The organism is Noviherbaspirillum galbum (assembly GCF_010974945.1).
Taxonomy (GTDB): domain Bacteria; phylum Pseudomonadota; class Gammaproteobacteria; order Burkholderiales; family Burkholderiaceae_D; genus Noviherbaspirillum; species Noviherbaspirillum galbum.
Window position 1 is genome coordinate 113,150 of the sequence record NZ_JAAIVB010000012.1, and the last position, 112,600, is coordinate 225,749.

Below are 112,600 nucleotides of genomic sequence, written 5' to 3' on the forward strand. Positions count from 1 at the left end.
CTTTTCCGGGATGTCGATCCTGCTTACCGTGCTGCTCGCGGAAGTGCTGGAAGAGGCCGCGATCGAGGAGGTGAAGGCAAGCATCGGCCATGGCCTTGCCGAAGTGGCGCACCAGGCCAGCGTGCGCCTGGACCGCAGCATGTATGAACGTTACCGCGAGATCAAGCTGCTGTCGCAGCGCCCCGACCTGCTGTCCGGCACCGAGGACGATGTCGACGAACGGCGCGCCACCCTCGACGCCCGCATGGCAACCTATCCCTACTATGCCTGGATCGGCCTGGTCGATACCCGGGGCAAGGTGCTGCTTGCATCGCATCGCATGCTGGAAGGCGCGGATGTGTCGCAGCGGCCGTGGTTCGGCAATGCGCTCAAGGGCGTCAACGTCGGCGACGTGCATGAAGCGAAACTTCTCGCGAAACTGCTGCCCTCGCAGGACAGCGAGCCGCAGCGTTTCGTCGACATCGCCTTTCCGATCGCCGGCCGCAACGGTGAAGCGCAGGGCGTGATCGGCGTCCACCTGTCCTGGCAATGGGCGCGCGATGTCGAACAGTCCATCCTCGAACCGATCGCCCGGCGCAGGAAGGTGGACCTGCTGATCGTCGACCGCGAAGGCAAGGCGCTGCTCGGACCGGCGGGCCTGCAAGGCCAGACGCTGGACCAGGGCAGCGTGCGGCGCGCCCGCGGCGCCGAAGGATACGAAGTGGAAACCTGGCCCGACGGCCGCAGCTACCTCGTCGGCTTCAGCCCCACCAAGGGCCACCAGTCTTATCCCGGCCTGGGGTGGAGCGTGCTGGTGCGCGCCGACGTGGACGAGGCGTTCGCGCCGGTGCGTCGCATCCGGCAACGCGTGATGTTCTGGGGCATCGCGATTGCCCTGTCGTTCAGCGCGCTCGGGCTGCTGCTGGCGCGCCGCATCACCCGGCCGCTCTGGGGACTGGCGCGCGCCGCGCAGGGCATGCAGCGCGGCGAGGCGGTCGCCATTCCCGCCATGGACCGGAGTTATTTCGAAGTTCGTTCGCTGGCAGGCTCGCTGCAGTCCTTGGTGAGCGACCTGATGCAAAAGACCGCCGCGCTGCGCGAACTCAACCTCACGCTGGAGCAGCGCGTCGAGCGGCGCACCCATCAGCTCGAACAGGCGCTGGCCGCGGTGCGCGCCAACGAGCGGCGCATCCAGGCGATCATCGAAAGCGCCCAGGATGCCTTCGTTGCCATCGACATGGAGGGCAAGGTCTACGAGTGGAGCTCGCAGGCGGAAAAAACCTTCGGCTGGCGCCGCGAGGAGGTGCTCGGACTGCCGCTGGAAGAACTGGTGCTGCCGCAGCGCTACCGTTCCAGCCTGCGCAAGTCGATCGCCATGTACCGCCAGACCGGCACGGCGCCGGGCGGACGCATGGAACGTCTCGTGATCGACCGCAGCGGACGCGAGTTTCCGGTGGAACTGACGGTGAGCCTGGGCGGCGCCAGCGATGGCTACTTCTTCGGCGCCTTCCTGCATGACATTTCCGACCGCAAGAAGGTAGAGCAGATGAAGAACGAATTCATCTCCACCGTCTCGCACGAACTGCGCACGCCGCTGACGTCCATCCGCGGCTCGCTCTCCATGCTGGCCAGCGGCATCGCCGGCGAACTTCCTGGCGATGCGCGCGAGCTCATCGACATTTCCTACCAGAGCTGCGAGCGCCTGGTCAGGCTGGTCAACGACGTGCTCGACGTGGAAAAGATCGCCTCCGGCAACATGACCTATCACATGCAGCATCAGCCCTTGCTGCCCATGCTGCGTCAGGCCATCGACGCCATCGAAGGATACGCCACGCAGTATGGCGTCGACGTCCGGCTTGCCGCCGGCAACGATCAACAGCCTGGCGGTGGCGACGCCATCGTCCGCATCGATGCCGACCGCATGATCCAGGTCATGACCAACCTGCTGTCGAACGCCATCAAGTTTTCCCCTTCCGGCGCTATCGTCGACATCGACGTGGAACGGAAGGATGGCCGGGTGCGGATCGCGGTGCGCGACCAGGGCAGCGGCATCCCCGACGAATTCCGCGACCGGATCTTCGGCAAGTTCGCCCAGGCCGACGCCACCGATTCGCGCAAGAAAGGCGGTACGGGACTGGGCCTGAACATCTGCAAGAGCATCGTCGAAGCGCATGGCGGAACGATAGGCTTCGACAGCGTGGCGGGACAGGGAACCACCTTCGAGGTCAGCCTGCCGCTGGGCGGCTGACGGCCGGGTGCCTTAATCCAGGCCGTGCACGGCCATGCCGCCGAAGGAGGACCAGGCGGAAAACTGGCTTTCCAGTTCTGGCAGCAGGCGCATGAGACCTTCGGCATCCTGGTGAAAGCTGGTGGCGCTGCCATCGGCGAGCCATTCGCCAGTCTTCGCAAACGACGGTCCCGACGGGTTGGGCAGCGCTTCGCCAAGATGCAGCAGCACGGCATGGCTGCCCGCGCCAACCAGCCAGATGTCGCCACGCTCCGCTTTCGCATAGCGCTCGTGCCGTTCCGGCGCCACGCGCCCTGCCTCGAGGGCAATCCTTACCTGCTTCCCGAAGCGCTGTCCCCAATCGAGGAAGGGGGCGGCGAAGCCATAGATTTCATCGTGCCGGGTGCGGTAATCCATCACGTTCAGGCTGGCCACATGCGGTGCGAGATCACGCAGCAGCGCCTGCTTGCCGTGCCACCAGTAAGGCACCACCATCTCCAGCGGCAAACCTTTTCCCCCGGCGCTGCCCGTCCCCTGCCCTGCCGCCGCGAGCGCGCGCACCAGGGCCAGGTAGCGCGCATCCCAATCGGCTTCCGCGAGGGCATATGCCGGGAGCAGGTAGGGTTCGACGTCGAACTGCATGCCGGCGAGGCGCGCGCCGGGATTGCGCGCGTTATAGCTTGCATAGGCCTTGGCGCGGGCCACTGCCTTGGGCTGCTCCGCCGGCATGACCATGCGCGGATCGCCATCGACGGACCAGACCGCGATGCCGTCCCGTGCGGCTGCGCGGATGAAGCGCGCCAGCGCCGGGGCATCGGCCACCGCGCCATCCGTTACCGGCACCGACACGAAGAGCGCACGCATGCCTTGTCCGCGGGCACGCCGCAGGAGGCTGTCCGGGTCCTGCCGCCATTCGGCCGCATCCCATTGCCAGGCCGCCCGCGCCGGCGCTGGCCGGGAACGATCCGGCATGAGGCAGAAGGAAGACAGGTTCAGCTCGCCGCCGTCGGTGCCGCAGGCGATCGAGAAATGGCGCCATCGCGATCTGTCCCAGCCCTGCATCGGCAAGGCTACCTGCCAGACGGACTGACCTTCGCCCAAGGCGTCGATCCAGCCGATTCGCGTTCCCGCCTCCCGCTGCGCGAGATCGGCGTCCGCCGCCAGCAACTCGAACCTTCCCCGCCCCTGCAGACGCAACGCAAGGACGAGGTCGGCCAGCGGCATGACGCCGTCATCGCTCAGGATGACACCGGCAGGCCGCGCGCCGGGCCGGCATGTCATGCGCAGTTGCCCATCCTTCAACGTGGCCCGAACGCGCTCTTCCGCGCCAAAGATTTGAAGACGCATGCGGGACAGCAGTTCGCTTTCCATCGGCAAGACTGGTGGCATGGACCCAGTGCCTGCGCCATCGCCAGAGCCTGCACTCATGATGGTTCGCCTTTCCCCGTCGGCCGCTTCCGGCTTCGACGTCACCAGCAGGCTGGAGCTTGCCAGCATTCCAGCGGGCACCGGCAGGACCGTATCGACCTGCCGGGCATCGAGCGGCAAGGCCACGCTGGCGCACCCCGGGTCGGCATGGCTGGCAATCTGCACCTGCATGCTTCCATCCGGCATGGAACAGGCCATGAGCTGCGCGGCGGCAACCGGAAGGGCCGCGCACAAGGAGGCTCCGAGGACGGCAGTAGGGAGGGTGGCGCGGCGGCGCATCAAGGCGCGCCGTCTCCGGTCCATGCGCCCTTGCGCTTCATCGTGCCCCAGCTGCCCTCGCTTTGCGTGGCCCAGCGGTACAAGCCGATCAGGCGCCACCAGCTGTTCAGCTGCCGGTAGCCGAGGTTTTCCAGCACCACAACCAGGGCGAGCAAGGCGATCTGCCTGCCATCGGGGTAAAGGTGGAAAGACATTTCTTCCAGCAGCAATCCGGAAGCCGACAGCAGGATTCCCAGGCCGATGGCAACGAAGAGAAATACGGCAAACGCCTGCCAGGAAACCCACCCGAGGAAGAAGGCGGCCAGCATGAACAGGTAGCCGCCCAGCTCGACCAGCGGACCTAGCCATTCGAACAGCACCATGAACGGGAATGCCACCCAGCCGGGCGCGCCGCCATGCCGGGTGAATGCGAGGCCCCAGTTGGCGGTCAGGCTTTCCGCCAGGCCGCGCTGCCACCGGATGCGCTGGTTGCGCAAGGTCTTGCGGTCTTCCGGCGCCTCGGTCCAGCATACCGGATCGGGGACGAACTCGATGCGATAGCGCCGGCCCTTCTCGCGCAGCATGCGATGCATGCGCACCACCAGCTCCATGTCTTCGCCGATGCTCTTGCTGCGGTAGCCGCCGGCCTCGATCACCGTCTCCTTGCGGAACACGCCGAATGCGCCGGAAATGATCAGCATGGCATTCATGGTCGACCAGCCGGTCCGGCCGAACAGGAAGGCGCGCAGGTATTCGACCACCTGGAACAGCGCCCAGGGATTGCGCGGGAGGCCGATGCGGGTCAGGAATCCGCCGCTCACTTGGCAGCCGTTCGCCACCCGCACCGTGCCGCCGGTCGCGACCATGCAGGGGTCGTTGACGAAGGGCTTCACCACCTTCTGCAGGCTATCCCGCTGCAGGACAGAGTCGGCATCGACGCCGCAGAACAGCGGATAGCGCGACGCGTTGATGCCGGCGTTGAGCGAATCCGCCTTGCCGCCGTTTTCCTTGTCGATCACGCGCAGGTTCGGATAGCGGGTCGAACGGTAGATGCCGCGCAGGGGCTTGACGTCGAGCTGCACGCGGTAGGCCTCCGGGAAGGGAAGCAACCCGAATTCCTTTTGCAGCACAGCCAGCGTGCCATCGCGGGAACCGTCATTGACCACGATGATCTCGAACTCGGAATAGGAAAGCTGCAGCATGGAGCGCACCGAAGCGGCGATCGTTGCCTCTTCGTTGTAGGCGGGAACGATGATGCTGATGGGCGGCTCCATCCCGGAATAGACCCGGGGCAGTTCGTCCAGCACGCGTTCCTGGTTGTGGCGCCGCAGCGCGACGATGGATATCAGGTTCAGGCCGAGATAGCTGGCGTTGAGAAGGATGAAGTAAGCCAGGACGAACCAGGTGATGGCATCGACGACCAGCTGCTGCCATTGATGCGGACTCATGCGGATGCTCCCTCCTCGCTGACCTGGCGCAGCATGTCCGCCGCATAACGATCGCTGCAGCGTGCCGCGATGTCCATCAATCCCTCCCTGCCCACGAACGGCAGCCGCGCCAGCGCATGCGCCGCGCGGTAGCGCACCCACCACTGGCTGTCGGAAAGCAGGCGCTCGAGCACCGCAAGCTCTTCCCGCCCGCCGGTGCGGCCGAGCGCCTTGGCGACCTGCACGCGCACGCGCCATTCGGCATGCTCCGCCAGGGGCCTGATCAGGGGCAGCAGTTCCGGGCCGGAGGCGATGCGCAGCGCGCCCACGAGGACAGGCGCGTCCGCGTGCTGCAGCAAGCGCCGCATCACGTCCGGCGGGAGTTCGAGCCGCAGCCCTTCGGCAATGCGCAGGGCGCGCGGCAAGGTTTGGGGGCGACCCGCGGACAACGCGGGCAGGATGTCCGCGAACAGCGGCAAGCAATCGGCGCGCGCTTCCATCAGGATGGTCGTTACCCGGGCCAGCGGCCAGTCGTCGCGTTCGATGAACCGGGGAAGCATGAGGTCCGCCGCCTTCCTGCCATCGATCTGGACGAGCGCCCAGATGGCGTTGAGCGAGAGCACGCTGTCATCTTCCGAGGCGGCGGCGGACAACTGTTCCCAGGAAGCGGCATCGCGCAAATGACCAAGCGCCAGCACCGAGAGCAGCCTTTCGGCGCGGTTGCCCTCCTTCAGCAGGCGGCGGGCATGCCGGTCGCACTCCAGGCGGTAGGCCAGCTGGTTGAGCGCGCCGCTGGCAGTCCCGCGCACCGATGCGTGCAGGTGCACCCACAGCTTGAGGAAGGGAACGCGCTCGGCGTCTTGCAGGACGGGCAAGGCATCGACCGGTTCTTCCATCAGGGCGGCATGCAGCAGCGGCCGCCAGGCGGAGACGACCGCCTGCTCGCGCCGCTCGGTTCGGCGCAGCGTCATCCGGAGCAGCACGATCTGCGCGCCCAGCAGCAGGGTCAGGCCAAGCGCGACGATGCCGGTCCAGAAGGCGACGACCAGGTAGGGATCAGAAAGCGTACTGTAGGCCAAGATTGATGCCGTTCCGGGAGTAAAGATCGCCCTGGCGTGTGCGGCTGATGCCGTAGTTGACCGCCCACCGGCGGTCGAGCCAGTGGTGCCCGGTCAGCGCAGCGGCCTTGACGCGGGTAATGACGACCGCCGCCGTGCCGGGAGCGGCGCCGGCGACGTTGGCCGCCTCCTCGCCCGCGGCAAGGATGAGCCCGATGGCACTGCGTTCGCCGTAGTAGTAGTTACCCCGGGCTTCGAAGGCATGCGCGGTCGTGCCGAGCGCACGCGCCGGGCGCCACGCGAGCGATGCGCTGGCATTGCCGGCATAGCGTTCCAGCATGAGCATGCCCTGGTTGACGTGCACATCCTCGTAGGCGGATTCACGCGCGCCCGCATGCAGCAGCCAGGCCGGGGCGAACTCCCACTGCGCGCCGGCGCCGAGCACATGGCGCGGCAGGACGCGATGCGTGCCGCTGGCGCCGCCCTCGACGCTGACCGTCAGGTCCGGCCGCAACGGCAGGACATAATTCGCTCCGAGCTGCGAATCGCGCAGCCCGAAACGTTCCGTCTGCCCGATCGACATTCCGAAGAGATGACGCGGCGCCAGGCGGTGATTGAACTGTATCTGCGTCTCGCGCCAGTCGGGCGAGCCGTTGCTCAACTGTTCGCGCCCGACGGACAGGCCGACGTCGCTTGCGAGCGGTGCCTGCTGCGCGGCGCAGGACAGCGGCACGATCATGGCGGCCAGGCAGGCGGAAAGACATGCGGCGACGCGCATCACCGTGCCCTCACGTAGCGGCGCACGCGCGCCAGCAACTCATTGGGCTGGAAGGGCTTGAGCACGTAGTCGTTCGCGCCGGCATCGAGGGCGCGGACGATGTCCTGTTCCAAGGTCTTCGCGGTGAGCATGACGATGGGAACGTCTTCCCAGCCGGCACGCGCCCGCGCCACGCGGACAAGTTCGAAGCCATCCACGTAAGGCAGCATCACGTCCATCAGCAAGAGGTCGGGACGAGGCCCGTGCATGATCGCCTCCTGGGCCGAACGTCCATCCGTCACCACCTCCACGCGGTATTGCTGGCGTTCCAGCATGAAGCGAAGGACGTGGGCGATATGTTCATCGTCTTCGACGACGAGCACGCCGGGCGTGGATTCTGGCGAATTTGACATGGCGGATCTGCGGCGCTGTGTGACTGTTCCCGCAGTGTAACTAAGTTCGCCGGATCATGCGCGCCGTCCGCGACGCATTCGTCGCGGGATGCGTCGGCGCCACACCTCTTGTCATTTCTTTTCGCCGGCTTCCTCTTCCGCTTCCTCTTCCGCGATGGCCAGGTTGAGGCCGCCATTGTCGGCGCCGGCCTGTCCGCGCTCGCCCCGCAGCTTGATCTGCAGCCGCAGTTCGTTGGCCGAATCCGCATTGCGGATGGCTTCGTCATAGCCGATGTGGCCGGCGTTGTAGAGATCGAACAGCGCCTGGTCGAAGGTGCGCATGCCCAGCTCGCGCGACTTGGCCATGTTCTCCTTGATGGTATGGAACTGGCCTTTCATGATCATCTCGGAAATGGTCGCGGTGTTGAGAAGGATCTCGATCGCCGCCTTGCGGCCCTTGCCGTCCTCGGTGCGCACCAGGCGCTGCGACACGATGGCCCGCAGGTTGGCCGACAGGTCGCCCAGCAATTGCGTGCGCCGCTCCTCGGGAAAAAAGTTGATGATGCGGTCGATGGTCTGGTTGGCATTGTTGGCATGCAGGGTGCCGAGGCAGAGGTGCCCGGTCTCGGCGAACGCGATCGCATGCTCCATGGTTTCGGTGTCCCGTATCTCGCCGATCAGGATTACGTCGGGCGCCTGGCGCAGGGTGTTCTTCAGGGCGTGGTGCCAGGAATGCGTGTCGACGCCGACTTCGCGGTGGGTGATCAGGCACGATTTGTTCTTGTGCACGTATTCCACCGGATCTTCCACCGTGATGATGTGGCCCGCCGAGTTGGCGTTGCGATAGTCGATCATCGCAGCGAGTGTGGTCGACTTTCCCGACCCCGTTCCGCCGACCACCAGCACCAGGCCGCGCTTGGTCATGATCACATCCTTGAGTACGGGCGGCAGGTCGAGCTTGTCGAAATTGGGGATTTCCGATGCGATGGTGCGGATCACCATCCCGACCTGCTGCTGCTGGACGAAGACGTTGACGCGGAAGCGGCACACGTTGGGCAGCGAGATGGCGAAGTTGCACTCGAACTCGGCATCGAATTCCGCGCGCTGCTTGTCGTTCATCAGGCTGTACGCAAGCTTGCGGGTGATGTCGCCCGTGAGCTTCTGCTGGCTCAGCGGCTTCATGGCGCCCTGCGACTTGATACTGGGCGGAAAATCCGCGGAGATGAACAGGTCCGAGCCGTTCATCTGGTGCATTGCCTTCAGCAGGGAATGCATGTAGTTGCGCGCCTCTTCCGGGCCGAAATTGCTGGACATGAACGACTCCTCCGATGGGCACGGCGGGGACCGTGGAAATGATTGAATTGCTGGCAGACAATTATCCTAGCCCCCCGTCCCGTCCGGCAAGTGCTTTGTTGCCATGCTTCATCCACAACCCGTTTTGCGGCACTGCATTGCAAGAATTACATCCATACAGGACAAAAATTGCGCATGCGTCGACCGCAACTTGGCGTTCGCGCAAGGGAATGGCCTTGTGCCGGCTGCAATATACCTTGTTGCCAACTTGGCATGCGGCTTGCTGATGTCATGGGCGAGTCACAACGTAGATCGGCGAGATGCGGGACATTGCCGCGCCTGATTGCGGGCAACCGCATGCAATCAGGCAATGCGTCATGCGTTGCTCGTTTTTCATCCTACTTCCTCCAAGGAGCGATTCATGGAAACAAACACCACACAGACTAATGGCAGTGACAAGTCCGCAGCAAACCAGGCCGCCGGCCAGGGCGGTACCCAAGGCAATGCGCAGAGCACCGTCCAGAACGCCGCCCAGAACCTGAAGGACAAGGCATCGACCTTCACCCAGGCAGCCAAGGGCATGTTCAACGAAGCGAAGGGCAATGCGCAGCAGAGCGCCGCCAGCATGCGCAGCGACCTGTCCAGCCTGAAGAACGAACTCGACGCCCTCGTCAACCGCGCACCCAGCCTGTCCGACGACGAACTGTCGCAGGCGCATGCGCAGATGATGGCGAAGTTCAGCTCGCTGCGCCACGCCGCCAAGGGCATCGCCGACGAGGCATCGCGCCAGATCAACCGCGGCATGGAATCGACCACCGAGTACGTGAAGGACAAGCCGATGCAGTCCGTCGCGGTCGCGGTCGGCACCGGCCTGCTGCTCGGCATGCTGTTCAAGCGCCGCTAAGCCCGGCCAAACCGCCGCAGCAAGCAATGCGGCCGGGGAGGCTTGCCTGCGGGACGCCGGCAAGCCGGCAGCGGCAGCCCCGGCCGCTTGCGTGAACCAAGCATGGGAGAAGACCGATGCTATCCGCCTTACAAAAGTCACGGCAACTCTATCTGATCACACTCGACCGCATCGGCGACTACATGGACCTGCTGCGTGTCGAGCTGAAAATCCGCGAACACCAGATGGCGCTGAAGCTCGCCGGATTCGCGGCGGCGGGCCTGTTCGGCCTGCTCGCCACGATCTTCCTCGGACTGGCGATCATCATCACTTTCTGGGATTCGGATTACAGGACGCTGGCCGCGTGGTTCGTGGTCCTGCTCTACGGCGGCATCGCCGCCGTCTGCCTGAACCTCTGCCTGAAGCATTTCCGTTCAGTGCCGCTGGCCACCACTTTGCGCACGGAGTTCAAGCGCGACATGACTGCGATCAAGGAAGCCCTATGAGCGATTCACTCGAAGAAGAACGGCAAAAGATCCTCGACCGGATGCAGGCGTCGCGCGAACAATACCGGCGCATGCTGCTCAACCAGCCGGAAGTGGTGGTCAACCGCCAGCATCCCGTCGGCCATCACGCGGCATACGCCCTGCCTCCCAAGGCCATGATGCCGCGCAACTCCGCCCTGCGCTGGATGGCGCAGCATCCGGTGGTCTGCGCGGCTGCCGTAGCGGCCCTCATTGCCGTGGGGCCGAAGCGGATCGCGCGCGCCGCCGCGCAGGGAAGCAACGCCGCGACAAATTTGACGCTGCGCAATCCTTCGAACATTGATGCTATTACCAGACTCATAACACTCGTAGCAGACATCGTGCAGCGCATGCCTTCACGTTATCCGCCTGCATGATCGACATGCCACGAAGAATCTGAACAGGGCATGTCGACATAGAAGTACTTCATCTCTCCGTTAAACTGAAAGGACAACATCATGAAAAAAATCGTCACTCTCATCGGCATGATCGCATTCGCCTTCGGTCTGACTGCCTGCAACACCATGAAGGGCATGGGCCAGGACATCGAGCGCGGCGGCGAGAAGGTGCAGGGCGCCGCGGATAAGAACAAGTAATTCCGGGACCGTCCCGCGCTGGATGGCCGCCGCCTCTCCGGGCGGGTCATCCAGGGCTGAATGATCACGAGGCCGGCGCATGCGCCGGCCTTTTGCTTGGGCGGGAAAGCATGCGGGCCGTGCCGGCCCGTTTCTCATTTCCCGCTCTGGCCGGGGTTGCTTCCGCCGCCGGTCGCGCGGTCGCGCACCGCCGGCGCGTCCGCAACCTGCTGCGGCCAGACCAGCGTCAGGCCGGCGAGGGTGGCCCCCTTGCCGCGCGCCGCGCGAACGCGCGCGCTGCGCTCGATGCGATGGCCCGCGGCTTCCGCCGTAATGCGGTAGGTGCCGCTCCTGGGCAATTCCACGAGCAGGATGGGTGCGTCGCATTTCACCTGCAGCACCGGCTTGCCATCCGGCCCCCGCACCGCCACGTCGACATTCGCCAGGTAGGAACCGTCCTGCGACGCGAACGTGAGCATCAGGTCATAGCCGCGCGCGGCCGACTTGACGTACGCCGTTTCTTCCTCGCCGACGCCGCCGCAGAGATAAGTCACGTCTCCCTGCATGGCAGGCTTGGGACGGTCTGCGGCCGGCGCCGGGGCCGCCTGGTCGATCCCCGCTTCCACGTTCAGTCCCGACGATCCCGACGACTGGCCGCTCGAGCCGTTATTGGCCGGCGGAATGGCGAGGTCTGTCTGGGCCTGCTGGTCGGGCATCGGATAGCCGGGGAAATGCGCTTGCGCGGCGGCATGTCCCGCGGTAAGGGCCGTACCGGCCGAGATCGCGACCGCAAGCATGCTGGCTTTCATCTTCATGGCGTTGTCCTCCTGTTTGCCGCTTGCGCCAATGCAGTATTTGTGCCCGGCGCCCTTCCCAGGCCCTGCAGGACTTTCATTGGGTCCATGCGCGAGGTGGAAACTTTTACATCATCGGCGGGTCATCCGGTTCCCGGCCCGGCGCCAGCGACGCAACGATGGCCCGCATGGCTGGCACCGAAAATGCTAAACGGATTTCATGCAAACGAAAGGCGGCGCTTTTTCCGTGACAAGACCCTTATTGCAATTACCCGTCAAGATCCTGCCGCAGCCGGACGAAACCACATGCGGCCCGACCTGCCTGCATGCCGTCTATCGCTACTGGGAAGATTCAGAAGCGCTGGACCAGGTCATTTCCCGCACCGGCCGCCTCGAACACGGCGGCACGTTCGCGGTCTTCCTGGCGTGCGATGCGCTGCGCCGGGGCTACCGGGCGAACATCTACACCTACAACCTCAACGTGTTCGACCCTACCTGGTTCAACCGCGCCGATGTCGACATCGACGACAGGCTGCGGCGCCAGCGCGAACTCAAGATGGATTACCGCCTGCAGCACGCAACGAACGGCTATCTGGAATTCCTGAAGCTCGGAGGCCGCCTGCGCCTGCTCGACCTGTCGCGCAACCTGATCCGCGGCATCCTGCGGCGGCGCCTGCCCATCATCACCGGGCTGTCGTCGACCTATCTTTACCGGGTGCCGCGCGAATACGGACCCAACGACGAACCGGACGACGTGCGCGGCATTCCCTCGGGGCATTTCGTGATCATCGGCGGCTATGACGAAGCGCGCCGCCAGGTGCTGGTCGTCGATCCCTACCAGCAGAACCCGTATGCCAGCAATCACGAATACTGGATCAGCGATGACCGCGTCGTCAATGCCATCCTGCTCGGCATCGTCACCCACGACGCCAACCTACTGATCATTCACCCCCCGCGCGAGCCGCGACAGGAAGTACCATGAACATCTTATTCGTCGTTAGTCAAAGCAGCGATTGGCCTATCGACATCCCCGGCGTCACGGTCGTGACCGCCCAAACCTATCTCATGGACCCGGAATACGGGGACTGCAACTCAACCAAAGTCTTCAACCTCTGCCGCACCTATCGCTACCAAAGCGAGGGCTATTACGTCTCGCTGCTCGCCGAGGCCCGCGGCCACCAGCCCGTGCCCGACGTCGAGGCGATGAAGGACCTGCACTCGAAGACCCTCACTCATGACGTCTCGGACAAGCTGCGCGATCTCATCGACTGCTCCTTCGTACGCGACACCGCCAACTTCGTCGACCTGAACATCTATTTCGGCCGCGACGCCGGCCAGAAACACCAGCCGATCAGCGAACAACTCTTCAAGCTCCTGCGCACGCCGGTGCTGCATGCGCGCTTCGAGAGGGCCAACGACGACTGGCGCCTGTGCGGGATCTACTCCGGCAGCGTGAAGGACATCCCCGCGCATCACCTCGAATCGACCCGCGCGGCGATCGTCGAGCATCTCCGGGAGCAAAAGATCCGCGGCAGCAGTCCCCCGAGCGACCGCCATGCGCTGGCCATCCTCTACGATCCGCAACGGCCGGAATCGCCGTCCAATCCGGAGGCGCTCGGCAAATTCGCCGAGGCGGCGCGCGCGGTCGGCATCCATGCGGAAGTGATCAGCCAGCGCGACCGCCGCCGGCTCGCCGACTTCGACGCGCTGTTCATCCGCGAAACCACCAGCGTCGATCACTACACCTACGACATCGCCCGCCAGGCGGTGGAGGCCGGACTCGTGGTGATCGACGATCCCGATTCCATTCTTCGCTGCACCAACAAGATCTACCTCAGCGAACTGCTTGCGCGCAACCACATCCCGATTCCCAAGACTTTGGTGGTCCACCGCGGCAACATCAACCAGATCGTTGCCACGCTTGGCCTGCCCTGCATCCTGAAGCAGCCCGACGGCGCGTTCTCGGTGGGCGTGGTCAAGGTCGAGTCGGAAGAGCAGTTGCTCGAGAAGGTGAATACCCTGCTGCGCGAATCGGAACTCGTGCTGGCGCAGGAATACCTGCCCACCGAGTTCGATTGGCGCATCGGCGTGCTCGACCACCGGCCGCTCTTCGTCTGCAAGTACTACATGGCGCCCGGGCACTGGCAGATCATCAAGCACGAGCATTCGCGCATGTCGGAAGGCCGGACCGAAGCGCTTTCGGTAGGCGAGGTGCCCGACGACGTAGTGTCGATCGCGGTGCAGGCCGCAAACCTGATCGGCGATGGCTTCTATGGCGTCGATCTCAAGCAGGTGGGAAACCAGTATTACGTCATCGAGATCAACGACAATCCTAACGTCGATGCCGGCAACGAAGACGCCATCCTCGGCGATGCCCTCTATCGAGAAGTGATGGGCGTGTTCCGCAAACGCATCGATGCAAGAAAGGGGAAACACGTTCCATGAGCGACGAGGATGAGCCCGTGCGCCTGCACGCCTTCAAGGGATATGGCATCGAGCTGGAATACATGATCGTCGACCGCGACAGCCTCGCGGTGCGGCCGATCGCCGACCGCCTGTTCGTCGACGACGCCGGCGCGCAGCGCAACGAGGTCGAACGCGGCCTGTTCGGCTGGTCGAACGAACTCGTGATGCATGTCATCGAGGTCAAGAACCAGCGTCCGATCACGTCGCTCGCCATGCTCCCCGATGCCTTCCATGACGAAGTGCAGCAGATCAACAAGCGGCTCGCCGCCCATCACGCGCGCCTCATGCCCACCGCGATGCATCCCTGGATGGACCCGCTGGCCGAGACCCGGCTATGGCCCCATGACAACGGCCCGATCTACCAGGCATACGACCGCATCTTCGACACCAAGGGGCATGGCTGGGCCAACCTGCAGAGCATGCACATCAACCTGCCCTTCGCCGGCGACGCGGAGTTCGCGCGCCTGCATGCCGCCATCAGGCTGATCCTGCCCATCCTGCCTGCGCTGGCGGCGAGCTCCCCGGTCGCGGATGGCGCGCTGACCGGCTGGGCCGACTACCGCATGCGTGTCTACTGGGACAATGCCAGCCAGTTTCCCTCCATTTCCGGCATGGTGGTTCCGGAAACGATCACCTCTCGGGAAGCGTACGAGCAACGCATCCTCGCTCCCATGTACCGCGACATCGCGTCCCAGGATCCCGACGGCGTGCTGCGTCACGAATGGCTGAATTCCCGCGGCGCCATCGCCCGCTTCGATCGCAACGCCATTGAGATCCGGGTAGTGGATACGCAGGAATGCCCGCGCGCCGACATCGCGGTGGCGGCCGCGGCCTGCGCGGCGGTGCGGACGCTCTACCGGGAAAGCACCGCCCCGCTCGTGGCGCAACAGGAAGTCACGACCGCCGCGCTGGCGGGAATGCTGGAAGCCTGCATCCGGGACGGCGAATCCGCCGTCATTTCGCACGCGCCCTACCTCGCGCTGCTCGGCTACCCCGGCGACGAGTGCAGTGCGCACCAGCTGTGGCGCCACCTGATCGACGCCATGCGGCGCGACGACTCCCTGCACATGGCGGTCTGGAGCGAGCCGCTCGAGACTTACCTCGAACAGGGCAGCCTCTCCACCCGCATCCGCCGCGCCGCCGGCGACAAGCCCGGCCGCACGAGGCTCAAGGCGGTGTACGAGGAACTCTGCGACTGCCTGGAGCAAAACCGCATGTTCACCGGCTTGTGACGCGCAAGAATGACCGGCGCAGTCAGTCTTTTCTTTACCTGCGAGCACGGCGGCAATCGCATCCCCGAAGCTTACCGAGCCAGTTTCGCCGGCAACGGCAAGCTCTTGCGCACGCATCGCGGCTACGACATCGGCGCGCTGCGCTACGCCCGCGAGCTCGCCGCGCATTTCGGCGCGCCGCTCATGGCAACGACCGTCAGCCGGCTGCTCGTGGACCTGAACCGCTCGCCCGGCCACCCTGGCCAGTTTTCCGAGTTCAGCAGGACGCTGCCCCATCCCCTGCGGATGGAAATCCTGGAACGGCATTACCAGCCTTTCCGCTCGGCCGCCGAGCTTCATGTGGGCCGGGAAGTCGCCGCGGGCCGGCGCGTGGTCCATGTGTCCTGCCACAGCTTCACGCCGGTCTTCGATGGCGAACTGCGAAACGCCGACGTCGGCTTCCTCTACGATCCGGGACGCGATGGCGAAAGCGCACTATGCAGCCACTGGCGCGCGGCGCTGCGCGCGCAGGCACCCGGCTTGCGCGCCCGCATGAACTATCCTTACCGCGGCACCGCCGACGGCTTCACCGTGCACCTGCGGCGGCGCTTCGCGCCGGCGGATTACGTCGGAATCGAACTCGAGGTCAACCAGGCGCAGGTGCGTCCGGGCGCGGAAGGCTGGCTCGCCTTGCGGCAGCTGCTCTGCAACAGCCTGGAGAGCGCCCTCGCGGCCTGGGACGGCCCTTCCGTTTAGGAATGGCGAGGGAATGCGCTCAATGAGGGAAAGCCGATTGCGGCGCGCCGGTGGCGTGCAGCTGGAACCACCCTCGCGCTAGCCGCGCCACCACTTCCTGGTTGCCCGGTTCCTCGAAGGCATGGGTCGCGCCCGGGATCACCTCGAGCTTTTTCCTGCAGCGAAGCTGGGAAAACGCGGTTCTGTGCAAGCCGAGCAGGCGCTGGTCGAGGCCGCCCACGATAAGCAGCGTCGGCACGTGCAAGCGCGTCAGCAGGGCGCGCTCCGCCAGGTCCAGCCGTCCGCCCCTGGACACGATCGCGGAGATGCCTGCGGGGCTTTCCGCCGCCAACCTCATCATTGCCACCGCGCAGTCGCCGCCGGCGAACAGCCCGATCGGCACGTCCCGGGTCTCGGGTTGTTCGCGTACCCAGTCGCACACCGCGCCGAGCCGCGCCGACATGTCGGCGATCCAGCCGCCGGTTTCGGGCGACGGCCGCACGCCGGCCGGCGCCAGCCGTTCGCCGTGCGAAGCCAGGTTGACCTTGAGCGTGGAAAGGCGGGCGTTGCGCAACACGCTCGCCACGTAATCGTTGGGCGCCTGCAGACGCTGCGTGCCGTCCACGCAGGGGAATATCACGACACCCAGCGAATCGGGAGATACCGAGAGCGTACCCTCGATGAATGCGGCGCGTTTTTCATGCGCCGCCTGCATGGCGCGTTCTATGCTGACCTGCTGCGCCTTGGCCGGTAACCTCATCGTCCATCTCCAAAAAACCTTGGAGCGATGACATGCAACGTCCATGCCAAGGAGTGCGGAGAAGAACCGGCCTGATTTCGTTGCCGTCCTTACATCGGCCCGGGACGCCAGGGTGGCGGGCGTTCGCTCATGTCCATGAGCGCATGGGTAAGTTCGCCGCCTTCCCCGGTCATCAGGCGGGAAGGACCGCGTTGCGGGCGCGGCGCTTCGCTTTCCACGCCGCATGCGGCGAGCGAGGATGCCAGCAGCACGATCACCGCGACCGTCTTGCGGCTCGGCTTGCATGCCTTGAACAGGCGGCTTGTCTTCACGGCATGCCCTTGTGCATGGAATGCACGCCATTCGCCCCGCCGCCGCCCACCTCGCGCGCGGCGGCCATGCCCGGCAAGGATTCGATGTAGGGCGCGGCCAGGTCTCCCGTTTCCGCCGCCCTCAGCTCCCGGAAATACGCGATGGTGCGCGACAGGCCTTCGTTGAGCTTGACCTCCGGCTCCCAGCCGAGCATGTCCCTGGCAAGCGAGATGTCGGGACGGCGGCGCGTCGGGTCGTCGCTCGGCAAGGGGCGGAACACGATATCGGAGCGGGAATGGCACAGGGAGACGATGCGCTCGGCCAGCTCCAGCATGGTGTGCTCCACCGGGTTGCCGAGGTTGACGGGGCCGCAGAAGCCGTCCGGGCTTTGCATGAGTGCATCGAAGCCGCGGATCAGGTCATCGACGAAGCAGAACGACCGGGTCTGGGATCCGTCGCCATAGATCGTGATCGGTTCGTTTGCCAGCGCTTGCATGATGAAGTTGGAAACCACGCGTCCGTCGTTAGGATGCATGCGCGGACCATAGGTGTTGAAGATCCGCGCAATCTTTACATTCAGCTTGTGCTGACGCCGGTAATCCATGAACAGCGTCTCAGCACACCGCTTGCCTTCATCGTAGCAAGAGCGGATCCCGATCGGATTGACATGTCCCCAATAATGCTCCGTTTGGGGATGCTCCTGCGGGTCGCCGTAGACTTCGCTGGTGGATGCCTGCAGTATCCTGGCCTTGACCCGTTTCGCGAGGCCGAGCATGTTGATGGCGCCGTGCACGCTGGTCTTGGTGGTTTGCACCGGGTCGTTCTGGTAGTGGATCGGCGATGCCGGGCACGCCAGGTTATAGATGTCGTCGACCTCAACGTAGAGTGGAAAGGTGACGTCATGCCGCATGGGCTCGAACCGGGGATGGCCGAGCAGGTGGGCGATGTTGCGCTTGGTGCCGGTGTAGAAGTTGTCGACGCAGAGCACGTCATGCCCTTGCCCGAGCAGGTATTCGCACAGGTGCGAACCGAGGAAGCCGGCGCCGCCGGTGACGAGGACGCGCTTGCTGTGTGTTTCTCTCATGAAAGAGCTCCGGTTGGATGTTGGGCAAGGATGCGCGCGGCGGCCGCGGCAACGGCGTCGGCGCTGACCGCCGTGGCGCAAAGATGACCGATGGGGCACTCGAGATGCATGCAGGGTCGGCATGCCACCGGCGCGCTCAGCACATGGTGGCGGTCGTGGTCGAGCGGCGCCCATCGCACGGAATCCGAGCCGCAGGAAACGATGACGCTGGGGGTGGCGACGGCGGCGGCCACGTGCGAAATGCCGGTATCGTTCGACACCACCAGCCTGGCGCTGGCAATGAGCGCCGCCAGCGCGCCGAGCTCGGTCTTGCCGGAAAGATCGAGCGAGGGCATGCGCATCGACCGCTGCACGGCGGCCACCACCGCCGCCTCGTCGGGCGAGCCGGTCAGGACCACGCGCAAGCCTTGCCCGGCCAAACGGTCGGCGACTTCGGCGAAGCGCTCGGGAATCCAGCGGCGCGAGGGCAGCCTGGCGCCGGGATGCACGCATACATAAGTGCCCGGCGCCGGGAGGTCGGCGTGGCTGCGCTGCAATGCGCGGAAATCGGCGTCGCCGAGCGGAAATTCGAGCTGCGTTCCCTGCGCCGGCATGCCGAGGAATTCCATCAGCCTGACGAAGCGCAAAACCTCGTGTTCCTCTTCCTGCCACGGCCGAAAACGATCGGCGTCAGGGCAGTACTGGCCCGGCACGTAGTGGCCGGCTTGGCGTTCGGCATTGAACAGGCTGAGCAAGGCATTGCTCAAGCCGCCGCTGCCGTGCAGCTGCAAGGCGAGATCGAAGCGCCGGCGCTGGACCTCCGACAGGAAATGCGGAAAGGCGCCGAGGTTCGCGGCTTGTTCCGGAAAGCCGGGATGGCCGGGAAACACGAGCAGCTCGTCCACGTAGGCTGAATACCGCTTGGCAAAGCTGGTCGCCCAGGGCATGCCGATCAGCGTGACGTGCGCCCGGGGCGCGGCGGCGCGCAGCGCTCTGAGCGCCGGCACCACGCACAGCATGTCGCCCAGCTGCAAGGCGCGGAAGATGGCGATCTTGCGCGGCGCCGGCAATGATCCGCCTGCGGGCGCCAGGGAGATCTGACCTTGCATCATCGGCGCCGCTCAGCCTTGCCAGTTTTTTTCGACGATGAACGAGCCGATGGCCAGCGCGTCGATCGGCGTGCTGGCGAACGACTCCACCGCGTCGCGCGGGTTGCACACCACCGGCTCGCCGCGCGTATTGAACGAGGTGTTGATAAGCACCGGCACCCCGGTGCGCGCCTCGAAGGCCTTGATCAGGTCGTAGTAAGGCGCGTTCTGCTCGCGGGTGATCGTCTGGATGCGGGCCGTGCCGTCGACGTGGCGGCAGGCCGGGATCTTGTCTTCCTTGTCCGGGCGGACGTCGTATACGAAAACCATGAAAGGCGAATAGCCGGCATCGACGAACCAGTCCGCGGCGGCTTCCTCGAGCACCACCGGCGCCACCGGTCGGAAATCCTCGCGGTCCTTGATCTGGTTGAGACGCTGCTGCATCGCCGGGTCGATCGGCGATGCCAGGATGGAACGCGCCCCGAGCGCGCGCGGGCCATATTCCATGCGCCCCTGGAACCAGCCGATGACCTTGTTCTGCAGCAGCAGGTCGGCCACGTCTTCCGACAGGTTGGCGGCGCGGCGGTAAGGCAGCTTGGCCTGCTGCAGGAATTCCTCGATCTCCTTGTCATCGAAAGCGGGGCCGAGGAAGGCATGATTCATGTGCCAGTGGCGCTGGGACATGCCGCGCTGCTGGCCATCGATCCACAGGGCCGCGCCCAGGGAGGTGCCCGAGTCGCCCGCCGCGGGTTGCACCCAGACATTCTTGAACGGCCCCCTGTCGCGCACGCAGGCATTCATGACGCAGTTCAGCGCCACGCCGCCCGCCATGGCGAGGTTGTCCGCGCCCGTCTGCGCGTGCAGCCACTCCACCATTTCCAGGGCGGTTTCCTCGAGCGCAACCTGTAGCGAGGATGCGATGTCCATGTGATGCCGCGTGAATTCCGAGCCGCGTTCACGCGCGGGTCCGAGCAGCTCGGCCCAGTTCACGTTCTTCACTTCATAATCGCCCTCGCCCTTGTAGCGCAGGATCTCCCTGAACAGGTTCAGGTGTTCGGGCTTGCCATAGGAAGCCAGCGCCATGACCTTGTATTCGTCCGACGAGTGCAGGAAACCGAGGTAGTCGGTGACGGATTCGTAGAGCAGCCCGAGCGAATGCGGCAGGTTAACCTGCTTGAGGCGCTTGTAGCGCCGGTCCTGGTAAAAGCCATAGCTGGTGGTGGCCTTCTCGCCCCGGCCATCCATGGTTAGCACCGCGCATTCTTCATAGGGCGCGGCAAGGAAGGCGCTCGCTTCGTGCGCGAGATGATGCTCGACGAAATGCCAGCGGAAGGGGCCGTCATGGCTCACGCCGCGGAAACGATTGCGTATATGGTGCGGCGCGCCGCTGGCCAGCTGGCGGGGAGCATTCACGATGTACGAGAGAAACAGCGGGTCCCATGGCGACATCCAGTCTTCGCTCTTGTGCGCAGAGGGCTCGAGCGGAATCTGTATGCTTTCCCGTCCTGTGCGTTCGCCGAGCAGCAGCCATGGGTCGTAGGAATAGGCGATGTGGGCCACGTCGGCCAGCATGATGCCGCCTTCCTTCAGGCAGTAATCGATGGCATGGAAAGGCAATTGCCATGTCGCGAACGGCACCGGCCGCTTGCCGTGCTTGATGCGCGTGAAGCGTTCCTCTTCAGCTGCGGCAATGACTTCGCCGTCGCGTACCAGGCAGGCCGAACAATCATGATAGGCAGCATTGATCCCCAGTGTGTACACGGATTCTCCTTGGTATGTTGAGGTAGCGGTGGACGGCGTTGCCCTTCCATGTGCAGGGCCGCGTCCCGCTTTGGCGAATCCCGTTCGCTAGCAAGTGATGTACCCGGGCCGCCGCGAAGCGGGATCAATTGGCTGGCGCCGGGACGCGGGCTGCATGCCGGCAGCGGCGCGACGACAAAGGGGTGACGAGTAAGAACTACATGCGGATGTAATTTGCCCCGGGCCGGCTTTTCATGCGGCAGCCTTGCTGTCTTGTGTCTCCCTGCCCTGCTCCCTGTCCTGCCTGCGCTTGTTGTGCATGTAGATGAACTGTCCGACCACCGCCGTCATGAACATGAAGAAATTCGTGAGCACGAACACCGTGTTTTCCACCAGGTAGCTGTAGACCGTGAAGCCGAGCGAAGCGGAGAGCTGTCCGATGAACAGCCACTTCGACACGCCTGCCACGCTTTTCGTGCGCCACTGCGTATATACCTGGCGGGAGATCGTTGCCGCCAGGATGGCAGCGCTGATCCAGCCGACGATTTCCGTCATCATTCATTTTCCTTTCTGATGCCATGCCCGTGCGGGCGTGGAATGGATACTGCTACGGAATGCAGGAAAGCAGCGCGGCAATCCAGCGAAGACATGTGGCGGGGACGCTGGTGCAGCGAGGTCAGGTCTTCCCGGCATGGTGTTCCGTGGCGTTGATCCAGTGCAGGCATGATGCTGGCGCGGCACGATGCCATCGCCCTTTCCTTTCGACGGATCAATGCGACGGAACTGGAAAGCAAGGTGCAAGTTCCATACCATTTCCACGGCACCATGCCGCCGCTCGCACCGGAATCCATGGATCTAGCTGCTGCACGTGGCAGTCTCACCTGCCGACCCTTCACCATTTCCAGAGAGACCGATGAGCCAACACGCCGCTACCGTTTCCATGAATGAGCCCGCCAGCAAGCCGGCCACCCGGGCCGGCCAGGTCCTGAGCGACCTGTGGCAGGTCATCGCCGGCTTCAAGGCACGCATCGCCCTGGCGCTCGCCTGCCTGATCGTCGCCAAGATCGCCGTGGTCTCGGTTCCACTTGTATTCAAGCGCATCGTCGACGAGCTTTCGCGGCCCGAGCATGTCATGGCATTGCCGGCCGCCTTGCTGGTCGGCTACGCCCTGCTGCGCTTCTCGAGCACGCTGTTCAACGAGTTGCGCGACCTGGTGTTTTCGCGCGTGACCCAGCACACCGTCGCCTCCTATGCCTTGCACACCTTTTCCCACCTGCATGCGCTGAGCGCGCGCTTCCATGCGCAGCGCCGCATCGGCGGCCTGCTGCCCGACATCGACCGCGGCACCAACGGCATCGCCTTCCTGCTCGGCGTCGGCCTGTTCACGCTGGTACCCACCGTGCTGGAGATCGCGATGGTGATCGGCATCATGACCAGCCGATACAGCCCCTGGTACACCGGCATCCTCGCCGTCACCTTCATCATCTATTGCGGCTTCACGGTCCTGTTCACCACGCGCCGCACGGTGTTCCAGCGGCGCGTCAACCGCCTCGACTCGAATGCCAAGAGCCTGCTTGCCGACAGCCTCATCAACTACGACACGGTGAAATACTTCACCAACGAACAGTTGGAAGCGAACCGCTTCAGCCACATCATGGAACACTGGGCGGAAGCGGCCGTGTCCAACCAGAAGGCCTTGTTTTCCTTGCACGTGGGACAGAGCGCGATCATCGCGATGGGCGTGGCCTCGGTCATGCTGCTTGCCGGGCAGGGCGTCATGACCAGCCAGATGTCGGTCGGCGACCTGGTGCTCATCAATGCCTACGTGATCCAGGTCTGCCTGCCGCTGAACGCGCTCGGTTTCGTCTACCGCGAGGCGAAGGATGCCCTGGTCAATGCGGAAAAGCTGTTCCAGCTGCTGCGGGAAAAGCCGGAAATCGAAGAATCGCCCAGCCTGCCCGCGCTGCGGGTGGCGGCCGGCGAAGTCGTTTTCGACAACGTCAGCTTCGGCTACGAGCCGGGACGCACGATCTTGCACGACGTCAGCTTCCGGATCGCGCCGGGCACGACGGTGGCGGTGGTGGGAGGCAGCGGCTCGGGCAAGTCGACGCTGGCCCGGCTGCTGCTGCGCTTCTACGACGTCGGCGGCGGCCGGATCAGCGTGGACGGGCAGGACATTCGCGGCGTCAGCACACGCAGCCTGCGCGAGGCGATCGGCGTGGTGCCACAGGAGACATTGCTCTTCAACGATACGATCGCCTACAACATCGGCTATGGCCGGGCCGGCGCCACCATGGAGGATATCGTTGCCGCAGCGAAGGCCGCGCACATCCATGAACTGATCGATTCCCTGCCGCAAAAATACGAAACGCCGGTGGGCGAGCGCGGCGTCAAGATGTCCGGCGGGGAAAAGCAGCGCATCGCGCTGGCGCGCGCCATCCTGAAGAACCCGCCGCTGCTCATCTTCGACGAGGCGACATCGGCGCTGGATTCGCATTCCGAACGCGCCATCCAGGCCGAACTCGACCAGCTCTCGCAGAACCGCACCGCGCTGGTCATCGCGCACCGGCTTTCCACGGTCGTGAACGCCAACGAGATCCTGGTGTTCGAGCGCGGCCGCATCATCGAGCGCGGCACCCACGCGGCCTTGCTCGAACGCGGCGGCCCCTACGCCAGTCTCTGGCAGATGCAGCTCAACGGCGAAGAAAATGCCGACCCGCCACGCGCGGCGCATCTCGCCTGACAGGCATCGCGGCGCGCGATGCATGGAACGGCTCTTGCATCGACCGCCGGACAATATCGAAAACCAGCAGCACTTCCATCTCAGCGGGATAATCCATGTCGAAAGTTCTTGCCTTCAACCGTGAGCAGCGACGCTATTCGCCGAGGAATGACGCAGACAGCCGTGATCCGGCGGAGAAACCCATCGCCCGGCCGGCGCGCAGTGAGCGCCACGAACGCCATGGCGCCAAGGTAACGCAACTTTTTCCGCGCGGCGACGGCAGCACGACCGCCGCCGTGCAAATCGTCGCTACCATCGTCGTGCCGACGAAGGGGCGTCCGCAGATGCTGAATCGCTGCATCGCCAGCCTGGTGCTGCAGCGATTCGATCCGCGCCGGTACGAGATCGTCATCGTCGACGACGGGCCGGACGAGGGTACGCAGGACGTCGTCACCGGCTGGGCGGAGCATACGGCGGGCAGCGGCCCGGCGATCACCTACCTGCCCTCTCCCGGGCCGCATGGGCCGGCGGCGGCCCGCAATTTCGGGTGGCGCGCCGCCAGGGGGGAGATCATTGCCTTCACCGACGACGACACGATCGCCCGCGCCGACTGGCTGCAGCATGGCGTGGATGCCTTCCACGACGGCGTGGACGCGGTCTGGGGCCGGATCGTCATGCCGCTGAACGGCACGCCGACCGACTACGAGCTTGACGCCAAGAACCTCGAGGCGGCGGAATTCGTGACCGCCAACTGCTTCGTCCGCAAGCGCACGATGGAAGCCACCGGCGGCTTCGACGAGCGCTTCCGCTTCGCATGGCGCGAGGATTCCGACCTGTACTTCAACCTGCTGGCGGGCAAGGCAAGGATCGTCCATGCGGCGGACGCGGTGATGACGCATCCCATCCGGCCGGCGCACTGGGGCGTCAGCCTGTCCCAGGTCAAGAAGGTGCAGTTCGATGCGCTGCTGTTCAAGAAACATCCGGCAATGTACCGGGAAAAGATACGCCGCCGCGCGCGATGGGACTTCTACGCCACGGTGGCGGCCCTGCTGCTGGCCATCGCCGGTGCGCTGTCGGAATCGGCGGAGATCGGCGTTCCCGCCGCGCTCGTGTGGCTCTTGCTCACCGGGCGCTTCTGCCTGGCGCGCCTGCGCCGCACCAGCAAGCGGCCGTCGCACGTGGCGGAAATGATCGTCACTTCGGCATTGATTCCGCCGCTGGCCGTGTTCTGGCGCGCCGTCGGCTCCTACAAGTTCAAGGTGGCCCTGCTCTGATCCGCTTGCGCCCGCCGCGGTGATTTGCCGCAAGGCCCGCTGCCGGCGGTCCGGATGAATCGGGACGGCCCGATCGTTCAGGGCCGCCGCGGCATCTACGCTTACCTTCCACGACATTGCGACCCATGCGCCGACTGAAGATACTTACCTGGCATACCCATGGCAGTTACCTGTATTACCTCACCCAGGCGCCGCACGACTTCTACGTGCTGTCGAAGCCTGACCGCCCGCCGGGATATGGCGGGAAGTGCGGCCACATTCCCTGGGGGGATAACGTCATCGACCTGCCGGTCTCGTCGGCCAAGGACGCGCAGTTCGACTGCATCCTGTTCCAGGACGACGATCAATACCTGAACGACCAGTTCCTCTACCTCAGCGAGGCGCAGCGCCGGCTGCCGAAGATCTATCTCGAGCATGACACGCCGCGCGAACATCCCACCGACATGCCGCATCCTGTCGATGACCCCGCTATGCTGCTGGTCCACGTGACGCATTTCAACGCGCTCATGTGGAACAACGGCCGCACGCCGGTCAGGGTGGTGGAGCATGGCGTGATGGTGCCGCGGGACGTGCGCTACGAGGGCGGCACCGCGCGCGGCCTGGTGGTGATCAACAACATCGCCACCCGGGGGCGCAGGCTGGGCTTCGATGTCTTCGAGCGCGCGCGCAAGGCCGTGCCGCTCGACCTGGTCGGCATGGGTGCGGCGGACGCCGGCGGCCTCGGCGAGATCGAGCATGCGCGCTTGCCGGCATTCATGGCGAAGTACCGCTTTTTCTACAATCCGATCCGCTACACGAGCCTCGGTCTGGCGGTGATCGAAGCGATGATGATCGGCATGCCTGTCGTCGGCCTCGCGACCACCGAGATGGCAACCGTGATCGACAACGGCGTTTCGGGATTCATCGACACCAGTGAAGCGACGCTGAACGAGCGCATGCTTTCCCTGGTGGAAGACCCCGCATTGGCGCGCCGGCTCGGCGAGGGCGCGCGGCGCGCGGCACGGGAACGATTCGGCATGGAGCGCTTCGCCGCCGACTGGGACGCAACCTTCCGGTTCGTCACGAACTGATCACATTGCACATACGAAGGGAAAACGATGGAAGCAAGGACGAGCACACTGGCCGGCCGGCATGCGGCGGAAAAGGCGGTCGGCATGGCGATGCCGCTGATCGAGGAAGCGATGAAGCACAAGGAGGTCGGCGAGAGCGGCTTTCTCTACATCGTCGTGATGGATCCGCTGCGCAAGCCGGGAACGTGCAGCTTCGAGGAAGCCATCCTGTACGAACATGCGGTGGGAGACCGCAGCAAGTGGGATGCGGACTATGCCGGATTCGCGCGGGCGAAGGCGCGCGTGGCGTGGCGCACCGGCCTCGACAGCCACGTGGTGCAGGAACTGTATCCTCACCTGCTCGCGCCGGGCGATACCGTGCTGTGGGGAACCGCGATCGTGGACGGCATCGTCGTCGGCGTCAGCGGAGCGAATGCCTGGTACGACGAAGCCTTCGCAGGAACCGTCGCCATGTGCATGCGCGCGATTGCCAGGGCGGGCGTCGTTGCCGCCCGCAAGGAGGGCTTGTTCCTGCCGAAGGAATGATCCTGACGCCTCGCGCACCGGTTGAATGACTGGCCGCAGGATCAGTGGCAGGTATAGAAAACCAGCTTGGCGTGGCCGGCGTCGAAATACAGCGCCGTCCACGGAATCACGATGTCGGCGCCGCGGCGCTTCCTGACCAGCACGTAGCGCAACTGGTAGCTGCGCGCGTCCACAAGCAATTCCACCACCTGCCCGATGCGTCCTCCTTCCGACGACACGACTTCACAGTCGAGCAGCAGCTCCGCCGCCATGCCGGAGTCGCGCGAGCTGACCTTCATGAAGCGCGCCGGCCCCTGGCGGCGATCCTTTCCTTTCGGCGTATTCCCCGCCGGTCGTTGCATGATGCTTTCCCTTCCGCCAGGCGCCTTGCCGGGCCATTAACGATGTAGATTGGTATTTCCCGCCCAGCTCACGCGCCGCGAGCCGGCCACGCCAAGCGCCCCGCCGCTGATGCCGATGGCCAGCGCCAGCGCGACCGCGCCGAAGATGATCCATGCGGTCGTTCCGGCCGCACGCATCGCCTGCTCCGTCGCTGCCCGGCCCTGGGGCGACGCGGCGCTCGTGGAACCCGACAGGATCAGCGCCTGGTCCACCAGCGAGGCCGCCTTGGCTGCATCCACGCCGGTCATGCTGGCCACGAGCTGGGTCGCCTGTTCCCGCTGCCCCGCCTGCAGGTAGTCCTGCAGCTGGCGCAAGGCATCCGGATCTATCCTCACGCCCTGGGTGCGCAGCAAGGCGGCGACCGGCGAATCGCCCGCCGCGGTATGGCGCGCAAGCTGCCCCATGTTGCCGAACACGCCGCTCACGAGGCTGCCGCCCACCGAGGTCGCCAGCGCCGCGAACAAGATCGTCGTTACCGCCCACGACACCGCGCCGTGCAGCACGCCATCCGCCTTGCGCTTGAGGCCGGACATGCGCGCGGCCACGTAGCCGCCGACGAATGCGGCCACCAGCATGCTGAAGCCGGCCCAGAGCAACGCGCCCACGCCCATGGGTTCGCCTTCTGCGAGGTCGGTGGTGGACAGGCCGGTGGCGATACCGAGCAGGCTCAGCGCGAGCTGCACGGATACCCCGACGGCGACGCCGGCAAGCACCGCCCCCCAGCGCACCGCCGGGAAGAGCGGCCTGCGCATGTAGCTGGATTCATCACCGGCAGGCACGGGTTCGCGGCGCGTATTGCGCCCTCCATAAGATTCGTTTGCTGCCATTCATCGACTCCCTTTGCCTATGCGGCTTTCGTTCGCTTGCCCGGATCGGCTTCCGCGTCCTGCGCGTGCCGTGGATCTTCCAGCGGCATGCGGGACAGGCGCGCGCAAGCATGGGCAAGCGCGCGACTGCCGCCTGCCCTGCCTGACCGGTGCGAACTGTTTCACCTTGAATTTCCGAAGCGCATGACTCCCCCTGCGTGGCGGAATCACCATGCAGGTTTGACAACGCGACGCGGCGAGGTTCACCGCGCCGCGTCGAAACTTGATGCATTTATTGCCGCGGTCAGCGGAAACGCTCGACGATCACGCCATTCGAAATGCGGACGCGCTCGCCGATCTGCAGGTTGGGCGCAGTCTCCTGCACCAGGGTCTGGACGGCGCCGTTGTCCATGCGCAGCGTCACGCGGTACATGTCGCCCGTTCCTGCGCCCGCGCCCTGCGAGTTGCGCTCGAGTTCGCGTCCGGCAAGCGCGCCGCCTGCCACACCGGCGACCGTTGCCGCCGTGCGTCCGGTGCCGCCGCCTACCTGGTTGCCGAGCACGCCGCCCACCACGGCACCGGCCACCGTGCCGAGGCCGATCCCCGCGGCCTGCTGGCGCGGCACCAGGTCGATCGCCTGCACGACGCCGAAGCCGGAAGCGCTGCTGGTCGTCGAGGCCGTGGTCGTCGTCACCGGGATGGTGCCGGCGTTGCTGGCAGTCTGGGTGCTTCCGCATGCCGCCAGGGCGGCAACGCTGGCCGCCGCGACGGCCAGCTTGAGTGAGCTATTCCACATCATTGTTCTCCTTTATCAACTGTCAGGTAACCAGCTTCCCGGACGATCGCATGACCGCGGGAAAGCCACCGTGATCGTTTTTTCATGCACTTAATGTGCCAACCGCTTAACACATTCGGGAAAATTGCCGCGGGCCACGGGAGACGCTGAATAGCACGGGCTTGTTTGCCCCAGGAGCAACGGGAAAAATTTGCAGGTAAGACTTGCAAGGCTTGCTTTGGTCGCTCACGTTTTTACACCGACAGGCAGTTCTTACCGCGCGTCCTTGCCCGTCCCGCCGCAGGCGACAAGATTCCATCCGGCGCACGCGTCGACGATCCAGACAACCCGTCGGGTACATGGTTTGCTTAGCAGCCCAACCCGCCTGACATACCAACAACATCGCAGACAAAATCGCGACAACATCAAACTTGCAAACCATGCGAAAAATTGCCCTCATCAGCGAACATGCTTCACCCCTCGCGCTCATCGGAAGCACCGACAGCGGCGGCCAGAACGTCTACGTTGCCCAGGTCGCGCGGCACCTCGCCCGCCAGGGCTTTCAGGTCGATGTGTTCACGCGGCGCGATTCCGCATCACAAGCCCAGGTCGTCGAATGGATGCCCCATGTCAGGGTAGTGAACGTGCCGGCGGGTCCGCCGCATTTCATTCCGAAGGAGGCCATGCTGCCGCACATGGAGCAGTTCGGCCGCTTCGTGATCCGCTTCGCGCGCCGCGAGAAGCTCGGCTATGACCTCGTGCACGCCAACTTCTTCATGTCCGGCATGGTGGCGCAACAGATCAAGGAGGCGCTCGGCATTCCCTTCGTCATGACCTTCCATGCGCTGGGCAAGGTAAGGCGGCTGTGCCAGAAGGATGCCGACGTGTTTCCCGACGTGCGCTTCGCCATCGAGGAAAACCTCATGCATGCCGCAGACCGCATCATTGCCGAATGTCCGCAGGACAAGCTCGACATGGAAAGCCTGTACGGCGCGCCGAGCGAACGCATCGACATCGTGCCCTGCGGCGTCGACCCGGACGAATTCAAGCCGGTGAACGGCGACACGCGCCAGCAGCTTGGACTCGACCGCGACGAGTTCGTGGTCCTCCAGCTTGGACGCATGGTGCCGCGCAAGGGCGTGGACAACGTCATCCGCGCGCTGGCCCTGCTGCGCCAGCAGTACCAGGTGCCGGCGCGCCTGCTGGTGGTCGGCGGCAACGCGGAGCGGCCCGATCCGGTTGCCACGCCGGAACTCGGCCGCCTGATGGGACTGGCTGAATCGCTGGGCGTGACGGATGCGGTCACCTTCACCGGCCAGCGCCAGCGCGAACAGCTGCGCTACTACTACAGCGCCGCCAACGTGTTCGTTACCACGCCGTGGTACGAGCCCTTCGGCATCACGCCGCTGGAAGCGATGGCATGCGGCACGCCCGTCGTCGGGACGGCCGTCGGCGGCATCAAGACCACGGTGGTCGACGGGGAGACCGGTTATCTCGTGCCGCCCAATGCGCCGGACGCGCTCGCGGAACGCCTGGCCTGGCTGCACCGGCATCCGCATCTCGCGCAGCGCATGGGCTGGTCGGGCATGCGCCGTGCCTACCAGCATTTCACCTGGAACACGGTCGCCTCCCGCCTGGCGGACGTCTATGAGCGCACCCTTGCGCCGGCGGAGGCTTTCCTGTTCGCGCCGCTCGCCGCCTCCGGCGAACTGAGCCTGCGCACCTGACGCACCTGATCCGAGGCGCGCATGCCTTGCGGGATGCGCGCCGTTTGCGAAAACGCTTTCCCGCCGCGCGCGCCGCCCGGCATACATCAAGCCGGCGGCGCGGGGCGCGCGCTACGCTGGTCCGGATTGCAGCGGCGCATATCGAAACCGCGCCGGATTGAATCATCATCGATGGAGAAGAGATTGAGCAACGTTACCGTATCGAGCTATGTTCCCAACCCCGCCGAAGCCCGCGACCTGGCAGGCAAGACCATCCTGGTGACCGGCGGCGCCAGCGGCCTCGGCGCCGCGCTGTCGCACGTCCTGTCGTCCTGCGGCGCCAACGTCGTCATCGGCGACATCAATCTCGACAAGGCGCAGACAGTCGCCTCGCTGCTGGAATCGGCGCCGGGCAAGACCCATGCGATCGGCTTCAACGTGGGCGACCCGGCGGGAGCCGAAGGCGCCATCGCCGAGACCATCTCGCGCTTCGGCGCGCTGGACGTGCTGATCAACAACGCCGGCACCGACGTCACCTGTCCGATCGACGAACTCGGCGACGAGGACTGGGACCGGGTGATGCGCACCAATTTGTATGGCCCCTTCTTGCTGTCCAAGCACGCGGCGCGCCACATGAAGCAGGCAGGCGGCGGGCAGATCATCAACATTGCTTCCACCGCCGCCAAGCGCGCCTGGCCGAACGCCAGCGCCTACCATGCCAGCAAGTGGGGCGTGCTCGGCCTGTCGCACGCGCTGCACGCGGAGCTTCGGCCGCATCGCATCAAGGTGACGGCGGTATTGGCCGGCGGCATGCGCACGCCCTTCCTGCTGGATCGCTTTCCGGATATCGATGTCAATACCTTGCAGGACCCGGTCAACGTCGCCAAGGCCGTCAAGGCCGTCATTACCTTGCCCGAGCAGACGGTGATCCCGGAAATCATGGTGCTGCCGATGCAGGAAAGCTCCTGGCCCTGAGCCGGCGCGGCCAGGCGGCCAGGCGGTAACGCGGCAATCGGAAACCATCCCAAGGACAACCATTTCATGCGCGCGATTTTTCTCGACAAGGACGGCACGCTGGTCGAAAACGTGCCGTACAACGTCAACCCGGCATTGATCCGGCTCAGCTGGAACGCCGGGCCGGCGCTGCAGATCTTCAAGAGCCTGGGCTACAAGCTGATCGTGGTCAGCAACCAGTCAGGCATCGCCAAGGGCTTGTTCACCGAGAACGCGCTGCAGCCGGTCGAGCACCGCCTTGCCGAACGCCTCGTGCAGTATGGCGTGACGCTTGATGGCTTTTATTACTGCCCGCACAGTCCGGACGGCGTGATCGGCCGCTACGCGATTTCCTGCACCTGCCGCAAGCCCATGCCGGGCATGCTGCTGCGCGCGGCCAAGGAGCACGGCATCGACCTGTCGCAATCGTGGATGATCGGCGACATCCTGCATGACGTGGAAGCCGGCCGGCGAGCCGGCTGCCGCACCGTGCTGATCGACAATGGCAACGAGACGGAATGGAAGCTTTCGCCGCTGCGCACGCCGGATGCCAAGGCGGCCGACCTGCATGAAGCCGCACGCTTCATTGCCGCAGCGGATGCCGCGCCTTTCGACCGGGACATGCCGCGCGACAGCCTGGGCGGCGCCGCGCCATGACCTCAGCCGCCTGGCAGCAGGCACGCCGCATCCTCTGCGTGCGGCTGGATTACCTCGGCGACGTGCTCATGACCACGCCCGCCATGCGCGCGCTGCGCGAATCCTCTCCCGGTTCGCGCATCACGCTGCTCACCTCTTCCGGCGGCGGCGCCGTCGCGCCTTTCATTCCCGAGATCGACGACGTCATCGCCTACGATGCGCCCTGGCTGAAGAACGGCGCGCCGCATCCGCCCGCCGAGGACCGGAAGATGATCGACTTGCTGGCGGAAGGCAATTTCGATGCGGCCGTCATTTTTACCGTCTACAGCCAGAATCCGCTTCCTTCGGCGATGTTGTGCCATCTCGCCGGCATACCGCTGAGGCTGGCGCACAGCCGCGAGAACCCGTACCGCCTGCTCACCGACTGGGTGACGGAAACCGAGCCGGAGCAGCAGGTGCGGCACGAGGTCAGGCGCCAGCTCGACCTGGTCGCCACGGTAGGCGCGAAGACCGCCGACGAGCGCCTGTCATTCCGCGTGCTGCCCGAACACCGCGAACGCATGCAGCGCGTGCTGCGCGAACTCGCCGCGCCGACCGACCGGCCATGGATCATGCTTCATCCCGGCGCCACCGCGGCCTCGCGCCGCTACCCCGCGGCCTCCTTCGTCCGCGCGGCGCGCATGCTGGTCGAACGTTCCAACTGCCTGGTGCTGATCACCGGCGGCGCGGGCGAACGCGAACTCGCGGCATCGATCGCGTCGCAGGTCCCCGGCGCCCTGTCGGTGGCCGACCGCTTCGGCCTGGGCGAACTGGCTGCCCTGATCGAGGCTTGCAGCCTGGTCATCTGCAACAATACCGGGCCGGCCCACCTCGCCGCCGCCCTCGGCACGCCCGTGGTGGACCTGTATGCGCTGACCAATCCGCAGCACACGCCATGGCAGGTGCCGGCCAAGGTGCTGTTCCACGACGTGGACTGCCGCTTCTGCTACAAGAGCGTCTGCCCCCAAGGCCATCATGCCTGCCTGCAACGCGTCGATCCCTACAGCGTCGCCGATGCCGGCATGGCCCTGCTGCGCGGCGAAGGGGTTTCGTCCGGCATGCCGCTGATCAATGCCTTGCAGGACATCGCTGCCGGAGCGCGCAGCTAGCCGCCCTTTCCCTGGCTGGAAATTTTTTCCCGCCACATCCCCGCTCTTTCCCGGCCCTGTAACTTTTACACCCGCTTGCAAATGCTTGGCGACCGCCTTCGATGCGCCACGGCATCGGCCAGGTTTTCGGACGCGCGCGCAGCCTCGGGCCGCGCGCATGTAAGTCGTGCGGATAAGGCGGGTAAAAATGGCATGCCGTCTCTTCCCCGCTCCCCCTGCAATGCGGGAAAAACCGGGCTTGCCAGCTTGGCATGGAGCTTGCGATGGACAGGCACAGGACACCACGAGGAGAAAATCCATGCCACGCAGCACCGCTACCAAATCCAGCGCCAAGACCGCCCGCAAGACGGCTGCAAAGGCTCCGGCACGTGCCGCCCGTGCACGCTCGCGCAAGGAACCCGATGCGATCGACATGCTGAAGGAAGATCACAAGAAAGTGCTCGACATGTTCAAGCAGTTCGAGAAGATGAAGGAAGACGACGATGACGACGCACGCCAGCTGCTCGTGGAAGCGGCCTGCGCCGAACTGACGGTGCATGCCCAGCTGGAAGAGGAATTGTTCTACCCCGCGCTGCGCGAAGCCCTCGACGACCAGGACATGCTCGACGAGGCCGAAGTGGAACATGCCAGCGCCAAGCAGCTGATCGCCGAGCTCAATGCCATGCAGCCGGGCGACGACCTCTACAACGCCAAGTTCACGGTGCTCGGCGAGTACGTCAAGCACCACGTCGAGGAAGAGGAAAAGGAAATGTTCAAGCAGGTCACCAAGGCGAAGATGGACCTGGAGCAGCTTACCGAAGACATGATGCAGCGCCGGCTCGAGCTGCGCGAAGAATATGGAATCGGCGAGACCGACGACATCGTGGAAGACGACGATGCGCCCAAGTCGAAGACCCGGTCCCGCCGCAGCATCCACTGACGCCGCAGGGAAGGAACGCCATGTCCCGCCGCGGATGGAGAGGAACAGTCGGAGTGGGTTATCCCCCCGCCCCGGTCTCGCTGAGCCCGGCGAGCCGGCATGACGACATTACCCTGGACGCCGGTCCACGGGAGGACGGCTGCGATGCGCCGCCGATGCAAGACAAACCAGAGGAAGGACTGTACGTGATCGTGCCTGAAAAGGGACTCGCCCCGGTGGAGCTGAAGTCTACCCATGCGGTCGACATCTTCGCTTTCGTCGAGGCGCAAGAGATTCCGAGCTTATATTTCGAGACGCCGTATTACCTGGCGCCAGCGCCGGGCGGCGAGAAGGTATATGCGCTGCTGCGGGAAACCCTGCGGCGCACCCGCAAGATCGGCATCGCCTACGTGGTGATCCAGATGCGCCGCCAGCTGGCCGCGCTCGTGCCGCAAGGCGATGCGCTGGTGCTCAACACCCTGCGCTGCGCCAGCGAATCCGCCGGCCTGGCCGGCGGCAGGTGGGTGGTCGAGGAATTCGACGACGCCGGCCTGAGCGAGAGCGAACAGGCGCTGGCCCGACAGATCGTCGACAGCATGACGGAAGAATGGGATGTGCTGCTCAAGACCGACCAGATCCAGCCGCCGATGGAGCCGATCGACGTCGGCGACGCCGCCTTCACGCGCTCGCGTCCCGGCTTCAACCAGGAAGAACTCCGTGAGTTGCTGGAATTGGCGCAGGAAGAAGATGATTTCGATGACGACCTCCTGACCATGATGTGGCGCCGGCCGCATCAGTCCGCGCCCCGGCCCGCCGGCCGGCGCAGCGCGGGCGGAGGAACGACCGGCATGCGGTCCAGCCGGCCGATGGCGCTGCGCCACCGGCGCCGCTAAGGCGATAAGCGCGATGGGCCGTCATGGGAAAGGCTTTGTAGTGGAAGTGCGTGCAGTGTTGTAGTGAGCGAGTGGTGTGAAGGCAGTAACTGCCTTTGTTCGGGTTGCAGGGCGACGCAAGTTGCCCTGCTTTTTTCTTTGGGGAACCCGCCCCCAGTCCGCCTTCAGGCAAGGGGCCGCCGTCCCGGCATGCGTGCCTTGCTTCTCCTGTCGCCCAGTATCTGGCGCAACTCGTCGAGGCTGCGGCCGGCGTGCTCGGCCATCAGCATCAGCAGGGTCGGCCGGATCGGCAGCCGGCCATGGCGAATGCTCTTGATGAGCTCGGGAGACAGCCGCAGCGCGCGGGCCAGCTTGTTGTCATCGTCGAGCTGCATCCAGGCGAGCAAGGCGTCCAGCAGCCGGTTAGGGTCATAGGGCAGCGATGCAGGCAGCGAAGTTTCCTGGTGCTTGGACATGGATAACGTACAGTGCGGCGCGCAGGGGAAACGCGAGTAGCCGCGGGCATGCGCCCGCGGCTACTCGCGTTTCCGGCTGGCTTGGTTTTCAGCCGCGCCGCTGCGCCATCTTGCCGAGCGCGATGGCGAGCGCCGCTCCGCCCAGTCCCTTGACCAGGTTCGGGTTTTGCGCGCAGAAGCGGCCCATCTGGTCGATGATGCCGGGATTCTCACGCTCCGCATGCTGGGCGAGCTCTTCCACCTGCTCGGGCCGCAACTGGTTCACCTGTTCAGGCGTGAGCTGCGGCTGACCGCCGCCGCCGCCGAGCTGGCCCAACAGGCCGCCCAGCCCACCTAGTCCGCCAAGTCCACCCATGCCTCCGCCTCCGCCGCGGTTCAGCAGCGAGCCAAGCACGGCCGGTCCGAGGCTGCCCAGCAACTGGTTCACCATGCCGGTACGTTCGTGGGGATTGGCCTGGCCGAAGAGCTGGCCGAGCATGTTGGGAAAAGGCGGAGTCTGGTCGGAGCGGAAGGCTTCGCTGACGCCCTCGCTCAAGTCCTCGTGCGGCGCATTGCTGGCCACCTGGTCGAAATGATCTTCCACCTCGCTGGGTGGCTGCTGCGGGTCCACGCCCTGGTACTGGCCAAGTATCCGGCCGATATCGAATCCGAGTCCCATGTCGTCTCCTGTCTGTGTTTGCGCGAAATGTTATTGCGCGAATGGCGCGGCGTGAAGTTCGCGAACTTCACGCCGCGCCAGCGGGTTGCCTGGCAGGCGTCCCGGCGATTCGGCTTAGTGGCCGCGGTTGCCGGTCACGCGTTCCGCGCCGTAGCGCACGGCGTCCTTGACCTTGTCCCAGGTGCTCTCGGGATGGTTGGACTCCCAGTCGCTGCGTACCTGCGGCTCGACGTCTTCCCAGCGGTAGTTCTTGTAGCGGTCGTTGCCGGCCATGCTGGAGCCGTAGCGGTAGGCGGCGTCATAGTCCTCGTAGCTGCCGCCCGCGCTGCCGTAGGTCGACTGCCAGTGGCGGCGATACGCGTCGTCGTCCACCACGCCCGCGGTGCGGCGGGTGTCGGAAGCGCCAAGCTTTTCGACCTCGACATCCGTGCGCCGCACGGTGTCGTTGATCTGCTCGGTGCGCTGGGTTGCTTCCTTGTTGACCACGACTTCCTCGACCACGCGCGCGGTCTTGGAAACGACTGCCTCTTCGGCGGTCTCGCGCAGCTCGACCGACTTGTCCTTGAAGGCGGCAATGTCGGCTTCGGTGGCCTTCTTGTCGACCGGACGGCGTTCGACGCGCACATGTTCCTCGCGCAGCTCGACGGTTTCATGCACCGGCGTTTCGCGCACGCGCTGGTACACGCGGATGCCGCCCCGCTCGATCTGGCGCTTGCCAACCTTCAGCTGCTCTTCAACGACCGGAATCCGCGCGGACTCGCCGGTCTGCGTGGTGTCGCGGGTGGTGTCGCGTCCGGCGCGCGCCTGCAGGTAGCTGTCGCGGTCGCGCTGGATCTCATCCTGGGAGAAACGCGGCGCGCTGGCGTCATAGCCCGACCAGCCCTGCTGGCGCCAATGGCTGGCGCGGTCGTCGATGTCCACCGGGTTGTAGCGCGACAGGATGTCGGTGATGCGCTCGGCCTCGTCGTCGTCGCGTGCCTCGACGGTCAGCACCTGGCTGCCGCGGCGCAGCGACTCGTTGTAGACGTCGTGGTCTTCGCGCCGGACGTCGTCATCCATGCCGAACAGGGAACGGAAGAAATTGCCGATGCCCGAGCCGCGCTCGTGCTGGCCGTCCACCGTGGTGCTGTCGTCGAGCCGGGTGGTCGCAGAGGTCCTTGACGCGCTCGCCGCGGTGCCCAGGGTGGTATCGGTGGCGCCGTAGGTGCCGGTAGCGTCGGTATTGAGCTCGATGCTCGAGCGCGGGATGCCGGCCGACTCGAGCGCCTGTACGGCGCTCTGCGCATCGCTGGCATTGTCGTACACGCCGACCACCGCATGGCCGCCGCTGGACAGGCGATCGGTGCGGACATCGCTCGTGTCATCGCCGGTCATGCCCGGGCGCCAGATGTGCTGGCCGTTGGAACTGCGCCAGTGCTGCTCGATGAGGCCGGCATCTTCGTCGGAACGCGGACGCACGCCCATCAAGATGCCGCCCTGCTTGAGGCCGCTCTCGTAATGCTTGACGCGTTCCTCGGGAATGCCCCAGCCGACCAGCGCGCCCAGCAGCCCGCCGCTCGCGGCGCCAACGCCCGCGCCTGCCGCGGCCGCCGCGAGCGGGCCAGCTACCACTAGGCCGATTCCCGGCAAGGCGATGCTGGTGCCGGCCGCGGTTGCCGCGGCAAGAATGGCGCCCAGGGTGCCGCCGACCGCGCCGCCGATGCCGGCACCCTCGGCCGCCTTGCTGCCCAGCTCGGTGGTCGTGCCGGATTCATCGGAAAAGTGGCGCTTGCGGGTGTCGTCCGACATCACGACGTTGATGTCGTCCTTGGTGTAACCGCGCTGCGAAAGACCTTGCCATGCGCGCTCCGCGCTGTCTCGGTCATGGAAAAGCCCTGTCATCATGCCGGAATTGTCTCGTGATGCTGTATTCATGACACCATCCTTTCGATAAGTCACAGGGAGTGGGGAAAGCCTCCGGGGAAGACGGCAGGTGCGCGCGGCCCATGATTGTTTTCCGGCGTGCATGCAGTTGGAGAGGAGACACGAACTAACTTTTCGTTGCCTTCCCGGCTCGCCTGAACGTTTGTATAGTCACAAGGGATCAGTAGGAATGGAAAACGAGTGTGATAGTTCCTGCAAGCTTTCCAAGAGAGGCAGGAAATCGATGCGGCGGACTCTTCGTTTCACCGATGAAAGGCTTCCCGCTGCCGGCATGCATGATGTTGCGGCGCAAGCGCTGCCGGCGAGGCGGTCATTCCTTCTTGATGACGCTGATCTGCCCGTCGGGCTCCATGAAGACGAGCTTGACCTTGTCGAGCGAATCGACGCCCTGCTGGCGCAGCTTGGTCCAGAGTTCGTCTTCCGAGATGAATTCCTTGCGCATGTTGCGGTAGTGCAGGCGCCCCTCGCTGACCAGCAGCAGGGGCGGAGACTCCACGAACCGCCGGACCAGGGCGGAGTGATAGCTCAGGATGTCCATCAGGAAGTTCCAGCCGATGAGGGTGGACACGAGGATCATGCCATCGGTGACGGACGTGTATTCGCCCGCCATGGCGTTCTGCGCGGCGTCGGCCACGATGACGAAGATGAGGATGTCGGCGATGCCGACGGCGCCAACGTCGCGCCGGATGACGAAGCGGAACAGCAGGAACAGGAACCAGTACATCGCCGTGCCGCGCACGATGAGTTCGAGCGGCGGAACGCTCAGGCCGAACATCGCATTCCAGTCGACAGCTTCGAACATTTCCCCTCCCCGGTTTCCTGATCCGGCAAGTCCTGCCGGCTTACTTGCCTCCCTGTCCGCCGGATTGCCCGGCACTTCCCCCCGGCGCCGGCCGCGCGCCCGCGCCGGCCACGACGTCGCGCCAGTAGGCGTCGATGGCCGCGGCCCAGGCGGGCCGGGACATGTCGGGCCAGCGTCCGCGGTCGAAGGACGGCGCGTTGGCGATGGCGTCGCGCTCGGCCGCGAGGATGAGCCAGCGGCCGTTCTCGCTGCGCTTCAGGGCTTGCCAGGGCACGGCATGGTACTTCGCCCCGACGCCGAGCACGCCGCCGAAGTTGATCACCGCATAGGCGATCTCGCCGCGCCGCGCATCGAGCACGATGTCGCGCAGGTCGCCCACCTTGCGGCCGTCGAGGTCGCGCACCGCCATGCCGATCATCCGGCTGCTACGGGTCAGGGACGGGGCCTGGACATCCGGCCCGGCCCCTGGCTTGAGATCCGCGGCGGCCATCCCTGGAGGGCAGGCCAGCGCCATGGCCCAGGCCGCCAGCGCGCCCCGGGCCACCCGGACAGCACTGGCGGCCCGGCCGGCCCCGCCCCTCACTCGGCGGCGATCGCGCTCTTCTGTTCCACCCATTTCACGCTTTCCGCGGCCTTCTTGCCGGCGATGAATGCATGGTCGGAGTTGTAGTACTCCCACTCGCTGTAGCGGCCGGCGAGAATGATGTCGTACATCGCAAGCCAGGACTTGATGGTCTCCACGTTCCGGGCGCGCGCATGGTCGTACACCACGTAGGCATAGGGCATGTCGACTTCGTGCGCGGTCAGGATGACGTCGTCGGCGCGCAGCATGCCGACCTTGATGCAGTCGGCGATGCAGCGGTCGATCAGTTCCTGGCCGGAGAGCGGCAGCGGCTTGTACTGGTCCGAGTAGGTGATCTCGCAGGTGATGCCGAATCCGCCTGCAGGATTGCAGTCCGGGCTGGCGTTGCCCTGCACGAAGATGCGATGGAAGATGGTCGCGTCCTCGGGATAATAGATCCAGTGCTTGTCGGTGATGCTTTCGCGCGCCACGCCGATGTTGACGCAGCGCACCGAGATGTGCCGCAGCCCGGCCGCCGCCTGCTTCACTTCTTCCGGCGCGGCGTCGCCGATGATCCTCACCAGCTCGGGAAGCGGCATGGTGCTGACGAGGTTGTCGTATTCCACCACCTGGCCATCGGCGAGCGTGAAGCGGTGCTCGCGCGGCGACATCGCGACCACGTCGGCATTGAGTTCGATGCTGCCCTTGATGTGCGGCACGAAGGCTGACATCAGCGCCTGGAAGCCGCCGCGCAGCGGATAGCCGAAGCGGGCATTGGGGCCCATCGGCTTGGCGGACGGCTCGAGCGCCCCCTCGATGATTTCCTCGAGGTTGGGCAGCGGCACGCGCCCGCCCAGCCACGAGGTTTCCATCTCGGTCAGCGGCACGGCCCACAGCTTGCGGTTGTAGGGAATGGCGAAGTGCTTGGCGATGCCCGCGCCCCAGACCTGGTAGATGAATTCCTCGAAGTTGGCGGGACTGCGCTTGTCGAGCGCGGTCACGTTGCCGCCGGTGAGCTCCATGCCATTGTCGGCGCAGCAGTCGCCGGCCTTCGCGCCGGTGGCCGGCGCGGCGACCGCCGCCTTCGGCTGGTTGCCGTAGCGCGCCTCGATGGCGCCCATGATGCATTCCTTGATCACATCCGGCGGCAAGCCGTACAGCGCGCCCTGGAAGGGATAGCGGGTATAGGTCTGCTTGCTGTAGATCCAGGCTTCGCGGTCCTGCCAGTGCAGGTTGGAGCCGAGCAGCGTGTCGTACATCTCGAGCACGTAGGGATCATTCGAAAACATGATGTGGCCGGCGTGGTCGAAGGTGAAGCCCTTGTCCTTGATCGAGCGGCACCAGCCGCCCACCATGTCGTTCTTTTCGAACAGCACCGCGTCGTGGCCGAGGTGGTAGGCGGCGGACAGGCCGGTCGGGCCGGCGCCGATGATGGCGGTGCTGGCGAAGCGCAGCGTTTCCGGCTGGCGCAGCGGGTTGACCTGCGCCAGCGTGTCGGAGAGCTCGGCGGCGTCCTGCTCTTCCTCTTCCTCCTGGCTGCGGCGCGGCGTGGTCATCATCAGCTCGTGCATCTTGTCGGCGGTGGCGTCCCAGGACGTCGAGGCGAGGATCTTGCGCATCCGCTCCACCTTGGCCACGCATTCGTCATGCGACGCCAGCAGCGCTGCTTCGCAGGCCTTGATGAAGGACGGCGCGTCGCCGGCGATGGCCACCACGTCGCTGTAGATGTCGGCCACGTCGGCCACGGGGGTGCTGACGATGGGCAGCTCGGCCGCCATGTATTCGAGCGTCTTGGTGGGGCTGATGAACTTGGTCGATTCGTTGAGCGCGAACGGCAGCAGGCAGACGTCCCAGCCGGCCAGGAAGTGTGGCAGCGCCTCGTAGGGCTGCTGCCCCATGTAGTGAATGTTCGCGGCGCGCGGCAGGCTGTCGGGACTGATCTTCACCACCGGGCCCACCAGCACGATCTGCCACTGGGCATGGGCGGCCGCGACCTGCGCGATCAGTTCGGTGTCGAAGCGCTCGTCGATCACGCCATAGAAGCCGAGGCGCGGACCGGGAATGTTCTTGTGCGCCGGGTGGGAGTTGCTGCGGTCGAGGGCCTGCACGAAGTGCGCGGCGTCGACGCTGCTCGGGAAGCAATGCACGTTGGGATGGCGATCGCGCTTGGACCGGTAGAGGCTTTGTCCGCCGGTGAACACGATGTCGGCCGCTTTCAACAATCCGCTTTCTCGCTGAAGCAGTTGTTTCGGGGCGTTCTTGAAAGCGGCCAGTTCATCCATGCAGTCATAGACCACGAGCTTCGGATCGAGCTCCTGCAGCAGCGGCAGCGCCATCGGCGTGTAGAACCAGGCGATGTGGTCCTGGTAGTCGCGCGCGACCTGCCTGACGAGCTGGCGCAGGTAGGGAAGATGGTCGTCATGGAAACCGGGCATGTCGACCGGGGTTTGCGGCTTGCAGACGAGGATGCCGGGGGCCGGCGAATACGTCTTCAGGTGCGGCTCGCCGGAATGGAACTCGGGCTCCTCGATGACCACGATAGGGTGGTGCTTGGCAAGCCGCGACAACAGATGCTGCGGGCGCTGGTACACGAAATCCCAACGCAAATGCGAAAAAACGATGATTGCAGAAGCCATGCTATCTCCTTGCCGGGAAAATCAATGTGTTGAAGTCGAATGCAGCGTTTGCCGCCATGGCGGCACGCATGGAATGAACTATGTGGGTCAGCCCTCCCCGAGCCCGCTGCCCCGCCTCGAGGGCGGCAGCATGCACGGTGCCTGATGGGAGACCGTGCATCATGCAAGGCCTACGCAAGACCCGTGCCGCGTCTCTCGCCGGACAAGGTTTCCGGATGGCACGCATTGCATGCGGACAAGGCCGGCCCGTCCCGTCACGCATGGCGCGTTGCGCGGGCAGGAAAAGACGACACCGATCTCGGACATGGGCTGGACAATGGGCAAAAGGCAACGGGCGTGGCCGCGTGGCTCCGGCAGCGTTACCGGAGGGGCTGGCGTCTCGGCGACGAGACTGGGTCAACTATACGAACGAAGAAAGTTTCCGCGCTGATTTGCCTCAATAGGACTCGGCCATGCTTGTTGACGCAGCCCACGTGCGCGCGAGAGGGCGGTCGGTATGCTTTCTGCTTGATATGGCAGACGAGCAGAGAGGCCCCGGCCGGCAACTTCCCCGCGCCGCGAGACGCCAGGCAGCAGGAGAGGCGATTTCCCGCGTTTCATGTTGCCCGCGAAATAGTGACAAATGTGTAAAAAGGAAGCGGCGATGTAATCGTTACCCACGCTGCTTCCGACATGTTTGTTCCGGCGCGCGAACCGGACTCCGAACTCGATGACATACATATCGCGCCGCCGGGAACGTGCCGCGGCACAAGCATGACGGCCGGCGCGAAGAAGGATCCACCAGGACACCACCACAGCTTGCAGAGAGAGAAACGATATGACAAAAATCCGTAAAGCAGTATTCCCGGTCGCCGGATTCGGAACGCGGTTTTTGCCGGCGACCAAGGCATCTCCCAAGGAAATGCTGCCGGTCGTCGACAAGCCGCTCATCCAGTACGCCGTCGAGGAAGCGGCCGCTGCCGGGATCACCGAGATCATCTTCATCACCGGCCGCAGCAAGCGCACGATCGAAGATCACTTCGACAAGGCCTACGAGCTCGAAGCCGAACTCGCGGCGCACGGCAAGCTGAAGCTGCTCAAGGAAGTCCAGTCGCTGCTCCCGGAAAACATGCATTACTCCTACGTGCGCCAGAGCGAGATGCTGGGCCTCGGCCACGCCGTGCTCTGCGCCAGGCCGCTGATCGGCGACGAGCCCTTCGCGGTGGTGCTGGCGGACGACCTGATCGAGGCCGATGTCTCGGTGCTCAAGCAGATGGTTGACATCTACGAGCAGCACGAAGCGTCGATCATCGGCGTGCAGAACGTTCCGCTCGAGCAGACCAGTTCGTACGGCATCGTGCGTCCGCAGTCGATGGGCGTGCGCATGCACCGCATCGCGGACATCGTGGAAAAGCCCCAGCCGGAAAATGCGCCGTCCACGCTGGGCGTGGTCGGGCGCTACGTGTTCCGCCCCGAACTCTTCAACTATCTCGAGAACGTCAAGCCCGGCGCGGGCGGAGAGATCCAGCTGACCGATGCCATCGCGGCGATGCTCGCCGATCACCCGGCGCTGGCCTACGAGTTCAAGGGCCGGCGCTACGATTGCGGATCGAAGATCGGCTACCTCGAAGCCACCGTGGTGCATGCGCTCAAGCATCCGCAGGTGGCCGAGCAGTTCGCCGCCTTCCTCTCCACCTTGGACCTGAACGTGAATCAAAAGAAAGTCAGCAACGAAACCAATTGAGCCCCGCCCGGGGCGGGCCTTCCCGGCCACGCTCCGGCGGAACATTGATCAACCCTGCTACCGGGCCGGCCCGCCGGTCCGTATCGAGGCACACCTGATGACTGCGGCAACCCGCTTCGCGCTTCCGACCCATCCTGCCCGGCCCGCCGGGCAAGGCGGTGCCGGACGCCGGGCGCGCGCGGCCATCGGGCAGGTGTCCCTGCCGGACGCCGCCAGCCGGCGCCGGCGGCGGGATTTTCGAACACCATGGCGGCACTAGGCAAGCACCAGTCCAAGGACGCACAGGATCATTATTCGCGGACCCGGTCGAAAGAACGCGGGACCCGCGCTTTCCATGACCCCGCCTCCGCCTCCACAATCATGTCAGCCTCTTCCAGCATTCCCGCCAGCGCCTCCCTGCCTCTCGCCGTGCTGCGCCTGGGCCGGGACTACCGCGTCAGCTTCCTCAGCCAGGCGCAGGCGGAAGTCTTCGGCTACCGCGCCGTCGACCTGCTGGGAAAGCGCCTGTCCGACGTCGTCGGGCAGGAAGCATTCGAGCACATGCGGCCGTCGCTGGACGCCGCCTTCGACGGCCATGCGGCGCAGCGCCAGATCGTGCTGCGCGACCATGCCTCCAGGGAGCGGCACATCCAGTTCACCCTGCTGCCAGACGGCGAGGAAGACCATGACGGCGCGCTGGTCGCGGTGATCGCCGACGTCACCAGCCTCATGCCGGCGCCGCGGGTCGACAGCGAATTCCGTACGCTGGTGGAAAACTCTCCCGACATCGTCTCGCGGCTCGACCGTGCGATGCGCCACGTGTACGTCAATGCCGCCACCGAGCAGCTGGCCGGCATCCGGGCCGAGGAATGGATAGGCAAGACCAAGGCTGAGCTGGGCCTGCCCGAGGTGACGGTCAGGGCCTGGGACCAGGCCATCCAGGCCGCGTTCGACACCGGCGAGGTGCAGCACTTCGAATTCGAATTGCCGGCCTCGGCGGCGACGCGTTATTTCTCCGGCCGGGCCATTCCCGAGCGGGGTCCGGACGGGCAGATCGGCTCCGTGATCGGACTCGCCTACGACGTGACCGAACGCACCCGCATCCAGAAGGAAAACGACGACCTGCTCGGACGCGAGCGCGCGGCGCGCATCCAGGCCGAGACGGCGGCCAGGGCGCGCGACGAATTCCTCTCGGTGGTTTCCCATGAGCTGCGCGCGCCCCTCAACGGCATCCAGAGCTGGGCGCACGTCCTGGAAAACTACATCAAGGACATCACCGGCGTTCCGCTGGCGCAGCGGGCGCTGCAAGGCATCAAGACCGGCGTGAGCCAGCAGGTGCGGCTGATCGAAGATCTGCTCGACGTGACGCGCATGATGAGCGGCCGCCTGCGCCTCGTGATGCAGCCGCATGCCTTGCTGCCCCTGCTGGAATCCGCGGTCGACAGCGTGCGCGACCTCGCCGCCGCCAAGAAGGTCAGCCTGCATTGCGACTACCGCGTGACCACCGAGCAGATCAACGGGGATTCTGACCGCGTCCAGCAAGTCATCTGGAACCTGTTGAGCAATGCCATCAAGTTCACCCAGTCCGCCGGCAACGTGTGGATCAGCGCCGCCCAAGCCGAAGGCATGATCGCGGTCTCGGTGCGCGACGACGGCATCGGCATCTCACCGGACTTCCTGCCCCACCTGTTCAACCGCTTCAGCCAGGAAGATACGTCGAGCACGCGCAGCCAGAGCGGCCTCGGGCTGGGCCTCTACCTGGTCAGGCACCTGTCGGAACTGCATGGCGGCCGGGTCCGGGTGGAAAGCGAAGGCGAAGGCCGCGGCACGACCTTCACGGTGGAGTTACCTTTGCTCCACCGCACCGACAAATACGCGGCTGTGAATGCGCTCGAGAACAACGTCATTTCCAATCTCGCGCTGCCCTCCCTGTCCGGGCTGCGCATCCTGCTCGTCGACGACCAGGCGGAGGCGCGCGAATCGCTCTCCATCCTGCTCACCGCGGCCGGTGCCAATATCCATGCCGCTTCCTGCGGCAGGGAAGTCACGGACTGGCTCGCCACCCTCGCGCCGGACGCCATGCCCGACGTGCTCATCTGCGACATCGCGATGCCGGAGGAAGATGGTTACGCGGTGTTGCGCAAGCTGCGCCACTGGTCGCCCGACGGCCAGAGCCGGCCGCTGCAACGCATGCCCGCGCTCGCGCTGACCGCCTTCGCCGAACGCGAAGACCGGATCCGCGCGCTTACCGCGGGCTTCCAGATGCATCTCACGAAACCGGTTGCGCCGGAAGAATTAATCGTGGTGGTGAATACCATGGCGCCGCGGAACAGGATCCCGGCGGGGTGAAGGTGGGTCGTTCGCCTTGGCTCCCTCTCCTTGAAAGGAAGGGAGCCCGAGGCCGGGCGGCGTTGAATCAGTGGTAGGAGTCCGTGCCGCCCTGCATCGGCGTTTCGGTACCCTTGTGCGCGCCGGGCTCGTAGGGACCATACTCCTCCAGCCGGTTGTACAGCGTCTTCAGGCTGATGCCGAGTATGTCCGCCGCGCGCTTCTTCACGCCGCCGCACAGTTCCAGCGTGGCATAGATGAGCTTGCGGTCGACGTCCGCCAGCGAGGTGCCGACCGGAATGGCGAGCGTGAGGCCGACCGGCGACTGTGTGGTAATGACCGGCGCAAGGGCGGCGGCGTCGATGGTGTGGTCCGACAGGATGAAGGCCCGCTGCATGTAGTTGCGCAACTCGCGCACGTTGCCCGGCCAGTGATAGTTGCTCAGGCAGGCCAGTCCGTCAGGCGACAGCACCTTCTGCGTGCCGTGCGCGGCATTGAGTTCGTCGAGAAAATGCTGGGCCAGCAACTCGATGTCGGCGCCGCGCTCGCGCAGGGGCGGAATACGCAGCGGAAAGACGTTGAGCCGGTGATACAGGTCCAGCCTCAGCTTGCCCTCTTGCACCGCTTGCTCGGGGTCGCGGTTGGTGGCCGCGACCACGCGCACGTCGGTGTCGATTTCCTGGTTGCTGCCGATGCGCATGAAGGTGCCGGTCTCGAGGACGCGCAGCAGCTTCACCTGCAGCTCGACCGGCATCTCGGTGATTTCGTCGAGGAACAGCGTGCCGCCGTTGGCCCGTTCGAAGTAACCCTTGTGCTGCCGGTCCGCGCCCGTGAAGCTGCCTTTCTCGTGCCCGAAGATTTCGCTTTCGATCAGCTGGGGCGAAATTGCGCCGCAGTTGACGGGCAGGAAGGGATGGCGGGAACGCAGGCTCAGTTCATGGATGGTCTGCGCCGCGAGTTCCTTGCCCGTTCCGCTTTCGCCGAGCAGGAGCACGGTGGCCTCGGTCGGGGCCACGCGGCCGATATGGTTGTAGAGCTTCTGCATCGCCGGCGCGGCACCGAGCATCTGGCCGAAGTGGCCGAGACGCCGCAACTCGCTGCGCAGCACGCCGATTTCCTCCTTGAGGTCGACGGTGCGCGGTATGCGCGACAGCAATGCCTTCAGGCGCTTGAAGTTGATCGGCTTGGTAAGGTAGTCGGCCGCGCCCAGCCGCAGCGCTTCGACCGCGGTTTCGACGCTGGCATGGCCGGTGATCAGGACGATCTCGGTGGTCGCGCGCGCCTCGATGTCATTGAACAGGTCCATCCCGCTGCCGTCAGGCAGCTTCAGGTCGATCAGCACGACGTCGGGACGTTGTCGTGCGATCTGTTCCTGCGCTTCACGGATGTTGCCCGCGACCGCGGTGGTGAATCCTTCTGCGCCGGTGATTTCCGCGAGCGCTTCCCGGGTGTTGGTGTCGTCGTCGACGATGAGAACGTGCGGCATGGTTCGGTATCTCTTTCTAGTCTCAGTGAAGCGTAGCAGGTTCGGCGCAGCCTTCATCTGCCCTATCGCAATGGCGAGGAGGGAATGCGACCGCTGCCTTTTTCTTTTTGGAGAGAGCTTGACTCGGAACCCGCACGCGGCATTTGGTTCCGGAATTGACATGCAAAAACGAGAAAGAACGCAGCTACCCGGCAGCGCCTGCCATTGCCCCTGTCTTTACCGCATGCCTGCGCAGGTGGCCTGCGTTGGCGGGGAACAATGCCGCGTTGCCGGGTATGCCCGACTGCCGGAAGTGCCGGCGGTCAAGCCATGTGCGAATACCGCAGGACCGTCACGCGAAGTGTCGGAACCTGCCAGACTGCATTACTTCGAGGTGCCGCTGGAAGAGCCGCTCGTGGAGCCGGTACCGGTGGTGCCGCTCGAGCCGGAAGACTTCGAGGAGCCGGACATGCTGGAGCCCGACGTACCGCTTGCGCCAGACGAAGAGTCGCCGGCACGACGATCGCAACCAGTGAAGGCAACGCCCAGGGCAGCAACGACCAGCAAGACCGACGAAGTTTTAGCGATGGACTTCATTGTTGTTCCTTTCATAAAAAATGGAAGTTGTGACGTTCTTGACTCTTGGGCTTGCGAGAAGTTCTTCTTTTTTTGTCAAAGCCGGGTAACTGAATGTGACAACACGCATGCCCTCGGGCTTATCCTTGCGGGGTTTGCCGTAGAGGCTGCAACCGGCCCGCGGCGTAAAACTTTGCGCATCCGGATGGGTCTTAAGAACGTGAAGGTCTATTCCTGTCGCATGACATGCCTTGCTCGCCCGAGGCGATGACGATGAGCGGCCGGCCCCCTGCCCCATTGCCCTGCCGTCCAAATCGTCGTTTCCTGCCCGCCCGGCTCTCGCATGAGCCAGCTCAACCAGATCCCGCCGCCGCGGCGCGAGCCTCTCGCCCGGCGCAACGACAATGAATTAGCGCAAGCGATCTCCCGGGCGAAGATGTAACAATCGTCCAACCTGTCATGTCCCATGCCGGAGCGCCCGGCCCGGGCGGCTGGCGGCAGGATGCGTTCATCACGCGGCGAGTGTCTCGCCGAACCTTTGGAAACAAGATGTCCGTCGATAAATCAATGAAGCGCTTTGGCATGATGTACGGCTCCTCCCCGATGATGGAGCGTCTCTATGAACAGATCGAGCGCGTTTCGGCAACCGATGCCACCGTGCTGCTGGTAGGAGAAAGCGGCACCGGCAAGGAACTCGTTGCCAACGCGATCCATCGCCAGAGCATGCGCAAGGACCAGCCCTTCGTCGCCGTGAACTGCGGCGCGATACCGGCGCACCTGATCGAGGCCGCGCTCTTCGGGCACGAGAAGGGCAGCTTCACCGGCGCGATGCGCCAGCACGTGGGGTACTTCGAGCACGCCTCCGGCGGCACGCTGTTCCTCGATGAAATCACCGAGATGCCGGTCGACATGCAGGTCAAGCTGCTTCGTGTGCTCGAATCGGGCCGCTTCTCGCGCGTCGGCGGCGACAATGAGGTGGCGGTCGACGTGCGCCTCATCGCGGCGACCAACCGCGACCTGGAAACCGCGGTCAAGCAAGGCAACCTGCGCGAGGACCTGATGTACCGCCTCGCCGTGTTTCCGGTCCGCATTCCGCCGCTGCGCGAGCGCGGCACCGACATCGAGCTGCTGGCGCAGCAATTCCTGGCGGAGCTCAACGAGAAGGACAAGACGCAGAAGGTGTTCTCGCGCAATTCGCTCGACGTCATCCGTTCCTATTCGTGGCCGGGCAACGTGCGCGAACTCAAGAACGTCGTCCACCGCGCCTTCATCCTCGGCACCGACACGCTGGATATCGATGAATGCATCTCCGAACTGGCGGTGAAGAAACCCACGGTCCAGGACGGCTACCTGAACTTCTTCGTCGGCACGCCGCTGGCCGACGCCCAGCGAGAGATCATCCTCGCCACGCTCAAGCATTACAGCGGCAACAAGCGCCTCACCGCCGAGGCGCTGGGCATCAGCCTGAAGACGCTCTACAACCGCCTGAAGGAATACTGACGCCATGGCGGCTGGCGGCAACGATCGCCGCCATGGCATGCCTGCTTACCGCCGTGCCGCGGCACCGACATCAGGAATTGACCACTTCCCCGCCGTTCGGATGCAGTATCTGGCCGGTCATGTACGACGCATCCTCGGAAGCGAGAAAGACATAGGCGGGCGCCACTTCGTCCGGCTGGCCCGGCCTTCCCAGCGGCACGCTGCTGCCGAATTTCTCGACCTCCTCCGGCGGGAAGGTCGACGGAATCAGCGGCGTCCAGATCGGCCCCGGCGCCACGCCGTTGACGTGGATGCCCTTCTCGGCGAGCTGCTGCGAGAGCGACCGGGTGAAGGCCGTGATCGCCCCCTTGGTCGATGAATAGTCCAGCAGGTGGCCGCTGCCGCGGTACGCCGTCACCGAGGTCGTGTTGATGATGCGCGCGCCCGGCTTCAGGTGAGGAATGGCCGCGCGCACGGTGTAGAACATTGAGAAGATGTTGGTGCGGAAGGTCTTTTCGAGCTGCTCGTCGCTGATGTCGGCGATGCTTTGCTGGGGAAATTGCTGGGCCGCGTTGTTGACGAGGATGTCCAGCTTGCCGAAGGATTGCACCGCGGTGTCGACCAGCTTGCGGCAGAAGGCGGAATCGGCGACGTCGCCGGCGACGGCGAGACATTCGCGGCCCTCCGCTTCCACCAGTCGCCGCGTTTCCTCCGCGTCCTGGTGCTCGTCGAGGTAGCCGATCACCACGTTGGCGCCTTCCTTGGCGAACATCACCGCGACCGCCCGGCCGATGCCGCTGTCGCCGCCGGTGATCAGGGCAACCTTGCCCTTGAGCTTGCCGCTGCCCTTGTAGCCGCGTGCGCTCGACTCCGGCTGCGGGCGCATCTGCGCCTGCACGCCGGGCTGGTGATCCTGGTGTTGCGGGGGAATGTCGGGTTTATCTTGTGCCATCGTTCGCCTCCATCGTTGATGCTGGATGGAGGCTGGCTTTCGCGGTTGGTTCCTCAGGCCGCGACCGGCTGCATGCGCGCGGCCGCGTCGAGCAGCAGGCGCGGATCGCCCAGTGCGAGCTTGCGCGCGTCGGAAAGGGTTTGCCGGAACGCGCGCGCGCCAGGAATGCCGGTCATGAGGCCGAGCATGTGGCGGGTGATGCTGTTGAGGCGCAGGCCGGCGCCGTTGTTGCCGTAACGCTCGAGCTGTGCGGCGATGTAGGGCAGCATGGCTTCGATGATTTCCTGCCGCGACTTCACCGGCGCGTCGTCGCCGTAGTAGCGCGCATCGAAGGACGCCATCAGGTAGGGGTTATGGTAGGCCTCGCGCCCGAGCATGACGCCATCCACGTGCTGCAGATGCAGGTCGATCTCTTCCACGGTCTTGATGCCGCCATTGATGATGATTTCCAGATGCGGGAAATCGCGCTTGAGCTGGTAGGCGTATTCGGGCTTGAGCGGAGGGATCTCGCGGTTTTCCTTCGGGCTCAGGCCTTTCAGGATGGCATTGCGGGCGTGGGCGATGAAGGTATGGCAGCCGGCCTCGGCGATGGTGCCGACGAAATCGCGCACGAAACCGTAGGATGAAACCTCGTCGATGCCGATGCGGTGCTTGACGGTAACGTCGATCTCGACGGCGTCGCGCATCGCCTTCACGCAATCCGCCACGAGTTGCGGTTCGGCCATCAGGCAGGCGCCAAATGCGCCCTTCTGCACGCGTTCCGACGGACAGCCGCAATTCAGGTTGATCTCGTCGTAGCCCCACTGCTCGCCCAGCTTCGCGCTTTTCGCCAGGTCGGCAGGCTCGCTGCCGCCAAGCTGGAGGGCCACCGGATGCTCTTCCTCGTTGAACTTGAGATGGCGCTCGACGTCGCCATGGATCAGGGCGCCGGTCGTCACCATCTCGGTGTAAAGCCAGGTATGGCGGGTGATCTGCCGGTGGAACATTCGGCAATGGCGGTCGGTCCAGTCCATCATGGGCGCGACCGATAGCCGGCGGGGCTTGTAAGACGTTGTTTTCACGGGGAGTTTGCGTAATTCTGGAGTGACGCGATTGTACCTGTCCGGCCGTCGTTCCGCAGCGCGGGCCGTGCCGACTCCGTTCGGCCTGCCATGTTTCCGGGAAAGATTTCCTTTCCTTGCATGCCAGGAACGACATTAACCAAGATCAATGCAGCTTCCACGGGATTGTCCGAAGCTTTACGTTGAGGTAGATCGTCATTCCCTCGGCCCATTTTCATTTTCCGTTTGCCGCCGGGGACCAGCACCAATTCGGTGTCAAAAAGACTAAGATAGTCCGACACCATCTTTTACAGACGAGGTTACGCATGCCAAACCCGATCAATACCGAACATTTCTGGATGCCCTTCACCGCGAACCGGCAGTACAAGGCGAAGCCGCGACTGCTGGCGGGCGCGTCCGGCATGCATTACACCACCGACGATGGACGCAAGATCCTCGACGGCACCGCGGGCCTGTGGTGCGTGAACGCGGGCCATTGCCATCCGAAGATCACCGCCGCCATCCAGCAGCAGGCCGGGACCATGGATTTCGCGCCGACCTTCCAGATGGGACATCCCAAGGTGTTCGAGGCGGCGACGGCCCTCGCGTCGATCGCGCCCGAGGGCTTGAACCGGGTGTTCTTCTGCAATGACGGCTCGGAAGCGGTGGACACCGCCCTGAAGATCGCGCTCGCCTACCACCGCGTGCGCGGCGACGGCTTGCGCACGCGGCTCGTGGGCCGCGAGCGCGGCTACCACGGCGTGGGTTTCGGCGGCATCGCGGTCGGCGGCATCGCCGGCAACCGCAAGCATTTCGGCCCCGCCCTGCCGGGCGTCGATCACCTGCGCCATCCGCTCGACATCGGCCGCAACGCCTTCTCGAAAGGCTTGCCCGAGCATGGCGCCGAACTGGCCGACGAACTCGAGCAGCGCATCGTCACCTTGCATGATCCCTCGACCATCGCAGCGGTCATCGTCGAACCCATCCAGGGCTCGACCGGCGTGATCCTCCCGCCCAAGGGCTACCTGCAGAAGCTGCGCACGATCTGCGACAAGTACGGCATCCTGCTGATCTTCGATGAAGTGATCACCGGTTTCGGCCGGCTCGGCACGTCCTTCGCCGCCGACTTCTTCGGCGTGGTGCCGGACATGATCACCTGCGCCAAGGGCCTGACCAATGCCGCCGTGCCCATGGGCGCGGTGCTGGTGCGCCAGGACATCCACGACACCTTCATGCAGGCAGCGCCGGAGAACGCCATCGAGTTCTTCCATGGCTATACCTATTCCGGCCACCCGCTCGCGGCGGCGGCCTGCGTTGCCGCCATGGATGTCTACAAGGAAGAGGGCCTGTTCGATCGCGCCGCGTCGATGTCGCCTTACTTCGAGCAAGCGGCGCACAGCCTGAAAGGCTTGCCCTACGTGAAGGACGTGCGCAACCTCGGCATGGTGTGCGGCATCGAGCTGGAATCGGTTCCGGGCAAGCCGACCGCGCGCGCCTTCGATGTCTTCCTGAAGTGTTTCTGGGAAAAGGGTGTGCTGATCCGGACCACGAATGACATCATCGCGCTGTCGCCGCCGCTGATCATCGACAAGCCGCAGATCGACCAGCTGTTCGGCGCGATCGCGGACGTGCTGAAGGCGGAAAAGCCGGTGCCGGACGTGAAGACGGTCGCGGCCTAATCCAGAATCGGAGCGCTGTCATCCCCGCGAAGGCGGGGATCCCATTTCGCCGGTCCGGCGAGATGCACTCATGGATCCCCGTATGCCCGCGACCTCGTTGACGACGAGGGCCGCCATCACGATCGCTCCGCCGACCAGGGTTTCATGCGCCGGCACTTCGCCCGCGCCGAGCCAGGCCCAGATCGGTCCCAGCAAGACTTCCAGCAAGGATAGCAAGGCCACCTCGGGCGCGGACAGGTGCCGCGCTGCCTTCACCATCAGCATGCAGGGCAATCCGAGCTGGAACACGCCCAGCACGGCCAGCAGGCCGATGTCATGCCACGACGCCTGCAACGGACTCGCGAAGGGCAGCATGAGCAAGGCGGAAAACACGCTGCCGAGGAAGACGGCGGGAATCAGGTCGACGCCCTGCCCGGCGCGCTTGATAAGAATCAGGTTCGTGGCCGACGCAACGGGCACCGCGAGCCCGATCAACATGCCGATGAGGTGGCCGCCCGCCAGCTCGCCCAGCCCGCTGACGAACATCCATGCCATGCCGGCCATCGCGGCCGCGATCGCCAGCCAGGTGCGGCCGGGGATGCGCTGCTTCAGCACGACCCAGGCGAGAAAGGCGGTCAGGAGGGGTGCCACGCTCATGACGATGAGCGTATTGGCGACCGTGGTCTTGGTCAGTGAAATCATGAAGGCGACGTACATCGTGCACCACATGAGGCCGCTGAAGACATCCACCTTGCCGAGGCCGCGCAGCGTCGTGACGCTGCCGCGCCAACCCTGCTGAACGAGCATGCCGCCGGCAACACAGAGGGAAGAGAAGACGCTGCGCCAGAAAGTGACGTCGAATCCGCGCGCCGCGTCGAGATGGCGGGTGATGACGCCGGCGATGCTCCACATGGCGGGAGCGGCGATCATGAGCAGCAAGGCTCGTCGATGGGGAGTCAGGAATTGCATGGGACATGTCCGCCGGACGGCCGGGTTGCCGTCCGTGCCGCTGCGTTGCCGGCGCGCGGAATGGTTTGCATGGTTAAGTTGGAACGCTGAAAGAATAAACCCGGAATCGTCCGGCTTGCGCCATGGATGTCCGGGTCGTCAGGTCGCGGCGTGGACGCCGCGTCACATCATGCCGCTTCGCGCGACGCCTTCTTGCGCTCGTGTTCCTTCAGGAAGCGCTTGCGCAGGCGGATGCTCTTCGGCGTGATTTCGACCAGTTCATCGTCCTCGATGAATTCGACGGCGTACTCCAGCGTGAGCTGGATCGGCGGAATCAGGCGCACCGCCTCGTCGGTACCGGAAGCGCGCACGTTGGTGAGCTGCTTGCCCTTGATGGGGTTGACCACCAGGTCGTTGTCGCGCGAATGGATGCCGATGATCATGCCTTCGTACACCGGGTCGTTGTGGGTCACGAACATGCGGCCGCGATCCTGGAGCTTCCACAGCGCGTAGGCAACGGCAGCGCCATCGTCCTGGGAAATCAGCACGCCGTTGCGGCGGCCGGCGAGTTCCGGCTTGTTGGTATCGACCGGCGCGTAGTCGTCGAAGATGTGCGACATGAGGCCGGTGCCGCGCGTGAGCGTCATGAATTCCGACTGGAAGCCGATGAGGCCGCGGGCGGGAATGCGATACTCGAGGCGCACGCGGCCCTTGCCGTCCGGTTCCATGTTCTGGAGGTCGCCACGGCGGCGGCCGAGTTCTTCCATCACGCCGCCCTGGTGGCCTTCTTCCACGTCCACCGTCAGCAGCTCGTAGGGCTCGCACTTCACGCCGTCGATGTCCTTGAACACCACGCGCGGACGGGAGACGGCCAGTTCATAGCCTTCGCGCCGCATGTTTTCCAGCAGGATGGTGAGGTGCAGTTCGCCGCGGCCCGAGACCTCGAAGGTGGTTTCGTCGCCGGTATCCGTCACGCGCAGCGCGACGTTGGACTTGAGTTCGCGGTCGAGGCGCTCGCGGATCTGGCGGCTGGTGACGAACTTGCCTTCGCGTCCCGCCAGGGGCGAGCTGTTGACGAGGAAGTTCATGGTCAGCGTCGGCTCGTCGACCTTGAGCATGGGCAGGGCGTCCGGGGTATCGGGCGCGCACACGGTGGTGCCGATGCCGAGTTCCTCGATGCCGTTGATCAGCACGATGTCGCCGGCCTGGGCTTCGTCGACCAGTACGCGGTCGAGGCCCTTGAACTTCAGCACCTGGTTGACGCGGGCCTTGAGCGGCGTCGAGTCGGGGCCGTTCATGACGATGACGTCCTGCAGGGACTTCACGCGGCCGCGCTTGATGCGGCCGATGCCGATCTTACCGACGTAGGAGGAATAATCGAGGGAAGAGATCTGGAGCTGCAGCGGACCGTCGGGATCGTCGTCGCGCACCGGCACGTGTTCCAGCACGGCGTCGAACAGCGGCTTCATCGTACCTTCGCGGACCGTCGGATCGAGGCTGGCATAGCCATTGAGCGCGGAAGCGTAGACCACCGGGAAGTCGAGCTGCTCTTCGGTCGCGCCGAGCTTGTCGAACAGTTCGAAGGTCGCGTTGATGACCCAGTCCGGGCGGGCGCCGGGACGGTCGATCTTGTTGACGACGACGATGGGCTTGAGACCGAGGCCGAGCGCCTTGCGGGTCACGAAGCGGGTCTGGGGCATCGGGCCTTCGACCGCGTCGACCAGCAGCAGCACGGAATCGACCATCGACAGCACGCGCTCCACTTCGCCGCCGAAGTCGGCGTGGCCCGGGGTGTCGACGATGTTGATGTGCGTGCCTTCGTATTCGACGGCGCAGTTCTTGGCGAGGATGGTAATCCCGCGTTCCTTTTCCAGGTCATTGGAATCCATGACGCGGTTATCGACTTGCTGGTTTTCGCGGAAGGTGCCGGACTGACGCAGCAGCTGATCCACCAGCGTGGTTTTGCCATGGTCGACGTGGGCGATGATGGCGATGTTACGCAGGGCGCGTTGGGTGTGTGACATGGGAGTGGGGAGCGGGAGACGGAAAACCGAAAATTATAGCATGGCAAGCAGGATCAACCTTAGGAAAACCCTTCCATTTCAATGAGTTGGTTGGAATGAAAGGAGTCCGGCCGGAAAATCCATGGTCCTGTCCATGCGCTGGCATGGTAACGAGCGACTATGACAAGAGGATTTCTGCTTGGTTTGCAGGCGCTGCGATTTTTTTCGCCCGGCCGCGCCTGGCAATATGCAGGCTAGGCCGCGGTGGCGATCAGCCGTTCCGGCGCCAGGACTCCGTAGGCCGCGAACTGTGCCGTGCCGAGCAGGCGCCGGCCGTCGTCGGCATAGACCCGCACCCGCCCTGCCGATGCGGGAAGCGCGAGGCCGGCATCATGCAGCGCCAGCCGCTGTCCTTGCAGGAAGCGGCGCGCCAGTTCCTCGCCGAGCACTACCTGGGGGAAACTGCTGAGCAAGGCATCGACGGGAGCAAGCAAGCCCTCGCGCTGTGCGGCGGGAGCGGCTTCCAGATCCGGCAAGCCGATTGCGCCATCGAGCGTGAGGGTGCCCACCGCCGTGCGGCGCAAGGCGTTCAGGTGCGCGCCGCATCCCAGCGCCGCGCCGATGTCCTCGCCCAGGACGCGGATATACGTGCCCTTGCTGCAACTTACCCGCAGCCGCAGGGTTGGCGCTTCGTAGGAAAGCAGGTCGAGCGCATGGATGGTCACCTTGCGCGCTTCGCGCTCGAGGGTAATGCCGGCGCGTGCATACTCGTACAGAGGCTTGCCGTCGCGCTTGAGCGCGGAATACATCGGCGGCACCTGGGAGATGTCGCCGCGGAAACGGGCGAGCACGCGCTCTATCTGCTCGGCGCTGACATCCACCGGGCGGGTGTCGAGCACCTCGCCCTCCGTGTCCCCGGTCGCCGTGCGGATGCCGAGATGCACGACCGTTTCGTAGGTCTTGTCGCTTTCCAGCAGGTCCTGGGAAAACTTCGTGGCTTCGCCGAAGCACAAGGGCAGCAGGCCGGTCGCGAACGGGTCCAGCGTCCCGGTATGCCCGGCCTTTTGCGCATTCAGCAATCGCTTGGCGCGGACCAGCGCATCGTTGCTGGACAGGCCGACCGGCTTGTCCAGCAGGAGCACGCCGTGCACCGGGACGCGCGGAATCTTGGGCGTTGTTTGCGCCATGGAATGGGAGGAAACAGGGTTCAGACGTCGGCGTCCTTGGCCCGGGTGGCATTCGCCTCATCGATCAGCTTCGACAATTCCATGCCGCGGGAAGTCGAGGTGTCGTGGACGAAATGCAGCTCGGGAATGGTATGGATGGTCAGCCGTCGGCCCAGCTGGCCGCGGATGAAGCCGGCGGCTTTCCGCAGTCCGGACAAGGTGTTGGCGATCGCCTCGGCATCGTCGACCAGGGTGGTGAAATATACCTTGGCATGGGCATAGTCCGGGGTCACCTGGACTTCGGTGATGGTAATCATGCCTACCCGTGGATCTTTCAGATCGTAGGCGATGATTTCCGCCAGGTCGCGCTGGATCTGGTCGGCGACCCGAACGCCGCGGCCGGGAATGGATTTGCTGTGTTTTGCCATGGCCTGGCTTCCAGAAAGAAAATGCACGGCACTCCAGCCTCAGGAAGGCCGGGTGTCATGGAGGTACGCGGAATGGATGGATAGCCGCACCGGCGGTGCCGGTGCGGATTCGCGAACTTGTTTACAGCGTACGCGCTACTTCTTGGACTTCAAAGACTTCGAGTTGATCGCCTTCCTTGATGTCGTTGAAGTTCTTCAGCGACAGGCCGCACTCGAAGCCGGCCTTGACTTCGCGGACGTCGTCCTTGAAGCGCTTGAGCGAATCGAGCTCGCCGGTCCAGATGACGACGTTGTCGCGCAGCAGGCGGACCGACGCGGAACGCTTGACGGTGCCATCGAGCACGTAGCAACCGGCGATCGAGCCGACCTTGCTGATGTGGAACACCTGGCGGATTTCCACCAAGCCAAGCGACTGCTCGCGTTTCTCGGGCGCCAGCATGCCGGACATCGCCGCCTTGATCTCGTCCACCGCATCGTAAATGATGTTGTAGTAACGGATGTCGACGCCGCTGGTTTCTGCCAGCTTGCGGGCGGACGCATCGGCACGGGTATTGAAGCCGATGATGACCGCCTTCGACGCCACGGCAAGGTTGACGTCCGACTCGCTGATGCCGCCCACCGCCGCATGCACGACCTGCACCCGCACCTCGTTGGTCGAGAGCTTCTGCATGGCATGCACGATGGCTTCCTGCGAACCCTGCACGTCCGCCTTGATGATGAGCGGAAGGTTCTTGACCTCGCCTTCTGCCATCTGTTCGAACATGTTTTCCAGCTTCGCGGCTTGCTGCTTCGCCAGCTTAACGTCGCGGAACTTGCCCTGCCTGAACAGTGCGATCTCGCGTGCCTTGCGTTCGTCGGCCATGACCATGACTTCCTCGCCGGCGGCGGGGACTTCGGTCAGGCCCTGGATTTCCACCGGGATGGACGGACCGGCCTGGGCGATGGTCTTGCCGTTTTCGTCGAGCATTGCGCGCACGCGGCCGTAGGACGAACCGGCGAGCACCACGTCGCCGCGCTTGAGCGTGCCGGTCTGCACCAGCACGGTCGCGACCGGGCCACGGCCCTTGTCGAGCTTGGCTTCAATGACCAGGCCCTTGGCGAAAGCGTCGACCGGCGCGGTCAACTCCAGCACCTCGGCTTGCAGCAGCACGTTTTCCAGCAGGTCGTCGATGCCTTGGCCGGTCTTCGCAGACACCGGGATGAACGGCGCGTCGCCGCCATAGGCTTCCGGCACCACGCCTTCGGCGACCAGTTCCTGCGTCACGCGGTCGGTGTTGGCACCCTGCTTGTCGATCTTGTTGATCGCCACGACGATGGGCACGCCGGCCGCCTTGGCGTGGGCGATCGCTTCCTTGGTCTGGGGCATCACGCCGTCGTCGGCCGCCACCACCAAGATGACGATGTCGGTCGCCTTGGCGCCGCGGGCACGCATCGCGGTGAACGCTTCGTGGCCCGGCGTATCGAGGAAGGTGATGATGCCGCGCCGGGTTTCCACGTGGTAGGCACCGATGTGCTGGGTAATGCCGCCGGCTTCACCCGCGGCAACCTTGGCGCGGCGGATGTAGTCGAGCAGCGAGGTCTTGCCGTGGTCGACGTGGCCCATGACGGTCACGACCGGAGCGCGCGGCAATGCCTCGGCGTCGGTGTGCTCGCCGGCATCTTCCAGCATGGCCTCGGGGTCGTCCAGCTTGGCGGCGAACGCTTTGTGGCCCATTTCTTCCACGACGATCATCGCGGTTTCTTGGTCCAGCACCTGGTTGATCGTGACCATCTGGCCAAGCTTCATCAGGTGCTTGATGACTTCCGATGCCTTCACCGACATCTTGTGCGCGATCTCGGCGACGGTGATGGTTTCGGGCACGTGGATTTCCTTGATGACGGCTTCGGTCGGCACCTGGAAATTCGATTCGCGCTGGTCATCGCTGCCATGGGAGCGGCGGCCCTTCGGGCCGCCACGCCAGCCGTCGCGGCCGGTCGGGCTGCTCGTAGCGCCGGGGCCGCGGGTCTTGATGCCGCCGCGCTTTTTGGCATCGTCCTGCCATGTCGACGACACGTTGGCCGACTTGATCGATTTCTTGTCGCCCGGCTTCTTGACGTCTTCCTTCTTGTCGCCCGGCTTTTTCTCGGCGGGCTTGTGCAGCGTGCCTTCGGCAGCCTTGGCTTGCGCGGGCGCGACCGTAGGCGCTGCGGTCGGTTCCGGCGCCTTCATGACCTTGCGCGGCGCGCTCATCATGGCCTTGATCTGGGCGACTTCTTCCGCGACGGCGCGGCGGGCGCGCTCGGTGGCGGCGGCACGTTCCGCGGCTGCCTTGGCTTCATCCGCAGCAGCTTTCTTGCGTGCATCCTCGTCGGCCTTGCGGGCTTCGTCGTCGGCCTTGCGCTTGGTTTCCTCGGCGGCGGTCAGCTCGGCCTTTTCTTCCTTCTGCTGGCGGGATGCTGCTGCGGCGGCCTCGGCCTCGGCACGGGCGCGCGCTTCTTCTTCCGCCTTCTTCATGGCGGCGGCCTGGGCTTCACGCTCGGCTTCGAGCCGGGCAAGGCGCTCCTGCTTTTCGCGCAGTTCCGCTTCCTGGCGAGCGATCAGCTCGGCCTGGCGGCGGGATTCTTCTTCGCGGCGGGCGATTTCCGCCGCATCGACCACGGGGGCAGACTCCGGCGCGGCCGCGCGCGGTGCCTCGACCGCCGGCTCGTCGCGCTTGATGAAGGTGCGCTTCTTGCGCACTTCCACCTGGATGGTGCGCGACTTGCCGCTCGCATCCGCCTGCTTGATCTCGGTGGTTTCCTTGCGGGTCAGGGTGATCTTCTTCTTTTCCCCATCGGGGGCAGACCCGTGCGAACGTCGCAGGTGATTCAACAGCTTGTCCTTGTCTTCCTTGGACAGCGGGTCGGACGCCGAACTTTTCTCAACGCCCGCAGCGCGCAGTTGAGTCAGCAGGAGGTCCGCGGGCATTTTCAGTTCGGTGGCAAATTGGGCTACGTTGGTGCTCGCCATTCAGTCCTCTTTTCTATGTGACACGGCTATGTATATGGGGGCGGACTCGTTCATTTCACGTCCACGAGTTCGCGCGCCTTGGCTTGCAACGCACGGGCACTGTCATCGTACTTGGCGTCGATCAGCCGCATTTCATCGTCGGTCACATCAGCAAATCCGTTTTCAATCAGTTCACGCGCACGCTCGACCGGGAGGGCCAGCACCGCGCCAAATTCGTCGTAGGCCATGCCTGCGAAGCGCTCGACCGTCTTCACGCCAGCCAGTCCAAGCTTGCCGGCACTGACGCGGTCGATTCCCTCCAGGTTGATCAGGGCGTCTTCCATGCCCTCGAGACCTTCCTCTGAGGCAATCGCTTCGGTCACCAGGGCGTCGCGCGCCCGGTTGCGCAGTTCGTTGACCGTGTCTTCATCGAATGCTTCGATTTCAAGCATTTCGTTGATCGGCACGTAAGCGATTTCCTCGAGGCTGGAGAATCCTTCTTCGACAAGAATATTCGCGACTTCTTCGTCGACATCGAGTTTTTCCATGAACAGGGAGCGGATGGCCGCCGTCTCTGCCGCGGATTTGTCGGCTGACTCTTCCGCCGTCATGATGTTGATCTGCCAGCCCGTCAGTTCCGAAGCGAGACGCACGTTTTGTCCGCCGCGGCCGATGGCGATGGCGAGGTTCTCCTCGTCGACGACCACGTCCATCGCATGCTTCTCTTCGTCAACCACGATGGAGGAAACATTCGCCGGTGCCAAGGCGCCAATCACGAACTGGGCGGGGTCTTCGGACCACAGCACGATGTCGACACGTTCGCCGCCGAGCTCGCCGGTGACCGCCTGCACGCGCGATCCGCGCATGCCGACGCAGGTACCGATCGGGTCGATGCGCTTGTCGCTGGTGAATACCGCAATCTTCGCGCGGACGCCAGGGTCGCGGGCTGCGGACTTGATCTCAAGCAAACCCTGCTCGATCTCGGGAACTTCGAGTTCGAACAGCTTCATGATGAATTCAGGGGCGGTACGGGAAAGGATCACCTGCGGGCCACGCGCATTGCGGTCGATGCGCAGGATGTATGCACGGACGCGGTCGCCGATCCGGAGATTCTCCTTGGGAATCATCTGGTCGCGGGGGAGGCGGGCTTCCACCTTGCCGGACTCGACGATGGCATCACCGCGCTCCATGCGCTTGATGGTGCCGGTGACCAGGGAATCGCCGCGGGCCAGGAAGTCCTGGAGGATCTGCTCGCGTTCCGCGTCGCGGATGCGCTGGAGCACGACCTGCTTGGTATCCTGCGCAAAGCGGCGACCGAAATCGACCGACTCGATCGGTTCTTCGATGTAATCATCCACCTCGATGTCGGCGATCTGTTCGCGAGCTTCGAACAGCAGCACTTCCTGGTCGGGAAGCTGCAGACCCGCCTCGTCGGGCACGACGTGCCAGCGGCGGAACGACTCGAATTCACCCGACTCACGGTCGATCGATACGCGCACATCGACATCGCCCTCGTACCGTTTCTTGGTCGCTTGCCCGAGCGCGTGCTCGAGCGCTCCGAATACGATTTCCTTATCGACATTTTTTTCTCGTGCCAGCGCATCGACCAACAACAATACTTCGCGACTCATGCTTTGCGACTCCTAAAGTCCACTTTTGGCACCAAGCGTGCCTTGTCCACATCGGCGAGCGTGAATTCCAGCATCGCCGGCCCTTCTTTTCCTTCAAATTCCAGCTTCAGGTTTTCTCCCTCGGGCTCATGCAAAACGCCCTGGAAAGATTTCCTGTTCGGGGTGCCGGGCATCGGCATCCGCAACTTGACGACGGCTTCCTGGCCCGCGAAACGCGCATAATCGCTCAGCTTCTTCAGCGGACGATCCAGCCCGGGGGAAGACACTTCCAGCCGTTCGTAGTTGATGTTTTCCACGGTCAGCAGGTGCGACAACTGGTGACTTACCGCCTCGCAATCCTCGACGGTGATGCTTTCCTTGTCCGACTCGGGAGGAAAGTCGATGTAGACGCGCAGCAGGCCGCGCGCTGCCTGCTCCAGATCGACCAGTTCATAGCCCATGCCCGCGACGGTTTTTTCAATCAGTTCCAGCAACCGCACACCACTCTCCGTAAAAACAGCCTTCCGCCGACTGCGTAAATCGTTCGAGAAAAAAAAAATGGGCATGTGCCCATCTCTTTTTATTTCTTGCCATTTACACCATGCACCTCGCAAAAACAGCGGGCGCGGCACCCTTTGGCAGCCAACTTCCGTTAACTCTCTAATTATAAACATTTATTTTGACCACCGCAATGGTAATCAAGACGAAATCCGGGCTAAACCGGGGCCTAACCTGCGGTCGCAAAACCGCGAATGACGGTGTCCCGGATCGCCGCTTCATTCAACGTGGCCGGCGACGCTGGCCTGCTCCCTGCAGATTAAAGCCGCCAGCCTTGCCTTGCCCCATTCCGCCACGCCGGGCACGTCCTGCATCCGGAAAACCGAGGGCGGTCTGCAGGGGATCCGGCTGGCGGCCGCGCGGCTGCGAACCATTGCCCTGACCCTGACCCTGGCCCTGGCCCTGGCTTCGTGGCTGACCGCGCTTCTGCTGCTGGTTCAGCTGCGAATTGCCGTTCGTACCAGGCCTTTGCGGTCCGCCTTTCGCCTTTTGCTGGGCGGATGGCAACTGCTTTTCCAGTCCGCTCAGGGTCATCAGTTCGCGCACCGCATGTTCATCGAGTTCTTCCCAGCGCCCGCGCTTGAGATTGCTCGGCAGGGTCAGCAAGCCATAGCGAGTTCGGATCAGGCGCGACACGGTAAGGCCCACCGCCTCGAACATGCGCCGCACTTCGCGGTTGCGTCCTTCCCCGATGATGACGCGATACCACTTGTTGACGCCTTCGCCGCCGCCATCGGCGATGCGGGAAAACTGTGCCATGCCATCGTCGAGCTCGACACCGTTGAGCAGTTTCTGGCGCATGCCCTCTTCGAGCTCGCCCAGGGTGCGAACCGCATATTCGCGCTCGATGTTGTAACGAGGGTGCATCAGCCTGTTGGCGAGATCGCCCGACGTGGTGAACAGCAGCAGGCCTTCGGTATTGAAATCGAGCCGTCCGACCGCGAGCCATTTTCCGGCCTTCATGGGAGGCAGGCGCTCGAATACCGAAGGACGTCCCTCGGGATCGCTGGTGCTGACGATCTCTCCCGCTGGCTTGTGGTACATCAGCACCCGCGGCGGCTTCTTCGTGATCTTGCGCTGGATGGGCTTGCCATTGATGCGCACCTGGTCGGTCGGCAGGATACGCTGGCCGATGTGGGCAGGTTCACCGTTCACCGAGACGCGGCCGGCGATGATGAGTTCTTCCATGTCCCGTCGCGAACCGAGACCCACTTCGGCGAGCACCTTGTGCAGCTTGGGCGCATCGTCCTCGGCGGTCAGGTCGCGGCGAACCGCCTTGGCAGGCGCCGGGCGCCCGCCCTTGCCGCCTTCCGCGCTGTCGTAAGCATCCGACGTCACGAACGCGAAGATGTCTTCGGCATCAGGCCGGGCGCGTTGCTGGGACTTGGCATGCTGCGGCTTGCCGCCTTGTGCGCCGGGTGCCTTGGCCGGCTTGTCGCGGCCTTCGCGCGGCTTCTGCGATTGAGAATTTCTTGCGCCATCCGGTTTGCGGGCCTGCCGCTCGGGACGCCTCTTTTCCGATCCGGGCTGCTCGGGTTCGGCGGAAACCGCTTCGCCCGTCCCTTCGGACATCGGCTCGGCCTGGCCCGCATCGGCATCCGCCTGCACGGCCTTTGCGCCGCGCGTGCGGCGCAGGCTGCGCGGACCGCGCACTCCGCGCTTCGCTGTCTTCTTCGCATCGCCGTCGGTCATTTCGCCCTCCTCCGGCGCGGCATTGCCATCGGCACTCGCGCGGGGCTGATCGTCGGCTGCGGCTGCAGGCGGAATTTCGTTGCCGGCGGCCGGCTGATCATCATGTTGGCTGGGCAGGTTCATCGTCTGGTTCTTTATTTTGCTTGGCGCGTTCTGCGTCTTCGGCTGCCTGTTCGCCGGCCGTGGCAGAAGGTTCGTTATCGGTGATTCCGGCGTCGACCGGGTCGTCGCCATTGACCACGTCGGGCAGGTTGCTCGGCGCGGCATGCGCGGCGCCGTCTTGTTCTGCCGACGGGTCGGCAGGCGGTGAACCGGGGGAAGCTTCCTCGCGTGCCGCTGCGTCGCTGTCGAGGCTTGCCTGCAAGGCCTGCATTTCAGGAAGCATGCTGGATTGCACGCCGTCCTTGCTTACAGGCTGCAACGGCGGCAGCTGATCGAGCGAGGTCAGGCCGAGATCATCGAGGAACTGCTTGGTCGTTGCGAAAAGCGCAGGCCGTCCGGGGACGTCACGATGGCCGATTGCCTCGATCCAACCCCGATCTTCGAGCATCTTGATGGTCTGGGAGTTCACGGTGACGCCGCGGATTTCTTCGATGTCCCCGCGCGTCACCGGTTGGCGGTAGGCGATGATCGCCAGCGTCTCAAGCGTGGCGCGGGAATATTTCGGCGGCTTTTCGGGATTGAGGCGCTCGAGGTACCTCTTCATCTCCGGCCGGCTCTGAAAGCGCCAGCCGGTGGAGAGGCATACGATTTCGATGCCCTTGTCGACCCAATCGTTCCGCAGCTCTTCCAGCATGGTCTTGATTGCTTCCGCGCTGACAAGGGATTCTCCCTCTCCGTTGTCCATGTAGAGCTTCTTCATGTCGTTGATCGACAGCGGCTCGTGCGCACAAAGCAAAGCAGTTTCGAGGACTTTCTTGGCCTCAACAGTGTCCATGTGTATGCGTCTTGTTTTTGTCGCGTAAAGCAGGATTATTGTCAGCGGCAGGCATCATCGGATGCTGCCCGGTCAGGGAAAACCAGTTGATGCTGCAAACCCGACGCCCGGTTTGTTATTAATTGGATGTTAGGCGTGGAAATAAGACTTGTGAGACTTGGTTGCGGGGGCAGGATTTGAACCTGCGACCTTCGGGTTATGAGCCCGACGAGCTGCCAGACTGCTCCACCCCGCGTCTGAAGAACCGAAGTATAGCGGGTCTTGGCGATGAACGCAAATGCAATTCACCTGAAGCGATGCGGTGATACACTTGACGCATCTCACAACGCCCTGTTTTCTGTCTATCGGCCCTTGCCACTCATGAAATTCTGCTCCGAATGCGCGCATCCGGTCGCGCTGCAAATTCCGCCCGACGACAACCGGCCGCGTCATGTTTGCACGCATTGCGGAACCATCCATTACCAGAACCCCAAGATGGTCATCGGCTCGATTCCGGTCTGGGATGACGAAGGCGAAACGCGCGTGTTGTTGTGCAAGCGCGCGATCGAGCCGCGCTATGGCTACTGGACGCTTCCCGCCGGTTTCATGGAGAACGAAGAGACGACCTGGCAGGCAGCGATGCGCGAGACCCACGAGGAGGCCGGCGCGCGCGTCGAACTGCACGAGCTGTTCTCGATGCTGAATGTGCCGCATGTGCACCAGGTGCACATGTTCTATCGCGCCACCTTGCTGGACCTGGATTACGAAGCCGGTGTGGAAAGCCTCGAAGTGAAGCTTTTTGCCGAGTCGGAAATCCCGTGGGACGACATCGCCTTTCCAACGGTGAGTTATACGCTTCGTTCCTTCTTCGATGAACTGGCGAGGGTGCGCGCAAACGGCGCGACCTATTCGCTGCATACCCACGACATCTTCAAGCCGATGCGCCGGCCCGACTAAGGCGCGCTTCCCAATCGATGCAAGCCGCCAGCCCCGGCATCGCCGGGGCTCGGGCAGCCAAGGTTTACCAGCTGGTTTCCCGCTCTGCGGTAGCGGTGATCTTGTGAATCGAAAGATCGGCGCCATCGAATTCCTGCTCCGGATCGAGGCGGATGCCCACGGTCCGCTTGAGCACGCCATAGACCGCGAAACCTGCCGCCGCCGCGATCGCGACGCCCATCACGGTACCGATGAGCTGGGAAGCGAATGACACGCCGCCGACGCCGCCCAGCGCCTTCTGTCCGAAGATGCCGGCCGCGATTCCACCCCATGCGCCGCAGAGACCATGCAGCGGCCACACGCCGAGCACGTCATCGATCTTCCACTTGTTTTGCGTGAGGGTGAACATCCACACGAAGACCGCGCCCGCGATGCCGCCGGTGACGAGCGCGCCGAGCGGATGCATGAGGTCCGAACCGGCGCAAACGGCGACCAGCCCCGCGAGCGGACCGTTGTAGGCAAAGCCGGGGTCGTTCTTGCCGAGCAGTACGGCAACGAGCGTGCCGCCCACCATGGCCATCAGCGAATTCAAGGCAACCAGGCCGTTCATCTTGTCCAGCGTCTGGGCGCTCATGACGTTGAAGCCGAACCAGCCGACCGTGAGGATCCATGCGCCCAGCGCAAGGAAGGGAATGTTCGAAGGCGGGTGCGCAGAGATGGCGCCGTCCTTGGAGTAGCGTCCGCGGCGCGCGCCGAGAAGGATGACCGCGGGCAACGCCGCCCAGCCGCCAACCGCATGGACCACCACCGATCCGGCGAAGTCGTGGAATTCCTCGTTGAAGACGGCCTTGAGCCATGCCTGAACGCCAAGCTGCTGGTTCCAGACGATGCCTTCGAAGAAGGGATAGACCAGCCCGACGAGCACGGCGGTCGCCACGAGCTGCGGATGGAACTTCGCCCGCTCGGCGATGCCGCCGGAAATGATGGCCGGAATGGCGGCAGCAAAGGTCAGCAGGAAGAAGAACTTCACGAGCTCGAAACCGCTTTTCGCGGACAGGGTACCCGCATCCGCGAAAAAGTTGACGCCATAGGCTATGGTGTAGCCGACAAAGAAGTACGCTATCGTGGAAACCGCGAAATCCACTAAGATCTTGACCAGGGCGTTGACCTGGTTTTTCTTGCGGACGGTGCCCAGTTCGAGAAACGCGAAGCCGGCGTGCATTGCAAGAATCATGATGGCGCCTAGCAAGATGAATAAGGCATCGGCACCGGTTTTCAGTCCATCCATGAAGAAAAACTCCCTGTTAAAGTGCATAGTGAAAAAATGGCGTTGAACTGGAGCAAAAATCGTTCCAATTTGGTGCAATACCGCAAGTCATTGAATTTAATGGATGTCCTCGTCATGCACAGCCGTCAGCCAAAGGCATTGCACATTGTCGGTGCAATTCTGCGATCCACTTTGGTGAGCCCATGATTTCGTGGCTGGAAGCCGGCATGCCCTTCCCCGACGTGTCGAAAGCCTTGACCGAAGCGCATGGCGCGCCCGGATTGCTGGCTGCCGGCGGCGATCTTTCCCCGGCGCGCCTGATCGAGGCTTACCGCCACGGCATCTTCCCGTGGTTTTCGGAAGGACAGCCCATCCTCTGGTGGAGCACCGATCCGCGCATGGTGCTCTACACCGAGGAGTTTTCGATTTCCCACAGCCTGCGCAAGACCTTGCGCAAGGTACAGAAGAGCATGGATGCGGGCGGGCGGTGGGAAGTGCGTTTCGATACCGATTTCGAGGCCGTCATGCACGCTTGCGCCGGCCCCCGGCGGGACGCCGCAGGCACCTGGATCTCCGACGAGATCATCCGCGGGTACACCGGCCTGCACCGGCGCGGACTCGCCCATTCGTCTGAGCTTTGGCTGGATGGCGAGCTGGTGGGCGGGGCCTACGGGGTGTGCATAGGACGCATGTTCTATGGCGAGTCGATGTTCGCGCGGGTGAGCGATGCCTCCAAGGTCGCCCTCGCCTACCTCGTCCATTTCCTGCGCTCGAACGGCGTGGCAATGATTGACTGCCAGCAGGAGACGTCGCACCTTGCCTCGCTGGGGGCGGCGCCGATCCCGCGCCGGAAATTCTTGAACCATCTGCACGATGCCATTGCCCAAGCTCCGATCACTGAGTGGAAACCACTGCCATGGCCGCGGGAATGAGCAGCCGCGTGCCGGCGAAGGCAACCGGCTGGCACAAAAAACGCTTCGTGCATTTCCATCTGCCGGTGTAAATTAGCATTGCCGGATCTGGACCTGGAACCCTCCATGACCCATCTTAAAGATCTACCATTCGCCACCCTGCAGTTTTATGCGACTGCGCCTTATCCTTGCAGCTATCTCGACGGCCGCCAGGCGCGTTCGCAGGTGGCCACGCCGTCGCACCTGATCAATGCCGACGTCTATTCCGAACTGGTCAAGAACGGTTTCCGCAGGAGCGGGATCTTTACCTACCGGCCTTACTGCGATGGTTGCCACGCCTGCATCCCGGTACGCGTCAAGACGGAGGCCTTCGCGGCGAACCGCAGCCAGCGGCGCGCCTGGAAACGGCATGCAAATCTGACGACCTGGGTGACCAATCTTACCTATCTGCCCGAGCACTACGACCTTTACCTGCGCTATCAGTCGGCGCGTCACGCCGGCGGCGGCATGGACCATGATAGCCGCGACCAGTACGCGCAATTCCTCCTGCAGAGCAAGGTCAACACGCGGCTCGTGGAATTCAGGGAAGACGACGGCACCCTGCGCATGGTGAGCATCATCGACGTGCTCAGCGACGGCCTGTCCTCCGTGTACACCTTCTACGATCCCGAAGTAGAAGGCGCCTCGTACGGCACCTACAACGTGATGTGGCAGATCGACCAGGCGCGCAAGCTCGGCATGCCGCACGTGTATCTCGGCTACTGGATCAAGGACAGCGTCAAGATGGCCTACAAGGTCAATTTCCAGCCGCTCGAAGCCCTGGTCCGGGGCCAGTGGGAAGCCTGGGAAGACGATTGGCAGGACGACGCCTCAAGCCGCGACTGAAACCCGCGCCCGGGTCCTTGCCGAGAGTAAAATAGCGGCTTTTGCCCCGGGCGGCCCGCGTGACACGCGATGGCCGGCCGATCCTGCCAGCTACCCCATGTCCGACAAACTCCTCTACGCACTCGCCCGTCCCCTGCTGTTCTCCATGGACCCCGAGGCGGCGCACAACCTGACCCTGCCTTCGCTCAAACGCGCCGCCGCGCTCGGGCTGACTTCCCTGATGCCGCGACCGGCGGCCGATCCGCGCGAGGTGATGGGCATCCGCTTCCCCAATCCCGTCGGCCTAGCCGCGGGCCTCGACAAGGACGGCGCCTACATCGACGGCCTGGCGGCACTGGGATTCGGATTCCTCGAGGTCGGCACGGTGACGCCGCGGGCCCAGCCGGGCAATCCGATGCCGCGCATGTTCCGGTTGCCGCAGGCGCATGCCATCATCAACCGCATGGGCTTCAACAATGGCGGGGTCGATGCCTTCGTCGCCAACGTCCAGGCATCGCGTTTCTTCCAGAACAAGGAAGGCGTACTCGGGCTGAACATCGGCAAGAACGCCGACACGCCCATCGAACGCGCCGCCGAAGACTACCTGCATTGCCTGGCCAAGGTCTATCCCTACGCCAGCTACGTCACGGTCAACATTTCCTCGCCAAACACCAAGAACCTGCGGCAATTGCAGGGCGGCTCTGAGCTCGACGGCCTCCTGTCCCAGCTGAAGGAAGAACAGCAACGCCTGTCCGACAGACACAAGCGCTACGTGCCGATCGCCCTCAAGATCGCGCCCGACATCGACGCCGAACAAGTCAAGGCCATCGCTGAAGCACTGCTGCGCCACAAGATGGATGCCGTCATCGCTACCAACACCACGATTTCGCGCGAGGCCGTGAAAGGCCTCAGGCATGCCGAGGAAGCCGGCGGCCTGTCGGGCGCCCCGGTGTTCGAGGCCTCGAACAAGGTCATCCGCGCGCTCAAGTCGGAGCTAGGCGATGCGATCCCCATCATCGGCGTCGGCGGCATCATGAGCGGCGACGACGCCAAGGCCAAGATCGCGGCGGGCGCTTCACTGGTGCAGCTCTATACCGGCCTGATCTATCGCGGCCCGGCGCTGGTGAAGGAGTGCGCGGCAGCATTGCGCAAATCGCGCTAAAGTGTCCGTCCATTGACTGACTGACAGCACGACCATGAAAACCACGACGCTTGGCGCCAGCAACCTGACCGTTTCCACCATCTGCCTCGGCACCATGACCTTCGGTGAACAGAACACCGAAGCCGAGGCCCATTCCCAGCTTGACTACGCGCTGGAGCGCGGCATCAACTTCATCGACACCGCCGAAATGTATCCGGTGATGCCGCGCGCGGAAACCCAGGGACGGACCGAGGCTGCCATCGGCACCTGGCTCAAGAAGTCCGGCAAGCGCAAGGACGTCGTGCTGGCCACCAAGGCCGCCGGCCCGTCCCGCGGCATGCGCTGGATCCGCAACGGCGAGAACGATTTCGACGCGAAGAACCTGCGGGCCGCGGTCGAAACCAGCTTGCAGCGTCTGCAGACGGACTACATCGACCTGTACCAGTTGCACTGGCCCAGCCGCAACGCGCCGATCTTCGGCCAGACATCCTTCGACCCGCAAAAGGAACGTCCGCACGTCGCCATCGAAGACACCCTGGCGGCGCTGGACGAGCTGATCAAGGCCGGCAAGATCCGCCATGTCGGCGTATCGAACGAAACCGCCTGGGGCGTCTGCGAGTTCATCAAGCAGGCTGAAGCCAAGGGCTTGCCGCGCATCGTCTCCATCCAGAACGCCTACAGCCTGGTTAACCGCAGCTTCGAGACCGGACTGGATGAAGCCTGCTACCGCGACAACGTCGGCCTGCTGGCTTATAGTCCGCTTGCCTTCGGCCAGCTCACGGCGAAATACCTCGACGATCCGAAGGCTGCCGGCCGTCTTACCCTCTTTCCGCCGACCTGGAGCCCGCGCTACCTCCGCCCGGCAGTCATGGAAGCCTGCAGGCGCTATGCCGAACTCGCCCGTGCACATGGCATGACCCCGACGCAGCTCGCCCTGGCGTGGTGCTACTCCCGCTGGTGCGTGGCATCGACCATCATCGGCGCCACCAGCCTCGGCCAGTTGAAGGAAAACATCGACGCCTTGTCCATCCGGTTGAGCGACGATGTCATCGCGGCAATCGATGGCATTCACGCGCAGATCACCAGCCCTGCCCAATAGGACATCATTTCTACCGAGGCCGCCTGACCTTCGGCGGCGCGCATGAAAAAAGCCCGCAGGCACTTTCGTGTCTGCGGGCTTTTCGTTATTGGAACCGGATTATTCGACTTCCAGCGTTTCTTCCGGTGCCTGAGGGGGCGGTGCATCGCCTTCGGCGAAATCGAGCTTGATCTGCTCCTTGTCGTCGAGGTCCACAGTCACGCGGCCACCCGACACCAACCGGCCGAACAGCAACTCGTCGGCGAGCGCCTTGCGGATCATGTCCTGGATCAGGCGGGACATCGGACGCGCGCCCATGAGCGGGTCGAAGCCCTTGCGCGCGAGGAAGCGGCGCAGGCTGTCGGTAAAGACGGCCTCGACCTTCTTCTCGTGCAACTGTTCCTCGAGCTGCATGAGGAACTTGTCGACCACGCGCAGGATGATGTCCTCGTCCAGCGCCTTGAAGCTGATGATCGCGTCCAGGCGGTTGCGGAACTCAGGCGTGAACATGCGCTTGATGTCCGCCATTTCGTCGCCCGCTTCCTTCTTGTCGGTGAAGCCGATCGAACGCTTCTGCAAGGCTTCGGCGCCCGCGTTCGTGGTCATGATGATGATCACGTTGCGGAAGTCCGCCTTGCGGCCGTTGTTGTCGGTCAGCGTGCCATGGTCCATCACCTGCAGCAGGATATTGAAGATATCCGGATGCGCCTTCTCGATTTCGTCGAGCAGCAGCACCGCGTGCGGCTTCTTGGTGATGGCCTCGGTCAGCAGGCCGCCCTGGTCGAAGCCGACGTAGCCCGGAGGCGCGCCGATCAGGCGGCTCACCGCATGGCGCTCCATGTATTCCGACATGTCGAAGCGGATCAGCTCGATGCCCAGGATGAAGGCAAGCTGCTTGGCCACCTCGGTCTTGCCGACGCCCGTCGGGCCGGAGAACAGGAAGGAACCGATCGGCTTGTCCGTCTTGCCCAGGCCGGCGCGCGCCATCTTGATGGCGGAGCCCAGCGCCTCGATGGCGGGATCCTGTCCGAACACCACGTTCTTCAGGTCGCGGTCGATGGTCTGCAGCTTCGTCCGGTCGTCCTGGTTGACAGACTGCGGAGGAATGCGAGCGATCTTCGAGATGATGTCCTCGATTTCCGACTTGCCGATGGTCTTCTTCTGCTTGGACTTCGGCAGGATGCGCTGTGCCGCACCCGCTTCGTCGATCACGTCGATCGCCTTGTCCGGCAGATGACGGTCATTGATGAAGCGCGCGGCCAGCTCGGCGGCCGAGGTCAGCGCGGAAGACGAATACTTCACGCCATGGTGTTCCTCGAAGCGGGACTTCAGGCCGCGCAGGATCTGCACCGTCTGCTCGACGGTCGGCTCGGTCACGTCGATCTTCTGGAAGCGCCGGGACAGCGCGTGATCCTTTTCGAACACGCCGCGGAATTCCGTGTACGTCGTCGCGCCGATGCACTTCAGCTGGCCGGAGGACAGCGCCGGCTTGAGCAGGTTGGATGCATCGAGCGTGCCGCCGGACGCCGAGCCGGCACCGATGATGGTGTGGATCTCGTCGATGAACAGGATGCCGTTCGGGTTGTCCCGCAGCTGCTTGAGGACTGCCTTCAGGCGTTGCTCGAAGTCGCCGCGGTACTTGGTGCCGGCAAGCAGCGCGCCCATGTCGAGCGAATACACGACGGCATTTTGCAGGACTTCGGGCACGTCGCCCTGGGTGACGCGCCAGGCCAGGCCTTCGGCGATCGCGGTCTTGCCCACGCCAGCCTCGCCCACGAGCAGCGGATTGTTCTTGCGGCGGCGGCAGAGGGTCTGGATGACGCGCTCGACCTCGGACTCGCGGCCGATCAGCGGATCGATCTTGCCTTCGGCGGCCATCTTGTTGAGGTTCTGCGTGAACTGATCCAGCGGGCTTTCCTTCTGCTGGCTTTCGGACTGCGCATCCTCGGCACCTTCCGGCGACTTGGACGATTCTGCCTGCTGGTCCTTGCGCACGCCATGCGAGATGAAATTCACCACATCGAGGCGAGTCACACCTTGCTGGTGCAGGTAATACACGGCATGCGAATCTTTTTCACCAAAGATGGCCACCAGCACGTTGGCGCCGGTGACTTCCTTCTTGCCGTTGGAGGCCGACTGCACGTGCATGATGGCGCGCTGGATCACGCGCTGGAAGCCCAGAGTGGGCTGCGTATCCACTTCGCTCGTGCCCGGCACGGTCGGCGTGTTGTCTGTAATGAAATTGGTGAGCGTCTTGCGCAAGTCTTCGATGTTGACTGCGCATGCGCGTAGCACTTCCGCCGCGGACGGGTTGTCCAGCAGCGCGAGCAAGAGATGCTCGACGGTGATGAACTCATGCCGGGCCTGGCGGGCCTCGACAAAAGCCATGTGCAAACTTACTTCAAGTTCCTGCGCAATCATGCTTCCTCCATCACGCATTGCAGGGGATGTCCTGCTTTTCGAGCGTGTGTTAAAACCAGTTCTACCTTAGTGGACGCGATATCTTTAGGATACACGCCGCACATACCTTTACCATCGCGATGAACCTTGAGCATGATCTGCGTTGCAGTCTCACGGTCTTTGTTGAAGTACTCCTGAATGATAGCAACGACAAACTCCATGGGAGTATAGTCATCGTTCAATAACAGTACCTGATACATCGGCGGAGGCTTGAGCTTCTGCTCTTGCCTAGCAAGTACCGTACCGTTGTCATGCTGAGTTGCCATGCTTCTATTTTAGATCGTTCAACTTCGTGCGGTGCACGAAAGTAAGGGAATACCGCATTTATATTACGCCCTTTCTCGATAGGACGCAGATGATGATCAAACTCCTGAATTCAAGAAGCGCGTCGTTGTAAAACCCTTGCTTTTTGTCAAAAGGTTCACTGGCACAACCTTGACTTTTATATTTTTTGCAGGAACAATGGTCAATATTGATAAAGCGGCAGTTATGCAAAAGTCAATATGAAGTGAGCAGGTTTTAGGAGGGGGCAGCGTTACGCGGGGCTTCTTGCTTACTCGGCTCGTGTGATTGGTCATTATTTGAAAGACGCTTCTATGGCAACAGGTACCGTCAAGTGGTTCAACGATTCCAAAGGCTTCGGATTTATCACTCCGGATGACGGCGGTGAGGATTTGTTCGCCCACTTTTCCGCAATTCAAATGAACGGCTTCAAGACCCTGAAAGAAGGTCAAAAGGTGCAGTTCGAAGTAACGCAAGGCCCGAAAGGCAAGCAAGCTTCTAACATCATGAATGCATAATTCGCCCGCTGGTCTTCTGACCAGTAAGTGAACCGGAAACCCTGCCAGGCAGGGTTTTTTTTCGCCCCTACATCCGCCGCCCCACCCTATATCCAGTCATTGCCGCCGTATCGGGTCGCGAAGTCCGGCGCACTCATGCATCGGCCTCGGGCAAAAGTCAGGCCCCTCCCTTCGCCATGGCGTTGAGACGCATCCGCCGGTGGAGATGGTGCCTACTCCCCATTCTTACAAGTCTTTGTAGCAATCACACATCGCGCCAGATTACACACGATGTTTTTCGGTGGGCCAAATGGCTGTAAAGTAACGTCCATGAAACTTCGCCAGAAAATCATCCTCGTCGCGATCACGCCGCTCATCCTGGCGCTGATCGCCATCGCGATGGCCGTCCAGCATCAGACAGGACTTCTGGCGCAGCAGCAGCGGGCATCGGTTGAGGCGGCCTACCTGGCGAGCAAGGAAGCCGAGCTGACGCATTATGTGTCGCTCGGCACGCGGTCGATCGCGAACCTGTATGACTCCGGCAGACAGGACGAAGCGACGCTCAATGAAGCCAAGGCCATCCTCGCCAAGTTGGATTACGGCGACGACGGCTACTTCTTCGTTTACAACCTGCAAGGCGTCAACCTGATGCATCCGCGCCAGCCGGACCTGGTCGGCCGGGACCTTTGGGAACTGCGTGATGCCTACGGCAGCCCGACCATCCAGCGCCTCATCAACCGCGCCAAGGCGGGCGGCGGATTCGTCACGTACTACTGGGAAAAGCCGTCCACCGGCAAGGTCGCGCCAAAGCTGGGCTATGTGGTCATGCTGCCGCGCTGGGGCTGGATGCTGGGCACCGGCATCTACATGGACGACGTCGAGGCGGCCCTGGCGAAGATCGACACACAGATCTCCCGCAACATCCGCAACACCATGCTCTGGATCGCCGGCATCGCGGTCGCCGGCGCCCTGATAATCGCCCTCACCGGGCTTGCCCTTAACATCAGCGAATACCGCGTCGCGGATGCCAAGCTGAAGGTGCTTGCCCAGCGGGTCGTGCGCTCGCAGGAAGACGAGCGCGCGCGCCTGTCGCGGGATTTGCACGATGGCATCAGCCAGTGGCTGGTATCCATCAAGCTGCAGGTGGAATCCGGCATCGCGAAGCTGACCGCCCAGGCGGACCAGCCGGAAGTGGCGCGCCGCTCGCTCGACCGTGCCGCGGTGCAACTCAACGACGTGCTTGGGGAAGTCAGGCGAATCTCCCACGACCTCCGGCCCGCCCTGCTCGACGATCTCGGCCTGGCGGCCGCGCTCGACCACCTAGTTGGCGAGTTCAGCGAGAACACCTCCATCCCCTCGCATTTCGAGGCGGAGGGCAAGGTGGACAGCTTGAGCGACGTGGCCAACACGGTGCTGTTCCGCATCGCCCAGGAGGCGCTCACGAACATCAAGCGCCACGCAAACGCGACCAGCGTGAAGGTGAAACTGGTCGGCGACAAGATTTCCGTGCAGCTCGTCATTGCCGACGATGGCGTTGGCTTCGACGTGGCAAGCATCGCCCAGCATCCCAAGCGCGGCATCGGCCTGCGAAACATGCATGAGCGCGCCGAGGCCGTCGGCGGTACGCTCAAGCTGGCTTCCTCCGCTGCCGGCACGGCCGTCGTTGCCACCTTACCCCAAATCTGAGTCCACCATGCAAGCTCAAGCCCTCGTCCAGATCCTGCTCGTCGATGATCATCCGCTGGTACGCGACGGATTGCGCGCCCGCCTGGAAACCATTCCGCATTTCCGCGTGGTGGCGGAGGCCGCGAATGCAAACGACGCGTTGAAGCATGCTTCCGGGCAGCCGATCGATCTCGTGCTCATGGACATCAACCTCAGTGCGGGCATGAATGGCATCGAGCTGACCGGGCGCTTTCATGCCCTGTTCCCCGAGATCGCGGTTCTCATGCTCAGCATGCACGACAAGGCGGAGTACGTGATGCAGGCTATCCAGGCGGGAGCGCGCGGCTACGTGCTGAAGGACGCGCCGGCCATGGACATCATTGCCGCCATCGACACTGTCATGTCCGGCGGCATCTATTACAGCGCGGGCCTCGCCAGGCAATTGTCCAAGCCGATGGCGCCGGCGATGCTGCTGACGCCGCGCGAACGCGAAGTGCTGCACCGGATCGCCACCGGCAAATCCAACAAGCACATCGCCCGCGAGATGGACCTCAGCGTGCGCACCATCGAGACCCATCGCCTGAACATCAAGCGCAAGCTCGGCATCGAAGGCCAGGCCGACCTGATCCGCTTCGCGCTCGAACATACCTTGATCAAGTGATCGGGCGACCAGAATGAAAAAAGGGCCGGAAGTTTCCGGCCCTTTCATTTCAACCCGAGGGATGGCTTACATGTGTTCGATCATGACCTGGCCGAAACCGGAGCAGGAAACCTGGGTCGCGCCGTCCATCAGGCGGGCGAAGTCATAAGTCACCTTCTTGGACGTGATGGCTTTTTCCATGGACGAAATGATGAGGTCCGCGGCTTCTACCCAGCCCATGTGGCGCAGCATCATTTCAGCCGACAGGATCAGCGAACCCGGGTTCACGTAATCCTTGCCGGCGTACTTCGGCGCCGTGCCGTGGGTGGCTTCGAACATCGCCACGGAGTCGGACAGGTTGGCGCCCGGCGCGATGCCGATGCCGCCGACCTGCGCCGCGAGCGCGTCGGAAATGTAGTCGCCGTTAAGGTTCAGCGTGGCAATGACGCTGTATTCGGCGGGACGCAGCAGGATCTGCTGGAGGAAGGCGTCGGCGATGGAATCCTTGACGGTGATCTCGCGGCCGGTCTTCGGATTCTTGAACTTGCACCACGGTCCGCCATCGATCAGTTCCGCGCCGAATTCGTTCTGCGCCAGGGCATAGCCCCAGTCGCGGAAGCCGCCTTCGGTGTACTTCATGATGTTGCCCTTGTGAACGATGGTCACGGAAGGCTTGTCGTTGTCGATCGCGTACTGGATCGCCTTGCGAACCAGGCGCTCGGTGCCTTCGCGGGAAACCGGCTTGACGCCGATGCCGGAGGTGCCGGGGAAACGGATCTTCTTGACGCCCATTTCCTTGACCAGGAAGTCGATCAGCTTCTTGGCGCCGTCGGAACCTTCGGCCCATTCGATGCCGGCGTAGATGTCTTCGGAGTTCTCGCGGAAGATGACCATGTCGGTCTTCTCGGGCTCACGCACCGGGGAGGGCACGCCCTTGAAATAACGTACGGGACGCAGGCAGACGTAGAGATCCAGTTCCTGGCGCAGCGCGACGTTCAGAGAGCGGATGCCGCCGCCGACGGGCGTGGTCAGCGGGCCCTTGATGGAAACCACGTAGTCCTTCAATACCTTCAGGGTTTCTTCCGGCAGCCACACGTCGGGGCCGTAGACCTTGGTGGACTTTTCACCAGCAAAGATTTCCATCCAGCTGATCTTGCGCTTGCCGCCGTAAGCTTTTTCCACCGCCGCGTCGACGACCTTGATCATGACCGGAGTGATGTCCACGCCGGTGCCATCGCCTTCGAGGTAGGGAATGATGGGATTGTCGGGAACGGTCAGCGAGAAATCGGCGTTGACGGTAATTTTTTGGCCGTCGGCAGGCACTTTGATATGTTGGTACATCGTGGGCTCCGGGTTGAAGGAAAGAAGGCGCAGTCCGGGTTCACTGTTGTTGTCAGCATGCAGTCCTGCGCCCGACTTGTCGGTCTTGCGAGTCAGTGTTTGAGCAGTCTTATATAAGACATAAGAGCACTTTTCATATTATGCACGACTATTTTACTGGATGCCATCAATTTTACGATAGACAAGCCCATTTCCGGCTTCGGGAAAAGGCGCTCGCGGCGCGCTCCAGCCGCGGCGTTCGCATCGTGCGCAACGCGTAGAATAGGCGGAATCAAGAAAGATTCCCATGCCGCTCATCCTCTTCAACAAACCCTTCGACGTCATGTGCCAGTTTTCACCGCATCCCGCGCGCGAAACGCTTGCCAGCTACATCGACGTTCCGGGCATCTACCCTGCCGGCCGACTGGATGCGGACAGCGAAGGCCTGGTCCTGCTGACCGATGACGGCAAGCTGCAGCACCGCATCAGCCACCCAGGCCGCAAGCAAACCAAGACCTACATCGTCCAGGTGGAAGGCGAGCCATCAAGGGAATCGTTGCAGCGGTTGCGCGCGCCGCTCGACCTCGGCGACTTCGTTACCCTGCCCTGCGATGCGCGCCAGATCGAAGCGCCGGATTGGCTATGGGAACGGCAGCCGCCCATCCGGACACGCCTCAGCGTGCCCACGAGCTGGCTGGCGATCACTTTATCCGAGGGGAAGAATCGCCAAGTCAGGCGCATGACGGCCGCCGTCGGCTTGCCGACCTTGCGCCTGGTGCGGATCGCCATCGGTCCATTTTCACTCGAAAGCCATCCTCTCTGGCCGGGAGAATGGCAAGAAGTCAGCGCCGCTGCCATTGCCTGACGCAGCGGATCTCGAACGTCGACGGCACAAGCCGCTAGAACGGCATGAATTTCAGGTCGAAGGCCCGCTCGATGAGCCACGCGGATGCCACCGCGGCGATCAGCAGCGAGCCACCCAGCAATACGCCGCGCCGATAGAAGGCCGTGTGCCGCAGCAGGTAGGCGATTGGCAGGAATCCCGCCACGATCGCCAGCTGGCCGACTTCGACGCCAAGATTGAAGCCGACGAGCGACAGCGCCAGGGCATCGCTCGGCAATCCGAGGTCCGAAAGAACGCTCGCGAAGCCGAAGCCATGAATCAGGCCGAACACGAAGGCCATGGCCCAGCGGCGCTCCCTGAACAGGGGAAAGATGTTGTTGAGGGCAGCGAGCACCACCGATGCGGCGATGGTCGACTCCACCAGGCGCGATGGCAGGCTGACGAAATGCAGGCTCGCCAGAGTCAGGGTGATGGAGTGCGCAACGGTAAATGCCGTGACGATCTTCAGCACGCTCATGAACGCGGGCCGGAACGCGCCGACTGCCTCCCAGGCGTGCCCCTTGCGCAATACCACCGCCGGCAACAGCAGGGAAAGCAGGAAAAGAATGTGGTCAAAGCCGATCCAGATGTGCCAGATTCCTTCGCGCCCGTATTCCAGGAATTGCGTCAGGCGGCTCGGCCGCGTCATGGTGAATGCCTGCGACGATTTTTCCGGCGTGAACACACCTGCCGACGACGTACCCTGGTACGCGAGCCGCAGCAATCCCTTGTGTTGCGGATCGATGTCGAAGAACAGGCTGTATCGCGCCTGGAGCACCTCTACCGGAACGGGGCAGCGGGCGACGAAACGCAACACCGCATAAGCGCCGTCGGTATGGTCGTCGATCAGGTGTTCGCTGACGCTTGCCGGGCAGGATTGCCCGGCGGTTCCCAAGGCAAGACGTGACATGGCATAGGCATCGATCTCGCCCAGCTTGGCGCGGACCTCTCCCCAGGTGATCGCGGCATCGCCATTGGCGTCGAGGCCGATGGCGAAATCCAGGTCGCGCAAGGCGATGTCCCATTGACCGCGGATTTCCTGGCCATCGACGGTCAAGGTAAGGTAGCTGTCGCTCGGCTTGTGCGCGTGGGCAAGGCCGGCGCATAGCAGCAGGCACAGCATCAAGATGCGCATCATGGCCGCTCCCCTTTCAGCTTGCGGCCCAATCCGATCAGGGTCTTGTCTTCGATATGGCTTTCCTGCAGCCACGCGAGAACCGGCGCGGCGGTGGCCGCGTCGTTCGCCGCCACGGCCGCCTCCAGGAAGACTTGCGCATCCCGCGGCTCGCGCTGCACCTTCCAGTTTTCCGCCGCGAGGGCCAGGGCCGATTTCACATCATTGTTGACTTGCAGCGCGAACCGGGATTCTTCCTGCTGGTGCACCGTGTCGCCGCGCATCTGCGCCGCCGCGTAGCGCGCGGCCAGTTCCGCTTCGCGCTGCCTGGCCGCCGGCAACTTGAGCGCATGCTCCGCCAAAACGATCCGCAGCAGCAAGACGTCGGAACGCGACTTGTCCTTGAGCAGAGCCAGGACATCGTTGTAGCGCTTTTGCTCGATGAGAAGGTCGGCATAGGCGGCCAGCAGGAAGGTATCTGAAATGCCGAGGCCGACCGCCTCCTTGAAATGCGTTTCGGCAGTAGCCAGGTCGCCCTGCCGCCAGGCGAGTTCGCCAAGCCGGATCAACACCCACATGCGCTGGGAATCTTCCTTGCCGGAAGCCTCGCGATAAGCCGCGAGAAGCGATTGGTAGGCGGGCGCGGCCCTGCCGGTCAGGCCGTCCACCATGGCTTCGCAAGCCTGTCCGATGAGGGGATCGCCTGACTTGCGCAAGGCCGTGCAGTCGACCCTTCCCGCCGCATAGCGCGCCTGCACGATATGGATGATGGCGCGCAGCGCCCTCGCGGCGGAATTGTCGGGCTCGCGCTCCAGCACCTTGTTCAGATCATCGACCGCCCCGTCGAAGTCATGCCGGAATTGTTTCAGGCTGGCCCGCAGAACCTGGACGCTGGTAGGCGGCTGCTCAAGGGACCACCATGGGCGCAGCGCCGCTTCGGCGTAGCCCAGGTAGCGCGGATCGCCTTCCTCGCCGACCAGCTCGTAGTAACGCCGGGCCAGCTTGACGGCGACATCGAGATTTTGCGGGTCCTTCTGCAGCGCGCGGCGCAAGGCGGACATCTCGCGGGCGACCGGATCGTTTGCCCGGAATGGCAGGCGCTCGAGCACCTGGTCGTCGGAGGCAGGCGCATGGGGCGCGGCCCCGGCCTGGCAGGCCACGGCCAATGCGGAGGCGGACAAGAGAAGACGAAGGCGAGAGGTAGGCAAGCAGTCGAGCAAGCGGAATCCTTGGTAATGTGGCAAAGATGGCAGGCAATCAAGGCCATGTAATTTACCTCAGGACAGGAATGCCTGCAGGACGACCCAAAGTGTCCTGAATGAAAAACATGTCAACCGGAATTCTTGTTTTTCGTTAATCGCCTTGATTCGGAAGAATCGTCGACTTCATTAACATGTTAATAAAAGAGGGTATAACAATGAACAAACTGATCGCTGCTCTGGTCGCCGGCCTTTTCGTCACTTCCTCCTTCGCAGCCAGCCACGCCGCTGCTCCTGCCATGCCGGCAGCCCCGGCCGCAGCGCCCGCTGCCGCTTCCGCATCGGCTTCCGCCGATGCTGCCGCTCCCAAGGCAAAGAAAGCCAAGAAGAGCAAGAAGGCCAAGAAAGCCGCTGCTTCCGCCGAAGCTTCCAAGTAATACCGGATTGAATGTAAAAAAGGGCAGGTTGAAACCTGCCCTTTTTATTTGTACTCTCGCTGTTTTACATTCCGATTCCGCATCGTTTCCGTCCATGCGTCCATCACGCCATTTCATTGCACTCTTCCTTGCCGCGTCTGCCATGATGCTCGGGGCCGGGCAGGCTGCAGCGCAGCAACCAACCAATTTCCCGGTCATTTCCCTGAACGCCGGCATCCATGTCATCCGTGCCGAAGTCGCCGCGCGCGATGCCGAGCGCCAGCAAGGATTGATGTATCGGGAAAAAATGGGACCCAACGAGGGCATGGTATTTCTGTTCGGCGAACCCGCCGGGGTCTGCATGTGGATGAAAAATACCCTGATCCCGCTTTCCGTGGCCTTCCTGGACGAGGCGGGAAAGATCGTCAATATCGAGGACATGAAGCCGCAGACAACCGATTCCCATTGCGCAAAGAAACCGGTACGGTATGCGCTGGAAATGAACCAGGGATGGTTCCGGCAAAAAAACATCAAGCCGGGCATGGTCATCGACGGTTTGCCTCGCTGACCCTTTGGGTGGTTGAAAACCGATGGCCTTGTGATATGCAAGGCTACCCCTCAGAATTCAGGACGACAAAAACCCGCGCAACCTTATCAGGTTACGCGGGTTCAATCCGACTTCGTCCGGCCTTGGGCCGGAAAGAGAATGCTTAGGCCAGCGCCTTGAGGGCGGCTGCCAGGCGGCTCTTGTGGCGAGCGGCCTTGTTCTTGTGAATGATCTTCTTGTCGGCGATGCGGTCGATGACCGACACGGACGACTGGAACACGGCGGCTGCGGCTGCCTTGTCGCCGGCGTCGATTGCCTTGCGAACTGCCTTGATCGCCGTGCGCAGCGTGGAACGCTGGCTGGAATTGTGTGCGTTGAGCTTGACTGCTTGACGAGCGCGTTTGCGCGCTTGTGCGGTATTTGCCATGTGTATTTCCTAGATCGAAATCGGACTGTGCGCCAACATGCGGCACAGAATTCAGTAAAGCCTCGGATTATAACGCGGTTTTCTGCAATTGAGCAATCGCCGATTCAGCGGCCGGACCAGCCGGCCAGCGTAACGCGCTGCAACAGTCCCATGGCGGTGTCGAGGCTGCCGCTATAATGGCGCACCATGAACCTGCACAAAACGCTGGCCACCGTGTCCGGCATGACGATGCTGTCGCGCATTACCGGACTGGTACGCGAGCTTCTGATCGCCCGGGCCTTCGGCGCCTCTGCCTTCACCGACGCCTTCTTCGTCGCCTTCCGCATTCCCAACCTGTTGCGCCGCCTGTTCGCCGAGGGCGCGTTCTCGCAGGCGTTCGTGCCCATCCTGGCCGAATACAAGAACAAGCGCGGCGACGATGCCACCAAGGAACTGGTCGACCATGTCGCGACGGTGCTGATCTGGTCGCTGCTGCTGACCTGCGTGCTGGGCATCATCGGCGCGCCGGTGGTGGTGTTCTTCATTGCGACGGGGCTGAACTCCGAGCCGGAAGTCTACCGTCATACGGTAACCATGACCCGGCTGATGTTTCCGTACATCGGCTTCATGGCCTTCGTGGCGCTGGCGGGCGGCATCCTCAATACCTGGCGCCAGTTCCGGGTGCCGGCATTCACGCCGGTGTTGCTCAACCTGTCGTTCATCGCCGGATCCCTGTTCGTGGCGCCGCATCTCCGCGAACCGGTCTATGCCCTGGCATTCGCGGTGGTGGTCGGCGGCGTCCTTCAGGTCGCCATCCAGTTTCCCGCGCTGGTACGCATCGGGATGCTGCCCCGCCTGTCGTGGAATCCCCGCTTCGCCTTGAGCGACCCGGGCGTACGCCGGGTGCTGCGCCAGATGGGCCCGGCGATCCTGGCAGTCTCGGTGGCGCAGATCAGCGTCATCATCAATACCAACCTGGCATCCAGATTGGCCAACGGCAGCGTCTCCTGGCTCAACTATGCCGACCGCCTCATGGAGTTCCCGACCGCGCTGCTCGGCGTCGCGCTCGGCACCGTCCTGCTGCCCAGCCTGTCGAAAGCAAACGCGGACGGCGACCAGGCCGAATACTCCGCGCTGCTGGACTGGGGCCTGCGCCTGACCTTCCTCATCGCCCTGCCATCCGCGGTCGGCCTGCTGACCCTGGCGGTGCCGCTGACAACCACGCTCTTCCACTACGGCAAATTCGACGATGTCTCGGTCACGATGACCGGCCGCGCCCTGATTGCCTACGGGGTCGGGCTGATCGGACTCATCCTGGTAAAGATTCTGGCGCCGGGTTTTTATGCCAAGCAAGACATCCGAACGCCGGTGAAAATTGCGATCGTGGTGCTGCTCGCGACGCAAGCAATGAACTTCCTGTTCGTGCCCTGGATCGCGCATGCCGGGCTTGCCTTGTCCGTCGGCGCCGGGGCCTGCCTCAACGCGGCCCTCCTCTACCGAGGGCTGAAGCAGCGCGGCATCTATCGCCCCCAACCGGGCTGGCTGATGTTCCTGACGCGCGTCACCGGCGCGCTGTTCCTGCTGGCAGGCGTTTCGCTCTGGACCGCGGGGCAGTTCGACTGGATCGCGATGAAGAGCACGCCGCTGCTGCGCGCCGCGGCCTTGACGGGCGTGATGCTGGCCTGCGGCGTGACTTACTTCGGCGCATTGCTCGCCATGGGGTTCAGATTCAGGGATTTCAAGCGGATTTCACTTTGAGACATCGCTGTATCAAGCGGTCATGAATTAGCGCTTCTCTTCTCCGTGGCATGGTTTATGATGGCTTGGTATGGCGATTCAATCCCTCGAATACTTTGCAACGCTCGTTCAGGATGACGATTCGATTCCCCTGTTCGAAGCCGCGTTGTCTCTTGCCCAGGATGTCGAACCGGAACTCGACCTGATGGCCGCACAGGCCGAAGTCGATGCGCTGGCCGCGCGCCTGCAGCGCAGGCTGGCGGCGGATGCCTCGAACGTCCAGAAGCTGCGCCTGCTGAATCATTTCTTCTACCGCGAACTGGGCTTCGCGGGCAACGTCAACGATTACTACGACCCGGACAACAGTTACTTGCACCGGGTCATCAGCTCGCGCCGCGGCATTCCGATTTCGCTGGCGGTGCTCTACATGGAAATCGCACAGCAGATCGGCTTGAACGTAAAGGGCGTTTCCTTCCCGGGACATTTCCTGATGAAGCTGTCGATGCAGTCCGGCGACATCGTGCTCGATCCCTTCAATGGCGTGAGCCTGTCGCGGGAAGAACTGGAAGAGCGGCTGGAACCCTACTTCGAGCAACAGAGCTACCCCGGCGCGATCCCGCTTGCGTATTACCTTCACGCTGCGCATCCGCGCGAGATCCTGGTACGCATGCTGCGCAACCTGAAGGCATTGTTCCTGGAGCACAAGCGCTGGCAGCGCCTGCTTGGCGTGCAGCAGCGGCTGGTGATCCTGCTGCCGGAAGAGATCGCGGAGCGGCGGGACCGCGGACTGGCCTACGCCAACCTCGAATGCCCGCAGGCCGCGCTTGAAGACATCGAAGCCTATTTGTCCGAACGTCCTTATGCGCCGGATGCGGAAGCGCTGCGCAAGAAGCTGCCCGAATTGCGCGAAGCCAGCCGCCGCCTGAACTAGGCGCCGCCGCTGGGGCAAGCCAAACACAAACGTCGCGCGCCTTGCCCGGATTCGAGACTCATCCCTTGGCCTTGGCTTCGATGGCTTCCCACTTCTCCAGGCTTTCCATCAGCAAGGCGTCGATTTCGGCGAAGCGCTGGTTGAGCCGCTGCACGTCGTCGGGCCGCTGGCGGTAAAGCTCGGGATCGGCGAGCTGCTCCGAAATGCCCTGCTGCTCGGCTTCGAGTCCGGCGATCAGGCCGGGCAAGGACTCGAGCTCGCGTTGTTCCTTGAAGCTCAGCTTCTTGCTCCTGGCCGGGCTGGCGGCATCGCGGGCCGCTGGCTTGCTTTCCGCGCGAGCTTCGGATTTCGGCTCGGGCTTCTGCCCGGCGGCGGGCTTGGCAGGCGCAGGCCGCACCCGCTCCCAGTCGGAATAGCCGCCGACATATTCGCGCCACATGCCCTCGCCTTCGGCGACGATCACCTGGGTGACGACGTTGTCCAGGAACATGCGGTCATGGCTGACGAGGAAAACCGTGCCCTTGTAATCCTCCAGCAGTTCCTCCAGCAGTTCGAGCGTATCGATGTCGAGGTCGTTGGTCGGTTCGTCCAGCACCAGGGCGTTGGCCGGCTTCGCAAACAGGCGCGCCAGCAGCAGGCGGTTGCGCTCTCCGCCGGACAGAGATTTTACCGGCGAGCGGGCGCGCTCCGGCGAAAACAGGAAGTCGGACAGGTAAGTCATGACATGCTTGCGCTGGCCGTTGATCTCCACCCAGTCGCTGCCCGGGGAGATGGTGTCGGCGAGCGAGGCGTCCTCGTTGAGCTGCGCGCGCATCTGGTCGAAGTAGGCGACCTCGAGGCGGGCGCCCTGCTTCACGTTGCCGGCGTCAGGCTGTTCCTCGCCGAGGATCAGCCTCAGCAGGGTGGTCTTGCCGGCGCCGTTGGGCCCGATCAGGCCGACCTTGTCGCCGCGCATGATGATGGCGCTGAAGTCGCGCACGATGACCTTGTCGCCGAAGCGCTTGCTGACGCCGACCAGTTCGGCCACGATCTTGCCGGACTTTTCGCCCACCGACACATCGAGCTTGACCTGGCCCTGCTGGTCGCGGCGCTGGCCGCGCTGGCGGCGCAATTCTTCCAGGCGTCGCACGCGGCCTTCGTTGCGCGTGCGGCGCGCCTCAACACCCTTGCGGATCCAGACTTCTTCCTGCGCCAGGAACTTGTCGAACTTGGCGTTCTCGATGGCTTCGACTTCGAGCTGTTCGGCCTTGCGTTTTTGGTAAGCGCTGAAATTGCCGGGAAAGGACAGCAGGCGGCCGCGGTCGAGTTCGACGATGCGGGTGGCGATGTTGTCGAGGAAGGAGCGGTCGTGGGTGATGAACAGGATGCTGCCCTTGAAATCGCGCAGCAGCCCTTCCAGCCACATGATGGAGGTGAAGTCGAGATGGTTGGTCGGTTCGTCCAGCAGCAGCACGTCCGGCGCGCCGACCAGCGCGCAGCCTAGGGCCACGCGCTTCTGCGTGCCGCCGGACAGCGTGCCCATGATGGCGTGCCTGTCGAGGTTGAGCCGGTCGAGGATGGTTTCGACGCGGTTGTCGAGGTTCCAGGCATCGGCGGCATCGAGCTGCCCCTGCAGCGCATGCATGCGCTCCATTAGGGCCTCGTCGTCCTGGCCGCCCAGCCTGGCGGTCAGGGCATGATATTCGTCGAGGGCCTCGCGCACGCCGGCCAGGCCGGACGCCACCGCATCGAACACCGACAACTGCGGCGCGAACTGCGGTTCCTGCTCCACATAGGCCACCTTCAGGCCCTGCTGCATGACGAGCTGTCCGTCATCCAGCCGCGCCTTGCCGGCAATGATCTTCAGCAGCGACGATTTGCCGGTGCCGTTGCGGCCGATGAGGCCGACGCGCTCCGCCGCTTCGAGGGAAAATTCGGCGTGGTCGAGCAAGGCCACGTGGCCAAATGCAAGCTGCGCATCGTTCAGGGAAATGACTGCCATGGAAACACCAGCGTTCCATGCCGACCCGCTGGCCGTGACCGGCGCCCGCGGATCCGCATGATGGAGAATTAAAGCCCGCATTGTACCGAGTCCCGTTCGACAACGTCATGTTTTGCAACAGTCTCGGCTATAATCTCGGCGTGGCGCGCTTCCGGCGTGCCGCCGCCGTGTCTCGCCGTAGTTCAATGGATAGAACGAGTGCCTCCTAAGCGCTAGATACAGGTTCGATTCCTGTCGGCGGGACCAGTCCCCGAACCACCCTTCCCCCTCGAACGCGCTCCGTTCCGTTCCTTTCCTTCCTACTCTGCCCGGGTGCCTTGCTTCGCCGCGCATCCAGAAATCCCGTCTCGGCTTGCCCGACATCATCCCTTCGTCCCGGTGACAGAACTCAATGATTCCCCGGATGGTCGTAGTAGCATCGATTTATCCATTTGACATCAAGGGCAACCATGCAACGCTACGAAGAGAAGGATCCGCTGGATCCGTTGAAGACCGATGATGGCCTGAGCGACAAGATCGACGGCGAACTCGTCGACGACGACGTGTCCTCCTCGGAAGTTGCGCGGCGCATTAGCCTGCTCGGCAAGCTCGTGATCCCACCCGCGGTGCCCTGACGCCAGACTTGCCCACAGCACTTGTGGTCAAGCCTGTGGAAAACCTGCGCATAGGCAAGCTAAGCCACTGATCCTGCAGGCAGATTTTCCCCTGCGCAAAATCCGTGCAGGACATGCGCCGCGCATCGGCGGGATTTGCATTTGTCCGAAACTTTGGCAATTGCCAAAAGCCTAAAGAGCTGGAAGGTTCATCTTCGATCACCCGGATTTCCCGGAAGGAGGTTCACGATGAAGATCCCGGCTCTGGTTCTTGGAACCCAGGCTGCCATCCTGGCTGGCGTGGCATTCATCCTGTTGGTGCTGTAGGCCAGCATTCGTTTCGGCTGCCCAGCCTGTGAAGGCCGGACGGGGAGACCGCCCCGTCCGCCTCGTCATGTCCGCGTATCCGAGCGACATGGCATGACCGACCTTTTCAACCCCGATCCAACCTGTTCATGATGAAGGAGGCGTGATGAGAAGCTTGAAGCGCATGGTATTGCCACTTGTTGTTTCTTCCGTTTCCCTGCTGGGCTCAGCGGCCATTGCCGCCCAGCACAATGAAATGAAACCTGCCAACGCCGCGTCGAGCGGCACCGTCAGCGAAAGCCCTTCCTCGAGCGGCATGAACCAGGGCAGCGCCGGGATGGGCGGCTCGGGTGGTTCCAGTGGCTCTAATTCCAGTGGTTCCAGTTCCGGCAGCAGCGGAACGAGCAGCTCCAGTGGAATGAGCAGCACGAATGGCATGAATGGCGCTGCCGGCAATGCCGGAATGAGCGCGGTGGAAAAGCGCCAGCTTTCCGAAGATTTCTCGCCGCAGGGCCAGTACCGCATCGCAACCAAGGAAGCGCAGGCCGCCTACCAGGACGCATTGAAGGAATGCCGCCAGTCGGGCTCAGACCGCAACAGCTGCATGACGGAAGCAAAGCGCAACCTTCAGAGCGATCTGGCGCAGGCGAAGCAGAACCTCAGCAGCGGACGCTAAGCCCGCCCGTCCCATCGTTCCCGGCAACGTCAGCCCTCGCGGCATCACGCAGGATGTTGCCGCCTCGGCTACCATAGTGCGTTCCAATCACGAGGAGAACGCATGAAACTGGTACGCTACGGGCGCCCCGGCAAGGAAAAGCCGGGGCTGATCGACAATGAAGGCAAGCTGCGCGACTTGTCCGGCGTGATCGCCGACATCGGGCCGGACACCTTATCCGCAAAGTCGCTCGCCAAGCTGGCGAAGCTCAAGCATGCCAGCCTGCCGCCGGTGCGCGGCACGCCGCGCTTCGGCGTGCCGGTTGCCCAGGTCAGCAAGTTCGTGTGCATCGGCCTCAACTACTCCGATCATGCTGCGGAAGCCGGCATGCCCCTGCCGAAGGAACCCATCATTTTCATGAAGGCCGTGAGCTGCCTGTCGGGCGCGAACGATCCTGTCATGCTGCCGAAAGGATCGGTCAAGACCGACTGGGAAGTGGAACTCGGGGTGGTGATCGGCACGATGGCACGGCACGTGAGCGAAAAGGACGCGCTCAACCACGTGGCCGGCTATTGCGTGGTGAACGACGTATCGGAGCGTGAATTTCAGCTCGAGCGTGGCGGCACCTGGGACAAGGGCAAGGGCTGCGATACATTCGGCCCGGTAGGCCCCTGGCTGGTGACGCGCGACGAAGTGCCCAATCCGCAGCGCCTCGGCATGTGGCTGGACCTCAACGGCGAACGGGCACAGACGGGAAGCACCAGGACCATGGTATTCCCGGTCGCGAAGATCATCAGCTACGCCAGCCGTTTCATGACCCTGATGCCGGGCGACATCATCGCGACGGGCACGCCGCCCGGCGTGGGCATGGGCATGAAGCCGCCGCGTTTCCTGAAGCCCGGCGACGAAATGCGCCTGGGCATCGACGGGCTCGGCGAACAGCGCCAGCCTGTCGTGCCTTTCAAGCTCTGATCAAGCGACCCTTCTCTCGCTACTCGGCGTCCGGCTGCACGGCCGGCGCCGCCTTGGCGAAGGCTTCAAGTTCCTGGCAAGCCGCGTTGATGCGCATGATGGTCGGCATGGCGGACAGGTCGCATTGCAGCCGCTGCGCGTTGGCGATCTGCGGCACCAGCAGGCAATCCGCGAGTCCGGGCGTTTCGCCATAGCAGAAGGTGCCGGTGCGCGAGTCACGGCTGAGCATCTTTTCCACCGATGCAAGGCCATGCTCGCACCAGTGGCGGTACCAGGTATCCTTGCTTTCTTCCGATACCTTCAGCTCGCGCATCAGGTAGCGCAGCACGCGCAGATTGTTGAGCGGATGAATCTCGCAAGCGATGGTCAGCGCGAGGCTGCGCACCCAGGCGCGATCAAGCGGACTCTCGGGGAGCAGGCGCGGCTCGGGATGCGTCTCTTCCAGGTACTCGATGATGGACAGCGACTGGGTGAGCGCTTCGCCGCCGGTGGATTCATCGACCAGCACCGGGACCAGGCCATCGGGGTTGAGCTGCAGGTATTCCTGGCTGAACTGCTGGCCGCCGTTCTTGAGCAGGTGGACCGGCACGACCTCGTAGTCGAGCCCTTTGAGGTTGAGCGCGATGCGAACGCGATAGGAAGCCGAACTGCGGAAATAAGCGTAAAGCTTCATGTCCGCTCCTCAAACGATGCGCACGCGCAAGTCGCCCAGTCCATCGATGCGGCCCTCCAGCAGGTCGCCTTTCTGCACGGCCGCCACGCCCTCGGGGGTACCGGTATAGATCAGGTCGCCGGGTTGCAGCTCGAAGTACTTGGAGAGGTGTTCGATCGTTTCGGCGACGTTCCAGATCATCTTGCCGATGTCGCTGCTCTGGCGCTTGGCGCCATTGACGTCGAGGTGGATGTTGCCCACGATGGCGCCGGTTTCCGACGCAGGATGAAGCGGCGCGATCGGCGCGGCGTTGTCGAATCCCTTGCCGGTACTCCATGGGCGGCCCAGCTTCTTTGCTTCGCCCTGCAGGTCGCGGCGCGTCATGTCGAGACCCACGGCATATCCCCATACATGCTGCAGCGCATCGGCCGCGCTGATGTTCTTGCCGCCCTTGCCAATCGCCACCACCAGCTCGATTTCATGATGCAAGTCATTCGTCATCGAGGGATAAGGCATCTCGCCGGTCTCGCCGTGGGGCACCGGCATGACGGCGTCGGCCGGCTTCATGAAGAAGAAAGGCGCCTCGCGCCCGGTGGCGCCCATTTCCTTTGCATGCTCGACATAATTGCGACCAACGCAATAGATGCGATGCACGGGAAACATCGCGTCGGAGCCAGCGACGGGAACGACAGGCGTGCGTGGGGGAAAAACGTATTGCATGAATGGTCTCCTCTGTTGAACATTCATTATGCCATCAGGCGCGGGAACACGAAAAAGGCACTTTTCATCCGGGCTTCCGTCCCAACATGGTGTGCTGGCGCAAGGCGTTTGCGCTGCTCATCCGCAAGGAGGTCGTATGTTTTTTCGCCTGCGCAGGTTGTTCCGTTCCGCCGGCCGCGAGTTCGTGGTGTTGTGGTATGCGTTCCGGCATCCCGGCACGCCAGCCGGATTCAAGCTGCTGGCGCTGCTGCTTGGATTGTATGTATTGAGTCCGATCGACTTGGTGCCGGACACGATTCCCATCCTGGGATGGATCGACGACGTGACGCTGATCGCGTTCGGTATCCCCGCGCTTCTCAAGCTCGCGCCGGCGGGCGCGTTGCAGGATGCACGCCTCGCGGCCGACCGCCTGCTGTCGCGCTGGGCGCCGTGGCGTGGACGCTGAGTTGGCTGGGTCGGCTCCGGGCGAAACTGGCATGAAAAGCTAGCCGGCGGACCCATGAAAAGACACCGCCGTTCCGGAAGGCCGGAACGGCGGTGTGATTGCCTTGATCGCGGCACGCGCCGCGATGCGCGGCGAGTACGAGTCTCAGCCTTCGCCGAGGTAGGCTTCGCGCACCTTCGGATCGTCCAGCATCTCGCTGGCCTTGCCGGTCATGGTGATCAGGCCGGAATCCATCACGTAGCCGCGGTGCGCCGCCTGCAGCGCCAGCTTGGCGTTCTGCTCCACCAGCAGGATCGTCACGCCCTGCGCCGACACCGTGCGCACCACCTCGAAGATCTTTTCCACCATGATCGGCGACAGGCCCATCGATGGCTCGTCCAGCAGCAGCAGCTTCGGATGGCTCATCAGCGCGCGCGCCATCGCCAGCATCTGCTGCTCGCCGCCCGACAACGTGCCCGCCAGCTGTGCCGAGCGCTCCTTCAGGCGCGGAAACACCCCGAACCACTTGTCGATGTCCGCCTGGATGCCAGCCTTGTCGTTGCGCGTGTACGCCCCCATCAGCAGGTTTTCAAGGATCGTCATGCGCGTGAACACGCCACGTCCTTCCGGCACCATCGCCAGGCTGTTCTTGACCAGCTGGAACGACTTCGCGCCCAGGATGGCTTGCCCGGTATAGGTGATCTGCCCTTCCACCTTGCAGCCCGGCAGCGTGCCGGTGATGGCCTTGAGCGTGGTGGTCTTGCCCGCACCATTGGCGCCGATGAGCGTGACCAGCTCGCCCTTGTTGACTTCCAGATCAACGCCCTTGACCGCCTGGATGCCGCCGTAGGCAATCTTCAGGCCGCTAATCTTCAATACGTTTTCGCTCATTAGTGGCCACCTCCCAAGTAGGCCTCGATCACCGCCGCATTCTTTTGAATCTCGGCCGGCACGCCTTCCGCGATCGGCTTGCCGTAGTCAAGCACGGTCAGGCGGTCGCACAGGCCCATCATCAGTTTCACGTCGTGCTCGATGAGCAGGATGGTCTTGCCCTCTGCCTTGATCTTGACCAGCAGCTCGCGCAGGCCAAGCTTCTCGGTGGCGTTCATGCCGGCGGCCGGCTCGTCCAGCGCCAGCAGCACAGGGTCGGTAGCCAGGGCGCGGGCGATCTCGAGGCGGCGCTGGTCGCCGTAGGACAAGTGGCGCGAGGTGCGGTGGGCGAACTGGGCGATGCCGACGAAGTCCAGCAGCTCCATGGCGCGGCGGCGGATACCGGCCTCTTCTTCCCGCGCGGCCTTATGGTGGAACACCGCGCCGAAGACGCCCTGGTGGGTACGCACGTGGCGGCCGACCATGACGTTTTCCAGCGCCGACATCTCGCCGAACAGGCGGATGTTCTGGAAGGTGCGCGCGATGCCGGCCTTGGCGACTTCATGGGGAGCCGACGGCGAATAGGGCTTGCCGTCGAGCTCGAAGCTGCCGGTATCGGACTGGTACAGGCCGGTGATGGTGTTGAAGAAGGTCGTCTTGCCGGCACCGTTGGGACCGATCAGGCCGTAGATCTGGCCGCGCAGAATCTTGATGCTGACATTCGACAGCGCCTGCAGGCCACCGAAACGCTTGTTGACCCCTGCGATATTGAGAATGACTTGTTCGCTCATGGTTATCCTTATGCAACCCCGCGCCCGTCAGGCGGCCAGGGCGGTGGGCTCTTTTTCGTCGTGACGCTTGGGCTGGTTCGAATCCATGCGGTCCTCGTGCTTCGGCGCGGGCCACAGGCCGGCCGGACGGTACAGCATGATCACGACCATTGCCAGGCCGTACAGCAACTGGCGCAGGACTTCGGCTTCGATGAGCACCGTGCCGAAGAGCTGGCGTTGCAGCGGTTCGACGACGTGGCGCAGCACTTCCGGCAGCGCCGCGAGAATCGCGCCGCCCAGCACCACGCCGGGGATGTGGCCGATTCCGCCCAGCACCACCATCGCCAGGATCGCGATCGACTCCGTCAGCGAGAACGACTCCGGCGACACGAAGCCCTGGAACGACGCGAACATCGCGCCCGACACGCCGCCGAACGACGCGCCCATCGCAAAGGCCAGCAGCTTGATGTTGCGCGTGTTGATGCCCATGGCCTTGGCCGCGATTTCATCCTCGCGGATCGCGACCCAGGCACGGCCCAGGCGCGAATGCTGCAGGCGGATCGATACGAAGATGATGGCGGCGCACAGCAGCAGGAACAGGAAGTAATACGCGTTGACCGACGGCATCGAGAACGCCCCGATCTTGACGGTGGCCATAGAGCCCGGCTCGCCGGCCAGCGACACGCCGAACACGCGGATCGGGTCGATCAGGTTGATGCCCTGAGGCCCGTTGGTGATGTTCACCGGCGCGTTGAGGTTGTTCATGAAGATGCGGATGATCTCGCCGAAGCCCAGCGTCACGATGGCAAGGTAGTCGCCGCGCAGCTTCAGGGTCGGCGCGCCGAGCAAGGCGCCGAACATCGCTGCCAGCGCCGCACCCAGCGGCACGATGAACCACACCGACAGGTGGATGCCGTTCTTCAATATCTCGTCGCCCAGCACCGCCAACATCGCGTTGCCGACGATGGGATAGGTGTTGATGAACGACTCCAGCACCGTGGCGAACTGCGGCGAGGCCAGCAGGCCGGTCATGTACGCGCCCAGCGCATAGAAGGCGATGTAGCCCAGGTCCAGCAGGCCGGCCATGCCGACCACGATGTTGAGGCCCAGCGCGAGCATGATGTACAGCAGCGCCAGGTCCATGATGCGGACCCAGGAATTGCCGAAGTTGGCGGCGATGAAGGGGAAGGCGATGAGCACCACGCCCAGTACGGCAAAGCTGGCGAAGGCCTTGCGCGGATGGTGTTTAACGTCGAAGAGTGTAGACATGGATGTCTCCTTTAAGCACGGTCCGCGACGCGTTCGCCCATGATGCCGGACGGACGCAGGGTAAGCACGATGATGAGCACGACGAAGGCGAAGATGTCCTGGTAGTGGCTGCCGAGGAAGCCGCCGGTCAGGTCGCCGATGTAGCCGGCGCCGAGGCTTTCGATGATGCCCAGCAGGATGCCGCCGACCATGGCGCCGTAGATGTTGCCGATGCCGCCGAGCACCGCGGCGGAGAATGCCTTCAGGCCGGGCACGAAGCCCATGGCGAACTGGGCCGAAGAGTAGTTCGCGCCCCACATCACGCCGGCGACCGCGGCCAGTGCCGCGCCGATGGCGAAGGTCATGACGATGACGGCATTGGAGTCCACGCCCATGAGGCCGGCCACGCGGGGGTTCTCGGCGGTGGCGCGCATGGCGCGTCCCATGCGGGTTTTTTCAACCAGCAGCACCAGGCCGAACATGGACAGGGTAGCCAGCACGAGCAGCATGATCTGGGTGGGCGAGATGAGCGCGCCGCCGATGGTGAAGGGCTCGGTGGGCATGACGGTGGGGAACGGCACCGGGCTGCGGCCCCAGATCATCATGGCGAAGGTCTGCAGCAGGATGGACACGCCGATGGCGGTGATGAGCGGCGCCAGGCGCGGAGCGTTGCGCAGGCGTCGGTAGGCGATGCGCTCGATGAGGACGTTGACCAGGATGCAGACCGGGATGGCGCCGATGATGGCGATGATGAGCTTGAGCACGCCGGGAAGGCCGGGGGCGACGGACTGGACGATCTTGAGGATGGACACCGCGACCATGGCGCCGACCATGAGCACGTCGCCGTGGGCGAAGTTGATGAGGTTGAGCACCCCGTACACCATCGTGTACCCCAGCGCCACCAGGGCATACATGCTTCCCAGCACCAGCCCGTTGATGATTTGTTGGATAAATGTATCCATGGTTTTTCCTACTCTCAGAAAAGAAGATCGTTGAATCCGTGTTGTGCCTTCGCGACGCATCGTGGTGCGGTTGAAGCGACATTTTGGGTCACAACATCATCCCGGGCGCGCAAGACGCCCATGATGGTGAACGCGCCGCGAAGCGGGCGTCCGCCCCTAGCCGGGCGCAATGGTGTCGTGGTTGGGCATGGTGGTGTCTCCTGATCCTGAATTGAATATGCTTTGTTTTAAGTATGTACCTGCCTGACAAGCGCCACCGGAACCGCGCGGCATTATACCCAACCATTTCCAAATCGAAATGATTCGGCATGCCAACAGCCGGTCGCCGCTTCGGCGCCATGGCTGGATTCCCGCTTTTGCCAACGTTGCATCGCATCCCGCTGCGGCGCTCTTGCACGGTCCATGCCAGCTGCTGGCGCGATCCGAATCGGAGCGGCAGTCGTTTCACTTTATATTCAAAACCGGAAAAGGTCTGAACAATTCAGCAAACCGGGCCGCAAAAAAATCGCTGCCGGAACAGCTGGCCTGTCACGGCAAGCTGACCAGGCCAGGCATTCTTCTCAGGCTGCAATCATAGCGAGGAAAACAATAAACTAATCATGGAAAATGCCCGCCGGCTCTGAATTTAATTCCGGCGCCCGACACCGGGGAGCGAATTCAAGCCGCTTTCGATCCCGTCAAGCCCTTCGGCAGGGGGAAGGTGACGTTTTCCTCGACGCCTTCCAGCGCGCGCACGCTGCGCGCGCCAAGCTCCTTGAGCCGTGCGATCACCGCCTGGACCAGCACTTCCGGGGCCGAGGCGCCCGCCGTCACGCCGATGCGCGCCTTCCCCGCCAGCCATGCCGGGTCGATCTGCGACGCGTTGTCGACCATGTAGGCCGACGCGCCCTTCTTCTCGGCGACTTCGCGCAGACGGTTGGAATTGGAACTGTTGGGGCTGCCGACAACGACCACGACGTCCACCTGGGGCGCCATGAACTTCACCGCTTCCTGCCGGTTGGTGGTGGCATAGCAGATGTCGCCTTTCTTGGGCTCGGCGATGGCTGGAAAGCGCAGCTTGAGCGCCTCGATGATGTCGGCCGTATCGTCGACCGACAAAGTGGTCTGCGACACGTAGGCCAGCATGCCGGGATCGCGCACCTGGAGCTTGCCGACGTCGGCGACCGTTTCGACGAGGTGCATGCCTTCGTCGACCTGGCCCATGGTGCCCTCCACTTCGGGATGTCCGGCATGGCCGATCATGACGATCTCGCGCCCCTCTCGCCGCATCTTCGAGACTTCGACGTGGACCTTGGTGACCAGCGGGCAGGTCGCGTCGAACACGCGCAAGCCGCGCGCCGCCGCTTCTTCCTGCACAGCCTTCGACACACCGTGGGCGGAGAAGATGACGGTATTGCCAGCAGGCACGTCGGCGAGTTCTTCGATGAAGATGGCGCCCTTGCTGCGCAGGTCCTGCACCACGTAGGCGTTGTGGACGATCTCGTGGCGCACGTAGATGGGCGCGCCGAATTGTTCGAGGGCGCGTTCGACGATGTCGATCGCCCGGTCGACGCCTGCGCAGAAGCCGCGCGGCTGGGCGAGCAAGATTTCTTTATCCATGTTGGGTGATCTCCGGCGAGGACGCGTCGATGGAAGGTTGCATGTTCACAGGATGCCGATGATCTTCACTTCGAACCGCAGTGGCTGTCCCGCCAGCGGATGATTGAAGTCGAAGACCGCGCCCTTGTCGTCGATCGACCGGAGCACACCGGCGAAGCGGCCGCCGCCCGGCGCATTGAATTCGACGAGGTCGCCGATCGCGTAGCCGTCGCCGGAGAACGAGTTCTCGTCGAGCGTGGCCTTGGATACCCGCTGGATCAGCTCGGGATTGCGCGCGCCGAATCCTTGTTCCGGCTGCAGCTCGAAGGTCTGGTGGGCGCCTTCCGGCAAGCCGATGAGGCAGGCTTCGAGGAAGGGGGCGAGCTGGCCGGTGCCAAGCTGCAGCGTGGCGGGATTGTCGTTGAAGGTGCTGACGATGTCCGCGCCATCGTGGGCGGCGAGACGGTAGTGAAGCGTGAGGTAGGCGGATTCGGTGACGACGGGTGTGTTTGACATGATGGATCGCGGATTCTGGCTAACCCGGTATTGTAAGACACCTCACGCCAGGACCACCATCTTTGACGCGTCGAGCCGGCATTCCGCAAGAGGTCTAAGGAAGCTAATTTTCGGGGAAACGAAAACCGCGCACGGCTATATTTTCCTTTTTGCAATGGATAGCAGAAAGGCAACCCAGCATGGCAATTCACGAGTGGCTCGAGGATCAGCGTCCCCGCGAGCGCCTGATCAAGCACGGCGCGCAGGCATTGTCCGATGCCGAACTCCTCGCCGTCTTCCTGAGGGTGGGAGTGCGCGGCAAGAGCGCGGTCGACCTTGGCCGCGAACTCATGGCGCGCTTCGGCTCGCTCAATGGGATGTTCAAGGCCAGCCTCAAGGACTTTTCCTCACTCAACGGCCTCGGGTCGGCGAAGTTCGCCCAGTTCCAGGCCGTGCTGGAACTGGCCAGGCGCGCGCTGGCGGAAGAACTGCAACTGGGCGACCTGCTGTGCTCGCCGAAGGCGGTCAGGCAATACCTGCAGCTCATGCTGGCGAACCAGGGGCACGAGTCGTTCGTGGTGCTCTTCCTCGACACGAAGAACCACCTGATCGCCTCGGAAGAACTGTTCCGCGGCACCCTCACCCAGGCCAGCGTCTATCCCCGCGAAGTGGTCAAGGCCGCACTTGCCCGGAATGCCGCGGCTTTGATCTTCGCCCACAACCACCCTTCCGGCTCGCCCGAGCCGAGCGACGCGGACCGGGTTTTGACGGCCGCCCTGAAACAGGCGCTGGGACTGGTGGACGTGCGGGTGCTGGATCATTTCATCGTCGCCGGGCACCAGGTTTACTCGTTCGCGGAGCATGGCGACCTCTAGCTTCATGCACGGTTGACGGGCGGCTTGGCGGCCCTGAACCCGGTCCGGCGATAAATGTTAAATTTAGTGCGAAATCCAAGACACACTTGTTTTTCGCAAGTCATTGAATCCGAAGATTTTTTTGGCTATACTCTCGCTTTTCCAAATCTGGACGTCTTTTAAGGAGTTAACCATGGCACGTGTTTGCCAAGTCACCGGGAAGGGGCCGATGGTCGGCAACAACGTTTCCCATGCGAACAACAAGACGAAACGTCGCTTTTTGCCCAATCTGCAGAACCGCCGCATTTTCGTTGAATCTGAAAACCGCTGGGTCACGCTGCGCATCTCCAACGCCGGCCTGCGCGTCATCGACAAGCTGGGCATCGACGCTGTTCTCGCCGACATGCGCGCCCGTGGCGAAAAGATCTAAGCCATCCAGCCGCCGTCAGCATATCTAACAGGAATTCATCATGGCAAAATCCAACCGCGACAAGATCAAGCTGGAGTCGACCGCAGGTACTGGTCACTTTTACACCACCACCAAGAACAAGCGCACCACGCCGGAAAAAATGTCGATCATGAAGTTCGACCCCAAGGCGCGCAAGCACGTCGAATACAAGGAAACCAAGATCAAGTGATCTAGTTTCTTTCCAGAAAACCCCGCCTCGGCGGGGTTTTTTATTGTCGAATTCCATCGCCCCGGTTGCCCCGCTGCCTGAGCTCTCCCTGCAAGCGTCATTGCCAAGTCGACGTGATCGACCCCAAAAAGAAAACGGCCGGAATTCCGGCCGTTTCTTCATTGGAACGCGGGGTTGCCGCTATCAGGCATAGCTGCGCAAGCGCAGCGAGAATTCCTGCAATGCCTTGATGCCAGAGGCTTCTGCACGGGCACACCAGTCCTGCAGCTGCTGCAGGAGCTGTTCGCGGCTGGCATGGGAACGCTCCCAGATGGCGGCCAGCTCGACACGCATTTCATGCATCGTCTGCAAGGCCTTGCTGTGGGCAAAAAGCTCGGTCAGCTGTTGTTGCTGCGGCGCTTCCAGCTTGGCCGGTTCACGCTGCAAGAGCTTGCGCGCTTTCTTGAGAGAATCGGCCTCCAGTTTAGTCTTGGACGAGAGGTGTTCCAGCTCTTCGCGCCAGGCTTTCTTCAGTGACTTGGCATACTTCGCCATGACGTCATACCGGTTGGCGATGACCGATTGCAAGGTGTCCAGGTCGGCGATGGCTTTCTGGCGATCGAATTTCGGTGCCGGAGCAACTTTCTTCACTTTCGCCAGGCCAAGGGTTTCGAGGATACGGATATACAGCCAGCCGATATCGAACTCATACCACTTCGACGACAGCTTGGCCGACGTGCCGAAGGTATGGTGGTTGTTGTGGAGTTCTTCTCCACCGATCAGAATGCCGATCGGAAAGATGTTGGTCGCAGCATCGTTGCACTCGTAGTTCCGGTATCCCCAGTAGTGACCGATGCCATTGATGATGCCGGCCGCCGTCACGGGGATCCAGAGCATCTGCACTGCCCAGACCGTCAGGCCGAGCACGCCGAAGAGGGCCACGTCGACGATGAGGCACAGGCCCACGCCTTGCCAGCTGTACTTGCTGTAGAGATTGTGTTCGATCCAGTCGTCAGGCGTGCCATGGCCATACTTGTCCATGGTTTCCTTGTTTTTCGATTCCGCGCGGTAAAGTTCGGCGCCTTCCAGCAGCACCTTCTTGATTCCACGCGTCACCGGACTGTGCGGATCGTCTTCCGTCTCGCACTTCGCATGGTGCTTGCGGTGGATCGCGGCCCATTGCTTGGTCACCATGCCGGTGGTCATCCACAGCCAGAAGCGGAAGAAATGGCTGGGAATGGCATGCAGGTCGAGTGCACGGTGGGCCTGGCAGCGATGCAGGTAGATGGTGACGGCGGCAATGGTGATATGCGTCGCCACCAGCGTGAAGACGAGGATCTGCCATCCGGTCGCGCGCGTCAGGCCGTTGGCGAGAAAATCAAGGATAGTGTCGAACAAGGATTGCATGAACATTCAGACTCCGGGTGAATCGGTGGCACCGATGCGGCTTGCGCTGGCGGGCCCAACGTCAATTGCTGCAAATTGTACGCTCTTTAGGTGGCATCGGAAGCACTGATTTCGCCGCGGGTGCCGAGTTCCACGGCCTGCGGCATGCCAATGATCCGGACTTCGCGCTGCGGGTAAGGCACTTCGATGCCATGTGCGCTGAAAAGTCGCCAGATGGCGCGGTTGACATCGGAAATCACGCCACCCCTGCCATTCTCGGGATCAGCAATCCAGAAGCCCAACTCGAGCTCGAAGCCGTCGGCGTCGAATTTCATCAGGAGCGCGGCGGGCGCGGGCTGCTTGAGGACGCGCGGAACGCTGGCTCCGGCCTGCTCCATCAGGGCGAGCACCTGGTCCACGTCGGAACGGTAGGCGACATTGATGCGGGTGGCAAGGCGGAGCATGCGGTCCGTCAGCGAATAATTCTGCACCGTGTTCGACAACAGCATTTCGTTCGGCACGACGGTTTCCACGCCGTCCAGTCCGCGCAGCACGGTGTAGCGGGTGTTGATGTGGGTTACCTGGCCGGAAAACTTGTCGACCGTGACCATGTCGCCGATGGCAAGGCTGCGTTCGATCAGGATCACGAAACCGGACACGTAGCTGCTGACGATCTTTTGCAGGCCCAGGCCGAGTCCCACGCCCAGCGCACCGCCGAAGACGGACAGCACGGTCAGGTCGATGCCGACCAGCGACAGGCTGAGCAGCACCGCCAGGAAGACGAGCAAGGTTCGCGTCATGCGGGCCATGACCACCCGCAGCGACGAGTGCACCCCGGTCATGCCCATGAGCCTTTCTTCCAGCACCGCGCCGAACCACAGCGCCAGCGCCAGCGTGACCAACACCGACGCCGCGCCCTGGGCGATGGTCATCAGCGTCACCTTGTTGCGGCCGACCGGGATGACGGTGTGCTCCAGGTAATACACGATGTCCGGCAGCAGGCCGGTGATGTAGAGCGCGACGCCGCCCCAGACCAGCGTGGCGAACGCCTTTTCGAAGGCGAGCACGAAGGCGCCGGCCTGCCCGCCCTTCACGAAGACACGCCGCAGGATGTAGAACGCCAGCCGGATCAGCGCGAACGAGCCGAGCAGCGGAATGGCGACGCGCAGCAGGTTGACATGGTGGCCCGCCACCAGCAGCGTCTTTGCAAGGGCAACGAAGGCCAGCGCCAGCAAGGGCCAGAGGACGCGGGAAAAGCTTTCGACGCCGAAACGCATGACGCGCCATTGCGCGCGTTCCGCCGTTACCCTGCCGCGCAGCAGCTTGGCGACGAGCCAGCCCGCCGAGAGACAGAATGCAAGGACGCCGAGCTGCAGCAGGAGTCCGGGGTCTTGGAGGTCGGACCAGAGATCGCTCAGCAAGCCGGAAAGGAAGCTCTGCGACATGATCATTGCACCCGGGATCGCGACGCGCCGGGCTGGAAGGGCTGCGCTTCCCGCCGGTGCCGAGTCCAGTTCGCGGCGTACTGGGCGGCCAGCGCCTGGTTCTTCCTTGCCACGAGAATGTTCTCGGCGTTCTTGTGCTGCGCCGTCCAGGTGTAATTGAAGCTGCCGGTAATGACCGTCGCGTCGGGGCTTGCCGGGTCGGTAACGATGACCTTGTTGTGCGCGTTCTGGTAGCGCGTCTCGAGCCACACCGGGATGCCGGCCGCCGCCAGCCTGGGCGCGGTCGAGGTGTCGGTCTTGTCGAGCTGATCGGCGTCGACCAGCACGAGCACCTCGACCTGCCTGCGGTGGGCTGCGATCAGCGCCGCAGTGATGGGCTTGCTGGTGAGCAGGTAGGCCTGCACCAGCACCTGCTGGCGCGCTTCGGCGATCACGTCCGCGATGATGCCTTCGACGTCCTCGTCTGGCGCGAATGCCGCCTGCAGCGTGCCCGTGGCGCGGACTGGCTCCGACGCCCGCGCCGCGGCATCGGCCGCGATGGCCAGGCACGCTGCCGCCAGCAGGATGGCGGAACGCGAGATGAACCTCATTTGCTGCGTTCGAAGACAGCCGCGAAGAAGCCGTCGGTCTGGTGCTGCTGCGGCGTGAGCTTCAGGAAATCGCCGGTATCGAGGTCGATCTTTTGCTCGGCAAGCACTTCGCGAGCGGGCACCAGCCTGAATGCCGAATTCGCGGCGAGGAAGCCGTTCGCAATGGCTTCGTTTTCCTCGTCGAGCAGGCTGCAGGTCGCATACACCAGCCGCCCGCCCGGCTTCACGAGGCGCGCCGCGCTGGCCAGGATGGAGGATTGCTTCTGGTTGAGCTCGGCCACCGACTCGGGAGTCTGGCGCCATTTCATGTCAGGATTGCGGCGCAGGGTCCCCAGTCCGCTGCAAGGCGCGTCGACCAGAACGCGGTCGATCTTGCCCGCCAGGCGCTTGACCTTGGCATCGTTCTCATGCGCGATGACGACGGGATGCACGTTCGACAGTCCGCTGCGCGCGAGGCGCGGCTTGAGCTTGGCCAGCCGCTTTTCCGCGACGTCGAAGGCATACAGCCGCCCGGTATTGCGCATGATCGCGCCGATGGCGAGGGTCTTGCCGCCCGCGCCGGCACAGAAATCGACGACCATTTCGCCGCGCTTCGCGCCGAGGATATGCGCCAGCAGCTGGCTGCCTTCGTCCTGGACCTCGATCGCGCCATCCTTGAACAGCGGCAGGTTCTGCAGCGCCGGCTTCTTGAAGATACGCAGGCCGAGCGGCGCGTAGGGCGTGGGTTCGCAGGCGATAGGCGCCTTGGCGAGTTCCTCGATGACATCTTCGCGCTTGGTCTTGAGCGCATTGACGCGCAGGTCCAGCGGCGCCGGACGGTTGAGCGCATCGGCGAGGCTGAGGGTGGCGGCCTCGCCGTCGCGCGCCACCAGCTTGTCGTACAGCCAGACTGGCAGGTTGGCGCGCATCGCGGCGGGCAAGGTCTGCCGGTCGATTTGCGCGACGCGCTCCAGCCAGGCGGTTTCGTCGGGCGACAGGCCGGCCACGGCATCGATGCCGACCGCATCGGCAAGGCCGAGCAGCGCCAGGCGGCGCATGGCAGGGCCGACGCCGGATTCGGCGAAGCTGCCAAACACCAGCTTGTTGCGCAGCACGGCGTACACGGCTTCTGCCACGGCATTGCGCTCGCGCGAGCCCAGCTTCGGATGTTCACGGAAATACCACGACACCGCGGAATCGGCGGGTCCGGTAAAGCGGAGGACTTCGCGCAGCACCTCTTCGGTGTGGCTGGCGACGGTAGGATGCAATCTCATGGAATCGGTTTTCTTATGCGGGAGCGAGCTGCCCGGAGGCGACATGGACGACGCCGTTGCTGATCGCCAGCCGGTCTTCGACGAACCACCGGACAGCCCGCGGATATAACTGGTGTTCCTGCGCCAGCACGCGATCGGCCAGCGCGTGTTCGTCGTCGCCGGGCAGCACCGGCACGGTAGCCTGGGCCACGATGGGTCCGTGGTCCAGTTCGGCGGTCACGAAATGCACCGTGGCGCCATGCACCTTGACGCCGGCCTGCAGCGCCTGGCGATGGGTTGCAAGGCCGGGAAAGCTTGGCAGCAGGGAGGGATGGATGTTCAGCATGCGTCCGGCGTAGTGCTCGACGAAGGCGGGCGTCAGGATGCGCATGAACCCGGCCAGCACGACGAGGTCCGGCTGGAAACGGTCAATCTCGGCCCGCAAGGCGGCATCGAAGTCCTCGCGCGACGCAACGCCCTTGCTGGGCACGACGGCGGTGGCGATGCCGTGATCGGCCGCGAAAACCAGTCCCTCTGCATCCTGGCGATTGCTGATGACGGCCGCGATGCGGCAGGGCCAGCCTTCGGCGCGCGCGGCGCGAACGATGGCCTGCATGTTGCTGCCCCGGCCGGAAATCAGGATGACGATATTTTTCATTGCGCGCATTGTACCGTAAGGCGTTGATCGGAATGAAAAAAGCCGACCTGCCGGTCGGCTTTCCGTGAAGGCGCGAGTCGCTCCGCGCCGGCTTACTGGAAGGAGTAGAACACGCGGAAGGGAATTTTCTTTTCTGCCCAGAAATCGGCGGCGTCCCGGAAAACGTCGAGCAAGGTTTCACGCGCTTCGCGGTCGAATTTCGGGGTATTGGGCAGTTGTTCGATGACGATCAGGAATCCCGGTTGGGGCCCCGCCTCGAAGGTCAGGTCGGTCAGGCAGTCAGCCAGGGCATCGAAGTTCTTCCCGAAGTGCTTGGGAAAATGGAAGGCCTGGGCGATGCGGGCCAGGACCTGCTGCTTGGTGGCGGCGTCGGCGCACCAGGCATAGAGAAAATGCTGGCCGAGACGGGCGGCTTCTTCCTGCAGGTCGGTCACGCGGAAGGCGCGGATCGACTGGACCACGTTGGGCGGTACGGTCTTGAACAGGCTCATGTCTTCCTCGGCATGGGCAATAAGCTTCGACGATTCGTGGAGGGACTCGATTCGCATGGGGTTACTCTATGATGCGCCTGAAGGTCGCATAGTGGTCATCGGTATAGTAATACTCACCGGAAGTTACCGGATCGCCGCCGGCGACGATGCGCCGGGCGCCGCGGTTCCGGGCACCGGGGGTCTTTACCGTGTATTCGTGGTAATAACCGCGTTTCTGTTTCGGCAAGGCCTTTTCATAGTTGCCGAATACCACGCCGTCCTTCGGATAGGGAAACGGCCCGCCCTGCCTGATGCGCTCGAGCGTGAGGCGGGCTTCGGACGGCAATTCGCGGACGGGAATCACATCCAGTCCGGATTTATCCCTGGCAAAGACCTGGAACGCGAGCAGCAGCGTGAACAGGAAAAGAATGCGGGACGTCGAGAAAAGTGTCTTCATCATCATGGCCTTGCCAGATGAATTATGGTTATAACAAGGGTGGAAACGCGAAGACGTAGGGTAACGTGTTGCGATGTGCAAAGCAACAAGATTTGTGGTAGGAGGGTTGCCAGTTCGCAATCAAAGCATGGATCAGGGACGGGATTTCCAGTTCACAATTTGTTGCAAAACTTACGGAAATCAACGCACTTCCTTGTCGTCCATTTAAACCATTTGTCGTTTAATACTTAGCAGTGTTTGCGAGGAGAACCTCATGATTTCCAAGATCCAACGTCTATCCATCAAGCCCATCCTGGGCTTGGCCTTTCTTTGTGCCGTCCCGTTTGCCAGCGCCAATGATGTCGGCTGGTCCGTCACCCTCGGTACCCCGGCACCGGTCTACAGTCCGCCCCCCGTGGTCTATGCGCCACAACCCGTCTATACCCGTCCTGCCCCGGTCTACGTCCAGCCGGCTCCCGTCTATGTCCAGCCCCGCCCGGTCTACGTCCGGCCGTCGCCGGTCTACGTGCAGCCTGGCGCCTACGTCCAGTATGGCGCGCCGGTGGTGGTGGAAGAGCGGTGGTACCACAAGCATCATCATGGCCGTGGCCACGCCTACGGCCACTGGAAGGATTGATCCAGCGAGGCAGGGCTCTCCTGCCCCACAATGAAAAACCCCGGCATCTCGCGATGCCGGGGTTTTTTCATCTGCCCGATTCGCCGCTTACTTGTAGATGCCGCAGGCGAAATAGTAGTCGTCGACACGCTCCACGTAGGTGGACTTGGCCTCGATGACCTTGGTGACCGGGTTCGGCCACTTGTAGTCCACCCAGCCCTTGCCCTGCTTCTGCGCCACGTCCACGATCTCCTTCGCGAAGGGCTTGCCATCCGCGTCCTTGAGTGCGGACATTTCCTTGCCGACCATCTTGGGATTGGCGCCATGCGACAGCAGGGGCTGCCCATCCTTCGCCCATCCGCCGAAAATGTACATGTCCTTCGCCTTGAAATCCGGGTTTTGCGCGTTGATCGCGGCGAAGGTCTTTTCCGGTCCGTTTGCCTTGTAGTAGGCGATGACCTTCTTGACGAGCGCGGTGGCTTCCTCGGGGGTGCCTTTATCGTTGGCTGCCACCACGCAGGACGGGGCGGCAGCGATGAAGCCAGCGATAGCGAGGCTGGCGATGCCGATAAACTTTTTCATGTGTCTCTTCCTTGATTGTGTATCAGGCCTGCGACGCAGGCAGACATGAGTATATCCACATGAATTTCTTCACGGCAACTTTATGGGACGTCTTTTTCTCTTCGATTGGCAAAAATGACACCCATCATCAAGCCATCGAACTTTCCACGGCCGGCTTGTCTTCCGCTTTCTCGCGGACGCCAAAGAACCTCTGCACCTCTTTCCGGTGCGCAAGTGCGTCGCGCATGCCGAGGGCAATCAACTCGCTTGTATAGCTGGATTCGAACAGGAGGTAGGACGCCAGCGCCGAGCCGCGTGCCTCGGTCGCGCCGATGCCGCCCAGCAGCACGCGCATGGAACGGGGCAAGGCATGCAGGTGGCGTGTGGCGATGTCATCCAGCCGTTCCGACGGCGCGATCACGAGCATGTCGATCGGCCGAAGCGGCGTGGACCGGCGCTGCTCCTCGGTCAGCATGGCCAGGGTGCGGTTGATGCGGTTCATGCGCTCGATGTCCACCGCCAGGCTGTCGAGGAAAATGCTGGACATGGCGTGGCCCGCGATCTGCGCAAGGGAGGGATAGGCGGCATGCCCGCCGATGTCCCGCGGTTTTTCCGAGAGCCTGCCGGCGCCGATCACCAGCACCTTGTCCGCGCCGAGATGGATCGCTGGCGAGATCGGCGCAAGCTGGCGCATCGATCCATCGCCGCAATACTCGCGCCTGCCGTTGCAATACAGCGGCGTCGCGGGAAAGATCAGCGGGATGGCGGAGGAGGCAAGCAGGTGTTCGACGCCGATCTGGCTACGCATGGCGATGCGCTGCGTCCGCACCCAGGGTTCGATGTTGGCGTCGGTCTGGTAGAAGGTGATGTGCTGGCCCGCGCTGTATGAGGACGCGGTGACCGCAAGCGCATGCAGGTGTCCGCCGGCGAGGGCGGCATCGAGCCGCGGAAAGTCGAGCATGCGGTTGAGCAGGGTGACGAGCGGCGTGTTGTCGAGCAGGGCATTGGGCGGATTCGCATGCCACTTTCGCAGCAGCCACCCGAAGGACAGCAGCGACAGCCAGCGCGCACCCGAGCGGATCACGCCGAGCGAGTCGGCGCGGTAGACCTGGTCGGCGGTGAATTGCCGCCATACCTGCATCACCTGGTCGAGCCCTTCGCCGAAGTTGTCGGCCCGGCAGGCCAGCGCCGTGGCATTGAGCGCACCGGCGGAGGTGCCGCAGATGATGTCGTAGGGATTGCGGGCCGGATCGCGCCCGCTTCCCTGCAGGATGGCCGACACGCCATGCAGCACGCCGAGCTGGTAGGCTGCACGCGCGCCGCCGCCGCTCAAGACCAAGCCTGTTTTTTGCCTTTCTCCCATTCGCCCACTATAACGAGGGCGAGCCGGTTTGGAAATGCGTGTGTGCGCCGATTGGTCCCGGCGCAACGCCATTGCCGAATGGAGGAACGCGTATGCCCGACGTTCCTTGCGAACTCAATCGCCCTTCACGCTGCCTTCCCGCCTGGGATCGGCGCCCCCGAACCAGACCTGTTCGCCGCCCACGGTGGTGCGCATGATGCCCTGCAGGCCGGAGGTCTGCTCCATCAAGCGGACGTTGTGCCCCTTTGCCTTCAAGCCTTCGACGAGGGCGTCCGACACCCTGCCCTGCTCGAGTTCGGTCGGCCCGTTGCGGCTGCCGAAGTTCGGCAGGCTGATGGCTTTCTGCACGTCGAGGCCCCAGTCGAGCGTGCCGACCAGGACCTTGCCGACGTAGTTGATGATGGCCGAACCACCGGGCGAACCGGTGGACAGCACCAGCTTGCGCGTGGCCTTGTCGAATACCAGCGTCGGCGCCATCGAGCTGCGCGGACGCTTGCCGGGCTGGACGCGGTTGGCGATCGGGCCGTTGGCATCGGCGGCATCGAAGGAAAAGTCGGTGAGCTGGTTGTTGAGCAGGAAGCCGCGCACCATCTGGCGCGAACCGAACTGGTCCTCGATGGTGGTGGTCATGGAGATGGCCTGGCCCTTGGAATCGACGATGGAAATGTGCGAGGTCGACGGCAGTTCCGGCGAGGTGTCCTGCCCCAGCGCGACATGGGTGACCCCGGGCGGGGTTCCCGGCTTGGCCTGACCCATCGACGTCTCGGTGATGAGCGCCCCGCGCTGCGTCAGGTAGGTCTTGTCGAGCAGGGAGCGCAGGGTACCGCCGGGGAGCGGAACGAAATCGGTGTCGGCGACGTAGCGGCCTCGATCAGCATAGGCCAGCCGCCCTGCCTCGGAAAAGAGGTGCACGCCTTCCACCGTGAGTTGGCCGTCGCGCGGCGCGAGCGCGCGCAGGTCCCGCCCTTCGAGCATGCCCAGCATCTGCGCGATGGCGATGCCGCCGGAGGACGGCGGCGGGAAGCCGCAGATGATCCAGGCACGGTAGTCGGTGCAGATGGCGTCGCGCTGCTTGGCATGGTACCCGGCGATGTCGGCGGCGGTCAGCAGGCCGGGATTGGTGGGATGGCTCTTGACCTTGGCTTCGATGTCGCGCGCGATCTGGCCGTTGTAGAACGCGTTGGCGCCGCCGAGCGCGATCTCGCGCAGCACCTTCGCCAGCTCCGGGTTCCTCAGGCGGGTGCCGACCGGCCAGGGATTGCCATCCTTGTCGTAGAAATAGGCAGCGGCGGCCGGATCCTTCCTCAGGTATTGCTCGGACTTGAGCAAGGTGTTGAGGCGGGGGCTGACCGGGAAGCCTTCTTCCGCCATCCGGATCGCGGGCTCGAACAGGCTGGCCCAGGGCAGCTTGCCGTATTCCTTGTGCGCCAGCTCCAGCATGCGCAGCACGCCGGGCGCGCCGACCGAGCGGCCGCCCACCACACCTTCGATGAAAGGCATGGCCTTGCCTTCCGGTGTCATGAATAGGCGCTCGCTGGCGGCGGCCGGCGCGGTCTCGCGGCCATCGAAGGCCTTGACGTCCTTGCCGTCGTAGTACATCAGGAAAGCGCCGCCGCCGATGCCCGACGATTGCGGCTCGACCAGGGTCAGCATCATCTGCACGGCGATGGCGGCGTCGATGGCGCTGCCGCCCGCGCGCAGCACCTGGTAGCCGGCTTCCGTCGACAGGGGGTTCGCGGTGGCAACCATGAACTTGCGCGCCGTGACGCCCGCCTTCTCGGCGTAGCCGCTGGCGGCTTCCGGCGCCTGCATGCCGGTGGCCGGCGCGCTGGCGGGAGCCTGCGCAGGCGCCGGTGCGGCGGCCTGCCGGGTGGTGGAGGCGCATCCAGCCAGCAGGGCGGAAAGCAGCAGCGGGGAAATGAGGAGGGCAGGCGTTATTCTTGTGGTGCTCATCGCGTCTCCGGAAGAAGAAAGGACAGCCGGACAGTGTAGCCGGGATGACAAGGTATGTCATGCCCGGCGCCCTGCCCGGCCGTCCTGGCGTACCGGATTCCGGACGATCATTGAGCTGCCTCAGAACGCAGCTCGAGGAACCTTATTTCGGCTGCATGCGGATGGCGCCGTCCAGGCGGATGGTCTCGCCGTTCAGCATGGTGTTCTCGATGATGGTCTTCGCCAGGTGGGCATACTCGGCGGGACGGCCGAGGCGGGGCGGGAACGGCACCATGCGGCCCAGCGCATCCTGGACTTCCTGCGGCATGCCGAGCAGCATGGGCGTCTCGAAGATGCCGGGGGCGATGGTCATGACGCGGATGCCGCTGCGCGAGAGGTCGCGCGCCATCGGCAGCGTGAGGCCGACCACGGCCGCCTTGGACGCGCCATAGGCGGCCTGGCCGATCTGGCCGTCATAGGCGGCGACGGAGGCGGTATTGATGATCACGCCGCGCTCGCCTTCGGCGGTCGCTTCGGTCTTGCCCATCGCATCGGCGGCGAGACGCGCCATGTTGAAGGTGCCGACCAGGTTGATGTTGACCGTGCGCTGGAAGACGTCTAGCGGATGCGGGCCGTCCTTGCCGACCGTCTTGACGGCCGGGGCGACGCCGGCGCAGTTCACCAGGCCGCGCAGGGTGCCCATGGCGACCGCGGCGTCGACGACGGCCTTGCCGTCGGCTTCGGAGGTGACGTCGCATTTCAGGAACTTGCCGCCCAGCTCGGCGGCCAGCTTTTCGCCCGGCTCGACCTGGACGTCGGCCAGCACGACCTTGCCGCCCTGTTCGGCGATCATGCGGGCGGTTGCCGCGCCAAGTCCCGATGCACCGCCGGTGATGATGAATACGCTGTTCTGAATCTGCATGCTGTCCTCTCTGTGGAAGGTTGAAGTGGAATGGGGCGGGCGGGCGTCATGCCCTGCGGCATGACGTTTACGTTAACGTCAAAGCAGGCATTGTAGCGAATTTTTCAAGCGTTTCCGACACCGCGGCGACCCGAAAAGGAAAAAGGCAGCCGAAGCTGCCTTTCCGCGGGAAGCCGGAATTACTTGGCGGCGCCGCTCTCCGCCTGGACCGTGGCGCCGGCGGGCGCGCTTGTCACGACCGGCGCAGGCTTCTCGACGGGCGCGGAGGCGGTGGTGTTGCTCATCATCGGCAGCAGCGGGACGAGCAGCAGCGCGACGATGTTGATGATCTTGATGAGCGGGTTGACCGCCGGACCGGCAGTGTCCTTGTAGGGATCGCCGACGGTATCGCCGGTCACCGCCGCCTTGTGCGCATCGGAGCCCTTGCCGCCGTGATGGCCGTCCTCGATGTATTTCTTGGCATTGTCCCAGGCGCCGCCGCCGGTGCACATCGAGATCGCCACGAACAGGCCGGTGACGATGGTGCCCATCAGCAGGCCGCCCAATGCTGCCGGTCCGAGCAGCAGGCCGATCAGGATGGGCACGACCACGGGCAGCAGCGAGGGGATGATCATCTCCTTGATGGCGGCGGTGGTCAGCATGTCGACCGCCTTGCCATACTCCGGCTTGCCGGTGCCTTCCATGATGCCCTTGATGTCGCGGAACTGGCGGCGCACCTCTTCCACCACGCTGCCCGCCGCGCGTCCGACGGCTTCCATCGCCATCGCGCCGAAGAGGTAGGGAATCAGGCCGCCGATGAACAGGCCGATGATGACCATGTGGTCCGACAGGTCGAAGCGCAGGTGCATGCCGCGCCCTTCGAGGGCATGGGTGTAGTCGGCGAACAGGACCAGCGCGGCGAGGCCGGCGGAACCGATGGCATAGCCCTTGGTCACGGCCTTGGTGGTGTTGCCCACGGCATCGAGCGGGTCGGTGATGTCGCGCACGCTGTCGGGCAGTTCGGCCATCTCGGCGATGCCGCCGGCGTTGTCGGTGATGGGTCCGTAGGCGTCCAGGGCCACGACGATGCCGGCCATGCTGAGCATGGCGGTGGCGGCCACCGCGATGCCGTACAGGCCGCCGAGCGCGAATGCCACGCCGATGGCGACGCACACGAAGAGCACCGGCCAGGCGGTGGATTTCATCGACACGCCGAGGCCGGCGATGATGTTCGTGCCATGGCCGGTGGTCGAGGCCTGCGCCACGTGCTGCACCGGCTTGTAGTCGGTGCCGGTGTAGTACTCGGTGATCCAGACCATCAGCGCGGTCAGGACGAGGCCGACCACGCAGGCGCCGAACAATGCCATCGCGCTGACCGTCTTGCCGCCGGCCACCGTGATCGCCTGCGGGAACAGCCAGGTGGTCACGAAGTAGAACGCCACCAGCGAAATGACGCCGGCCACGATCAGGCCCTTGTAGAGCGCGGGCATGACGTTGCGCATGTTGGGCGAGGCCTTGACCACGCTGCAGCCGATGATGGAAGCGATGATCGACACGCCGCCGAGCACCAGCGGGTAGATCACCGCGTTCGTGCCCGCGCCGGTGACCATCAGCGCACCGAGCGTCATCGTGGCGATGAGCGTCACGGCGTAGGTCTCGAACAGGTCGGCGGCCATGCCGGCGCAATCGCCGACGTTGTCGCCAACGTTATCGGCGAT

109 protein-coding genes and 2 tRNA genes (2 of these 111 cut by a window edge) are annotated in these 112,600 nt (G+C 63.7%); 47 read left to right on the forward strand and 64 right to left on the reverse strand.

Features of this window, described 5'->3' with window-relative positions; translation table 11 throughout:
* Positions 1–2,227: the 3' portion of an ATP-binding protein gene (locus tag G3574_RS04560; RefSeq protein ID WP_163960830.1), read on the forward strand. Its footprint begins 65 nt before the window's first position; only the last 2,227 of its 2,292 coding nucleotides appear in the window; its start codon lies beyond the left edge, outside the window; the stop codon is at positions 2,225–2,227.
* A 12-nt stretch (positions 2,228–2,239) separates the two neighbouring features.
* On the opposite strand, the gene G3574_RS04565 is transcribed toward G3574_RS04560, so the two are convergent.
* The 6 genes from G3574_RS04565 to G3574_RS04590 form a co-directional block, all read right to left on the reverse strand.
* Positions 2,240–3,868 carry a hypothetical protein gene (locus G3574_RS04565; RefSeq protein WP_163960831.1) on the reverse strand — a complete coding sequence of 543 codons (1,629 nt, stop codon included), beginning with the start codon at positions 3,866–3,868 and terminating at the stop codon, positions 2,240–2,242.
* Positions 3,869–3,912: 44 nt separating this feature from the next.
* On the reverse strand, positions 3,913–5,340 hold the full coding sequence (locus G3574_RS04570; protein ID WP_163960832.1) for a glycosyltransferase family 2 protein: 1,428 nt from the start codon (positions 5,338–5,340) through the stop codon (positions 3,913–3,915).
* Positions 5,337–6,398 carry a HEAT repeat domain-containing protein gene (locus tag G3574_RS04575; protein ID WP_163960833.1) on the reverse strand — a complete coding sequence of 354 codons (1,062 nt, stop codon included), beginning with the start codon at positions 6,396–6,398 and terminating at the stop codon, positions 5,337–5,339. The genes G3574_RS04570 and G3574_RS04575 overlap by 4 nt, the downstream gene beginning before the upstream one ends.
* On the reverse strand, positions 6,376–7,155 hold the full coding sequence (locus G3574_RS04580) for a YaiO family outer membrane beta-barrel protein (RefSeq protein ID WP_163960834.1): 780 nt from the start codon (positions 7,153–7,155) through the stop codon (positions 6,376–6,378). Before G3574_RS04580 ends, G3574_RS04575 begins: the two co-directional genes overlap by 23 nt.
* Positions 7,155–7,547, reverse strand: coding sequence for a response regulator transcription factor (locus G3574_RS04585; protein ID WP_163960835.1), 393 nt, complete (start codon positions 7,545–7,547; stop codon positions 7,155–7,157). The genes G3574_RS04580 and G3574_RS04585 overlap by 1 nt, the downstream gene beginning before the upstream one ends.
* Before the next feature lie 111 nt (positions 7,548–7,658).
* Positions 7,659–8,840, reverse strand: a complete 1,182-nt coding sequence (locus G3574_RS04590; RefSeq protein WP_163960836.1) for a PilT/PilU family type 4a pilus ATPase — start codon at positions 8,838–8,840, stop codon at positions 7,659–7,661.
* Positions 8,841–9,240: 400 nt separating this feature from the next.
* Between G3574_RS04590 and G3574_RS04595 the strand changes: the two genes are divergently transcribed.
* The 4 genes from G3574_RS04595 (at position 9,241) to G3574_RS04610 (ending at position 10,822) form a co-directional block, all read left to right on the forward strand.
* Positions 9,241–9,723 (forward strand): DUF883 family protein, encoded by a 483-nt coding sequence (locus G3574_RS04595; RefSeq protein ID WP_235953007.1) that lies wholly within the window; start codon positions 9,241–9,243, stop codon positions 9,721–9,723.
* A gap of 116 nt (positions 9,724–9,839) precedes the next feature.
* Entirely contained in the window at positions 9,840–10,208 is a 369-nt protein-coding gene (locus tag G3574_RS04600; RefSeq protein WP_163960837.1) for a phage holin family protein, read from the forward strand.
* Positions 10,205–10,603: a hypothetical protein gene (locus tag G3574_RS04605; protein WP_163960838.1), complete on the forward strand. Its 399-nt coding sequence runs from the start codon at positions 10,205–10,207 to the stop codon at positions 10,601–10,603. The genes G3574_RS04600 and G3574_RS04605 overlap by 4 nt, the downstream gene beginning before the upstream one ends.
* Before the next feature lie 81 nt (positions 10,604–10,684).
* Positions 10,685–10,822 carry an entericidin A/B family lipoprotein gene (locus G3574_RS04610; protein WP_163960839.1) on the forward strand — a complete coding sequence of 46 codons (138 nt, stop codon included), beginning with the start codon at positions 10,685–10,687 and terminating at the stop codon, positions 10,820–10,822.
* A gap of 134 nt (positions 10,823–10,956) precedes the next feature.
* Here G3574_RS04610 and G3574_RS04615 read toward each other — a convergent pair whose 3' ends face one another.
* Positions 10,957–11,616, reverse strand: coding sequence for a hypothetical protein (locus G3574_RS04615; protein WP_163960840.1), 660 nt, complete (start codon positions 11,614–11,616; stop codon positions 10,957–10,959).
* 241 nt (positions 11,617–11,857) lie between these two features.
* Here G3574_RS04615 and G3574_RS04620 point away from each other — a divergent pair, with 241 nt between their 5' ends.
* From G3574_RS04620 to G3574_RS04635, 4 genes are read left to right on the forward strand one after another with little or no spacing between them, the layout of a single operon-like run.
* The gene (locus G3574_RS04620; RefSeq protein WP_235953009.1) at positions 11,858–12,577 is read left to right on the forward strand and encodes a C39 family peptidase; all 720 of its coding nucleotides are present in this window, start codon (positions 11,858–11,860) and stop codon (positions 12,575–12,577) included.
* Positions 12,574–14,040: a RimK family protein gene (locus tag G3574_RS04625; protein ID WP_163960842.1), complete on the forward strand. Its 1,467-nt coding sequence runs from the start codon at positions 12,574–12,576 to the stop codon at positions 14,038–14,040. The genes G3574_RS04620 and G3574_RS04625 overlap by 4 nt, the downstream gene beginning before the upstream one ends.
* Positions 14,037–15,293, forward strand: coding sequence for a carboxylate-amine ligase (locus G3574_RS04630; RefSeq protein ID WP_163960843.1), 1,257 nt, complete (start codon positions 14,037–14,039; stop codon positions 15,291–15,293). Before G3574_RS04625 ends, G3574_RS04630 begins: the two co-directional genes overlap by 4 nt.
* 9 nt (positions 15,294–15,302) lie before the next feature.
* Positions 15,303–16,028, forward strand: coding sequence for an N-formylglutamate amidohydrolase (locus G3574_RS04635; RefSeq protein WP_163960844.1), 726 nt, complete (start codon positions 15,303–15,305; stop codon positions 16,026–16,028).
* A gap of 19 nt (positions 16,029–16,047) precedes the next feature.
* On the opposite strand, the gene G3574_RS04640 is transcribed toward G3574_RS04635, so the two are convergent.
* From G3574_RS04640 to G3574_RS04665, 6 genes are all read right to left on the reverse strand, one after another.
* Positions 16,048–16,767, reverse strand: a complete 720-nt coding sequence (locus tag G3574_RS04640) for a dienelactone hydrolase family protein (protein ID WP_235953011.1) — start codon at positions 16,765–16,767, stop codon at positions 16,048–16,050.
* Between the two features lie 89 nt (positions 16,768–16,856).
* Positions 16,857–17,078, reverse strand: coding sequence for a hypothetical protein (locus G3574_RS04645; RefSeq protein ID WP_163960845.1), 222 nt, complete (start codon positions 17,076–17,078; stop codon positions 16,857–16,859).
* Positions 17,075–18,142, reverse strand: a complete 1,068-nt coding sequence (locus G3574_RS04650) for a UDP-glucuronic acid decarboxylase family protein (RefSeq protein WP_163960846.1) — start codon at positions 18,140–18,142, stop codon at positions 17,075–17,077. The genes G3574_RS04645 and G3574_RS04650 overlap by 4 nt, the downstream gene beginning before the upstream one ends.
* On the reverse strand, positions 18,139–19,233 hold the full coding sequence (locus tag G3574_RS04655) for a glycosyltransferase family 9 protein (RefSeq protein WP_235953013.1): 1,095 nt from the start codon (positions 19,231–19,233) through the stop codon (positions 18,139–18,141). Before G3574_RS04655 ends, G3574_RS04650 begins: the two co-directional genes overlap by 4 nt.
* A gap of 9 nt (positions 19,234–19,242) precedes the next feature.
* Complete coding sequence (locus G3574_RS04660; RefSeq protein ID WP_163960847.1) at positions 19,243–20,970, reverse strand: carbamoyltransferase family protein; 1,728 nt, start codon at positions 20,968–20,970, stop codon at positions 19,243–19,245.
* Between the two features lie 231 nt (positions 20,971–21,201).
* Positions 21,202–21,507, reverse strand: a complete 306-nt coding sequence (locus G3574_RS04665; protein ID WP_163960848.1) for a PQ-loop repeat-containing protein — start codon at positions 21,505–21,507, stop codon at positions 21,202–21,204.
* 165 nt (positions 21,508–21,672) lie between these two features.
* Between G3574_RS04665 and G3574_RS04670 the strand changes: the two genes are divergently transcribed.
* From G3574_RS04670 to G3574_RS04690, 5 genes are all read left to right on the forward strand, one after another.
* Entirely contained in the window at positions 21,673–21,897 is a 225-nt protein-coding gene (locus G3574_RS04670; protein WP_163960849.1) for a hypothetical protein, read from the forward strand.
* Complete coding sequence (locus tag G3574_RS04675; RefSeq protein WP_163960850.1) at positions 21,863–23,692, forward strand: ABCB family ABC transporter ATP-binding protein/permease; 1,830 nt, start codon at positions 21,863–21,865, stop codon at positions 23,690–23,692. Before G3574_RS04670 ends, G3574_RS04675 begins: the two co-directional genes overlap by 35 nt.
* 95 nt (positions 23,693–23,787) lie before the next feature.
* The gene (locus G3574_RS04680; RefSeq protein WP_163960851.1) at positions 23,788–24,945 is read left to right on the forward strand and encodes a glycosyltransferase family 2 protein; all 1,158 of its coding nucleotides are present in this window, start codon (positions 23,788–23,790) and stop codon (positions 24,943–24,945) included.
* Between the two features lie 125 nt (positions 24,946–25,070).
* Positions 25,071–26,015: a glycosyltransferase gene (locus G3574_RS04685; protein WP_163960852.1), complete on the forward strand. Its 945-nt coding sequence runs from the start codon at positions 25,071–25,073 to the stop codon at positions 26,013–26,015.
* Between the two features lie 27 nt (positions 26,016–26,042).
* Positions 26,043–26,540 carry a hypothetical protein gene (locus G3574_RS04690; protein WP_163960853.1) on the forward strand — a complete coding sequence of 166 codons (498 nt, stop codon included), beginning with the start codon at positions 26,043–26,045 and terminating at the stop codon, positions 26,538–26,540.
* 41 nt (positions 26,541–26,581) lie between these two features.
* Here G3574_RS04690 and G3574_RS04695 read toward each other — a convergent pair whose 3' ends face one another.
* The 3 genes from G3574_RS04695 to G3574_RS04705 form a co-directional block, all read right to left on the reverse strand.
* A complete protein-coding gene (locus tag G3574_RS04695; RefSeq protein WP_163960854.1) occupies positions 26,582–26,881 on the reverse strand; it encodes a PRC-barrel domain-containing protein in 300 nt (99 codons plus the stop codon).
* 36 nt (positions 26,882–26,917) lie between these two features.
* A complete protein-coding gene (locus G3574_RS04700) occupies positions 26,918–27,748 on the reverse strand; it encodes a hypothetical protein (protein ID WP_163960855.1) in 831 nt (276 codons plus the stop codon).
* Positions 27,749–28,031: 283 nt separating this feature from the next.
* Positions 28,032–28,526: an outer membrane lipoprotein gene (locus G3574_RS04705; RefSeq protein WP_163960856.1), complete on the reverse strand. Its 495-nt coding sequence runs from the start codon at positions 28,524–28,526 to the stop codon at positions 28,032–28,034.
* Between the two features lie 416 nt (positions 28,527–28,942).
* Here G3574_RS04705 and G3574_RS04710 point away from each other — a divergent pair, with 416 nt between their 5' ends.
* The 6 genes from G3574_RS04710 (at position 28,943) to G3574_RS04735 (ending at position 34,776) form a co-directional block, all read left to right on the forward strand.
* Complete coding sequence (locus G3574_RS04710; RefSeq protein ID WP_163960857.1) at positions 28,943–30,229, forward strand: glycosyltransferase family 4 protein; 1,287 nt, start codon at positions 28,943–28,945, stop codon at positions 30,227–30,229.
* A gap of 183 nt (positions 30,230–30,412) precedes the next feature.
* Positions 30,413–31,183, forward strand: coding sequence for an SDR family oxidoreductase (locus G3574_RS04715; RefSeq protein ID WP_235953015.1), 771 nt, complete (start codon positions 30,413–30,415; stop codon positions 31,181–31,183).
* 66 nt (positions 31,184–31,249) lie between these two features.
* Complete coding sequence (locus G3574_RS04720; RefSeq protein ID WP_163960859.1) at positions 31,250–31,858, forward strand: D-glycero-alpha-D-manno-heptose-1,7-bisphosphate 7-phosphatase; 609 nt, start codon at positions 31,250–31,252, stop codon at positions 31,856–31,858.
* Positions 31,855–32,985 carry a lipopolysaccharide heptosyltransferase II gene (gene waaF, locus G3574_RS04725; protein WP_163960860.1) on the forward strand — a complete coding sequence of 377 codons (1,131 nt, stop codon included), beginning with the start codon at positions 31,855–31,857 and terminating at the stop codon, positions 32,983–32,985. The genes G3574_RS04720 and waaF overlap by 4 nt, the downstream gene beginning before the upstream one ends.
* A 298-nt stretch (positions 32,986–33,283) precedes the next feature.
* Positions 33,284–33,904 (forward strand): hemerythrin domain-containing protein, encoded by a 621-nt coding sequence (locus G3574_RS04730; protein ID WP_163960861.1) that lies wholly within the window; start codon positions 33,284–33,286, stop codon positions 33,902–33,904.
* A 53-nt stretch (positions 33,905–33,957) separates the two neighbouring features.
* On the forward strand, positions 33,958–34,776 hold the full coding sequence (locus G3574_RS04735) for a Ku protein (protein ID WP_163960862.1): 819 nt from the start codon (positions 33,958–33,960) through the stop codon (positions 34,774–34,776).
* 164 nt (positions 34,777–34,940) lie between these two features.
* On the opposite strand, the gene G3574_RS04740 is transcribed toward G3574_RS04735, so the two are convergent.
* From G3574_RS04740 to G3574_RS04770, 6 genes are all read right to left on the reverse strand, one after another.
* Positions 34,941–35,231: a hypothetical protein gene (locus tag G3574_RS04740; RefSeq protein WP_163960863.1), complete on the reverse strand. Its 291-nt coding sequence runs from the start codon at positions 35,229–35,231 to the stop codon at positions 34,941–34,943.
* A gap of 88 nt (positions 35,232–35,319) precedes the next feature.
* Complete coding sequence (locus tag G3574_RS04745; RefSeq protein ID WP_163960864.1) at positions 35,320–35,889, reverse strand: hypothetical protein; 570 nt, start codon at positions 35,887–35,889, stop codon at positions 35,320–35,322.
* A gap of 114 nt (positions 35,890–36,003) precedes the next feature.
* On the reverse strand, positions 36,004–37,803 hold the full coding sequence (locus G3574_RS28280; protein ID WP_235953017.1) for a YsnF/AvaK domain-containing protein: 1,800 nt from the start codon (positions 37,801–37,803) through the stop codon (positions 36,004–36,006).
* Between the two features lie 319 nt (positions 37,804–38,122).
* The gene (locus tag G3574_RS04760; protein ID WP_163960865.1) at positions 38,123–38,614 is read right to left on the reverse strand and encodes a DUF421 domain-containing protein; all 492 of its coding nucleotides are present in this window, start codon (positions 38,612–38,614) and stop codon (positions 38,123–38,125) included.
* Between the two features lie 40 nt (positions 38,615–38,654).
* Positions 38,655–39,230: a PRC-barrel domain-containing protein gene (locus G3574_RS04765; RefSeq protein ID WP_163960866.1), complete on the reverse strand. Its 576-nt coding sequence runs from the start codon at positions 39,228–39,230 to the stop codon at positions 38,655–38,657.
* On the reverse strand, positions 39,194–41,812 hold the full coding sequence (locus tag G3574_RS04770) for an FAD-dependent oxidoreductase (protein ID WP_163960867.1): 2,619 nt from the start codon (positions 41,810–41,812) through the stop codon (positions 39,194–39,196). Before G3574_RS04770 ends, G3574_RS04765 begins: the two co-directional genes overlap by 37 nt.
* A gap of 817 nt (positions 41,813–42,629) precedes the next feature.
* On the opposite strand from G3574_RS04770, the gene galU reads away from it, so the two are divergent.
* Both galU and G3574_RS04780 read left to right on the forward strand, forming a co-directional pair.
* Positions 42,630–43,535, forward strand: a complete 906-nt coding sequence (gene galU, locus G3574_RS04775; RefSeq protein ID WP_163960868.1) for a UTP--glucose-1-phosphate uridylyltransferase GalU — start codon at positions 42,630–42,632, stop codon at positions 43,533–43,535.
* A 360-nt stretch (positions 43,536–43,895) separates the two neighbouring features.
* Positions 43,896–45,863 (forward strand): hybrid sensor histidine kinase/response regulator, encoded by a 1,968-nt coding sequence (locus tag G3574_RS04780; protein ID WP_163960869.1) that lies wholly within the window; start codon positions 43,896–43,898, stop codon positions 45,861–45,863.
* 67 nt (positions 45,864–45,930) lie between these two features.
* Here G3574_RS04780 and G3574_RS04785 read toward each other — a convergent pair whose 3' ends face one another.
* Positions 45,931–47,328, reverse strand: coding sequence for a sigma-54-dependent transcriptional regulator (locus tag G3574_RS04785; RefSeq protein WP_163960870.1), 1,398 nt, complete (start codon positions 47,326–47,328; stop codon positions 45,931–45,933).
* A 160-nt stretch (positions 47,329–47,488) separates the two neighbouring features.
* Between G3574_RS04785 and G3574_RS04790 the strand changes: the two genes are divergently transcribed.
* Complete coding sequence (locus tag G3574_RS04790; RefSeq protein WP_163960871.1) at positions 47,489–48,154, forward strand: hypothetical protein; 666 nt, start codon at positions 47,489–47,491, stop codon at positions 48,152–48,154.
* A 278-nt stretch (positions 48,155–48,432) separates the two neighbouring features.
* Positions 48,433–49,383 (forward strand): sigma-54 interaction domain-containing protein, encoded by a 951-nt coding sequence (locus G3574_RS04795; RefSeq protein ID WP_163960872.1) that lies wholly within the window; start codon positions 48,433–48,435, stop codon positions 49,381–49,383.
* 70 nt (positions 49,384–49,453) lie between these two features.
* On the opposite strand, the gene G3574_RS04800 is transcribed toward G3574_RS04795, so the two are convergent.
* Positions 49,454–50,314 (reverse strand): SDR family oxidoreductase, encoded by an 861-nt coding sequence (locus tag G3574_RS04800; protein ID WP_163960873.1) that lies wholly within the window; start codon positions 50,312–50,314, stop codon positions 49,454–49,456.
* A gap of 53 nt (positions 50,315–50,367) precedes the next feature.
* A complete protein-coding gene (gene dusA, locus G3574_RS04805) occupies positions 50,368–51,330 on the reverse strand; it encodes a tRNA dihydrouridine(20/20a) synthase DusA (RefSeq protein WP_205609671.1) in 963 nt (320 codons plus the stop codon).
* A 350-nt stretch (positions 51,331–51,680) separates the two neighbouring features.
* On the opposite strand from dusA, the gene G3574_RS04810 reads away from it, so the two are divergent.
* Positions 51,681–53,033: an aspartate aminotransferase family protein gene (locus tag G3574_RS04810; RefSeq protein ID WP_163960875.1), complete on the forward strand. Its 1,353-nt coding sequence runs from the start codon at positions 51,681–51,683 to the stop codon at positions 53,031–53,033.
* A gap of 18 nt (positions 53,034–53,051) precedes the next feature.
* On the opposite strand, the gene G3574_RS04815 is transcribed toward G3574_RS04810, so the two are convergent.
* The 10 genes from G3574_RS04815 to G3574_RS04860 all read right to left on the reverse strand — a co-directional run bounded on the left by G3574_RS04815 (position 53,052) and on the right by G3574_RS04860 (position 65,557).
* Positions 53,052–53,981, reverse strand: coding sequence for a DMT family transporter (locus G3574_RS04815; protein ID WP_205609661.1), 930 nt, complete (start codon positions 53,979–53,981; stop codon positions 53,052–53,054).
* Positions 53,982–54,148: 167 nt separating this feature from the next.
* On the reverse strand, positions 54,149–55,984 hold the full coding sequence (gene typA / locus G3574_RS04820; RefSeq protein WP_163960876.1) for a translational GTPase TypA: 1,836 nt from the start codon (positions 55,982–55,984) through the stop codon (positions 54,149–54,151).
* A gap of 233 nt (positions 55,985–56,217) precedes the next feature.
* The gene (gene truB / locus G3574_RS04825; RefSeq protein ID WP_163960877.1) at positions 56,218–57,150 is read right to left on the reverse strand and encodes a tRNA pseudouridine(55) synthase TruB; all 933 of its coding nucleotides are present in this window, start codon (positions 57,148–57,150) and stop codon (positions 56,218–56,220) included.
* A gap of 20 nt (positions 57,151–57,170) precedes the next feature.
* On the reverse strand, positions 57,171–57,557 hold the full coding sequence (rbfA, locus tag G3574_RS04830; protein ID WP_163960878.1) for a 30S ribosome-binding factor RbfA: 387 nt from the start codon (positions 57,555–57,557) through the stop codon (positions 57,171–57,173).
* 121 nt (positions 57,558–57,678) lie between these two features.
* A complete protein-coding gene (infB, locus tag G3574_RS04835) occupies positions 57,679–60,546 on the reverse strand; it encodes a translation initiation factor IF-2 (RefSeq protein ID WP_163960879.1) in 2,868 nt (955 codons plus the stop codon).
* Positions 60,547–60,596: 50 nt separating this feature from the next.
* A complete protein-coding gene (gene nusA / locus G3574_RS04840; RefSeq protein WP_163960880.1) occupies positions 60,597–62,156 on the reverse strand; it encodes a transcription termination factor NusA in 1,560 nt (519 codons plus the stop codon).
* The gene (gene rimP / locus G3574_RS04845; RefSeq protein WP_163961033.1) at positions 62,153–62,635 is read right to left on the reverse strand and encodes a ribosome maturation factor RimP; all 483 of its coding nucleotides are present in this window, start codon (positions 62,633–62,635) and stop codon (positions 62,153–62,155) included. Before rimP ends, nusA begins: the two co-directional genes overlap by 4 nt.
* A gap of 280 nt (positions 62,636–62,915) precedes the next feature.
* Positions 62,916–64,508 carry a pseudouridine synthase gene (locus tag G3574_RS04850; protein WP_163960881.1) on the reverse strand — a complete coding sequence of 531 codons (1,593 nt, stop codon included), beginning with the start codon at positions 64,506–64,508 and terminating at the stop codon, positions 62,916–62,918.
* Positions 64,486–65,322 (reverse strand): SMC-Scp complex subunit ScpB, encoded by an 837-nt coding sequence (scpB, locus tag G3574_RS04855; RefSeq protein ID WP_163960882.1) that lies wholly within the window; start codon positions 65,320–65,322, stop codon positions 64,486–64,488. The genes G3574_RS04850 and scpB overlap by 23 nt, the downstream gene beginning before the upstream one ends.
* Before the next feature lie 158 nt (positions 65,323–65,480).
* Positions 65,481–65,557, reverse strand: a tRNA-Met gene (locus tag G3574_RS04860).
* Positions 65,558–65,682: 125 nt separating this feature from the next.
* Here G3574_RS04860 and G3574_RS04865 point away from each other — a divergent pair.
* Positions 65,683–66,258, forward strand: a complete 576-nt coding sequence (locus G3574_RS04865) for an NUDIX hydrolase (RefSeq protein WP_163960883.1) — start codon at positions 65,683–65,685, stop codon at positions 66,256–66,258.
* A 64-nt stretch (positions 66,259–66,322) separates the two neighbouring features.
* On the opposite strand, the gene G3574_RS04870 is transcribed toward G3574_RS04865, so the two are convergent.
* A complete protein-coding gene (locus G3574_RS04870) occupies positions 66,323–67,525 on the reverse strand; it encodes an ammonium transporter (RefSeq protein ID WP_163960884.1) in 1,203 nt (400 codons plus the stop codon).
* Positions 67,526–67,707: 182 nt separating this feature from the next.
* Here G3574_RS04870 and aat point away from each other — a divergent pair, with 182 nt between their 5' ends.
* The 4 genes from aat to G3574_RS04890 all read left to right on the forward strand — a co-directional run bounded on the left by aat (position 67,708) and on the right by G3574_RS04890 (position 71,519).
* The gene (gene aat / locus G3574_RS04875; RefSeq protein WP_163960885.1) at positions 67,708–68,436 is read left to right on the forward strand and encodes a leucyl/phenylalanyl-tRNA--protein transferase; all 729 of its coding nucleotides are present in this window, start codon (positions 67,708–67,710) and stop codon (positions 68,434–68,436) included.
* 105 nt (positions 68,437–68,541) lie between these two features.
* On the forward strand, positions 68,542–69,300 hold the full coding sequence (locus G3574_RS04880; protein ID WP_163960886.1) for an arginyltransferase: 759 nt from the start codon (positions 68,542–68,544) through the stop codon (positions 69,298–69,300).
* 97 nt (positions 69,301–69,397) lie between these two features.
* The gene (locus G3574_RS04885; protein WP_163960887.1) at positions 69,398–70,441 is read left to right on the forward strand and encodes a quinone-dependent dihydroorotate dehydrogenase; all 1,044 of its coding nucleotides are present in this window, start codon (positions 69,398–69,400) and stop codon (positions 70,439–70,441) included.
* Between the two features lie 34 nt (positions 70,442–70,475).
* On the forward strand, positions 70,476–71,519 hold the full coding sequence (locus G3574_RS04890; RefSeq protein WP_163960888.1) for an aldo/keto reductase: 1,044 nt from the start codon (positions 70,476–70,478) through the stop codon (positions 71,517–71,519).
* A gap of 99 nt (positions 71,520–71,618) precedes the next feature.
* Here the strand turns inward: G3574_RS04890 and clpA are convergent, their stop codons facing one another.
* Together clpA and clpS are read right to left on the reverse strand one after the other, a co-directional pair.
* Entirely contained in the window at positions 71,619–73,919 is a 2,301-nt protein-coding gene (gene clpA / locus G3574_RS04895) for an ATP-dependent Clp protease ATP-binding subunit ClpA (RefSeq protein WP_163960889.1), read from the reverse strand.
* Positions 73,916–74,224: an ATP-dependent Clp protease adapter ClpS gene (gene clpS / locus G3574_RS04900; RefSeq protein WP_088710310.1), complete on the reverse strand. Its 309-nt coding sequence runs from the start codon at positions 74,222–74,224 to the stop codon at positions 73,916–73,918. The genes clpA and clpS overlap by 4 nt, the downstream gene beginning before the upstream one ends.
* A 330-nt stretch (positions 74,225–74,554) precedes the next feature.
* Here clpS and cspE point away from each other — a divergent pair, with 330 nt between their 5' ends.
* The 3 genes from cspE to G3574_RS04915 all read left to right on the forward strand — a co-directional run bounded on the left by cspE (position 74,555) and on the right by G3574_RS04915 (position 77,063).
* On the forward strand, positions 74,555–74,758 hold the full coding sequence (gene cspE / locus G3574_RS04905; RefSeq protein ID WP_163960890.1) for a transcription antiterminator/RNA stability regulator CspE: 204 nt from the start codon (positions 74,555–74,557) through the stop codon (positions 74,756–74,758).
* Between the two features lie 309 nt (positions 74,759–75,067).
* A complete protein-coding gene (locus G3574_RS04910; protein ID WP_163960891.1) occupies positions 75,068–76,423 on the forward strand; it encodes a cache domain-containing protein in 1,356 nt (451 codons plus the stop codon).
* A 7-nt stretch (positions 76,424–76,430) separates the two neighbouring features.
* On the forward strand, positions 76,431–77,063 hold the full coding sequence (locus G3574_RS04915; RefSeq protein WP_163960892.1) for a response regulator transcription factor: 633 nt from the start codon (positions 76,431–76,433) through the stop codon (positions 77,061–77,063).
* A 66-nt stretch (positions 77,064–77,129) separates the two neighbouring features.
* Here the strand turns inward: G3574_RS04915 and icd are convergent, their stop codons facing one another.
* Positions 77,130–78,383 (reverse strand): NADP-dependent isocitrate dehydrogenase, encoded by a 1,254-nt coding sequence (gene icd, locus G3574_RS04920; protein WP_163960893.1) that lies wholly within the window; start codon positions 78,381–78,383, stop codon positions 77,130–77,132.
* A 286-nt stretch (positions 78,384–78,669) separates the two neighbouring features.
* Between icd and G3574_RS04925 the strand changes: the two genes are divergently transcribed.
* Positions 78,670–79,227: a pseudouridine synthase gene (locus G3574_RS04925; RefSeq protein ID WP_163960894.1), complete on the forward strand. Its 558-nt coding sequence runs from the start codon at positions 78,670–78,672 to the stop codon at positions 79,225–79,227.
* A 34-nt stretch (positions 79,228–79,261) separates the two neighbouring features.
* Here the strand turns inward: G3574_RS04925 and G3574_RS04930 are convergent, their stop codons facing one another.
* Both G3574_RS04930 and G3574_RS04935 read right to left on the reverse strand, forming a co-directional pair.
* Positions 79,262–80,383: a HupE/UreJ family protein gene (locus G3574_RS04930; protein WP_163960895.1), complete on the reverse strand. Its 1,122-nt coding sequence runs from the start codon at positions 80,381–80,383 to the stop codon at positions 79,262–79,264.
* Positions 80,380–81,579 carry a tetratricopeptide repeat protein gene (locus G3574_RS04935; protein ID WP_163960896.1) on the reverse strand — a complete coding sequence of 400 codons (1,200 nt, stop codon included), beginning with the start codon at positions 81,577–81,579 and terminating at the stop codon, positions 80,380–80,382. The genes G3574_RS04930 and G3574_RS04935 overlap by 4 nt, the downstream gene beginning before the upstream one ends.
* Positions 81,580–81,776: 197 nt before the next feature.
* Between G3574_RS04935 and G3574_RS04940 the strand changes: the two genes are divergently transcribed.
* Entirely contained in the window at positions 81,777–81,995 is a 219-nt protein-coding gene (locus G3574_RS04940; protein WP_163960897.1) for a hypothetical protein, read from the forward strand.
* A gap of 94 nt (positions 81,996–82,089) precedes the next feature.
* Positions 82,090–82,542, forward strand: a complete 453-nt coding sequence (locus G3574_RS04945; RefSeq protein ID WP_163961034.1) for a DUF192 domain-containing protein — start codon at positions 82,090–82,092, stop codon at positions 82,540–82,542.
* A gap of 142 nt (positions 82,543–82,684) precedes the next feature.
* On the opposite strand, the gene rpsT is transcribed toward G3574_RS04945, so the two are convergent.
* Positions 82,685–82,948, reverse strand: a complete 264-nt coding sequence (gene rpsT / locus G3574_RS04950) for a 30S ribosomal protein S20 (protein ID WP_163960898.1) — start codon at positions 82,946–82,948, stop codon at positions 82,685–82,687.
* A gap of 186 nt (positions 82,949–83,134) precedes the next feature.
* Here rpsT and murJ point away from each other — a divergent pair, with 186 nt between their 5' ends.
* Both murJ and G3574_RS04960 read left to right on the forward strand, forming a co-directional pair.
* Positions 83,135–84,685, forward strand: a complete 1,551-nt coding sequence (gene murJ, locus G3574_RS04955; protein WP_163960899.1) for a murein biosynthesis integral membrane protein MurJ — start codon at positions 83,135–83,137, stop codon at positions 84,683–84,685.
* Between the two features lie 70 nt (positions 84,686–84,755).
* The gene (locus tag G3574_RS04960) at positions 84,756–85,595 is read left to right on the forward strand and encodes a SirB1 family protein (RefSeq protein ID WP_163960900.1); all 840 of its coding nucleotides are present in this window, start codon (positions 84,756–84,758) and stop codon (positions 85,593–85,595) included.
* 58 nt (positions 85,596–85,653) lie between these two features.
* Here G3574_RS04960 and G3574_RS04965 read toward each other — a convergent pair whose 3' ends face one another.
* Positions 85,654–87,576: an ATP-binding cassette domain-containing protein gene (locus tag G3574_RS04965; RefSeq protein WP_163960901.1), complete on the reverse strand. Its 1,923-nt coding sequence runs from the start codon at positions 87,574–87,576 to the stop codon at positions 85,654–85,656.
* 171 nt (positions 87,577–87,747) lie between these two features.
* On the opposite strand from G3574_RS04965, the gene G3574_RS04970 reads away from it, so the two are divergent.
* Both G3574_RS04970 and G3574_RS04975 read left to right on the forward strand, forming a co-directional pair.
* Positions 87,748–87,822 (forward strand) — tRNA-Arg (locus tag G3574_RS04970).
* A gap of 203 nt (positions 87,823–88,025) precedes the next feature.
* Positions 88,026–88,190, forward strand: a complete 165-nt coding sequence (locus G3574_RS04975; RefSeq protein ID WP_163960902.1) for a hypothetical protein — start codon at positions 88,026–88,028, stop codon at positions 88,188–88,190.
* Between the two features lie 432 nt (positions 88,191–88,622).
* Here G3574_RS04975 and G3574_RS04980 read toward each other — a convergent pair whose 3' ends face one another.
* Positions 88,623–88,913: a hypothetical protein gene (locus tag G3574_RS04980; RefSeq protein WP_163960743.1), complete on the reverse strand. Its 291-nt coding sequence runs from the start codon at positions 88,911–88,913 to the stop codon at positions 88,623–88,625.
* Here G3574_RS04980 and G3574_RS04985 point away from each other — a divergent pair.
* Positions 88,894–89,151 carry a hypothetical protein gene (locus G3574_RS04985; RefSeq protein WP_163960903.1) on the forward strand — a complete coding sequence of 86 codons (258 nt, stop codon included), beginning with the start codon at positions 88,894–88,896 and terminating at the stop codon, positions 89,149–89,151. The two genes, G3574_RS04980 and G3574_RS04985, sit on opposite strands and share 20 nt — an antisense overlap.
* 102 nt (positions 89,152–89,253) lie before the next feature.
* Entirely contained in the window at positions 89,254–90,102 is an 849-nt protein-coding gene (locus G3574_RS04990; RefSeq protein ID WP_163960904.1) for a fumarylacetoacetate hydrolase family protein, read from the forward strand.
* A gap of 19 nt (positions 90,103–90,121) precedes the next feature.
* On the opposite strand, the gene maiA is transcribed toward G3574_RS04990, so the two are convergent.
* Together maiA and G3574_RS05000 are read right to left on the reverse strand one after the other, a co-directional pair.
* Positions 90,122–90,775, reverse strand: coding sequence for a maleylacetoacetate isomerase (maiA, locus tag G3574_RS04995; protein WP_163960905.1), 654 nt, complete (start codon positions 90,773–90,775; stop codon positions 90,122–90,124).
* Between the two features lie 9 nt (positions 90,776–90,784).
* On the reverse strand, positions 90,785–91,474 hold the full coding sequence (locus G3574_RS05000) for a fumarylacetoacetate hydrolase family protein (protein WP_163960906.1): 690 nt from the start codon (positions 91,472–91,474) through the stop codon (positions 90,785–90,787).
* A 136-nt stretch (positions 91,475–91,610) separates the two neighbouring features.
* Here G3574_RS05000 and G3574_RS05005 point away from each other — a divergent pair, with 136 nt between their 5' ends.
* On the forward strand, positions 91,611–91,919 hold the full coding sequence (locus G3574_RS05005) for a YkvA family protein (RefSeq protein WP_163960907.1): 309 nt from the start codon (positions 91,611–91,613) through the stop codon (positions 91,917–91,919).
* Between the two features lie 144 nt (positions 91,920–92,063).
* On the opposite strand, the gene G3574_RS05010 is transcribed toward G3574_RS05005, so the two are convergent.
* From G3574_RS05010 to G3574_RS05035, 6 genes are all read right to left on the reverse strand, one after another.
* Positions 92,064–92,789, reverse strand: a complete 726-nt coding sequence (locus G3574_RS05010; RefSeq protein WP_163960908.1) for an ABC transporter ATP-binding protein — start codon at positions 92,787–92,789, stop codon at positions 92,064–92,066.
* The gene (locus G3574_RS05015) at positions 92,789–93,559 is read right to left on the reverse strand and encodes an ABC transporter ATP-binding protein (RefSeq protein WP_163960909.1); all 771 of its coding nucleotides are present in this window, start codon (positions 93,557–93,559) and stop codon (positions 92,789–92,791) included. The genes G3574_RS05010 and G3574_RS05015 overlap by 1 nt, the downstream gene beginning before the upstream one ends.
* A gap of 27 nt (positions 93,560–93,586) precedes the next feature.
* On the reverse strand, positions 93,587–94,807 hold the full coding sequence (locus G3574_RS05020) for an ABC transporter permease subunit (protein WP_163960910.1): 1,221 nt from the start codon (positions 94,805–94,807) through the stop codon (positions 93,587–93,589).
* Between the two features lie 11 nt (positions 94,808–94,818).
* Entirely contained in the window at positions 94,819–95,748 is a 930-nt protein-coding gene (locus tag G3574_RS05025; RefSeq protein WP_163960911.1) for a branched-chain amino acid ABC transporter permease, read from the reverse strand.
* A 657-nt stretch (positions 95,749–96,405) separates the two neighbouring features.
* A complete protein-coding gene (gene ispH, locus G3574_RS05030; protein ID WP_163960912.1) occupies positions 96,406–97,347 on the reverse strand; it encodes a 4-hydroxy-3-methylbut-2-enyl diphosphate reductase in 942 nt (313 codons plus the stop codon).
* A gap of 45 nt (positions 97,348–97,392) precedes the next feature.
* The gene (locus tag G3574_RS05035) at positions 97,393–97,842 is read right to left on the reverse strand and encodes an FKBP-type peptidyl-prolyl cis-trans isomerase (protein ID WP_163960913.1); all 450 of its coding nucleotides are present in this window, start codon (positions 97,840–97,842) and stop codon (positions 97,393–97,395) included.
* A gap of 179 nt (positions 97,843–98,021) precedes the next feature.
* Here G3574_RS05035 and radC point away from each other — a divergent pair, with 179 nt between their 5' ends.
* From radC to rpmG, 3 genes are all read left to right on the forward strand, one after another.
* Entirely contained in the window at positions 98,022–98,696 is a 675-nt protein-coding gene (gene radC / locus G3574_RS05040; RefSeq protein WP_163960914.1) for a RadC family protein, read from the forward strand.
* A 172-nt stretch (positions 98,697–98,868) separates the two neighbouring features.
* Positions 98,869–99,105: a 50S ribosomal protein L28 gene (rpmB, locus tag G3574_RS05045; protein WP_163961035.1), complete on the forward strand. Its 237-nt coding sequence runs from the start codon at positions 98,869–98,871 to the stop codon at positions 99,103–99,105.
* A 40-nt stretch (positions 99,106–99,145) separates the two neighbouring features.
* A complete protein-coding gene (gene rpmG / locus G3574_RS05050; RefSeq protein ID WP_040039369.1) occupies positions 99,146–99,313 on the forward strand; it encodes a 50S ribosomal protein L33 in 168 nt (55 codons plus the stop codon).
* A gap of 183 nt (positions 99,314–99,496) precedes the next feature.
* On the opposite strand, the gene G3574_RS05055 is transcribed toward rpmG, so the two are convergent.
* The 7 genes from G3574_RS05055 to G3574_RS05085 form a co-directional block, all read right to left on the reverse strand.
* Positions 99,497–100,705 (reverse strand): DesA family fatty acid desaturase, encoded by a 1,209-nt coding sequence (locus tag G3574_RS05055; RefSeq protein WP_205609663.1) that lies wholly within the window; start codon positions 100,703–100,705, stop codon positions 99,497–99,499.
* An 80-nt stretch (positions 100,706–100,785) separates the two neighbouring features.
* Positions 100,786–102,123, reverse strand: coding sequence for a mechanosensitive ion channel family protein (locus G3574_RS05060; RefSeq protein ID WP_163960915.1), 1,338 nt, complete (start codon positions 102,121–102,123; stop codon positions 100,786–100,788).
* Positions 102,124–102,125: 2 nt separating this feature from the next.
* A complete protein-coding gene (locus tag G3574_RS05065) occupies positions 102,126–102,713 on the reverse strand; it encodes a phospholipase D family nuclease (RefSeq protein ID WP_163960916.1) in 588 nt (195 codons plus the stop codon).
* Entirely contained in the window at positions 102,710–103,966 is a 1,257-nt protein-coding gene (locus G3574_RS05070) for an RsmB/NOP family class I SAM-dependent RNA methyltransferase (protein WP_163960917.1), read from the reverse strand. Before G3574_RS05070 ends, G3574_RS05065 begins: the two co-directional genes overlap by 4 nt.
* 13 nt (positions 103,967–103,979) lie before the next feature.
* Positions 103,980–104,603: a phosphoribosylglycinamide formyltransferase gene (gene purN / locus G3574_RS05075; protein WP_163960918.1), complete on the reverse strand. Its 624-nt coding sequence runs from the start codon at positions 104,601–104,603 to the stop codon at positions 103,980–103,982.
* 92 nt (positions 104,604–104,695) lie between these two features.
* Positions 104,696–105,151, reverse strand: a complete 456-nt coding sequence (locus tag G3574_RS05080) for a barstar family protein (protein ID WP_235953019.1) — start codon at positions 105,149–105,151, stop codon at positions 104,696–104,698.
* A 4-nt stretch (positions 105,152–105,155) separates the two neighbouring features.
* The gene (locus G3574_RS05085) at positions 105,156–105,530 is read right to left on the reverse strand and encodes a ribonuclease domain-containing protein (RefSeq protein ID WP_163961038.1); all 375 of its coding nucleotides are present in this window, start codon (positions 105,528–105,530) and stop codon (positions 105,156–105,158) included.
* Between the two features lie 253 nt (positions 105,531–105,783).
* On the opposite strand from G3574_RS05085, the gene G3574_RS05090 reads away from it, so the two are divergent.
* Positions 105,784–106,146 (forward strand): hypothetical protein, encoded by a 363-nt coding sequence (locus G3574_RS05090; RefSeq protein WP_163960919.1) that lies wholly within the window; start codon positions 105,784–105,786, stop codon positions 106,144–106,146.
* 87 nt (positions 106,147–106,233) lie between these two features.
* Here G3574_RS05090 and G3574_RS05095 read toward each other — a convergent pair whose 3' ends face one another.
* The 5 genes from G3574_RS05095 to G3574_RS05115 form a co-directional block, all read right to left on the reverse strand.
* A complete protein-coding gene (locus G3574_RS05095; RefSeq protein ID WP_163960920.1) occupies positions 106,234–106,707 on the reverse strand; it encodes a cache domain-containing protein in 474 nt (157 codons plus the stop codon).
* A 127-nt stretch (positions 106,708–106,834) separates the two neighbouring features.
* Positions 106,835–108,049, reverse strand: a complete 1,215-nt coding sequence (locus tag G3574_RS05100; RefSeq protein ID WP_163960921.1) for a patatin-like phospholipase family protein — start codon at positions 108,047–108,049, stop codon at positions 106,835–106,837.
* 114 nt (positions 108,050–108,163) lie between these two features.
* Entirely contained in the window at positions 108,164–110,002 is a 1,839-nt protein-coding gene (ggt, locus tag G3574_RS05105; protein WP_163960922.1) for a gamma-glutamyltransferase, read from the reverse strand.
* Between the two features lie 142 nt (positions 110,003–110,144).
* The gene (locus G3574_RS05110; protein ID WP_163960923.1) at positions 110,145–110,903 is read right to left on the reverse strand and encodes a 3-hydroxyacyl-CoA dehydrogenase; all 759 of its coding nucleotides are present in this window, start codon (positions 110,901–110,903) and stop codon (positions 110,145–110,147) included.
* Positions 110,904–111,082: 179 nt separating this feature from the next.
* On the reverse strand, positions 111,083–112,600 hold the 3' portion of the coding sequence (locus G3574_RS05115; RefSeq protein WP_163960924.1) for a sodium-translocating pyrophosphatase. It continues 630 nt past the right edge of the window; only the last 1,518 of its 2,148 coding nucleotides appear in the window; the start codon falls outside the window, past its right edge — the gene reads right to left on this strand; its stop codon occupies positions 111,083–111,085.

Bases quoted from the DNA above. Each gene is read 5' to 3' on its own strand.
- G3574_RS04570 (WP_163960832.1), bottom strand. From the start codon at position 5,340: ATGAGTCCGCATCAATGGCAGCAGCTGGTCGTCGATGCCATCACCTGG.
- G3574_RS04580 (WP_163960834.1), bottom strand. From the start codon at position 7,155: ATGCGCGTCGCCGCATGTCTTTCCGCCTGCCTGGCCGCCATGATCGTG.
- G3574_RS04585 (WP_163960835.1), bottom strand. From the start codon at position 7,547: ATGTCAAATTCGCCAGAATCCACGCCCGGCGTGCTCGTCGTCGAAGAC.
- G3574_RS04590 (WP_163960836.1), bottom strand. From the start codon at position 8,840: ATGTCCAGCAATTTCGGCCCGGAAGAGGCGCGCAACTACATGCATTCC.
- G3574_RS04595 (WP_235953007.1), top strand. From the start codon at position 9,241: ATGGAAACAAACACCACACAGACTAATGGCAGTGACAAGTCCGCAGCA.
- G3574_RS04600 (WP_163960837.1), top strand. From the start codon at position 9,840: ATGCTATCCGCCTTACAAAAGTCACGGCAACTCTATCTGATCACACTC.
- G3574_RS04605 (WP_163960838.1), top strand. From the start codon at position 10,205: ATGAGCGATTCACTCGAAGAAGAACGGCAAAAGATCCTCGACCGGATG.
- G3574_RS04610 (WP_163960839.1), top strand. From the start codon at position 10,685: ATGAAAAAAATCGTCACTCTCATCGGCATGATCGCATTCGCCTTCGGT.
- G3574_RS04615 (WP_163960840.1), bottom strand. From the start codon at position 11,616: ATGAAGATGAAAGCCAGCATGCTTGCGGTCGCGATCTCGGCCGGTACG.
- G3574_RS04625 (WP_163960842.1), top strand. From the start codon at position 12,574: ATGAACATCTTATTCGTCGTTAGTCAAAGCAGCGATTGGCCTATCGAC.
- G3574_RS04630 (WP_163960843.1), top strand. From the start codon at position 14,037: ATGAGCGACGAGGATGAGCCCGTGCGCCTGCACGCCTTCAAGGGATAT.
- G3574_RS04635 (WP_163960844.1), top strand. From the start codon at position 15,303: ATGACCGGCGCAGTCAGTCTTTTCTTTACCTGCGAGCACGGCGGCAAT.
- G3574_RS04640 (WP_235953011.1), bottom strand. From the start codon at position 16,767: ATGAGGTTACCGGCCAAGGCGCAGCAGGTCAGCATAGAACGCGCCATG.
- G3574_RS04650 (WP_163960846.1), bottom strand. From the start codon at position 18,142: ATGAGAGAAACACACAGCAAGCGCGTCCTCGTCACCGGCGGCGCCGGC.
- G3574_RS04655 (WP_235953013.1), bottom strand. From the start codon at position 19,233: ATGATGCAAGGTCAGATCTCCCTGGCGCCCGCAGGCGGATCATTGCCG.
- G3574_RS04665 (WP_163960848.1), bottom strand. From the start codon at position 21,507: ATGATGACGGAAATCGTCGGCTGGATCAGCGCTGCCATCCTGGCGGCA.
- G3574_RS04670 (WP_163960849.1), top strand. From the start codon at position 21,673: ATGATGCTGGCGCGGCACGATGCCATCGCCCTTTCCTTTCGACGGATC.
- G3574_RS04675 (WP_163960850.1), top strand. From the start codon at position 21,863: ATGAGCCAACACGCCGCTACCGTTTCCATGAATGAGCCCGCCAGCAAG.
- G3574_RS04680 (WP_163960851.1), top strand. From the start codon at position 23,788: ATGTCGAAAGTTCTTGCCTTCAACCGTGAGCAGCGACGCTATTCGCCG.
- G3574_RS04685 (WP_163960852.1), top strand. From the start codon at position 25,071: ATGCGCCGACTGAAGATACTTACCTGGCATACCCATGGCAGTTACCTG.
- G3574_RS04690 (WP_163960853.1), top strand. From the start codon at position 26,043: ATGGAAGCAAGGACGAGCACACTGGCCGGCCGGCATGCGGCGGAAAAG.
- G3574_RS04695 (WP_163960854.1), bottom strand. From the start codon at position 26,881: ATGCAACGACCGGCGGGGAATACGCCGAAAGGAAAGGATCGCCGCCAG.
- G3574_RS04700 (WP_163960855.1), bottom strand. From the start codon at position 27,748: ATGGCAGCAAACGAATCTTATGGAGGGCGCAATACGCGCCGCGAACCC.
- G3574_RS04705 (WP_163960856.1), bottom strand. From the start codon at position 28,526: ATGATGTGGAATAGCTCACTCAAGCTGGCCGTCGCGGCGGCCAGCGTT.
- G3574_RS04710 (WP_163960857.1), top strand. From the start codon at position 28,943: ATGCGAAAAATTGCCCTCATCAGCGAACATGCTTCACCCCTCGCGCTC.
- G3574_RS04720 (WP_163960859.1), top strand. From the start codon at position 31,250: ATGCGCGCGATTTTTCTCGACAAGGACGGCACGCTGGTCGAAAACGTG.
- waaF (WP_163960860.1), top strand. From the start codon at position 31,855: ATGACCTCAGCCGCCTGGCAGCAGGCACGCCGCATCCTCTGCGTGCGG.
- G3574_RS04730 (WP_163960861.1), top strand. From the start codon at position 33,284: ATGCCACGCAGCACCGCTACCAAATCCAGCGCCAAGACCGCCCGCAAG.
- G3574_RS04740 (WP_163960863.1), bottom strand. From the start codon at position 35,231: ATGTCCAAGCACCAGGAAACTTCGCTGCCTGCATCGCTGCCCTATGAC.
- G3574_RS04745 (WP_163960864.1), bottom strand. From the start codon at position 35,889: ATGGGACTCGGATTCGATATCGGCCGGATACTTGGCCAGTACCAGGGC.
- G3574_RS28280 (WP_235953017.1), bottom strand. From the start codon at position 37,803: ATGAATACAGCATCACGAGACAATTCCGGCATGATGACAGGGCTTTTC.
- G3574_RS04760 (WP_163960865.1), bottom strand. From the start codon at position 38,614: ATGTTCGAAGCTGTCGACTGGAATGCGATGTTCGGCCTGAGCGTTCCG.
- G3574_RS04765 (WP_163960866.1), bottom strand. From the start codon at position 39,230: ATGGGTGGAACAGAAGAGCGCGATCGCCGCCGAGTGAGGGGCGGGGCC.
- G3574_RS04770 (WP_163960867.1), bottom strand. From the start codon at position 41,812: ATGGCTTCTGCAATCATCGTTTTTTCGCATTTGCGTTGGGATTTCGTG.
- galU (WP_163960868.1), top strand. From the start codon at position 42,630: ATGACAAAAATCCGTAAAGCAGTATTCCCGGTCGCCGGATTCGGAACG.
- G3574_RS04780 (WP_163960869.1), top strand. From the start codon at position 43,896: ATGTCAGCCTCTTCCAGCATTCCCGCCAGCGCCTCCCTGCCTCTCGCC.
- G3574_RS04785 (WP_163960870.1), bottom strand. From the start codon at position 47,328: ATGCCGCACGTTCTCATCGTCGACGACGACACCAACACCCGGGAAGCG.
- G3574_RS04790 (WP_163960871.1), top strand. From the start codon at position 47,489: ATGCAAAAACGAGAAAGAACGCAGCTACCCGGCAGCGCCTGCCATTGC.
- G3574_RS04795 (WP_163960872.1), top strand. From the start codon at position 48,433: ATGTCCGTCGATAAATCAATGAAGCGCTTTGGCATGATGTACGGCTCC.
- G3574_RS04800 (WP_163960873.1), bottom strand. From the start codon at position 50,314: ATGGCACAAGATAAACCCGACATTCCCCCGCAACACCAGGATCACCAG.
- dusA (WP_205609671.1), bottom strand. From the start codon at position 51,330: ATGATGGACTGGACCGACCGCCATTGCCGAATGTTCCACCGGCAGATC.
- G3574_RS04810 (WP_163960875.1), top strand. From the start codon at position 51,681: ATGCCAAACCCGATCAATACCGAACATTTCTGGATGCCCTTCACCGCG.
- G3574_RS04815 (WP_205609661.1), bottom strand. From the start codon at position 53,981: ATGCAATTCCTGACTCCCCATCGACGAGCCTTGCTGCTCATGATCGCC.
- typA (WP_163960876.1), bottom strand. From the start codon at position 55,984: ATGTCACACACCCAACGCGCCCTGCGTAACATCGCCATCATCGCCCAC.
- truB (WP_163960877.1), bottom strand. From the start codon at position 57,150: ATGGCGCAAACAACGCCCAAGATTCCGCGCGTCCCGGTGCACGGCGTG.
- rbfA (WP_163960878.1), bottom strand. From the start codon at position 57,557: ATGGCAAAACACAGCAAATCCATTCCCGGCCGCGGCGTTCGGGTCGCC.
- infB (WP_163960879.1), bottom strand. From the start codon at position 60,546: ATGGCGAGCACCAACGTAGCCCAATTTGCCACCGAACTGAAAATGCCC.
- nusA (WP_163960880.1), bottom strand. From the start codon at position 62,156: ATGAGTCGCGAAGTATTGTTGTTGGTCGATGCGCTGGCACGAGAAAAA.
- G3574_RS04850 (WP_163960881.1), bottom strand. From the start codon at position 64,508: ATGAACCTGCCCAGCCAACATGATGATCAGCCGGCCGCCGGCAACGAA.
- scpB (WP_163960882.1), bottom strand. From the start codon at position 65,322: ATGGACACTGTTGAGGCCAAGAAAGTCCTCGAAACTGCTTTGCTTTGT.
- G3574_RS04865 (WP_163960883.1), top strand. From the start codon at position 65,683: ATGAAATTCTGCTCCGAATGCGCGCATCCGGTCGCGCTGCAAATTCCG.
- G3574_RS04870 (WP_163960884.1), bottom strand. From the start codon at position 67,525: ATGGATGGACTGAAAACCGGTGCCGATGCCTTATTCATCTTGCTAGGC.
- aat (WP_163960885.1), top strand. From the start codon at position 67,708: ATGATTTCGTGGCTGGAAGCCGGCATGCCCTTCCCCGACGTGTCGAAA.
- G3574_RS04880 (WP_163960886.1), top strand. From the start codon at position 68,542: ATGACCCATCTTAAAGATCTACCATTCGCCACCCTGCAGTTTTATGCG.
- G3574_RS04885 (WP_163960887.1), top strand. From the start codon at position 69,398: ATGTCCGACAAACTCCTCTACGCACTCGCCCGTCCCCTGCTGTTCTCC.
- G3574_RS04890 (WP_163960888.1), top strand. From the start codon at position 70,476: ATGAAAACCACGACGCTTGGCGCCAGCAACCTGACCGTTTCCACCATC.
- clpA (WP_163960889.1), bottom strand. From the start codon at position 73,919: ATGATTGCGCAGGAACTTGAAGTAAGTTTGCACATGGCTTTTGTCGAG.
- clpS (WP_088710310.1), bottom strand. From the start codon at position 74,224: ATGGCAACTCAGCATGACAACGGTACGGTACTTGCTAGGCAAGAGCAG.
- cspE (WP_163960890.1), top strand. From the start codon at position 74,555: ATGGCAACAGGTACCGTCAAGTGGTTCAACGATTCCAAAGGCTTCGGA.
- G3574_RS04910 (WP_163960891.1), top strand. From the start codon at position 75,068: ATGAAACTTCGCCAGAAAATCATCCTCGTCGCGATCACGCCGCTCATC.
- G3574_RS04915 (WP_163960892.1), top strand. From the start codon at position 76,431: ATGCAAGCTCAAGCCCTCGTCCAGATCCTGCTCGTCGATGATCATCCG.
- icd (WP_163960893.1), bottom strand. From the start codon at position 78,383: ATGTACCAACATATCAAAGTGCCTGCCGACGGCCAAAAAATTACCGTC.
- G3574_RS04925 (WP_163960894.1), top strand. From the start codon at position 78,670: ATGCCGCTCATCCTCTTCAACAAACCCTTCGACGTCATGTGCCAGTTT.
- G3574_RS04930 (WP_163960895.1), bottom strand. From the start codon at position 80,383: ATGATGCGCATCTTGATGCTGTGCCTGCTGCTATGCGCCGGCCTTGCC.
- G3574_RS04940 (WP_163960897.1), top strand. From the start codon at position 81,777: ATGAACAAACTGATCGCTGCTCTGGTCGCCGGCCTTTTCGTCACTTCC.
- G3574_RS04945 (WP_163961034.1), top strand. From the start codon at position 82,090: ATGCGTCCATCACGCCATTTCATTGCACTCTTCCTTGCCGCGTCTGCC.
- rpsT (WP_163960898.1), bottom strand. From the start codon at position 82,948: ATGGCAAATACCGCACAAGCGCGCAAACGCGCTCGTCAAGCAGTCAAG.
- murJ (WP_163960899.1), top strand. From the start codon at position 83,135: ATGAACCTGCACAAAACGCTGGCCACCGTGTCCGGCATGACGATGCTG.
- G3574_RS04960 (WP_163960900.1), top strand. From the start codon at position 84,756: ATGGCGATTCAATCCCTCGAATACTTTGCAACGCTCGTTCAGGATGAC.
- G3574_RS04965 (WP_163960901.1), bottom strand. From the start codon at position 87,576: ATGGCAGTCATTTCCCTGAACGATGCGCAGCTTGCATTTGGCCACGTG.
- G3574_RS04975 (WP_163960902.1), top strand. From the start codon at position 88,026: ATGCAACGCTACGAAGAGAAGGATCCGCTGGATCCGTTGAAGACCGAT.
- G3574_RS04985 (WP_163960903.1), top strand. From the start codon at position 88,894: ATGAGCAGCACGAATGGCATGAATGGCGCTGCCGGCAATGCCGGAATG.
- G3574_RS04980 (WP_163960743.1), bottom strand. From the start codon at position 88,913: ATGCCATTCGTGCTGCTCATTCCACTGGAGCTGCTCGTTCCGCTGCTG.
- G3574_RS04990 (WP_163960904.1), top strand. From the start codon at position 89,254: ATGAAACTGGTACGCTACGGGCGCCCCGGCAAGGAAAAGCCGGGGCTG.
- maiA (WP_163960905.1), bottom strand. From the start codon at position 90,775: ATGAAGCTTTACGCTTATTTCCGCAGTTCGGCTTCCTATCGCGTTCGC.
- G3574_RS05000 (WP_163960906.1), bottom strand. From the start codon at position 91,474: ATGCAATACGTTTTTCCCCCACGCACGCCTGTCGTTCCCGTCGCTGGC.
- G3574_RS05005 (WP_163960907.1), top strand. From the start codon at position 91,611: ATGTTTTTTCGCCTGCGCAGGTTGTTCCGTTCCGCCGGCCGCGAGTTC.
- G3574_RS05010 (WP_163960908.1), bottom strand. From the start codon at position 92,789: ATGAGCGAAAACGTATTGAAGATTAGCGGCCTGAAGATTGCCTACGGC.
- G3574_RS05015 (WP_163960909.1), bottom strand. From the start codon at position 93,559: ATGAGCGAACAAGTCATTCTCAATATCGCAGGGGTCAACAAGCGTTTC.
- G3574_RS05020 (WP_163960910.1), bottom strand. From the start codon at position 94,807: ATGTCTACACTCTTCGACGTTAAACACCATCCGCGCAAGGCCTTCGCC.
- G3574_RS05025 (WP_163960911.1), bottom strand. From the start codon at position 95,748: ATGGATACATTTATCCAACAAATCATCAACGGGCTGGTGCTGGGAAGC.
- ispH (WP_163960912.1), bottom strand. From the start codon at position 97,347: ATGGATAAAGAAATCTTGCTCGCCCAGCCGCGCGGCTTCTGCGCAGGC.
- G3574_RS05035 (WP_163960913.1), bottom strand. From the start codon at position 97,842: ATGTCAAACACACCCGTCGTCACCGAATCCGCCTACCTCACGCTTCAC.
- radC (WP_163960914.1), top strand. From the start codon at position 98,022: ATGGCAATTCACGAGTGGCTCGAGGATCAGCGTCCCCGCGAGCGCCTG.
- rpmB (WP_163961035.1), top strand. From the start codon at position 98,869: ATGGCACGTGTTTGCCAAGTCACCGGGAAGGGGCCGATGGTCGGCAAC.
- rpmG (WP_040039369.1), top strand. From the start codon at position 99,146: ATGGCAAAATCCAACCGCGACAAGATCAAGCTGGAGTCGACCGCAGGT.
- G3574_RS05055 (WP_205609663.1), bottom strand. From the start codon at position 100,705: ATGTTCATGCAATCCTTGTTCGACACTATCCTTGATTTTCTCGCCAAC.
- G3574_RS05060 (WP_163960915.1), bottom strand. From the start codon at position 102,123: ATGTCGCAGAGCTTCCTTTCCGGCTTGCTGAGCGATCTCTGGTCCGAC.
- G3574_RS05065 (WP_163960916.1), bottom strand. From the start codon at position 102,713: ATGAGGTTCATCTCGCGTTCCGCCATCCTGCTGGCGGCAGCGTGCCTG.
- G3574_RS05070 (WP_163960917.1), bottom strand. From the start codon at position 103,966: ATGAGATTGCATCCTACCGTCGCCAGCCACACCGAAGAGGTGCTGCGC.
- purN (WP_163960918.1), bottom strand. From the start codon at position 104,603: ATGAAAAATATCGTCATCCTGATTTCCGGCCGGGGCAGCAACATGCAG.
- G3574_RS05080 (WP_235953019.1), bottom strand. From the start codon at position 105,151: ATGCGAATCGAGTCCCTCCACGAATCGTCGAAGCTTATTGCCCATGCC.
- G3574_RS05085 (WP_163961038.1), bottom strand. From the start codon at position 105,530: ATGAAGACACTTTTCTCGACGTCCCGCATTCTTTTCCTGTTCACGCTG.
- G3574_RS05090 (WP_163960919.1), top strand. From the start codon at position 105,784: ATGATTTCCAAGATCCAACGTCTATCCATCAAGCCCATCCTGGGCTTG.
- G3574_RS05095 (WP_163960920.1), bottom strand. From the start codon at position 106,707: ATGAAAAAGTTTATCGGCATCGCCAGCCTCGCTATCGCTGGCTTCATC.
- G3574_RS05100 (WP_163960921.1), bottom strand. From the start codon at position 108,049: ATGGGAGAAAGGCAAAAAACAGGCTTGGTCTTGAGCGGCGGCGGCGCG.
- ggt (WP_163960922.1), bottom strand. From the start codon at position 110,002: ATGAGCACCACAAGAATAACGCCTGCCCTCCTCATTTCCCCGCTGCTG.
- G3574_RS05110 (WP_163960923.1), bottom strand. From the start codon at position 110,903: ATGCAGATTCAGAACAGCGTATTCATCATCACCGGCGGTGCATCGGGA.